This is a genomic window from Anaerolineales bacterium, from assembly GCA_003105035.1.
Taxonomy (GTDB): domain Bacteria; phylum Chloroflexota; class Anaerolineae; order Anaerolineales; family UBA4823; genus FEB-25.
In genome coordinates this window covers 1-111565 of record PQAL01000017.1, presented here as the reverse complement: position 1 = coordinate 111565, position 111565 = coordinate 1, and the positions used below count along the sequence as shown (strand labels likewise).

Below are 111565 nucleotides of genomic sequence, written 5' to 3'. Positions count from 1 at the left end.
ATTATCTTTTGAATTGACTAGGGCTATCGTAAATTGAGGTGTGATTTGAGCATGGCAGTCCAGGCATCCATCAGGAAGGGGGGATTTGAAATACGGGTATAATCTGACAAATGAGCTTCCTTAAGAGAAAAAATACCCTATTTGTTTGCTTGCTACTCCTGTTGGTCACTGCCTGTAATACAGGTAGCCCCAAGGCTACCAGTACTTCATCACAGGCAATAACCACAGGGACGGTGATCAACACCCCCACACCGACAAATACTCCTTTACCACCCACAGCCACCCCTGTACCCAGTGCTGCCACGGTGAATGGTGAAGCAATCACCCTGGAAGAATACCAGGCGGAGATTGCTCGTTACCAGGCTGCCACTGTGATAACTGGCACGATTCTGGCATCGGATACCAAGACGGTCGTGCTGGACGAATTGATTGACCAAACACTGCTGGCACAGGCCGCGGTTGAAAATGGGTTTATTGTGGACGATGCTCTTCTCGAATCAAGGATTGAAACATTAGAAAACCAGCTGGGTGGAGCACAGGCATTGGACACCTGGATCGCTGAGAATGGCTATACCATTGATACTTTCAAAACTGCTTATAAACGTTCCATCGGTGCTGCCTTAATGCGTGACCAGATCACTGCCGGGGTCGCTGAAACTGCTGATCAGGTGCACATCCTGCAGATCCTGGTACCAACCCAAGCCGAAGCCGATCAGGTGTATGCTTCGTTACAATCCGGCGAGGATTTTCTAGATCTGGTCAACACCTATGACCCGCTGACCAGGGGAGATTTGGGATGGTTTCCACGCGGATACTTGAATCAGCCAGCCATCGAAGAAGCAGCCTTCGCTCTCCAGGGTGAAAAGTACAGCCCGGTCATCCACACGGATGTTGGCTACCATGTGCTTTACCTGCTAGAACGTGACCCCGAACATCCGCTTTCGCCGGACGCGCGCCGGGTGTTACAGCTTGAAGCCGTGCAGGCATGGCTTGCTGAGCGCAAGTCACAAAGTGACATACAAATACTTGTCCCATAAAAACGGGCGTCAGGGGATCTGATTCATGCATTTATCACATCAAAAAGAGGAGCAAGAGCCGGCACCAGCGAAGAGATCCAGCGCCAGGATTTGGAATATCCTGACGGTCTTAATCCTGGTGACATTAGTGTGCGTGTTGTCCTATTTTGTCATCCTCTTTTTGAATCCAAACAGTTCTTTAAATCCATTCCCACCTGGCACGCTTAACCCGGCCTTGCTTCCGCCGACTGTGACTGTGACCCCACGCCATACCCTGGTACCAACCTGGACACCGACGAGCATGCCCCAGGCCGGAGTGGAAACGCCAATCCCCACACTGGTAGCCGGACCAGTGCTGAGGCAGGAAGTAATTCCTACAGAGAAACCTGCTGTGATGGTTGAACCGGCAGACGAGTATGCCTTCGAGCTTCAGCAGGGAAGCCCATCCTTGATTACTGCGTCGCAATTTCACCAGACGGCAAGCTGCGACTGGATGGGTGTGGCTGGTCAGGCAACCAGCCTGAATGGTGAAGCCGTGAGAGGCTTATTCGTCGAGCTGGGTGGCGCGTTGACTGGTGCGGAGAGCGTTGAAAATTTAGCCATGACCGGGCTGGCACCCCAGTATGGTTTCGGAGGGTTTGAGATCACCATTGCCAATCAGCTAATCCCTTCGGAAGGCACACTGTGGATCCAACTGCTTGACCAGCAAAACCTGCCGTTATCCGACAGAATCTATTTCAACACATATGAAGACTGCCAGAAGAACCTGGTGATCATCTATTTCAACCAGGTACGCTGAGCAATAGCCTATTCAATCGATACCATTGGCTGCCATTATCGTGGCGGCCTTATTTTTTGCCCCATAGTTCCTTCATGTAGATTGCGTCGTCTTCCATGACCGGGCTTTCGCACAATATCCTGCCCTTGCCGTGAAAGTCGTGCAGGGCTTTGAACAGGCCTTCCAAGTTCAGATCAGATTCCTGGATGGGCAGGTGCTCCCGTTCACCCTTTTCAGTGTATTTGATGCCCGACAGGTGGATGTGCAGGTCAGAGAGGGCATGGCTTCCCAGGGCATTTCCATATTGCTCGAGGATACTCGAAAATTCCTCATAGGTGTTCACAGAGCCATCCCCAGGGCGTGCGTGCAGATGGGCAAAATCAATGCAGGGTACTATACCCTTCACTGACTTTGCCATCTCCAGGGTGTCTTCCAGGGAGCCGAGCATGGCAGACTTGCCCATGGTTTCTGGGCGTAGCACCACAAGGTTACCCGCTGACCTGATCTCCTGCATACAACCCTGCAGGCGTTGAATAGCCAATGGCAGGACTTCCGTAGGAGGTTTTCCAAAGTATGACCCCGGATGGAAGATGATATCGCTTGCCCCAGCCAAGTTCCCGTAAAATGCGGCATCCATCAGGCGCTTGCGTGAATTTACCCATTCCTCATCGCTGGCGTTCAAGTTGATGAAATAGGGGGCATGGATGCTGATCTTGACATCCTGCTCTCCCGCACAAGCACGGATGGCTGCGCATGTTTCCTCGGACACCCGCACGGCACGTACCCAACCTAGCTCCAGGGCATCCAATCCCAATTCTCTCAAGCGTAAAACGGCTCCAACACTTCCCCCTGGCTTTTTAGGGGTTGAAATGGGGGAACCTACAGTACCAAATCGGAAGGAATTTGCCATACCCACCTCCGGTGATTACCTTGATTATATTGATAAATACTATATATATTCGAAACCGTGATTATGAAAATGTTAAAAGTGTGAATTGATCATTGCCAATAAGGGGGGACCCAGTACAAGCAAGCCGATGATGACGCTGGCAATGGCTGCAATCAATACGGCTGCCGCACCTACGTCTTTGCCCACCCTGGCTAGCTCATGGTCCTGGCGGTTGCTGGCTAAATCCACCACGGCTTCAAGGGCGGTGTTGAGAAACTCAGCGATCCACACCAGGGCAATCGCCAGGATGATCAATGCCCAGCCATTTGCAGAAATTTGCAAGAGCAGAGATAACAATACCACCGCAATACTGACCAGCATGTGTATCCAGGCATTGCGTTGGGTCCGGATGACATACCACCATCCAGAAAAGGCATAACCAAACGCCTTGAGGCGCGAGCGTAAAAAACCAGGTGGCTGGCCAGCCATAGCTATAATTTCCCGATTGCTCGTACACCCAGCTCACCCAGGATCTTATCCTGGGCAGCTTGCATTTTATTCTTCTCGCTCGCCTCTACGTGGTCATAACCCAGCAGGTGCAGGGAGCCATGCACCACTAGCAACTGTAGCTCCTCTACCAGCAAATGCCCCCCCGTGTTGGCTTGTTCCTGGGCGCGCGGCAGCGAGATCACCACATCTCCCAGGTATAAATCGGATGTATCAGGGTCCACTTCACCCGCAGTGAAAGAGAGCACATCCGTTGGTGCATCGACCTGCCTGTATTTTTTATTAAGGCTGCGAATGAATTCATCATTTCCAATGACAATGCCCAGCTCCGCTTTTTGAGCAAGTTCAGCCATATCCAGGGTCAATTGGGCGGCTTGCAGCAATTTAGATTTTTCGACCAGGAGCCTGATGTTCCGTTTCACCTGAAGCGTGACCATAATTCCTTCTTCTTGTGGAGGGCTAGGTGTGTTGGGAGGATGTTCCAGTGTCAACCGGGAGGGGGGGTGTGTCACCATCGGGGAGGCGATAATTTACCGGCCTGGTTTTTTCATCATTATCCGATTTTGGATACTGGATACGTGGGTGATATACACCTCTTAGCGTGGATGTAAAGGAATCAGCGATCTCCTCCAGGTCTTTTAGGGTCAACTGGGTGTCGTCCAGCTCACCAAGATCAAGCTTATCCTTGATCACGCTTTTAATCAGTTCGTGCAAGGCTTCTTCATCTTTGGGTCGTTCTGCACGCATACGTGCTTCACAGGTGTCGGCCAGCATGAGCATGGCAATCTCGCGCGTGCTGGGGCGGGGTCCTGGGTAACGGAATTTCTCGATATCGACCGCAGTCTTGTCCATCCCGGCCAGCTCGAGGGCGCGCGTGTACTGGTAACGAGTGATCGTGGTGCCGTGGTGCTGGCCAATGAAGTCTAGCAGCTGTTTGGGCAGGTGATATTTTCGACCCAGCTCCAGGCCATCGCTGACATGCCGGATGATGGTGGCTGCACTCGTCTCAGGATCCAAGTCGTTGTGCGTATTGATGTTGCCGGAGGGTTGGTTTTCAATGAAGAAAAACGGATTCAGGATCTTTCCAATATCGTGATACAGTGCACCTACGCGCGCCAAAGCTGCCTCTCCATTAATTGTCTCAGCAGCTTGTTCCACCAGGTTTGCCAGCTGCAGGCTATGCTGATAGGTGCCTGGGGCGTTCCGTAATAATAGCTGTTGGAGGGGGTGGTCAGGCCGTGAGAGCTCGATCAGCTGCAGATGGGAGATCATTCCCAGGAGAGGCGACAGGTAGTAATGGAAGATCAATCCGATGCTGGCCGAGGCGATGCCATTGATGAGTGCTGCGAGGGCAAGGGTGGCAATACCCACCCAATCAGCTGTAGGTTGGATAATGCGGTAGGCAATGGCAACCACGGCTCCCGAAATTGCGACAGCTGCTCCAGCCCAGAAGAAAGAGGTCAGCCTTTGACCTTTGCGTACAACGAAGATTCCGAAGAGACTCCCCAAGAGATAGTAAAGGGTGAGAACCTGGGCATCTGGCAGGCCGTAAGGGATCATATAGGCTAATGGGATGACCGTGATGATCGCCAGCTCGGAGGAGAACAAAGTGGCAATGGTCAGGGCATAACCCATAACCGGATAAACATACGGGATCACGGCGTGGCCAGGGATTACAATACGCGCAATGATCAAGAAAAGCATAAAAAGGGTGATGATCAACGTCAGTCTTCTTAGGCCCAAACTGCCATTGAAAACCTGGGGATGCGCCCGATAGTAGTATATGAAGATTGCCGCTGTGATTAATGTGAGCCCGATTGAGCTGATGACATCTGGCCAGCGATTTTGCGGTTGGGCCAACCCATACTGCTGGAGGGCTTCATAATCGGTCGGTGAGATTACTTTGCCTGCCTGGATAATGATTTCATTGGTCCTATACGTGCGAGTTACAGGTTGGACCTCAAGGCGGGCTTGTTGGCTGGCAGCCTCGGTTTGCTCTGCGTCATAAAGACTGTTGGGGACGATAAACGCCTGAACCAGCGCGGTAATAATGCTAGATTGGTCTTCCGGAAATGATAAGCTGACCAGTCTGGGGACTTTTTGGTAAACAGTCAGCAACTGGCTTTCACGGATTGGCTCGCGCATCACCTGATCCAAGACGTTGGCAGCTTCCTGCGAGACAGCAGTCCAACGCGAGCCGCTCAGGGATAAGATGGCAATGATCAGGTCGCGATTGAGCTGAGCATCCTCGATGGCCGTCAGATCGCTAATCTTTTGCTCCTGGGTAGCCAAGCTATCGGCCCGGATATTTGAGATATAGGCGATGGTGTTGCGCAACTGTTCGAGTTGTTTCCGGGCGATATTGGTATCTGCTGGTGAATAAATGGCCGGAACCTGATCGGCGGCAGCCTCCTGCTCCCGTTGGGTGAGTATCTGGCTGGGGTATGATAATGTAGTAGGCGCGTGGATATCGACCGGGGCTACATCACCGACCTGGAGTGGTGGCTCATAGAGGTCCTTCAAGACTGGGACTAATAGCGCTGCCATGATAAACCCACCAAAAAGCAGGAATATCAGCCCCAGGAAAAACGTCCGCCGGGTAAATTTTATTGCAGGCACTTTTTTTACTGTAACAGCCTCTTTACAGCCTGGCTGGCTTCATCGTTGGTTGCCCGGCCTTGCAACTGCGGTTTGAGTATTTTCATCACCTTGCCCATATCGCGAATCGAATTAGCGTCAGCTTCAACGATAGCTGCCTTTACCAGGCTATCCAGCTCTTCGGGATTGAATGCGGGGGGCAGGTAGGCTTGCAGCACCTTGATCTCCTCTTCCGCCTGGGTGACCAATTCGGGGCGATTGGCGCGATTCGCATCCTCGATCGATTCGCGGCGGGACTTGACTTCTTTTTGGATAATCGCCAGGTAGGCAGCTTCGTCCATATGGCTGTCTTTCTCGACTTCAGCAAGCTGAATGGAAGTTAATGCCATACGTAGTGTGCTCTTACGGGTTTCCTGCCCTTTGCGCATGGCATCTTTAAGGTCTGTTTGGAGCGTGGTTTTCAGGTCCATGGATAACTTCTTTCGCGTAATACGCTATGATTTACGGATTGATTATATCGTATCTTATCTGCCCTGCTTCTGTTCAAGCTGGGAGGATTTCTCCGCTGAGGCCTTGCTGTTCAATCCCAACAACTTTGACCTTCATGATCAGGTTCGTGGTAGGCGCATTGTGAGCGGCATGAACTCGGAGGTAGTTGTCAGATAACCCGCTCAATTGCCATCGCTCCTCACTGATTGGGGTAGCCTTCTCCCACAACACCGATACCACTTGTCCAAGATGCTGAGCGCAGAATTCCGATGCGCCTTCTTGGAGCACCTTACGCATGAGCACATTTCTCTCCTTAGCAAATTTTATGGGAACCTGATCTGGCAAGCCAGCAGCCGCTGTGCCAGGCCTGGGGGAATATGTGAATACGTGACCACCAGCAAATTTCAACTCGTCAACGAAATGTAAGCTTTCGCTAAACTCATTCTCGCTCTCACCGGGGAAACCAGTGATGATGTCGGTGGTAATGGCGATGCCCGGCACTGCCTGGCGAGCCTGGTGGACAAGCTCGGAATATGCCTGGGGATTGATCTTACGCCCCATGCGCTTTAATGTACTCGCGCAGCCAGATTGGAGGGGTAGGTGCAGGTGGCGGCAAAGGCGGTCATCTGACCACAAATGAAAAAATTCAGCCGATAAATCCCATGGCTCGAGTGAGGACAGGTGTAGTCGCGGGACGTGGGTTTCATCGAGGATCTTCCGAATCAGGTCCTTCAGGTGAGCGGGTTTTTCAAAATCATACCCCCATGATCCCAAGTGTACACCGGTGAGGACAATCTCCTGAGCACCGCCATCCAATGCAGCCTGGATATCGGCGAAAATTTCCTGAACCGGGCGACTCCGGCTGGACCCCCTGGCAAGGCGGGTGATGCAATAGGTACAATAATTATCGCAGCCATCCTGAACCTTGATAAATGCCCGTGTGCGCAGGCGAGTGCCTGGGATGGGTTCGCGTTGGATAAATCGGTCCACGAATGTCGCCGGGGGTATATTAAACAGCTGGGAAACCAGATCGTCTTTTCTGAAATTATCAACCAGCCTGACGACTCCCGGCAGGCTGGTGACTTCCTGTGGATCGAGTGTTGCCAGACAACCCGTGACAACGATGCAATCATTCCCCGCATGGGCTGCCTGGCGGATTTTTTGGCGCGAGTCAGAGGCTGCCGCAGACGTCACCATACAGGTGTTGATGATAACCATATCGGCTGATTCAGCATTAGGGGCTAAGGTGTGGCCAGCCAGGCGAAGTTGCCGTGCATAGGATTCGAGCTCGCTTTGGTTCAAACGGCACCCGACCATGTCTAGGAATATCTTCATGGTCTCATGTCAATTTCTCGTTGAACCATATCTCCGGCACTGTGATACAGCGTTGCGAAAATTTCCAACATATTGGAATGCACCTAGTGATGAAGGTGATCTGGTAGGTCCGGTTTTACAGTTCAAGGTTTATAAACGATGAAATTGTCAAACAAGATATCTGTCCCCGGGGTTTCGAACGTACCAGCGATGAGGCCAACATTTCCACTGGTGTAGTCTATATCGATCTGTTGGTCAACCAGGTAGCGGTTTATGTAGAGAGTGAGTGTGGAGCCAACGCAGTCAAAGCGGATATGGTTGGTTGTGGCCCCCTGGATGATCTTGTCACTTTCCAACATGCTTCCAGCACCGATCGACTCGGAACCGTTGTCAGTCATCTTCATGATGGCATAATAGCCATCACTGCTGATGATCGCATAATAAAACTGGTCTACATTGGAATACCGGCAGATGACACCGAAGTCGTTATCATCCGGGCCAGAGTTCTTGGTAGCATCCACCTCAATGCTGGTGTCGGAAAAGCTCTTATTGCCCGGGTTAGCCCATGCCTCGTAATTGGTCACGTTTATGATGATTCGATAGGCATCAGCGTAATAATCTGTGGAGGCGGTATCATCTGATGCCTGATCCCAATTATTACTCGTATCCGCAAAGTAATCATAAAACAAGATGTCTTCCGCAGTAGATTGCGTGAACGGAAAAACGCACGCCATGCTGGCTATGGCCAGGATCAGGCAAATAGTGAGAAGCCGCATGGGCGTTTGAGGATAAAGCCGCTGGTTGACATAGGGTTGATTGACGATTAATTACCTGATTGCTGTTGGGCAGGGGTTGGTTGGTACACAATAAAATTATCGAAGAGGATATCGACGCCAGACTGGGTGTAACTTCCAGCGATCAACCCTACATTGCCGTCCGTGTAACTGCTGTCTGTCTGCTGGTCGATCAGGTTGCCGTTGACGTATAACGACAGGGTAGAACCAACACAATCGAAGCGGATATGGTTTGTAACTGCCCCGGTTGTTATTTTATCTGTAAATTGTTCTCCTCCCATACCTAGCTGCTTACCGCCTTCGGCTGTTTTCTTATAGATGCCGTAATATCCATCCGAGGCAATCACTCCGTAATAATAGCTGTCGGTGCTTTTATACCTGCAGATGATGCCGTAGTCATTCGTGTCGGGTCCACCATTTTTAGTGGCATCTACTTCGACTTGCACGTCCGTAAAGCTCAGGTCAGCGGGGTTAGCCCAGGCATCATAATTCTCCAGGTTCACCAGGATGCGATAGGCGTTTTCATAATAGGTGGTAGTCATGTTGTCATCGGTGTATTCATCCCAATTGCCGTTGGATCTTGAAAAATCATCAGAGAAGAGTACCTTGTTGGTGCTGGTACACGCGGATAGGATGGTGATGATAATCATCATGATGCTTAAACGGACAATGTATTTCATTCAAAAGGCTCCTAAGGTATCATTTTGGGATGGATTGTACCATTATCTGAGGCTGAGATATCCCTTCTGATAGATGCGAGGGATAGCCGTGAGGTGGATGAGCATCTATGGGAAGTAATAGTCGAGCATGCGAGTAGCCTGGGTTGCCACCCAGGAATCAGGGTCTGCCTTCTGGGCCCGATCAAGCCATTTGCGAGCCAGGTCAGGTTGATTGAGAAACACATAGGCCATACCCAGGTGGAGATAACCTGGTGCATACTCGGGACTAACTTCCACGGCTTGTCTGGCATATTGCTCGGCAGCGTGATAGTCTGACAGCTCAAGCATGATTTTTGCCATTAAATCGAGCGAATCAGGGCTGTGTGGGTCGAGTTTCATCGCCTGGCGGCCCGCAGGCAAGGCCAGCTCTCGGATCTGGATCTGGTTATCTAAGGCGAATTCGGCCAGCAGGCGGTAAAAGAGCGGATTTTCTGGCGCAAGGCTGATTGCTTTCTGTAAATTTGCCTGGCCAGCGGGTAAATCACCTGCTTTGGAAAGGAGGCTGCCCAGCTGAACATACATATATGGGTCTTCTGGACTGAGGGCAGCTGCCCGTTCCAGGTAGGTTTGCGCCTGCGCATAGTCTTGCTGGCGTTCCCAGTACAATCCCATCAGGGAGTTGGCGAGTACAGACTTGCTATCCAGCTTGAGTGCCTGGGTCAGCTCCGCCAAGCCATTATCAGGGGCATTCTGACCTTCAGACTTGTCCACCTGCTGCCTGGCTTCACCCAGGAAAGCCCAGGCATCTTGATAGTCAGGGTCAGCCTCGGTGGCGCGCATGAAAGCCTGTTCAGCCAGTTGCCATTCACCCAGACCGCCCAGCTGGCGCCCGGATGACACCAGCGTATAGGCAGGCTGGTCAAACAAGCTGGCTGTGCGTATTTCATCGTGTAATTTACGGGAATTTTCCGCCAGCGACGGGTCAATTTCTGCCGCAGTGGCTAAAAATGATAGGGCTTTGAGTGGATCGGTCGCGGCGTAAAGCAAGCCAACCTGGTATTGCAGATGCGCATCGGAGGGGTTAAGCCGCGTTAAAGCCAGCAGCGATTCGAGCGCAGCGATGTAATCCCCTTGTTGAAATCCAATGTCAACCAGATGCTGCAGTGCCTGGGGTGACGCACCTTGCCCAGCTAGTCCCTGCCATATATCGACGGCTTTAGCCAGGTCACCAATCTGTTGGTATGCTTCTCCAAGCAGGACTAGGTCATCAGGGCCGAGTTGGTCCTTGATCCCAGGCATTTCAAGATAGTTTATGGCTGTTTTTGGATCCCCTCCCAGGAAGGCATATCTCCCGGCAGTCATTAATAATTCACGCCTCCACGGGTAATAATTCGACGCTGATTTCAGGTACGAGGCGGCACCCAGCCAATCTTCAGCTTTGGCTGACTGGAATGCATTAGCCAGGGCTTTACTGGCAGCATGCGAGGTTGCTCCCAGACCTAGGCAGGCAACTAAAAGACTGACCAGCAGGATACGCAAGGCTATATGCAGGTTGCGATTCGTCTTCACCACGGTTGATTATAGTGCAAAAGGTGGGCCAACTCATCCTTCAATAAAAGTTTAAGCACTAGATCCATAATTGGCTGGATTAATTAATCTCAGCTTGTACGCATTAGATAAGCGGCATGATTTATAATTCAGGTATCACTCATTTTCTGGAGGCAATTTATGGATTTCGCGCTCACGGATGAACACCGCATGGTTCAGCAGATGGTACGCGATTTTGCTCAAAAAGAAGTAACGCCAGTTATTAAGGAATTCGACCGGGCTCAGGAGATGGCTCCATTTATCCTGCCACGCATGGGGCAGCTGGGCATCCTGGGTATCTGCTTGCCGGTCAGGTATGGAGGCCAGGGGATGGATTACATCTCACTCGGTCTGGCTTGCGAGGAGCTGGAGGTTGTGGATAGCACCTTGCGGGTAGTGCTTTCTGTGCACATTGGCTTGAATAGCCTGGGCTTGTTTCAATGGGCCAGTGAAGACCAGAAGCAGCGCTTCCTGGTGCCTCAGGCGAAAGGCGAGAAGATTGCCTGTTTCGGGCTGACCGAACCTGGGGCAGGCTCGGATGTAGCCGCCATCACCAGTACAGCTCGACGGGAGGGTGAGGAGTACGTGCTCAACGGCGAGAAGATGTGGATTTCGCTGGCGACCAAGGCCGACCATTGCCTGTGGGTCGGCCGCACCAACTCGCAAGCAAAAGACCCGCACGAGGGATTATCGGCTTTCCTGGTCGAGCTCAACCGCCCGGGCGTGACTACCGGCGACTTGCATGGTAAGCTGGGGATGCGGGCAGGTTCCACCGGCTGGATCAACTTCCAGGATGTGCGTGTGCCGGAAGATCATCGCATTGGCGAGGAGGGGGAAGGATTCAAGATCGCCATGTCTTGCCTGGATAACGGCCGGTACACCGTCGCGTCAGGTGCCACAGGCCTGATCCGTGCCAGCCTGGAAGCCAGCATTAAATATTCAAAAGATCGCAAGGCGTTCGGACGTGAGATTGCCAAATTCCAGCTCGTCCAGCAGAAGATCGCGAAAATGGTACAGTCTTACGAAATGGCCCGCTTGCTTTACTTAAGGGCCGGTTGGATGAAGAATCAGGGCCTGCGGAACACACGCGAAACCTCCCTGGCGAAGTGGTTTGCCACCGATGAATCCTTCAACGCCGCTTCGGAAGCCATCCAAATCCATGGGGCATATGGTTATAGCGACGAGTATGATGTCGAGCGCTTCTTGCGTAATTCACGCGGTGCCATCATTTATGAAGGCACGAGTGAAATCCACCAGCTCATGCAAGCCGGTTATGCCCTGGGCCTGCGTGGAGATACTGTGTTACGCTGTGAGCTACCAGCCTATGACGCCGACGCCTGGCAATAAAGCTCATCGCATGGCATGGATAGACACTATCAGTCTGAATTTAAGTGAAGTAACCCCATAGTTTACGATTAGCAGGGTGGGTTAGATGCTCACCCTGCTTCATTATTTACAAGCTGACCGACGGCCAGTTTTTCAGTATATTAATAGTATAATCATTTTCGCACCCAGATCGTTGCTGACTGGGATGGTAGAATTATTTTAATCAGTAATTTGGCCCCTACCGAAACAACGAAAGGAGGGTACCATGTCAGTGGACCAAAATCCAGTAACCCCCCCAGAAGAGCGTAAAAAAGTTACCGTACGCCACGTACAGGCGATGAAAACGCGCCACGAGCCCATCAGCATGCTCACCGCCTACGACTATCCCACTGCCCTGGTCATAGACCAGGCAGGTATCGATATCATTCTGGTGGGTGATAGCCTTGGCATGGTCGAGCTGGGGTATGAAAGCACCCTACCGGTGACCATGGATGATATGCTCCACCACTGCAGAGCAGTCGCCCGTGGGGCGAAATATGCCCTGCTGGTGGGAGATATGCCATTCATGTCTTACCAAGTCTCGACCAATGAGGCGGTACGCAATGCCGGGCGGTTCCTGCAGGAAGCCGGCATGAACGCCATCAAGCTGGAAGGTGGTGTTGAAAGGGCGGAAACCATCCGGGCGATCGTCCAAACTGGCATTCCTGTCATGGGTCACCTCGGATTGACCCCCCAGAGCGTTAACCAGCTTGGGTTTCGACCACAGGGACGCGATGCCGAGGCAGCCTATAAGCTCCTGGAAGATGCCCTGGCGTTGCAGGAAGCGGGATGCTTCAGCCTGGTGCTTGAATCGATCCCTGGCAGGCTGGCAGAACTGGTCTCGCAGGAACTTGTCATCCCAACGATTGGCATCGGAGCGGGTGTGGGCTGCGATGGACAGGTGCTGGTAACGCATGACTTGTTGGGATTATTTGAGCGCTTCACGCCAAAATTTGTCAAGCGATATGCCAATCTTTCTAGCGAAATGAGGCAGGCATTTAGCGAATACAAGGGCGATGTAAAATCGAGAGCATTCCCAGCCGAACAACATACCGTTGAAATGACCGATGACGAATGGCGCTGCCTCGAAGAGAAGCTACATAGCCCAACCTCAAAATCGCTAATCCAAGATCCAGCAGTGAGATAACGCCATGGACATTCTCATCGTGGGGACGGGTGCAATGGCCAGCCTGTTCGCAGCGCGACTGGCTGGATGTGGCATAAGCGTGACCATGCTGGGCAGCTGGATGGAAGGATTGACTGCTTTAAAATCCAGTGGAGTACGCCTGCGCGAATTGGACGGCACTGAGCATCGCTGTCCGGTCATAGCCTCAAATGAAGAGGAGATAGGTGGATCCTATTCACAGGTGCTCGTCCTGGTCAAATCGTGGCAGACAGCCCGGGCTGCAACGCAGCTTCATAAGCTGCTGACCAGCACGGGGATTGCTCTGACATTGCAAAACGGCCTGGGGAATTATGAAACCCTGGTAAAGTTACTGGGCGAAGAGAGGGTTGCGCTGGGAGTCACAACCCTAGCTGCCCAATTGCTCGCACCGGGGTATGTTATGCACACCGGGGAAGGGATTGTGAACCTTGGGACGCATCCCAGGCAAGCAGTATTGCAAGAAATGCTGGTGTCGGCAGGTTTCCAGGTTGAAACCGTAGCGGACCCCAAGTCTTTACTGTGGGGTAAATTAGTGATCAACGCAGCCATTAACCCATTAACAGCAATTCTTGGGGTTCCCAATGGTGAGCTACTGACCCAGCCCGACACGCGCGAGCTATTAAGTGAGGTAGCCACAGAGGCTGAATTCGTCGCCTATCATAATGGTGTCAGGCTTCCTTATCCCGACCCGATTGAGGCGGTCGAGCAGGTAGCCAGGAATACGGCAGCCAACCATTCATCCATGCTCCAGGATGTGCTCAACGGAAGGCCCACCGAGATCGATTCCATTAATGGGGCTATCGTTCATGAGGCCGAGAAGGTTGGCATTCCCACACCAGTTAACCGTGTACTGTGGCACCTGGTAAAGGGCCTGGACAGTAAGGTAAGGAGGGATGTGAATGAGGTTAGTTGAAACCTTAGAAGACCTGCGTAAGGCACTGGCGGGTCTATCACGACCAGTCGGGTTGGTGCCCACGATGGGATATTTACACGCGGGGCATTTATCACTGGTGCAACGAGCGCGGCAGGAATGTAACAGTGTGGTGGTGAGCATTTATGTCAATCCATCACAATTTGGGCCTCAAGAAGATCTGAATAAATATCCGCGCAATCTGTCACGCGACCTGGAGATGCTGAGTGCGGAAAATGTCGACCTGGTGTGGACACCTGGAGACACGGTGATGTATCCACCTGGATATCAGACCTGGATAACCGTTGAACAGGTCACCCAACCCCTGGAAGGAGCATTCCGACCGACCCATTTTCGCGGGGTTTCCACAGTAGTAGCCAAGCTGTTCAATGCAGTCCAGCCGCAAAAAGCGTACTTCGGCCAGAAGGATGCCCAGCAGGCAGTCGTCATCCGGACCATGAGTCGTGATCTAGGTTTTCCGATTGGGATTGTTGTCTGCCCGATTGTGCGTGAGCCAGACGGCCTGGCCATGTCCAGCCGGAATGTGTATCTCAAACCTGATGAACGTCAGGCGGCCGTGGTGTTGTCAAGGGGACTTTTCAAGGCCAGGGAAAATTTTGAGGCAGGGGAGCGAGAGTCTTCTCGGCTACGGCAGATCGTTGTAGATACAATTGCCACGCAGTCACTGGTCAAAGTGCAATATGTATCCTGTGCCGATCCACAGACATTGCAAGAGCTGGAAGGGCAGGTAGAGCACGCCCTGATCTCTTTGGCGGTTACGGTTGGTAAAACCCGCCTGATCGACAATGTGATCGTTTAGAATTTGTACCAATAAAAGAACTTGGTAGATATTGAGGAGAACTCATATGCTGCTGGCGATTGATATAGGTAATACGAACATCACCCTGGGTCTTTACGAAGGAAAAGAGCTTGGCCCACGCTGGCGGTTGGCTACAGCTTTCGACCACATGCCGGATGAGTACGGGTTGCAACTGCTTGGTTTGCTTGAGCATGTCGGCTACACTATAGATGATGTGAGCGGCATCTGCCTGGCATCGGTCGTGCCACCCATCACCAGCAAGATTATCGAAGCCTGCCAGCGTTATCTCCACCGTGAGCCCCTGGTTGTGGACGCGGGGGTAAAAACTGGAGTGCGCGTTCGCTATGAAGATCCGCGCACCGTGGGGGCTGACCGGATAGTTGATGCTGTGGCAGTAGTACACCTGTACGGCGCGCCAGCCTGCGTGGTCGACTTTGGGACAGCCACCACCTTCGATGCCATTTCTGCCAGCGGAGATTATTTGGGTGGCGCGATTGCCCCGGGGATCGGGATTGCAGCCGATGCTCTTTACCAACGGACGGCCAAGCTACCCAGGGTAGATATCCAAAAGCCGCCTTCGGTGATCGGGCGCAACACGGTGCACTCGATGCAGTCAGGGTTGCTTTACGGGTATGTTGGACTGGTGGAGGGCATGGTTGCCAGGTTCCGCCAGGTGCTGGGAGCAGAGATGAAGGTCATTGCCACAGGTGGCCTGGCAGATATCGTCGCCCAGGAGACCCCCATGATTCAGGTTGTGGCCCCCTGGCTAACCCTCGACGGCTTACAAATGATCTGGGAGATGAACCAACCTACTGAATAGCTCATGTTGGGCAAAGACTCGGATTACTTCCTTGAGCTGCAAACCCAAACCGGCTGGGGCAAAACCTTACAGGGCTTCGCAGAATGGTGCAATCCCCAGCCCGGTTGGTCCGTCGTTGATGTGGGTTGTGGGCCAGGGCTTTTACCAGCAATCTTCTCGAAAATGGGCTGCGGTTCTGTGGGTCTTGACCTGGATATGGGTATGTTCCGACCTAAGCCACTCCACCGGCAGGTCATCGTGGCAGATGTCTATCAGCCGCCCTTTCCAGCAGGAAGGTTTGATCTGGTCACCTGTTCAAATCTCTTGTTTCTACTTCCAGGACCTGAAAGAGCGATGTATGAGATCAGGAAGCTGGTGACCCCTGGGGGCAGGCTGGCAATGTTGAACCCATCTGAGCAGCTCAACGAGGCTGCGGCTTCAGATTATGCCCAGGCAAAAAATCTGCAAGGTATGGCATTGGCAACCTTGCTAAACTGGGCCAAGCGTGCCGTGCGGAATCATCGCTGGACTGATAGTGAGACCTGTGATCTGTATATCTCGGCTGGTTACACCTATATGGGCAGTGTCCTGAAAGTTGGCCCTGGTTTTGCCCGGTTTTCGTGGGGGGTAGTTCAATCCATATAAAAGGCATCGGGGTATAATTTACCCCGGTACTTATGATCACAGAACTGATTAAAGCTGGGCACCCGAGTGCGCTCGATCATGCGGTTGACGTTTTGAACCACGGTGGTCTGGTCGCTTTCCCGACCGATACGGTTTATGGGTTGGCCGCCTTGCCGTTTAAAAGCGAATTCGTTGAGAGGTTATTTTCTGCTAAAGGCCGCAGTAACACCCGCGCGATCGCCATCCTGATCGGTGATTTTGATGACCTGCCGAAAGTCGTTGACCGATTGGACGATATTTCCAGCAGGCTCGCCCATCATTTCTGGCCTGGGCCGTTAACCCTCGTGGTGCCCAAACACGCAGGCCTGCCTGAAGAGTTATCACCAGACACCACGATTGGGGTACGCATGCCCGATCATCCAGTGGCACTGGCGCTGTTGCGAAAAATCGGTCCGCTGGCGGTGACATCAGCCAACATCTCCGGCCAGGATAACGCCAATACAGCTGAGGAGGTCATGAAGCAGCTGAACGGACGAGTCCATCTGATCCTGGATGGAGGTCACACAGCCGGAGGGGTGCCATCGACGGTAGTAAATTGCCTGACCGACCCGCTGACAATCCTACGAGAAGGACCACTCAGCATGACGGAAATCACCAACGCTTTGGCATAAAATACTCGTTTCCTGCTATGGGGGAAATGTTTTTTCGAAGATTAATCTATCCTTCAGTTTGTAGGCGATCCCTTTCTAACGAAGCTTTTAGCCTTTTTTCATTCAGTTTTCACGTCAATGTATATAATGATAGTTGCATTCTCCTCACTCAAACTCGCCCGATGAGGTTGGAGCCATCTCAGAGGGCGATTTGAGTTTAAAAGGCAGGATGTAACCCCCCAAATTTTAAATATTGATGTGGATTATCCCATGGGTGGGGCGGGTACCTCGGATAAAGGCCAGTTAGGGAGCACGTCTATGTCCAATCCATCACGCTGGCCGGAGATAAAGCGGTGGTAGCCAGCTCCGGCTATCATGGATGCATTATCCGTGCACAACCAGAGGGGCGGGATATGCACCGGGCAGGTAGCGCGCGCCTGGATGGCGTGGCGCAGGGCTCGATTGGCTGAAACGCCACCAGCTACCACGATGTTCTTGGCATCATAATCCTTGGTCGCTTTGATCGTTTTGGTGACCAGCACATCCACAACAGCCGCCTGGAAACTGGCTGCCAAGTTGGCAACAGGCAGAGGTGTGGGTATATTGCTGTGTTGAACCTCACGCATCACGGCAGTCTTCAAGCCGCTGAAGGAAAAGTCCCAGCTATCTTCCAACCAGGCGCGGGGGAAATTATAGGCAAGTGGGTTGCCATCCGTTGATGCATTTTGAATTGATGGTCCACCCGGGTATTCCAAACCCAGCAGGCGGGCAACTTTATCGAAGGCTTCTCCCGCTGCGTCATCCAGGGTAGCCCCCAACCGCTGGTAATGCATGTGATCACTCATGAGGACCAGCTCTGTATGGCCACCTGAAACGATCAGGGCGATCAGCGGAAATTCTGGCTGATTGGGTGGAGGGCTGTCTGGTTGATACACCCAGGCAGAGTACAGGTGGCCTTCCAGGTGGCTGACACCGATTAATGGTAAACCGCTCCCCAGTGCTAGCCCTTTGGCAGCATTCATCCCTACAACCAATGAACCGGGTAATCCTGGTCCACGCGTGACAGCAATCGCGTCCAGGTCGGTGATCGCCAGGTGGGCGTCATGCAAGGCCTGGTCGATGATCGGGTAGATGGTTTTGATATGCTGGCGGGAGGCCACCTCAGGGAATACGCCTCCAAATTGAGCATGCAGGTCGATTTGGGAAGCAACAACATTTGACAGGATCAACCGGCCATCTTCGACGACGGCTGCAGCAGTCTCATCACAGGAGGTCTCAATACCCAGGATACGTATCGGTGGGGTTTCAGAGGGTGCTTCAAGCTTGGGGGTATCTTTTGCCATATTAATCACCTTGCGTTTCAGGGGGGCGGGTCAGACTCTGACTGGCAGGACCATGTCCATCGGGTAATCTGCCAATACTTCCATTCGACCGTCCGGGGTCACCCACAGGCTGTCTTCCAACCTTACACCCATGCCCTGATCGGGATAATATAAGCCAGGCTCTAGCGTGAAGACCACCCCTGGAACGAGAATATCCTTATCATCGCTGCTTGTGCCACTCCAAGGCCGCTCATGCACGTTCAAGCCGATGCCATGGCCCAGGCTGTGAACATATCCGCGCTGCGCTTGTGGATTCTCCCGGATAGTCGGGTGACCCTGTGCAGAAAAGATGTCGCAGGCCATCTCCTGGTAGTCTTTAAACGGTCTGCCAGCCTGCAGTTTGCTTGTGATCTGCCGATAGGCAGACAGGACAGTCTCATAGACGGCAAGCGCTTCATCCGGGGCATAACCCAGGCACCAGGTACGGGTAAAATCATAGAAATAACCACCGCCTGCTTCACATGGGTAGATATCGAACACAATCGTTTGCCCAAGTCTGAGTGGGTCTGCGAGATTGCCTGACGAGTGGGGCACCCCGGCATCGCGGCCGATGGCGAAGATGGTGTCTTCGGGGTTCTCAGCCCCTCGTTCAGACAGCCACAGGTTGATCTTTCGCTTTACGTCTCCGATTGTCAGTGGATCACCATTCGACTTGATCAGGGTTCCATTCTGATTATGTTGGGAGGTTATATAATCGGCTACCAGTCCAACCACCTGGGTGGTAATTTTTCCCATCTGGCGAATGCGTTCTATCTCAGGCGCTTCCTTCGTCATGCGCGCCAACATCATCACCGAGTTATTGATTTCACCGACCAGCTCGATACCCGGTATCTCATGCTGTAAGGTAGCCAGGATGGCGTAATAAGCCCCGATCTCCGAACGGCCATATAGGGCAACTTTGCCATGCTCAATACCGCAATCGTCGAGCATGCGTTGGTAACGCCTGGCGTAAGCCAGGGCATATTCCCCATTCGCCTGGCTGAGCAGCTCGGTAAACTGGTATTCAGCCAGATTTTTGGTGATAAATCCCGATTTGGCGGCTTCATCCCGCTCCATGGGATTGTAAAACAACACGGGTGTTTCTCCCCTCTTCTTGATCAAATCACCCGAGGTCAGGTGAGCGCCACCAGTCATGTACACCATAGCGGGGTTATGCAGAGCTGGTCCGGTGATCAACAGAGCATCCAGGCCATTTTCCTGCATCAATGCATCCAGGTCAGTTTTCATACGGTAGATTTCCCTTTTTGATTTGTTGCAAGCGTGCTTCGAATAGCTGTCAATAGATCGGGTTCCTGCTCAGGTAGAACTGTGCGCGGATCGAGCAAGACCCTGTCCATTTCAAGGCGGGCGATGACGGGAGGTTGGCACTGGCGTAATTTCTCAAGGAAACGGGTGGGCGAGGGCACTGATAATGCCAGGACGTAGGTGGGTTGGGTTTCTTCTGGTAACGAGCCACCCCCAGCGGCCGATTGGTTAGGAAGCACCTCGCCAGTATTCAGGATATTTTTCCATGCTTCAGCCCGAAGTTGTAAGCATTCTGATGAAACTGCAATCATACGCCAGATAGGAATTTCTTGGATGGCTTCATCCTTGAGGTAGTGGAGCAGCGTGGCAGATAAGGCCGCCAGGCAAAGCTTGTCCGCCCGGATCGCCCGGGCAAGCGGGTGTTTCCTAAGCTTTGCGATTAGGTTCGCTTTGCCGATGATGATGCCAGCCTGTGGACCTCCGAGCAATTTATCACCTGAGAAACACACCAGGTCGGCACCGGCTGATAATGATTCGTAAACCGTTGGCTCGTGCTCCAATCCGAATTGGGCAGTGTCAAGAAGTGCCCCTGAACCGAGGTCATCCACGAATGGGACTCCTGCCTGATGGCATAGTTTTGCCAGCTCTGGTAATGACGGCTCACTGGTGAAGCCGATAATACGAAAGTTCGAGCGATGGGCGTGCATGACCAGCGCGGGGGTGGTTTCTTCAATTGCGGTGGCATAATCATCCAGATGCACCCGGTTGGTCGTCCCAACCTCATGCAAGCGAGCGCCCGATTGGCGCATCACATCTGGAATGCGAAACCCACCCCCGATCTCCACCAGCTGTGTACGTGAGATGACCACCTGCCGGCGTACTGCTAGTGCGGAGAGGACCAGCAGCACCGCGGCGGCGTTATTATTGACCACCAGGGCTGCTTCAGCCTGGGTCAGGCGCTTGAGCAATGATTCGGCATGCACCAGGCGGCTGCCACGCTGCCCACTTTGCAGGTTGAATTCAAGATTGGAATATCCACGCGATACTTCGGTCACTGCCTGGATAGCCGCAATGCTGAGCGGTGCACGGCCCAGGTTGGTGTGCAGGATCACCCCGGTGGCATTGATGACCGGCCGTAAGGAGGGCTCGGACCAAGCGACCAACGAGGTGTGGGCTTGTTCCAGTAAACTTTCGCTTGAGGGGATATTTTCCGTCTGGGTGAATTCCTGGCGGGCTTGCTCAAGGGCATGGCGCAGAGCTACCAGGGTGAGCGGCCGGCCAAATTCTTCAATCCATGTATGGACTTCATGTGCCTGAAGCATTTGATCCACAGACGGCAGGTCGCGTAAGCTACTCATAAATGTGCTAAGGTAAATTTACTCGCCGTTGAGCAGGGCTTAACCTTTCCATTGGCTTCTTTCGCTCAACCTTAGCAAGAATTCGATCAGCCCTAAACCGATCGCCAGCAAGATGGCTAAAGCTGGGTTTAGCACACGGCCCATCTGCAGCCAGATGAGCGTGGAGACATAAACCGCAAACCACAATGCCTGCCTGACCACCACAAAATAGGTGGGAGGGGGCGTACTGGGGAAACGGCGGTTCAAGAAAGCCGTGATTGGTAAGGCGGTTCCGGTTATTGCCAGGACACTGAGAAAATAAAATAACCAGCGGGGTCCGACCGTCGGCAAGGTGGAGGTGACAAGCAGGATTAGACCACCCCAGCCAATGATCATCAGGAAGAGCGAAGCAGGCAAAAAATTAGCCACTCGAGGAGAGAGGTTTGCTTTCATAATCCAGGTAATTCTATCACAGGCGTTAAAAATAAAAACAGGCGGGTGGTTGTTCCACCCGCCTGTAAGGTTGACTTATATTTCCTTGAATTCGCCTTCCAGGACTTCACCCTCACCATCCCGGTTGCCAGGCTTCTGGCCATTACCCCCGGGTGCAGCGTCAGAACCGTTGCCGTTGCCAGGTTGAGGGGTACTTTGAGAGGCATACAATTGCTGACTGAGGGCATAAAAGGCGTTTTGCACATCAGTAGTCAGCTGGCTAATCCTACTAAGGTCATTGCCTTTCATTGCTTCACGCAGCTGATTTAACTTTGAATCAATATTTTGCCGGTCGCTGGCGGGCACTTTATCCTTGAGCTCGCGCAGTGCTTTTTCTGTCTGGTAGAGCAAACCGTCGGCAGTGTTGCGAGCCTGGATCAGCTCACGCTGGTGCCGGTCATCGGATTCATGTTCACGCGCTTCGCGGACTTTGCGCTCAATCTCATCCTTGCTCAGGTTGGTCGAAGCGGTGACCTTGACGGTCTGTTCCTTACCCGTCGCTTTATCGTGTGCAGTCACATTCAATATCCCATTGGCGTCGATGTCGAATGTCACCTCCACCTGGGGCGTGCCGCGAGGCGCAGGTGGAATTCCTTCCAGCCGGAAGCGGCCCAGGCTCATGTTATCTGCAGCCATCGGTCGCTCGCCTTGCAGGATGTGGATGTCCACTGCCGTCTGGCTATCTTCTGCGGTGGAAAAGACCTCAGACTTTTTCACGGGAATGGTGGTATTGCGCTCGATCAGCACGGTCATGACACCTCCGAGGGTTTCCAGTCCGAGGGATAAGGGAGTCACATCCAGAAGGAGCACGTCTTTTACATCACCTGACAGCACTCCAGCCTGGATTGCCGCACCTACTGCTACCACCTCATCCGGATTCACCCCTTTGTGGGGCTCTTTATTGGTGAGGGAGCGTACCAGGTCTTGTACCATCGGCATGCGGGTAGCGCCACCTACCAGTACAACCTCATTAATCTCGCCAGCGGTCAGGTTGGCATCCTTGAGAGCAGATTGGAAAGGCTGGCGGAGTCGAGCTACCAGGTCTTCAGTGAGCTGCTCAAAGTTTGAGCGCGTCAGTTTCACCTGCAAGTGCTTCGGTCCGTTGACATCTGCCGTGATGTATGGCAGGTTGATCTCGGTTTCCACCACGCTTGATAGCTCAATCTTGGCTTTTTCAGCTGCTTCACGCAGCCTTTGAAGGGCCTGGCGATCATTTCGCAGGTCGATCCCAGACTCTGACGTAAACTGGTCAGCTGCCCAATTAACAATGCGTTCATCCCAATCATCTCCGCCCAGGTGGGTATCGCCATTGGTCGCCCTGACTTCAATCACGCCACCGCCCACTTCCAGGACTGACACGTCAAATGTGCCGCCACCCAGGTCAAATACCAGGATCGTTTCATTCTCATTTTTATCCAAGCCATAGGCTAATGCGGCTGCAGTTGGCTCATTGATGATACGCAAAACTTCCAACCCGGCGATCTTGCCTGCATCCTTGGTGGCCTGCCGCTGGCTGTCATTGAAGTACGCTGGCACAGTGATGACGGCCTGTTTCACCGGCTCTCCGAGGTATGCTTCTGCATCCTGTTTTAGCTTTCCCAGGATCATGGCAGAAATATCCTGTGGGGTGTAATCGGTTTTGGTCATTGGGATACGCACGCGAGCATCATTGGCTGGTCCTTGTACAACCTGGTAAGACACCATTTTGAGCTCAGCCTGGACCTCATCGAAACGTCTGCCCATGAAACGCTTGATCGAGTAGACGGTATTCTCCGGGTTGATCACTGCCTGACGTTTGGCAGTTTGTCCGACAAGCCGTTCACCATTCTTATTAAATCCAACCACGGAAGGAAGCAAGCGCGAGCCTTCCGCGGTTGTAATGACGGACGGATCGCCGCCTTCCATTACAGCAACAACGCTATTCGTGGTTCCCAAATCGATACCTATAATTTTAGACATGACTAACTCTCCCAGGTGTGTTATTCATTAAAACGCACCATTATCAATGTTTCGTAATATGAAGAATACTCTCGGTGTGCAAGAATCTCATTAACGGGATGTAGGAAAGTTATATAAAGTACACCTTGATCACCAGCTTGAGGTACACTTCCTGCAATGCTTTATCGCGGTTTCATCGCTTTCTGAACTGTGAAAGAAACGTGCCATTTACAGACCGGAATGTTCGAATCAACGAATAATTCATGCCAAAATTGGTGAATAATGCCAGCAGATTCAGGATTTTTCCAATCGTCGTAATTATTTAGATGCACTATATATAGGATTATGTGTGAAATTATGCGCTTTAATGCCATATATGGGGGCAAGAACAGATGTTCCCCAATCATCAGGTGTAAAAATTAATATATGTCATTTTTGAGAACTCGAACAGATGTAGCAAGTATTAGTTTGTTTTAAGATTGGGAATCTTAAATAATTCAGTATTTTAAAGTTACCGTAGGATAAACCCATTGTCATCACCCTTGTTTCTCTGCTAAAATGGGGCAGTAATCATAGCATCATAGTTTAACGATTGTATGGTTAGCCAGCCTAAATATTGAAATAATCGGCTGGCTTTTCCGTCAATATAAATAGCAGGTGAATATGTAGCAATTCATCCCGTAGATGACGTTGTCGGGGATATGCATCTCGCTGTTTTTGCATCCTTATCTTGAGGAGGAAGGGTTGCATGAAGGCTGAGCAAGCATGGCAGGCTGTATTAGGCCAGCTACAAATGGATATGCCCAGGGCTTCTTATGACACCTGGGTTAAAAATGCCACTGTAGTCAGCTATGAAGATAATGTCTTCTTCATTGGCGTGCCGAATACTTATGCGCGCGATTGGCTGGAAAGCCGGTTGTCGAGCAAGATCAAACGCCTGTTGTGCGGAAGCATGAACCGAACGGTTGAGGTGCGTTTCGTCGTCTGGCAGGCAAAGTCTGACCAACCTTCCCTTGATGTGGTTGAGATGGAAAGCGACCAACCCGCCGCATCCCTTGCTCCTGATGATATTTCGTCGCCAGTAAAGAACATCGCACTGCTCAGCCGCTTTACGTTTGAAAATTACATTGTCGGATCTTCCAATCGCCTGGCGCACGCCGCTTCTCTGGCCGTGGCGGAAAGGCCTGCACAGGCTTATAACCCATTGTTCCTGTATGGGGGAGTCGGCTTAGGCAAAACCCACCTGCTACACGCCATAGGCAATCATTGCTTGAAGCGCCGACTGAATGTGCTGTACGTCACTTCAGAAGAATTCACGAATGACCTGATCAACGCCATTCGCCAACACACCACCCAATCTTTTCGTGAGAAATACCGCCAGATCGACGTGCTATTGATCGATGACATCCAGTTTATTGCCGGCAAGGAATCAACCCAGGAGGAATTTTTCCATACATTTAATACCCTGCACGGCCAGGATAAACAGATCGTCATCTCGTCTGATCGCCCTCCGAAGGCCATGGTGACGCTTGAAGAGCGTTTACGCTCACGCTTCGAGTGCGGTCTCACTGCCGATATTCAACCCCCTGATTTCGAAACGCGTGTAGCCATCCTCAGATCAAAATCTGAGCGTATGGGGCGAAATATCCCGGATGAGATTGTGGCAACCATTGCCCGACGGGTGCAATCCAATATTCGCGAGCTTGAAGGCAGTTTAACACGCGTCCTGGCCCTGCATGAACTGAGCAATCTACCGATGAGTATTGGTTTGGTTGATATCGCTCTCGTTGACCTGCTCCCCAAGGCGAGCACCATTCAACCTCAAGAGGTCATGAGCCAAGTGGCGGGTGCGTTCGGTGTATCGATTGAGAACCTGATCGGTCCGGATCGCAGGCAGGAAGTGGTACTCCCCAGGCAGATCGCCATGTATTTGTTACGCGAGGAAGCCAACTTCTCTTTACCGAAGATCGGTGAAGCGATGGGTGGGCGAGACCACACCACGGTCATGTACGCTTGCCAGAAGGTCACGGACCTCCTTGAGCGCGATGACAAGCTCAGACGGCAGGTGATCAATATTCGCGAGCAAATTTACGGCCAATCTAAACTAGCGGTCTAGATTACCAGTTGACTTTCCCCTGGTCAGGCGGTGTGGCCTGTTTCAATCAGCCACGCCGTCATTATTTAGTGGGCTTTTCCTTCTTCCTTGCGTTCAATGAAGCAGAGATCGACTTATACAACTTTCCAGGCCAATTGAAACCCATTGGTTCTTCACCTTCTTTATAACCTACCCATGGGTCCCTGTCGAGCATTTTATTGAATGTATAGCGACCAACCAGGGTGAGGCTGGCTAATACGGGTGCTGCGAGGAGTAATCCGATGATCCCGATCAGGTTGGCGGCAATGATCGCCACCACCAGCACAGCGGCAGGGTGAACACCCAGGCTTCTCCCCATGATGCGTGGTGAAACCAGGTTATCGTAGATTTGATCGAGCAAAATCGATAGACCGATACATAAGGCTGTGTAATATACCGGCTGTAAGTTGAAATAATTTCCACCCTGAAATAGGGTCACCAATCCCATAACAATGTAAGTGACGAGCGGTCCGACATATGGTATAAAGCGCGCCAGTCCAGCTAGAATGGCTATGGCGATGGCATAACGAACACCTAGTATTGAGAGCAGGATCATATAGCTGAATATGACCATGATGACTATGAGGATATGACCCCTGAGAAATGTATTCCAGCTGCGCTCGAGCGCCCTGGTCATCTTTTGAATGTCTTCGGAATAGCCGGGAATATCAATATAGTCCAGTGCATTGGGTACCTTACCGGTATCGGCTAAGACAAAGTATGAAATGATCAAGACGAAGAACCCCCAACCGATGGTACTGGCAGTCTTGGTTGCCAGGGTTCCGACAATGGTTCCGGCTCGACCCAGGAAGGACTGCAGTGTGGAGATGAGCTGGTCACCAAATTGGCCCAGGTTGGTGAACTGGCTGAAATCGATGCGGTAGGGTCCGATAATGATCACCTGTGTGCCCAGGTTGTCAATCAAAGATGGCAGGTCATTAACAAAACGTTCGATCACCTTGAACAAGCTTTGGATTTGCTGCACAGCTGCCAGCCCTGTGAGGGTGAAGACGGCAATCAGAATGATCAACAGGAGGATATAAATGATATTCACTGATGCCCGCCAGGAGAGCCTGGTGTGAGTATTAAGCAACGCGGCAAGTGGATGAAGGAGATATACCAGGATAAAAGCGAGAATTAATGGGCCAATAATGGAACGGAAATAAAAGAGCATTGCCAGGAGCAAGGCGGCAATTACCAGCCCGATGACCATCTTGAGGGTTGAACTCCATCTCGGTGAAGAGAGGTTGGGTTTTTGTGTGCTCATGGTGATTTCTCTCTCTTTTGCGTCCGTTGCCACCAATAAGTCTTGGGCGGAGGCAACGGTTGTATTGCGCTGACCGGGGTCCAGTCTATGTCAAATAGATTCGCAAAAATATAGCGCCCGATCACACGCAGTGAGGCAATTGTCGGTGCTGCCAATGGGATTCCGATCACGCCAGCCACCAACGCTCCGGCAACAATCCCCAAGATTACTACCAGTGGCGGCAGGTGCACCCTCCGACCGACGATGCGAGGGATCAGGTAATTCAGATCAAACTGCTCAAAAATCAGGTGCAGGCCGATGACAAGCAGGGTGAATGCCCAATTCGGTAAAGGTAACCAGGTAGAACCGAGGAAAAACGCCAACAAAGAGGCTGTGACCAGCCAGATTCCATGGCCGATGCTAGGAAAGAATTCCAGGAGGCCGGCCAGGATACCCATCACGATGGCAAAAGGTAATCCGATGATCAAACCAACGACGATAAACAAGGCGGCTACTATCGTGCTGAGGAGCAACTGACCTCTGAAGAATGCAGACCAGATCAGGTTGACCTCAGATTGAATCCAGCGGTAATCAGGCAGATATTCCGGTGGTAAGTGCGATGAAAACCATTCTCCCAGCTTGCTTCCATCTTTTATTAAGTAAAAAGAGACCAGGAACACAAATACAATCCAAATGATGGAAGTGATGATATTTTTAACCAGGGTAACAGTCTGGCCGACCACCGGCTGGATAAGTCCTTGCAAAGCACCGATTAACTGCCCCACAAGGGCACCAGGGTGAATGGTGAAGCCTGCCACACGATATTCTTGGGCGAGGGTATTTTCAATGGTGGAGACGAGTTGTTGGGGGTTGATCTGTAGCTGTTCGATGTTCGCGCCCATCCAGGGAATGATCGCTACCAGGATGATCGCCAGCATGGCTATTGCAAGCAAATAAGTAAGGAGGATGATCAGTGCACGAGGCAGATGAAGCCTGTTTTGGATAGCATTAACCATCGGGTTGAGGATATAGGCGATGATCACCGCAATGACGATAGGGGCGATGATCTCTTGGAAGCGGGAGAGCAGGTAGATGAAGAAAGCCAATAAGAGCAGGCTGATCGTTAGTTTCGTCCCGTAAGGCCATCTCCGCCGAACCATTTCCCCGCCTTCACCACCACATCCCGTGTTATTTATTCCTCTACCAATTAGAGGTGCAAGATCAGTGCTAACGCCACCAAAACAATAAAGAATGAACCGGCCAGGATACCAACCCGGCGGATGTCTTTAATTACAAACTGATAATCAGGATTGAAGCTGGTGGTGCGACTTGCAGTCAGAGGATCGGTGACAGGTTTTTCTATTCCAGGTTTAGTCTCTCTGTTGATAGGACGCTTGGTTCTTTTTGCCATAACACACTCCATTGAGTTCTCAGGTGCGATGGCATTCTCGTCCACCAGTCACCCATAAGTTTGTGACCCATATTATATATCTTAATCTTCACCGCTCAGCAAACTGCCCTGGACAACGATTCTTTTATTATCCACCATGTACGGATAGCACGAAATCAAGGTGATCGTGGGGTCAACCGTGGGTGCCATCACCTCAACTGCAGTTGGGGAAACGATCTGCACGTCGGTGATGACGTAGGTGAAAGAGTGACCTGCAGTATAAATGATGATCTCATCACTGGGTTGAAGGTGGTCAAGGTCACGAAAAATCTCTCCGAACACATCGTTGTGCGCCGATAAGACTAGATTACCGATTTGCCCGGGATTAGCCGTACCAGCGTGCTGGGCAACCCCCTTTTTTAACTGTTCCCATCCATCACCCTGAACCACAGGTGCATCAACTTCAATAGCAGGGATCTGGATCTGCACTGCCTGTTCTGGGCCTGGAGTTGGGATAGGGATCTGGGCCATGGTCTGGTAAAGGGGCAGCAGATGGGCTGGGATTTCACTCTCATTCGGTTGAGCGCCATTACTCGAGTTTGGTGGGGTGTGCCCCGAAGGGAGAATCACCGGAACAATCAGCGGAGTCGGAGTAAGGGTGGGAGGTGTCAGAGCTTCAGAGAATTGCGTGTTCAGGTTGCGCAGGATATTAATGCCATTGTAGATGATGAAAAACAGACCAACGACGGCGATAATTTCTATCGCCAGGAGAAAATGATCCAGATTTTTCCCCATGCGCCTGTACCAGGGTTGATCCAGGTCTTCTCCAAGCTGTTCTGCTTCTGCCTCGGTGTGCAGGTGGTCGAGCGAAGGGCTCTGGATGTCAGAGGTCAGGTGCACCACCCGGCCGGTGGAACGGAAACGCTCAAGGTGCTGCATGCGGATTTTTCGGCGTTTTTCCACCATGAGCTGGCGTAGCTCATCAATCGATAAGTCTTCGGGCGATTTAACCTTAGGCACGACGAGATTATACCTTGATTACCCGTCTGAGCTGGCAAGCGGCTTTCCGTTGATGTCACTGGCTAAAGGTTTCATCTTGCCTGAGCCTTGATGGGAAAACAAGCCGAAACCAAGCAGCCGGACGCCCGTGCTAATGAGCAAGGCATTCGTTAATCCGATATGCTCAGCCAGGTAGGTGCCAACCAGGGGAGCCAGAATAGCCGCTAAGTATTGAATGGACTGGGCCAGTGAGACGAACGTCGGGCTGTAACGAGGAGGGATGGTTTTCATCAGCTCATCGAAGAACACCAGGTCAATGCCTGCCTGGAAAATTCCAGCCACCGTCGCAAAGATGAATATCATAGTTTGGTTGGTAGTTAAAGCCACCAGGGCTGGATAGAGTGACACGGCAAAAGTGGTTATAAGTAGCACAAAGCGGGAGCCTCTCCGGCGTGATTGGCGCGGCCAGAAGAAATAACCCACGACTAAAACCGCTGTCTGTGCGGTGTACAGTAAACCGATCCAGGCATCGGAGGCATCCAACTGGCGGACAAAATAGAGGGGAAACAATGGCGTCGCCAGGGTAATCCCAAAAAAATAGACGAATCGCTTTAGAGTGAAGGAGACAAATTCTGGTGAGGTATTGATCAGTTTTAGATAGTCATTAAGGTTGGAGCGAATGGATTGATGCGGGATACGTACTTCTAGATCAGAATCGGGGATTTGTATCCGGCTTGAGAAGTAATAGCTGATCAATCCTCCCAGGGAGAGGCCCAGGAAGACAAGCTGGTAATTAATGTGAAAGTCAAGGCGATCCAATACCTGACCGGCGATGGCTACCGTAATCGCGGTGGTGATCCCTAAGATTGACCAGCGCCGGCTCATCAGATCATAGCGCCCTTCCGGCCCGGCAACTGCGTTCATGACCACGGAGAAGCCCACGGCTACCATCGTTTGCGGTAAGGTAGCTACGGCCCATATGATCAGGATAACATAAATGAGCAGGTTATCTGGGATGAAGAAAGGCACCAACCCGGTGAGCGCGTAGGCTGAGATGACTAACACCCGGGAGAGGCTGAACCAGGGAACGACATTGCGCTGCCTTTGCAAGAAACGACCCACCCACAGGGATAGAAATAACCCGGTGACCCCAGGCATGGCGGTCAATAAGCCAACCTGGACTGCCGTCGCCCCCAGGCGCGTTAGAAAGACAGGCAGAAATGGCGCAGCAGCACTGGCTGTACCGACACCAATGGCGTCAATTTGGACATAACGTTTATTGCGTTTCTGGATATCTGTCTGAGGGATTGTTTCCGGAACAGGAGGTTGGAGGGCGGTCGTCATACGGCTAAGTTATTAATCAATACCAATAAATTTGTTGCCAGTTCGTTCCGGTCGAAATGGGTCTCCACATAACTACGGGCATTGAGGCCCATCTGATGTGCTGCTTTCGGATCGTCTGCCAGTTGCAAAATGGCTTGCGCCAGTGCAGCCGGATCACCCGGTTGGATGGGGATGCCGCCCCCAGCTTGCACCACAACCTCACGGATGACACCATCGATGGCCAGCACTACAGGCTTTCCGGCAGCCATATAATCAAAGACCTTGTTCGGATAGGTGGTTTTATACATTTCGATGGGTTTGAGAATGGCAATGCAGGCATCCGCAGCAGCGAGTGCAGCTGGCATGTCGACTTTGGCTATCGGGGGCAGGAACAGGACGTTTCCCAGTCCCGCTTGCGCGGCCTTGGCTTGCAAGAGAGGTTTGTCTTTTCCGTCACCCAGGAGGACGATCTGGATATCGGCCCTGGGGCGCAAGATCTGTGCAGCTTTGAGCACTGTGCCCAGGTCGTTTGATAGCCCATGGGCGCCTGCATACAAGGCAACGAACTTTCCATCTAAACCATGCTGCTGCCTGAATGGCTTGCCATCCAAGTTTGGGCTGAACATCAGCGTGTCGGTCCCGTTTGGAACCAGTTCCACCCGCTTCGCTCCGCGGGATTTCACATGATCGATAAATCCTGGCGAGTTGACCACCAGCAGGTCGGCATGCTTATATAGGAATCGTTCCAGCCTCTCAGATAGCCATACTAATAAAGGATTTTTCAGCACACCTACTGCTACAGCAAATGCTGGCCATAGATCCCGCACCTCGAAAAGAAAAGGCACTCCTTTTAACCTGGCAACAGACCAGGCGGTGAGGCCTTGAAAAATGGGTGGGCTGGTGCCCCACACAAGATCGACATCTTTTGCTCCCAACCCAATCAGGAAAGACGATTTCATGAAGCTAAAAAAACTTACCAGGCGGTAGGCGAAGCTGCGATGCAGCGCCGGATAGGTATATGCCCGGATGATGGTGATGAGATCACCATCCAACTGTCTCTCGGCCCAGGGGATCCTGGCTGAACGGGCTTTACCGGTCAGGTAGCTGATCGGGCTGGCGATAATTGTTACTCGATTGCCCTGAGAAGCCAGATAACGGGCCAGCTCATGGTGACGGGTTCCGCCGGGTTCATCAAGAGCTGCAAACGCCTGGTGGATTAATAGGATGTGCACTGGTTAATTCTACCTGCTCAATGAAGAAAATAGTACCGATAAGTGCTAATTAGATCATTCTGTTACTGATCTGTGATTGTAAATGGCTCGGCGGGCCATCCCTGGTGATAGGACGCCTGCACAAGACCTGCAACAAGGCTGGGCAGGACCGGCTGAACAATTATATCGTCCACGGGCATCCAGACTGGCAGGTGTGAGCCTTTCATCGAATCGGGCGAGGAGTGCATCTCTCCACCTGATCCCGTACCAAACTCCCCGCCAGCCACCCGGGCAAGAAAATAATACTGGGGAGTCTCCAGGTACCAGACTTCAGCGACCATACGGCCGATTTCGACTTCCAGTCCGAGCTCTTCCAGCGTCTCGCGGCGAGCAGCAGCTTCAGGTGTTTCGTTTACCTTGATCTTTCCACCGGGAAAGACGAAATAGTGCAGCCCTGATCGGTAGCGCTCGATCAGGGCGATGCGGTTATTTTCGATGAGGATGACCGCTGACCTAGGTTTCATGGGGCAGAGTCCACTGGCTTTTTAATTCAACAGGCAGACGCTGGGTAGTTTCGAGGATGCATGCCAGGGCAGGCTCTTTCGTTCCATAGATCCGTGAAACCCATCCCGCGATAGGATTGGCCTCACCGCTGCCATAGACCAGCTGTCCTGCACGGATGAGTCGGAAATTTGCGTTTTGGATCGGCTGCCCATCAGCTCCCCAAGCTGCCTGACCCATGCTCAATGTCACCCACCCAAATGGCGACCGGAGTCGTACCTCATAGGTTATTTTTTCTGGTGGTACCGGCTCTCTGACTTCATATTCCAGGTCGGGAACCAGCCAGTGCAAGCGGATGGTATGGGGTTGGGTGGATGGGCCAGTCACTCGGTCAGTGATTTCCCAATCTCCAGTACTCAAGGCTGCCAGTGTGCGCGTGTGAACCATTCCCAGCTTTCGGTAGCCATTGTGGCTCGCGGTGATGGTCTGAAGGTTATCCGAGCCTGGTTCAGATTTACAGACCTGCGCCTGGGCCCAATCCAGGTACAAGAAACGACCAGCGTGCAGCATAAATTCCTGCCCATCCACGGTGAGGGTGTTGTGTACGAATGCTGTTACCAGTGAGTTATCCCATGGCGGAGCAGAATTATATAGGTAAGTGCCAGCATCCTGGGCGAGATTGATACCCTGCCACCACAGATCTACGTGCAGCTGGTCAGCATGAGCGGGGCGAGAATTAAAATGAGCGATTCTCAGTGCTGCCCATGAGTTATTTGCGGGCTGGTGCGGGATCTGTCCAGGATTTACTTCAACCATACCTGGGTTTCTTGTTATTAGTCTGTCATCAAATCCATGGCGTGGAATTGTGCTATCTGCTGGCTCACACAGCCACAAAGACAATTCCTGCCATGGCCCTTCAGGCGTAACTGCAATGTTCAAAAAGCCTTGGGCGGCAGCACTGATGACTGGTCGATAATCCTCGTATGGGCTGATAGTTAGCGGGAGGATATAAGCGCCATCATTATGGCCGAGGTTGGGAACCTTCCCGCTCAGGGAGTCAAGTAATTGCCAGAGCCAAACCGTGGCAGACGCTAGATTTGATTGGATTTCTGGTGAGATGGGTTCAGATAGATAGGCTGTTCCATGCACGGCATACATCCACAACGCGGCCTGGAGCATCAGGCGGTGATAATTGGTGCTATGCTGAACATATGTGCCATCAGATGCAATCTGTAAGCGAAATGCGCGCTGTAGCCATTTCCACCCCAAAGCGTTCCACCTGGCTGCCAGTGGGTGATCTCGCAACAAGGCTGAGGCGGTATACAGCCCCAAGGCTTCGGTGATCAGGTGATTATTATTCTGCGAGCGCGCATAAACCATCGTGGCTGGGATACGCTCAGCGTGGATGGCTATCGCCCTGGCAAGCCAGTCAAGCCGAGCAGGTGTGGAGTATTTCGAGCCAGCAAATACCTGAATGGCAAAAGCCAGGGAGATAATGCGGATAGCCACTTCCTGGGCGGAGGCCCACTGAGGGCCGAGGTAAGCTAGATTGGAGGATAAGAATTGCTCGGTATACTCCCAGAATGAGCTGGCATAATTCTCATTACCCCCCAGGTGATATGCCCTGGCCAGCGTGCACGCCCAGCCGAACCGACCAGCCTCCCAAATAAACTTGATATCCTGACCATTAACCTGTCCATCTCCCTGCTCGTAATCAGCCCACTCCTTCAGTGGCCCGGATAGGCTCAGGCTAAGTGGAACTGGCTTGCCACCGAATAAGCGGATCTGCCCTTTGACGATCTCATCTGCCTGCTCATTCAGGCTCTCTGCCTGCTCGCCGAGCAGTTTTTTTAGCCTATCCTGTGCTGGCAGCTGGGCAAGGACTGGATGGATCTTGAGATAGGAAGCCTGGTCGAATTTTTCCAGCCTTGATCTAGCTGCAATGAGGGCACGCTGGTAGTGCCCTGTTTTTAACCCAAACCTGTAGAGGGCGAACAATCCAACCTGAGCAACGCCAAGCTGAGTAGCTGCTTTCAAAGCGATCTTTATGCGTGAAGCAGGAGCCATACGATTATCGTTACCGACTCATATCAGGCAGAGGCTGTATCGAGCAAGATGGTCTTTTGGGAGTGGAGAGCATCTATTGCGGCAAAAGTTGCTTCAGTAACAGCGAACAGCTGGTCGTATGGAATGGGAGGTGTACTACCAGCAATCAGCGCTTTTGAGAAGGCGTGCCATTCAGCGCGGTGGCCTTTATCCTGGCGCAGGCGCGAATGAATAACCTTTCGCTTGCCATGTGCAACCAGCTCCAGCTGGCGGAAATCATCCAGCACGCCCACCTTTCCCCCGGAAAAAACCTCGATACGTTCCTTAGGAAACACCTTGTCGCCATTGGCCAGGTAGGTGATGGTGCCAATTGAGCCGTCCTTGAAGATTAAGATAATCGCGACATTATCTTCTCGATACCGGCTATCATCCGGTAACGCAGTAGCAGTCACCATGACAGGCGGGGAACCCACTAGGAATGTTATGAAATCGATGAAGTGGCAAGCCTCGCCGATGATCCGGCCCCCACCCTGGATGGGATCCTGGACCCAATGCGTGAGGGGAATATTACCGGCATTGATGCGGTAGGTGGCGACCAGGGGCTCGGAGCGTGGACTGATGAAGTTATTTAACGTTTGGGCAAAAGGTGCGAAACGCCGGTTAAAGCCCACCATGAGCAGTGGAGATACTTCGCGGCTGAGTAACTCCTGCTTGATCGCAGCCAGCTGCTCACGGGTAGTCGCCAGGGGCTTCTCGCAGAAGACATGTTTACCGGCTTGCAGCGCTCGTATGACCTGTTCAGCATGTAAGTGGTGGCGGGTCAGGATGGCGACCGTGTTGATCTGCGGGTCTTGCAGGATTTGATGCTCGCTCTCGGCGGTGTACTTAAAGCCGAATTTCTGGGTTGCATAGTGGGCGTGATAGCCACTCCCGGATGTGATGGAAACCAGCTCAATCTCTGGTAGCTTCTTTATCGCTGGCAGCATGACTGCATTGGCGAAGTTCCCAGCCCCGATCACTCCCAGGCGCACAGCATTCACCCCGGTGACCGGCAGGTTCGACTTGATGACCGGTTCTTCAGCTTTAGGTGGTTTGGTTATTTGTTTCGTATCTGGATATGTCAGCAGCACTCCCAGGAAGGGCTGTTTCGATTTACCTGTGATGAGCTCATATGCCGAGGGTGCTTCGGCGATGGGAAAACGGTGCGTGATGAGCGGTTTTACGTCCACCCGGCCCTCTGCCAGCAGGCTCACAAAAGCTTCAAGGTTGCGCCCTTCTGTCCAACGCACATAGCCAATTGGATAATCCAGGCCACCTTCTTCGTAGGTTGGATCATACCGACCAGGCCCATACGAACGGGAATTTATGAATGAGAGCTCCTTGGTATAGTAAACCTTGCGAGGAATACTCAATCCTACCGCCCCGATAGCCACCACGCGCCCGCGATCACGGGCGATTTCACCCGCCAATTCAACCGGGTCGTTGCTTGGGGTATCGGCGCAGATCAGGATATTATCCAACCCGCAGCCGTGGGAGAATGCCAGGGCCGCTAGAGCTGCGTTTTCACGTAGCGTGGCGGTGGCACCTAGCTCCTTAGCCAGCCTCACACGCGATTCATCCAGGTCTACACCGAAGACCTGGCAGCCAGCCGCACGCGCCAGCAGGACCGTCAACAAGCCCAATAAACCCAACCCAATCACACCCACCGATTCACCCAACTGAGCACCTACCAGCCTGAAACCATGCAAGGCGATCGCCCCGAGGGTGGTGAATGCCGCTGATTCGAAATCCACTTGCTCTGGAAGTAACGCCAGCAGGTTTTGCGGTACCAGCTCATATTCTGCGTGGACTGCATAACCCCCACCTGCGCAGGCTACCCGGTCACCAACCTTGAAGCTCTTTAGTCCCTCTCCTACTGCCTCGATCACCCCTGCAGATGAATAGCCGAGTGGCATGGGTTGGTCCAAGCGGGTAAATGCCGCTTCGATGGTGGATAATACACCTTCGCGGCGGGCTTTATCAACCACCTGGTTCACCAGGTCAGGGCGCGATAGGGCTTTCCCGACCAAATTCTTTTCGGCAAACTCCACCAACATGCGTTCTGTCCCAGCTGATACCAGAGAGGCCTGGGTGCGAACAAGGGCCATGCCAGCCTGAACTTGTTGAATGGGTACCTCTGCAATCACTGTCTCGCCGGTATGAATGTTTTGGAGGAGCTGTTTCATAAATTCACCTGCTAAGTGGCAATAAGATTAGGGATGCTGCGAAGATTATAGCGCGGATTTTACCGACATGTTATAATTTTCTTCCAGTTAAATGTCAGACAACTTTCATAAAGGAATATTTATGGCTACCCAACCTTTCTTCAAATTAGCTCAAATCCTTGTGGATCACTCCACGTATGTGAAACCCGGAGACCGGGTTGCAATCGAAACGACAACCAATGCCGTTGAATTGGTAAGTCATATCTACGAGCTGGTGCTCCAACGCGGTGGGCACCCCCATATCCTACTAAACCTCCCTGATCAGGACCAGGTATTTTTCAAGTTTGCCAATCCTGACCAGCTGGCATATACCCCAACCTTTCAGCAGCTAGTCACCGACCAGTTTGAAGTATATATCCGCGTGCGGGCTGATATCGATCCACGCTGTCTCAGCGATGTACCTGCCGAGAAGCAGTCGCAACGACAGAAAGGGATGGCCCCGGTACGCAACCGGATGTTGCAGCGGGGTGCAGATAACTCGCTGCGCTGGGTGCTCACCCAGTTCCCAACCGAAGGCTATGCCAAAGAGGCTGGCATGAGCCTTCCAGAATATACCCAGTTCTTGCTGGCAGCCTGCCACGCAGATGAAAATACGCCCAACCCAGTGGCTCATTGGGAGTTTATCCGCCTGCAGCAGAGCCGCATGATCGAGAGCATTGAAGGTCATGAACTGATCAAATTGCAGGGTCCCAATGTCGACCTGAGCCTTTCAGTGAAAGGTCGCAAGTTCAACAATTCATTCGGCAGGCATAACCTGCCGGATGGCGAGATCTATACCGGTCCAGTCGAGGGATCGGCCAACGGTTGGGTGAAATTCACCTACCCTGCGATCTACCAAGGCAGGGTTGTGGAAGGTGTGGAGCTGGAGTTTAAAAACGGCAGGGTAGTTTCGGCCAGGGCCAAAGTAGGCGAGGACCTGCTAAAGGCAATGATTGACTCAGATGAAGGCTCACATTATCTGGGTGAATTTGCCATCGGCACGAATTTCGAGATCGATCGGTTCACCCGCAATATACTCTTTGACGAAAAATTGGGGGGTACATTCCACCTTGCCCTGGGCGCGGGGTACCCCGAAACTGGCAGCAAAAACACCAGCGTGATTCACTGGGACATGATTTGCGACCTGCGACACGATTCTGAAATGTTGGTGGATGGCACAGCGATCTACCGAAATGGGAAATTCATCTGATCCTCAGCCAGGTAACAGCAGGGCAGGCAAAAAATTGCCTGCCCTGTTTTTTTGTTTGAGACAAACCGAGACAGTTTATTGGGTGGCAGTGCTGACAGATTTTATAAGGTCGAAGGTTGCCTGGATGACCTGGGCCTGCTGTGCCTCGCGGGTGATGGTTGCAGGGTTATCACCGGCCTGGTCACCATACCAGCCGAATTGGGCATGATTGCCCCCATCGATCTCCAGCCAGTTAGTATCGGCGGGTAATAAACTGCGTGAAGCTTCAATTTTATCTGGTGTCGCCAATCCATCCAGGCTTGCAGATATAGAGGCGACCTTTATTCCGCTGTTGGTGAGGTCGTTACTGCTGGCCGGGTAGGAGGCCCATAAAACAAGCCCATCGATTTGATCGGGGTGATTATAAGCGTATGAAGCGGCCATCGAGCCGCCTAAGGAGTGCCCGCCAATCACCCAACTGTCAATCTCTAGATAAGCTTCAATGACCGCTCCTGCTTTGCCAGAGCCGAAGACAGCCAGATTGAGCGGCATGGGCACAATGACGACCAGGTAACCTTGCTCGGCAATCGTATTAGCCTGGGGTGCATAAGAACGCGGATCCACCCGCCCGCCCGGGTAAATGATAAAGCCGGTTGTTGGGATTTGCTGGGTAGGCTCGAAAACCAGCCAGGGTTCAGTGGTCACCTGGACCTGTTCATCCGATTGCAATGCCGCGATGGCTTCAGGCATGGGGGCTGGGACGATCGATCCCCAGGCCACAAATCCGATCACAGCAACAGCCAGGGCGCCAAGCAGAACCACCCACCAGAATTTCTTCAACCATTTCATAACTGATGCCTCTCTCTTTAGCTCAAGGATTTTCTCTGAAAGCAGTGCCGCTATTTTACACGATTTGATGATAAAGGTTCCACATGCGGTAATATAGGCCGTGCTTTGCCAGTAATTCAACATGCGTACCGCGCTCGGTCACTTCACCTGCGCGCAGGACCAGGATCTCATCCATGCTTTCAAGACCCACCATGTTCTGGCTGATGGTAATCGTGCTGCGACCGCGGCTTAATTGCTGGACGGAGTTTAATACTTTGCCTTCCGTGGCGGGGTCGAGATTGACCGTCGGCTCATCCAGGATCAGCAGTGGAGCATCCTTCAGAATGAGCCGAGCAATTGCCAGCCTCTGGCGCTCTCCTGCACTCAATCGAAAACCATGCTCGCCGATCCAAGTATCAGTCCCTGCCGGTAGGGAGCGGATAAAATTATCCAGCTGGGCATAACCTAACGCCTGCATAATCTCTACATCTGTTGCAGATGGTTTTGCAATCAGCAGGTTTTCTTTAACCGTCGCACAGAACAAATAAGTATCTTGACCTACCAACCCAATCAGCCCCCGGATATGCTCCTGGGGGTAATCGTGTAGCTCATTACCGCCCAATCTGATCGAACCTTGCTGATACTCCCAAAACCGCATGAGCAGATTGGCCAGGGTTGATTTTCCCGCTCCGCTTGCACCAAGGAGGGCAATATGCTTCCCTTGAGGCAGGTCGAACGAGATATCTTTCAGACTGAAGGTAACTTCTGTTGATGGCGATTCAGAGTCAGCCCAGGCTGGGTATGCAAATGAAAGATTTTGAATTTCCAGGTCTTTCCTTGCAGGCAACTCACGGGGTGAATCGAGGTCGACCACAGGCTGCGGTGCATCCACCAGCTCGTACAGCCTCCCCAGTGCAGCCCGGTTCGCTTCGAGATTCTGGGCTACCTGGGGAAGGGGTTGGATGGCCTCAAAGCAGGTAAGGGCAGTTAATGCCACCACGCCGAGGTACACACCCGAGAGCTGACCCTCGCTGACCATTTGAATACCGAGTACCAGCACAGTGATCATCGCCAGGTTGGAAAACAGGCTCCCCAATGCAGTATGTACTGCAGATAGATTAGCGATGCGGCCCTGGATCTTGATTAACCGGTTTCCCGCCTGCCGTACCCGCAGTTGTTGTTGATCTGCCTGACCGAAAGCGATCAAGTCAGGCAGGCCTTGAAAGCTGTCGATCAATAGCGTGCTGAGCTGGGCTCGCTCAGCAAGCATTCTAACGCCTAACCCGCGCGCTTGATACGTGGTGAGGATGGGCTGGAGAATGCCTGCAAAGATGAGAAAGACCATCAGTCCCCAGACCAGTGGTAAGCCAAAGTTGTTGAGGAAGAGCAAGACAACCCCACTGACCAGGATGGCGACCAGCGGAGGGTTCAACGCCCTTACATAGAATGTCTCGAGCGAGCCGATATCCCGGATGGCGCGTGTGAGCAGGTCTCCGCTGTGGTAGCGTTTGAGGCGAGCAGGTGCCAGAGGTTCCAGAGCCTGGTAAAACCATACTCGCCAGCTGGCCAGCAAGCGGAAGGTCACATCGTGGGAGGTGAGCCGCTCAAGATAGCGAAAGACCCCGCGCGACAGCCCAAAAAAACGTACCCCCACGATCGCCACCTGCAGCTCTGCGATGGATGGGTGGAGTGCAGCTGCGGAGATGATATACGCCGAAGCTGCCATCAAACCTACACCGCTGAGAATGGTGGCAAATCCCAACCCCATCGCCAATCCAATCCTGGGCCAGAAGGGAAGCATCGTCTTGAGCAGGCGGGACAATGGCAGCCTTGGCTGAGCTGGCTTGTCTTTCAGCGATTCAGGCGGGTTGAGTGCCAACCCCGGTTTCGATTCCATGGGAGGCGCGTCAAGTCCATGCCTATACTTTACTGCTGGTGTTGCTACCTTCGGCAAGTGCACCTGCTGAGCCGTGGTTTCAACCTTCCCATGGCTCAATTTGACCACCTGGTCGGCATTCTGGATGGTAGCTTGCTGATGAGCAATAATCAAGACAGTGCGGTCGCAGGTTAATTGCCGGATCGAATCCTGGATTAATTCATTCGTTTCAGGGTCAAGGTGCGAAGTGGCTTCATCCAAGATCAGGAGTGGGGCATCCTTGAGGAAGGCACGGGCCAAGGCAATACGCTGGGCCTGACCCATGCTTAAGCGAGTACCGCGTTCACCAATCAGAGTCTCGTATCCGTGGGGCAGTCCGCGGATGAACTCATCAGCATGTGCCAGGCGAGCGGCATGCTGGACCGCGTTAATGTTAGCCTGTGGATCCGCGAGGCGGATATTCGCGGCGATCGTATCATTGAAGAGGTAGGGATTTTGCGGCACCCAGGCTAGGCTGGCATGCCATGCATCAAGTGGAAATTGCGCGAGGCGCTCTCCATCGACCAGAATCTCACCTGCTTGGGGCAGGAGAAAGCGCATTAATAGCCAGGTCAGGGTGGATTTACCAGCTCCGCTGTCACCGGTCAGAGCGGTGATTTTTCCTGCGGGCACATCGAAGGAAACCTGGTCAAGGACGACCGGATCGTTCGCATAGGCGAACTTGACGTTGTTAAAGGTGATTGTTGGTGGTGTGGTCACAGGTTGTGGAGAATGTCGATCAGTTGCTCCATTTTGGTGCGAGGATGGCAGAGGTTGGTCGAGTATCTCATAAATCCGCTTGGCTGCTTCCACACCCGCCATGCCAGCATGAAAGCGTGTGCCTAATAATCGCAGGGGTAGGTAGAATTCAGGCGCAAGCAGGAGAATACAGAAGGCCTGTTCGAATGCCAGACGTCCGTAGAGCAAGCGGACGCCAATCTCGACCGCCACAACCGCAGTGCTGAGCGTGGCGACCAGCTCCAACGCCAGTGCCGATAGGAAGGTAACCTTTAGTACCCCCATGGTTATGCGACGATACTGGTCACTGACCTCCTGGATCATCCCAGCCTGTCTTTGGCTTCGGCCAAGGGCCTTTAGCGTAGTTAAGCCTTGCAGCACATCCAGGAAATAAGCGCTCATCCTGCTTAGCCCTAGCCATTGTTTTCGGGTAAGCGTTTCAGCGGCGCTGCCAATCAGGTACATGAAAACTGGTAGCAGCGGCGCAGTAACCAGCAGGATGACTCCCGACAATGGATCTAGAGGAAATACGAAGATTAAAATCGCAATTGGGACCAGAGCTGCCAAGGCAAGCTGTGGCAGGTATTGGCTGAAATACGCATCGAGCGCGTCAATGCCTTCCGTCGCCAGGTTGACCAGTGCACCAGTTTGATTTTCCGTTCCTCCTACCTCGCCTTGTAAATTAGCCGGACCAAGGGCGTGGAGGTGGGCAATCAATTGCTCACGTAAACCCTGTTTAATCTTCCTTCCAGCTGAACCAGCTGTGGTTTCACTCCCCCAGATTAATATTGCTCGTATGGAAATGATGAGAACAACCGCAGCGATGATGGGAATGACCGCCTGCAGGTTTTTGTTTTCAAGAAATACCTGGTTTACCACTTTGGCCACACCGCGTGCCTGGAGGATGATCAGGAATCCACCAATCAACCCCAGGCAGATTGCCAGGGCGATCAAGTATTGGGCGTATCTAGCTTCCTTGAGCAGGCGTGGGTCGATCTTCATCAAGAATTAAGCGGCGGTCAGCATTCAGGGCAGGGTAATAAGGCACTGAATGCTGACCGCAATGAGCAGGATACCGATTTCAATAGGTTAGCTTTTTAGCATCCCCCGAAACACGTTTACGAAAGATCCAATACGTCCAGCCCTGGTAAAGCAAGACGATCGGCAGGAAGATCAAGGTTACGATGGTCATTAACCGTAAGGTGGTAAAAGATGAAGCCGCATTTTCGATATTCAAGCTCCATAATGGGTTTAAACTCGACACCATCACGCGTGGATACAGGAAAGCGAAGATGGTCAGGACAACGAATGCGACGGTGAGGCAGGTCATCAAGAACACCCTGCCGTATTGCTCTTTTCGCAGGAAATACCCGCTTATCAGGATAGCTGCTGCCCCCAAGACAGGGAACAAGATGGGGAGGACGCTTAATCGCAGGCGGATATCGGTGGTGATGAAGGCGGTGACAATGAAAATGACCAGGATCAGGACAACCAATAACCAGAGCGAGCGGACCACACCTTTTGCTCTTTGTTCAAGCTCCCCCTCGGTCTTAATTGACAGGAAAGCTGCCCCATGGAAAATCAGGAGCACAACGACTGCCAGAGCAGCCAGGAGTGCAAAGGGATTCAATAGGTTAAAAAACCCTCCCACATACTGCATATTGGCATCAATTGGGACCCCACGCACCAGGTTGGAAAACGCAATGGGTAACAGGACGGCGGCCAACAGGCTACCTGTAAAGATGCACCAGTCCCACAAAGAGCGCCAGGTGGGGTTCTCATCCTTGCTGCGGAACTCGAAAGCTACCCCACGCACAATCAACCCGATCAACACCAGGAACAACGGCAGATAGAATCCGCTGAACAGGGTGGCGTACCAGTTCGGGAAGGCTGCAAAGGTAGCCCCACCTGCAGCGATTAACCACACCTCATTACCATCCCAATGCGGTCCGATGGTATTGATGATTGTTCGGCGTTGAGTATCGTTTTTCCCCAGGAATGGTAGCAGGATACCCACCCCAAAATCGAAGCCTTCCAAGATGAAGAAACCTGTATAGAGGACGGCGATAAATATAAACCAAAGTGTATTCAGGCTCATTAGAATACCTCCTACTTCCCTTCTGATGGGGCGACCAGGGATGGGTTGAATTCAGCGGGCGATTCTGAAGTGAGAACAGGTCCGGCCTTGGCGAATTTCATCATCAGGTAGACCGTCGCTGTGATTAGTAAGCCATACACCAGGATAAATCCGATCAAGCTTATCAGGATCTCACCTCCGCTTAAGGCCAGCGACACGCTGTCTGGGAGCTTGAGTACTCTGTACACCGTCCAGGGGAAGCGGCCCACTTCCGTCAGGATCCAACCCGTTGTGTTAGCAATGTAGGGCAGGGCAACCGCAAAGGGCAGTATCTTTATGAACCAGCCTAGTTTTGCATAAAGGTTTTTTAGTTCGATGAATAATGCCACCAGACTGATTAGAATCATCAATAATCCAGCCCCGACCATGGCGCGAAAGCTCCAATACAGGATGTACGGTGGTGGCACGTAATCACCTGGGCCGTACTGCTGTATATACTGTTGTTCAAGGTCAAGAATGCCTTCAACTTTACCTGTGAAGCGGTTATATTCCATGAAGCTCAGTAAGCCAGGTACCCGCCAATCGAGTAATACTTCACGCGTCACCGGATTTCCGATCGTGATGATGGACAGGGAGGCAGGATCTTCGGTGTTATAGAGGGCTTCAAGGGAGGCCAGTTTCATGGGCTGGGTAACCAACAGTTCCTGGCCCTGGGTGTGCCCGGATAGACCGACTGCAATGGTTGCCACCAGACCAACCGCACTTGCCAGGCGGATGGATATTCGAAACAATTCCGTCTCATTGTGCCTGATCAGGTGATAAGCACTCACCCCCATCATAAAAAATGAAGCGGTGACCAATCCTGCACTGAGGACGTGCGGAAAATGGCTAAAGATGGGGAGGTTCGTCACCACTTCCCAGAAATTGGTCAAAACCGCCCGACCATCCTCAATGGTATATCCGACCGGGTGCTGCATGAATGCATTGGCAACCAGGATCCACATGGCGGAGATAGTGCTTCCAACGACCACCAACCATATGGTAGCCAGATGTAAGCCCTTGGATATCCGGTCCCAGCCGAAAATCCATATCCCCAGAAACGTGGATTCCAGGAAGAACGCCAGCAGGGCTTCGATAGCCAGGGGTGCCCCAAAAATATCACCTACGAAACGTGAGTATTCTGACCATGACATGCCGAACTGGAATTCCTGGACGATGCCCGTGACCACGCCAATAGCAAAGTTGATCAGGAATAATTTTCCCCAGAACTTGGTCAGGCGTTTGTAGGTCTCTTTGCCAGTGGCGACATAGATAGATTCAAAGATCGCCACCATTAGAGACAGACCCAGGGTTAGGGGAACAAAGAAAAAATGGTAAATGATTGTGATTGCAAATTGAAGCCTAGCGAGCAGCAACACATTCATAATTGCACTCCTCCCACATAAATTTGTAATATCTTAGCAAAAAGAGGATTATTTCACAAGGTAATTTTACATCATGAGGGGCAGGTTATGAATGGTATTCCGTAATTTCAACAGGGGAAAAGCGGTCAGGCTCGCCAGAATCCCCTGCGGATGGGACGAACATCTTCGGCAGTGATGAAGGCTTCTGGATCGATATCATTTACCAGCCGGTAAACTACATCTACTTGCTTACGCAGGACCGAGGCGTTAATCATTGAGACCATTCCATCTTTGCCCCGGCCAGATAGTTCGGTGACTGCATAACCGTTCTCTCGTAAATGAGTAACAATGGCCGACCCACGCCGTGGGCTGATGATGTTAATCATAATATGACCGATGGCAATGCGCTCCTCGATCAGCATGCCCACCACATTCCCAGTGGCGAAACCCGCCGCGTAGCCAATAATATTCAATGGATTATTGACCTGAGTAAGAACCTTGCCAATCGCTAGTACGAAGATAGCCGATTGGAAGAAACCCAGCACCCAGGCGATCTTCTTTTTCCCGCGCATAACGAATAAGACGCGCAGGGTGTCGAGGGTCATATCGCTGACACGCAGGATGAAGATTAATAATGCGCTTAGCCACGCCTGGGTGGATAATAGTAATTCCATGGCTATCGTTCAGTTGGCAGGTACATTCGCTCGGTATATTCTTTCACCATACGCTGGACATTGAAGCGCGGGGTCAGTGTACGCATCGATTCTTTCATGAAGGTGATCCAATCCCCGGGCTGGTTATCCGCGGAGCGGTCTTGATAATACAAAGGGATGATTTTATTCTCGAGGGTATCATACAGGCTTTCGGCATCGGCGTCATCCTGTTGCTCGTTGGTCTCACGATCCTGCTCATCCCCAATAGCCCAACCATTGGATCCATTGAATCCTTCGCGCCACCAACCATCCAAAACAGAAAAATTAAGCACGCCGTTGAAGGCTGCTTTTTGCCCGGAGGTGCCAGATGCTTCATTGGGCCTGCGAGGGGTATTCAGCCACACATCCACACCCTGGACAAGGTACCTGGCTAGGTTCATGTCGTAATCTTCAAGGAACACCAACCGGCCGCCAGCTTCGGCTTTTTTGATCGTCCGGTACACCTCCTGGATGATGAGCTTACCTGGTTCATCTGCTGGGTGGGCTTTACCGGCAAAGATGATCTGCACTGGCTGGGTAGGTTTGTTGATGATTTCCATCAAGCGGTTGACATCATGTAGGATCAAGTTCGCCCGCTTATATGTAGCGAAGCGGCGGGCAAATCCGATGGTCAATGCATAGGGATCCAGCAATGCGCCGGAGGCAATCACCTGTACCGGATGGACTCCACCATGCAGCCATTGTTCACGGGTGCGTTCCAGGATGTATATGGTTAACTTTCGCTTCAAGTGGCGGCGGATCGCCCACAGCTCTGCGTCTGGGATGTTCTCGATCCGCTCCCAAAGCTCCTGGTCGTCGATGTGGTCTTTCCAGCCATTCCCGAGATAGCGATCGTACATGGAGCTCAAGCGCCGGGCAAGCCAGGTGGTTGTGTGCACACCATTGGTAATGTGTGTGATCGGCACTTCATCTTCTCTGAGGTTCGGCCAATAAAAATTCCAAATTTTACGGGCAACCTTACCGTGCAGCTCCGACACTGCGTTGCGTTTCGTGGAAAAATTCATCGCCAGGATGGGCATGCTGAACGTCTCACCCCAAGGCAGGGCATGGTGGGCAAGCTGGATAAACTGGTCGCGTTCCAGGCCCAATTGGGGCCAGAAGTTGGAAAAATACTTATCCATCAACCAGATGGGGAACTCATCCGAGCCAGCGGGTACATTCGTGTGTGTGGTGAAAATGGTAGCGGACCGGACATTATCAGCTGCTTTTTCAAATGAATTGCCAGCTGCAACCAGCTCACGGATGCGTTCCAACACCATGAACGCTGAATGACCTTCGTTCATATGCCATACATCGGGGTTGTAGCCGAGGGCACGCAAAGCCCTGACGCCGCCAATCCCCAAGATGATTTCCTGCGAGATGCGTGCATCCATGTCGCTGATATACAGCCGTGAAGTCAGCTCACGGTCGCCAGGTGAATTGCTTTCCACATCACTGTCGAGCAAATACAGAGGTATCCGGCCGACGCGAATCTCCCATAAACGGGCTTCGATATTCCTGCCAGGCAGCTCTATAGTAACCGTGAAGGGGTTTCCCTGCTCGTCGATGAAAGGCAGGACTGGTAGCTCTTCAAATTTTAAACGCATGTAACGAGCTTCCTGCCACCCATCCTCGGAGATATGCTGAGAAAAATACCCCTGGGTGTATAGGAATCCAATAGCCAGGAATGGCAACCCCAGGTCACTGGCACCTTTCAGATGATCTCCTGAAAGCACTCCCAGCCCTCCAGCATAAATCGGCATGGTCTCATGCAGGCCAAATTCTGTCGAAAAGTATGCCACGGGTTGGTCTAAATTATGGGGATAGCTACTCGCATACCAGGTATTTTTTAATTTCATGTAATCGTCGAAGGCACGCAGGATGCGGTCATAGTGATCCAGTGCGTAGCGATCATTGATCACACTTTTTAGACGAGCCTGGTCTACCAGCTTGAGGAATTGAACTGCATTGTGATTGGTTTTTTCCCAGAGTACGGTGTCGATCCGGGAGAAAAGTCGTTGAGCCTCAGGATTCCAGGTCCACCATAAGTTGTAAGCCAGTTCACCGAGGCGGTTTATCCTGCGGGGAAGGGTGAACTGGTTGGGGATGATCGTTTTGAAATTAACCATAATCTTGTTATTCCTGATGAATACATTGTGAGTTGCTGAACAAAGCGCTGTTAATCTTACCACGTCAGCCTGATTTTGCGGCAGCCTGTCACCTTGCCTGCCCTGCACCTGCTATCAGGATTTTCGTTGGAACTCGCCTGCAATCAGACGAGCCAAGAGCCCTGGTTTAAGCTACAATTGGCCCAGGAGAATTCTTGTGGAAACTGTTCAATTATTTGTGACATGCATCATCGATACACTTTACCCTGAGACGGGAGAAGCAGTGGTGCGGGTGCTGGAGAAGGCTGGAGTACAGGTCTCCTTTCCGCCCGGACAGACCTGTTGCGGGCAGCCTGCCTTCAATGCAGGCTTCCGTTCTCAGGCGCGCCAGATGGCAATCCAGACCATCCAGGCCTTTGAGGATTATCCTGGTCCGGTCGTGGTTCCTTCGGGATCATGCGCAGCGATGCTCCGTCATTCGTACATCGAATTATTCGCTGGAGACCAGCAATGGCTGCCAAAGGCAGAGCAGCTTGCCAGTCGAACCTACGAGCTGACGGAGTATCTGGTGGACGTCTTGGGAATTACTGACCTGGGGGTGCAGTTCAATCAACGCATAACCTATCATTCCTCATGCCATCTGTTACGCGGCCTGGGTGTGGATCACCAGCCGCGTCGTTTGTTGGCCGCTATCCAAGGAGTTGAGCTGGTCGAGCTGCCGGATAGTGGAGACTGCTGCGGTTTTGGTGGCGTGTTCTCTGTTGAGCATCCTGAAATCTCGAGTGCCATGCTCGAGCGCAAGATTGCCAATCTGGAAGCCAGCGGTGCAGACCTGGTTGTGGCATGCGATGCCGGATGCGTGACCAATATTAATGGTGGTTTGCATCGCAAAAACAAGGCCCCGCATGCCGTGCACATCGCCGATGTTCTGGGAAAGACCTAGATGACCAGCCCATTCCATACTCGAATCAGGAAATCATTGGCGGATGAGAATTTACAATTTGCCCTGGATGCGAACGCCGTACGGCGAATTGCCGTCCGCAAGAACGCTTTTGCTTCTGTTCCCGACCATCAAGCTTTACGACTTCAGGCGCGGGCTGTGCGGACCGAGGTGATCGACCAGCTGGATCACTATCTTGAGATGTTCATCCAACACGCTGAAGCGAATGGCATGCTGATCCATCTTGCTGCGGATAGCGCCGAAGCAATCCGCCAGGTGATTGAGATCGCCCACAGCCATGGAGCCCAATTGATAGGCAAATCGAAGACTATGGTGAGCGAAGAAATAGAGCTGAACCCTGCTCTTGAGGCAGAAAGGTTTCAGGTGGTCGAAACTGACCTGGGCGAATATATTGTCCAGCTGCGGGGTGAGCCTCCCGCACACATCATCACCCCCGCAGTCCACCTCAGGCGGCAGGATGTGGGCAGGCTGTTTCAGGAGAAGCTGGGCATCCCTTATACTAAAGATATCAGCATCATGACCATTGCCGCCCGACAAACCCTGCGGCAGGTGTTTCTCAATGCGAATATCGGCATCTCGGGGGTTAATTTAGCTGTGGCTGAGACAGGCACTTTGTGCCTGGTCACCAATGAAGGAAATGGTCGCATGGTCACCACAGTGCCTCCTGTCCATATTGCCCTGATGGGTATTGAGCGGTTGGTGCCCAGCATGGCTGACCTGGCTCTGATGCTCTCATTACTTCCCCGGTCAGCCACAGGTCAAAAGCTGACTGCTTATACCAGCCTGCTCAACAGCCCCAGGCGCCCGAATGATGCGGATGGTCCGATGGAACGGCATGTGATCCTGGTGGATAATGGGAGGAGGGCAACGCGCCAATCGGAATTGCGCGAGATTTTGTATTGCATCCGCTGTGGATCATGCCTGAATGCCTGCCCAGTTTTTCGAGAGATTGGCGGGCATGCATACGTCTCCCGCGATGGGAAGCACAGCCCCTATCCTGGTCCGGTGGGAAGTGTAGTCTCGCCCGCCCTATTCGGGCAGGCTGAGTTTGGGCAATTGGCGCGCGCTTCCAGCCTGTGTGGCGCCTGCCGGGAAGCCTGCCCGGTGGATATTGACATACCCAAATTGCTGTTGCGTGTGAGGGCAGGCCGCCAAACAAACCAGCTAAAACCGATAACCCAACCCAATGCTCCGCTTGCATTGAAGATTGGGCTGGGATTTTTTGCTTTCACCGCAGCCTCTCCCTGGCGGTATGCGTTTGCTCAAAAGATGGCTGGTATCTTCGGTTGGCTGGCAGGCTTATTCTCGAAGAATGACCCGTGGATGCGACTGCCAGCGTTCAGTGGGTGGGGACTTTCAAAGGATTTCCCACAACCAGCCGTTCGTTCCTTTCGTTCTCGATTCCCGGAAATGGTCCATATCTCGCCTCAGCAGACTGCCACGGTAGCAAACCACAACCAAACCGAAACTGCTGAAACAGGATCAATCTCCGCGCCTCAGCTGACAGGTGTAGACCGTTTTGAATCCGAATTAACAGCCCTGGGAGGCCATTTCGTAACTTGCTCACCCCACGAATTGCCCGATCAGGTGATTCAAATTTTGAAACTACAAGGATTGGAAGAATTATTGGTATGGGATTCTGCGTATTTACCAGCTCAGCTGCTCGAGCGTCTGGCATCGGCAGGCATCCAGCTCAATCAGCCAACGGCAGAGAGCATAGAAGCCAGCAGCAAGGTAAGGGTGGGATTAACCGGTACATATGCAGGGTTAGCTGATACAGGCTCAGTGATCCTATTGGGAGGTGAGGGCAGGCCGATGACCGCCTCCCTGCTGCCAGAAATCCACATCGCCATCCTGCATGAGAAGGATATATACGAAAGCCTGGATCAGGTGATCGGCAATCCGGTAGTGGCACAAACCTCATGCGCGGTGATCATCACCGGCCCTTCGCGCACCTCCGATATTGAAATGACGTTGACGATTGGCGTGCATGGACCTGGTGAGTTGTGGGTAGTATGCGTGAAAGATGGGTAAGGCGGAATGGAATTCGAGGTCAATCGGCGTTTGCATTAAAATGTGAGTCCTACTTTTCAAATGCGTACGGGTTCTGATGATATAATTTTAAGAGATACAGGCTTGCTGCAGTTTAAACCGCTGCGACGAAGTGTCGTGGCGGATTTGTTTTGGAGGAGAGATGGATAATAAACTCTATGTAGGGAACTTGCCATTCAGCACCACCGAAGAAGACCTGCGAAATATGTTTGCCCAGGCGGGAACGGTCGTCTCTGTCAGTTTAATCAAGGATCGTGATTCCGGCCGTTCACGGGGATTTGCATTCGTCGAGCTGAGCAACCAGGCTGAGGCTGAAAAGGCAGTAGGTCTGTTCAACAATACGCTGCTGGATAACCGGACCCTGAAGGTCAACCTCGCCCGCCCCAAGGAGGACAGCGGAAAGTACCGCAAACCGGGCGGCAACAGGCGCTATTAGAATTTCAAACAAGCGATTCCATATCGAGGCAGGCATCCCCTGCCTGATTTTGGTTAAACGGGAAGCTCGATGGTGCGAAAAGTATGATCATCATCACAACACAAATTAGTGATCGATACAACTGCCTGGAGGTTAATCGGACCGTACACATGGGGGAATAACTGACCATCGGTAGGTTCCCAGTGAAGATTGGCTAGCAGCAAGTCGGGGTTCAGCCAAAGAAGTACCAAGTCAGGTACATCCCGGTAGAAGCGGTTCGCCACCTCTAAAACCTGCTCAGGCGTCGAGCAATGGATAAAACCGGATTGCTTCAAAGAGTCATCCTGGAAGCTCCCATATTTTTGTGCTCGTTGCCATTCTTCGCGCTGGCAGATATGGACGAGAAACCTCGATCGCTCGATCACCACACAGCGGTCCCAGCCTGCCAGGCTCTTGATTACCTTAATCTGGGCAGCCGGATACAGTTTTTCGGCAAGCATGTTGATCTCATTTCCTTGCAACGCTTCAATTTCCAGGAAGATGGCCCCGCCAGGGATCAAACAACGCCGGGCTTGTTCAAGCAGCCTGCTGGTCAGGTGAATGCCATCTTGGCCCCCATCGAGAGCCAGTACCGGTTCACGAATTGCAACCGGTAATGTTTTCAGCATGTCTGTAGGGATATAAGGCAGGTTGGCGCAGATCAAGTCAAAATACCCAGCAATCCCTTCCAGCAGGTTTGCCTGGACGAACTCCATCCGGCCAGATAGCACGTGTTTTAGGGCGTTCTTCTGCGCTACGCCCAGGGCTGAGCCTGAAATATCGGTCAACACCAGGTGCAGGTCTGGAATGGCAGCAGCCAGGCTGATCCCAATGCAGCCTGAGCCCGTCCCGACATCGATCGCCTGACGTTGAGTTGGGTGTTGCTTCAGCCAGCGGATGCTCTCCTCGACCAGCAGTTCAGTATCCGGCCGGGGGATAAGCACATCAGGGGTGAGGATGAAATCCTTGCCATAAAACTCCCAATGCCCAACAACATATGGCAGAGGTTCTCCATTTCGCAGGCGCTCCATGGCGTGGGATATCTGAGCATACTGTGCGGGACTGACTTGGAACTCCGGATGTGCCATGACCCATGCCCGGGGTTTCCCGAGCTGATGTGCGACCAGCACCTGTGCGTCCAGGGAGGCAGTATCGCTGGAGGGCTCAAGTTGTAAGGTTATCTCAGCCAGTAATTCTTTGAGGGTTTTTTCAACCGGCATATCAAAATCGCATCCATTGATATAAATACCAGATGAATGATGGATGTGTCCTTTGCTTTTTTAACCTTTGGATCGAGGAATTCTTATTCGCTGTCTTCGGCCACAGCATCTTCACCCAGGGTAGCCAGACGTTCAGCCTCATCGCGGGTTGCCAGCTCATCGATAAAATCATCCAGTAAAGACCCGGTCATGAAGCCAGCCAGGTTGTAGGTGGAAAAGTTGATGCGGTGATCTGTCACACGTGATTGGGGATAATTGTAAGTGCGGATTTTCTCTGCCCGCTCGCCTGTGCCAACCTGTGACCGCCGGTTGGCATCGATCTCTGCCCGGCGTTTTTCTTCTTCAATTTCATACAAGCGGGCGCGTAAAATGCTCATAGCCCGCATGCGGTTTTGCAGCTGTGAGCGTTCATCCTGGCAGGCGACCACAATTCCTGTTGGGATATGGGTGATACGCACAGCTGTAGCATTCTTCTGTACATTTTGGCCACCAGCACCCGCTGAGCGGTAGACATCCATGCGGATATCCGCTTCAGGGATGGTGATCTCCACCTCGTCAACCTCGGCCAGAACGGCCACTGTGGCTGTGGAGGTGTGGATGCGGCCTTGTGATTCAGTCACCGGTACGCGCTGCACGCGGTGGACGCCTGATTCATATTTCAGGCGGGAATAAGCTCCTTTGCCCTTGACCAGGAAGATGATCTCTTTGTAGCCACCGATTCCTATCTCACTCGAGGAGAGAACCTCGATGTTCCACCTGCGAGCTTCAGCATAATGCGAGTACAACCGGAACAGGTCGGCAGCAAAGATTGCCGCCTCATCGCCGCCTGTGCCTGCCCGGATTTCCATGATCACGTTGCGGTCATCGCGCGGGTCCTTGGGTAGCAGCATGGATTTGATTTCACGCTCCAGCTGCTCAATCTGGGGTTCCAGGTCCAGAATCTCAGCTTCGGCCAGCATGCTTAGCTCAGCATCGTCACTGTCGACCAGCGAATGAGCATCTTCAATATGTTCCAGGGCTTGGCGGTACTCGCGCGCTTTGGTGACGATGGCTTCCAGGTCAATGCGTTCCTTGTTCAGCTCGGCAGCTCTCTGGTAGTCATCACCGACTTCCATAAATAACCGGCTCAACTCCTCATAACGCTGCTCAATTCCAGCTAATTTATCCAATAGTTCTAATGGCATGCTTGCTTCCTGGGTCTCCCAATCAAGACAATGATTATACCATCGGAACTTTTAAGGAAGCGCGGTCGTCTTATGCGCAATCAGCTCGTCAGTGATCTATCAGGACTCAGTCTGTTCATTCAGGAGGAGAATATGAAACCGAAGTCCGTTCTACTAACCGCCACTTTGTTGATCATCTTTCTGTCCACCTTGATGCTGCCTGTCACCGCCCTGGCAGATGGCATCATCATCCCCGACCCTCCGATCTGCGATCCAGCCCCTTGCCCACCAGTACCCATCCCCATGGACCAATTGGTTATCCGCTACCATCATGTTACCGTCACGATTAATGAGCAGTTAGCCGTTACGCATGTGGACCAGGTGTTTTATAACCCGAATGATTGGACAATTGAAGGGACATACATATTCCCCATCCCTGACGATGCCGTGGTTTCCAATTTCATCCTGTGGGTGGATGGAAAACCAGTGGAAGGGCAAGTGCTGGACGCCACGCAAGCACGCCAGACCTATGAACAAATCGTCGCTAGCATGCGCGACCCAGCCCTGCTTGAATATGTTGGGCGTGGGGCGGTGCAGGCACGCATCTTCCCGATTGCTCCACAGGGTGAACGGCGGATCGAACTCGAGTACACCCAGGCACTCCCTGCAGAAGGTGGATTGGTGAGCTACCTGTACCCGCTAAACACCGAGAAGTTTTCTGTCCAACCGATAGAATCTGTCACGATCAATGTGGATGTCCATTCCAGCGTGCCCATCCGGGCGGTGTATTCTCCCAGCCATGAGGTAGGTATCAGCCGAGAAAGCGACAATCATGTCACGGTTGGTTATGAGGCATCCAACGTGCTTCCTGACACTGACTTTACCCTGTATTATTCGCTGGGAGAAAGCCAGGCATTCCATTTGTTGAGCTATCGTGATCCAAGCGACCCCTCCGACCCAGATGGGTTTTTCATGGTCATGCTTGCGCCTGGGATCAACGCGGTAGATCGGGTGATTCCAAAGGACCTGCTACTCGTGCTAGATCGTTCAGGGAGCATGGAAGGGGAGAAATTCCAGCAGGTGCAACAGGCAACCCGTTATATTTTGAGCCATCTTAATGCAGATGACCGCTTCAACATCATCTCCTTCAGTACAGGGGTTACCAGTTATGCCCGCGGGTTAAGCCCGGCATCTGAAGCAGATCAGGCACTTTCCTGGCTGAATACCTTAAATGCCAGTGGCTCAACTGATATCAACCGGGCATTGCTCGATGCAGCTGCCATGGTCGACGGGGAACGTCCGACGTATCTGATCTTCCTTACCGATGGCTTACCCACCGAAGGAGTGATGGACAGCCCGTCGATCCTGGCTAATTTCACTGCCAGTGCCCCTAAGAACCTCAGGTTGTTCACCTTTGGGGTAGGCTATGATGTGGATACCTTCCTGCTCGACAGCTTATCACAGGACAATCATGGTAAGAGCTCCTATGTGCAGCCCGGGATGAGTTTGGATGAGATCCTCTCAGCGTTTTACAATGGGATCAGCACGCCCGTCCTGACCAACCTGGATCTGGCCTTTAAAGGAGTCTCCATCTATGATTTATATCCCAGCCCACTGCCTGACCTGTTTTCTGGATCGCAGGTCATCCTGTTGGGGCGTTACCATGAGGGAGGGAAGGCAGATGTCAGCCTGACTGGTGAGTTGAATGGTGAAAAACTGACCTTCATATTTGAAGGTCAGATGTTGGACCAGAAGTCGCCGGTAAATTCTATCCAGGCTTCCATACCCAGGTTATGGGCTACCCGTAAGGTCGGCTACTTACTGAACGAGATCCGCCTGCAAGGCGCAAACCAGGAGATCATTGACCAGATTGTTAAGCTGAGCATCCGCTTCGGCATTGTCACCCCATATACATCCTACCTGGTGACTGAGCAAGCACCTCTCGGAGTAGCTGAACAGGAGCGACTGGCTGAAGATACCTTTAATACCTTGAAGGCGATGCCCACCCAGGCCCCATCCGGGCAGGCTGCTGTTCAGTCCGCTGTGGATGCAGGGGCTATGCAAGGTGCTGCGAGTGCACCTTCACTACCTGAGGAAGCCACCAGCTCGGTGCGGGTGCTTGGCGCGCGGACGTATGTGCTATCAGATGGCACATGGATCGATACTGCTTTCGACCCTGATCAGATGAAGCCAACACCGGTTGAGTTTCTCTCACCTGAGTATTTCGATCTGGTTGCCACCTATCCTGAGCTCGGCGATGCCTTCTCGTTGGGAGACAAAGTGATCGCCCTTTCGGGTGGGAGCGCCTACGAAGTAATTCCTGGAGATAATGCTGCTCAATCTGTGAATCCTTCTCCGACCCCGTCTGGGCAGGATGATCCAACTCCCACCCCGAATGTCATCAAGCAACCAACCAAGACACCTCCCGAGGTGCCCCCTGGCAAGTCTTCGGGTCTATGTGGTGCGGCTCTCTTCCCATTCTTGTTCATGCCATTCCTGGTGGTGTTCGCCAGGCGGTCGAAGCATAGTTCCTAATGGATAAAATTCAAGCCCCCTGGTGATCTGCATCAGGGGGCTTTTTATTCAAGAAAATCGCTGGTGATCGTTAGATGTGCTCTTTATATATTCAGTCCTCGCCCGGGGTGAGCGGAACGGAATCCAGTTTTTTCTCAGTTAGGGTTCTGCCGGTAGTGATCAGCACCACCCCACTGATAATGATCATGGCTGCGATGAGCTCAACTTGTTCAAGCGGCTCATGAGCGATGAGGCTGCCCAGTAAGATGGCTACTACCGGGTTGACGTAGGCATATGTTGCAACGATCGTCGTAGGTGCATTGCGTAACAGCCAGGTGTAGGCGACGAATCCGATTCCTGAGCCGAAAATGATCAGGTAGGTCAATCCGCCAATCGAAGATAAGGAAATGGTACTTACGTCGAATTGCTTCCACTCGCCAATCAGGGTGGCGAAGGCAAACAACCCCAGTGATCCAGCCAGCATTTCCATCCCGGTCCCCATCAGGGGTGATTTCGGCAGGGGGGCTGAGCGACTGTAGAGAGAGCCTATCGACCAGGAAAATGCACCGAAGAGCAGCGCGACGATCCCGACAATATCCAGGGGAGGGCTAGAGGTAGTATGCTGCTGCCATGGATTGGCCAGCAGGGCGATGCCAAGCAGGCCGACGAACACTCCAGCCCAGGTCAACCAGGAAGCGTTTTTGCCCCCCGGCCGCAGCGAGTCGATCAGCACCATCCATAAAGGCGTAGTAGCGATGAATAGTGAGGCGATCCCCGATGGGATACGCTGTTCTGCCCACACCAGGGCACCATTTCCTCCCAATAAGAGCAGCAGTCCGACGATCGTGGCTGCCCGCCACTCAATTTTACTGGGTGCCTGGTCGCCACTTAGCCGACGCCAGATAAACAGGATTAAACCGGAGATCAAAAAGCGGATTCCAGCCGAGATGAACGGGGGGATCGTTTCGATGGTGAAACGGATTGCCAGGTAAGTGGATCCCCATACGATATATACAGCGATGAGCGCTGCCCAGGCTCGTGGTTTCATGGATGTTGCAACTCCAGCTCATTGACCAGAGCTTGACAGCCTGGCCATTTCCCAGCCCAATAGAGCGATCTTGCGCGCTTCACCGTAATGATAATTTCCAAACTCTCCCAAGGAGGTGATCACCCGATGGCAAGGGATCAATACCGGCACAGGATTACGCCCTAAAGCATTGCCCACTGCCCGAGAAGCTTGCGGATCGCCCAGATGGGCGGCGATGTCACGGTATGATACCACACTACCCGGGGGGATCCGCAGTAGGGCCTCCCACACCTTGAGCTGGAAATTTGAGCCGTTCAGGTAAATGTGAAGGGGGTTCCGAGAATGGGAGGCAGTCAGCCCAAATATTTCCGAGATTAAAGGCTCGGTGGCCCCGGGGGCTTCCACCAACCTGGCCTTGGGCCAGATCTTGCGCAGGGCTTGCAGCGCGGCAGTGCGGCCGGATGGCATGATGAATGACAGAAAACAGATGCCACGTTCGGTAGTGCCCAGCAGGATTTCACCAAAAGGTGTCGGGTGAAAACCATACGTTATGGCGATACCTTCCCCTCGTTGCTTAAACTCGCCTGGGGTAACGGCTTCCCAGGTGATGAACAGGTCGTGCAGCCTGCCGGGACTGGATAAGCCTACCTGGTAAGCAGTGTCAAGCACGCTGGCGGATTGAACCAGCATTTGCTTGGCGTGTTCCTTGGTGATGTATTGCAAGAAGCGTTTGGGACTCACCCCCACCCAGCGCGTGAACAGTCGTTGAAGGTGATATTCACTCAGGTGGATGTGTTCGGCGATCTCTTCCAGGCTGGGCTGTCGAGAAGCGTTTCTTTCGAGGTAATAGATAACCTGCTCAATGCGAGCATAGTCATCGGAGAGTTGAGTGTAAGTGTTCATGTCATGATTATAAACAAAGGAGGCTGTTAATCCACCCGAATCTTGCGCATTCTACGACCCTGATATTGCTCAAGGAGTAAATTCAATCTAAATTTATGTCCTAGCACACAGTGCGGGAAGGAACGGGATTGGTTATACTTAGCTTATTATTTTCCCAGGAGGTAGGCATGCGTGAGTTGATGACGGGTGCCCAAGCGATCGTGCGAGGCGCTATCGATGCGGGCTGTGATTTCTTTGCCGGTTACCCCATTACACCGGCCACAGATATCTTGCTGTATATGCTGCACGAGCTTCCCAAGGTGAGTGGCACAGCTATCCAGGCAGAAGACGAGATTGCTTCCATGGGGTTTTGCATTGGGGCAGCCATGACCGGCAAGCGTGTGCTGACGGCAACATCCGGTCCGGGGATCAGCCTGTATAGCGAGAATATTGGCCTGGCAATCATGGGGGAGGTTCCCATGGTGATCGTCGACGTGCAACGGATGGGTCCCGCAACTGGCGGAGCGACCACCGTCGGCCAGGGAGATATCCAATTCCTGCGCTGGGGAACCTCTGGGGGATATCCGGTGGTCGTACTCTCACCCACCAATGCGCCGGACTGCTACAACCTGACCTGCCGCGCCTTTGATCTGGCTGAGCGCTTCCGCATACCCGTTTTTCTGGCTACCGACAAAGAGATCGCCTTAACCCTGGTGACTGTGGAGGAAGACGAGCTCATTCGCTTCCCGGTGCGCAAGCGCCAGGTGGTTTCGCAGGAGAATGAGTTTATTCCTTATAAAACATCACCGACCAATCAGGTACCTCTCTTCTCCCCTTTCGGGGGCAGCCATCTCCTGCGCTTCACCACTTCCACGCACGATGAATACGGACAGCTCACCAAGAACCCGGCCAAGGTTCGCCTGCTCAACGAGCGGCTGGCAAGCAAAGTAGAGGACAGCATTGATGAGATCTCCCTGGTAAAATCCGACCTTGTGGATGGTGCTGATATATTAATCATTAGCTATGGGGTGACCAGCCTGGCGGTGGCAGAGGCGGTACAGATAGCCCGGCAGGCGGGAAAGCGTGTATCCTGCCTGGCAGTTCAAACCCTTTGGCCGGTACCGGAGAAGGAAATCCGGGCTGCTTTGCATGGAGTGCGCAAGGTGATTGTGCCTGAGCTAAACCTTGGCCAGTACCGGCTGGAGGTCGAACGTCTCGTTCGAGATGGGGTGGAAGTGCTGGGAGTCAACCGAGTGGATGGAGAGTTAATCAGCCCTCAGGAAATCCTGCACCAAGGAGGCCTGCTATGACTGACCAAACCGTCCTGAGCTACCTGGACGAGAACCTCCTGCCTTTCTTTTTCTGCCCGGGCTGCGGGCATGGCATGATCACTGAGCAGCTCAATGCAGCCCTGGTCAAGCTGCAACTTGATCCTCACAAAGTTGTGATCGTCACGGATATCGGCTGTAGCGGCCTGGCCGATAAATACTTTACCACCAACGCCTTCCACGGCTTACACGGACGCTCGGTGACCTATGCCACCGGGATCAAGCTGGCTAACCCTGAGCTGAAAGTGATCGTGTTGATGGGTGATGGAGGCTGTGGGATCGGTGGACACCACCTGATCAATGCAGCCCGGCGTAATATCGGCGTGACGGTGATCGTATTCAACAATTTTAACTATGGCATGACTGGTGGGGAGCATTCTGTCACCACACCCATGGGAGGCTTAACCAGCTCTACACCTTTCGGGCAGCTGGAGAAGACCATGGATATCTGCCAGACAGTTGCCGTAAACAGCGCCAGCTTCACCGCCCGCACCACTTCCTTTGAAAAATCACTTCCAGATATGCTTGCTGCAGCCATTCAGAATGAAGGATTCTCACTTGTTGATATATGGGAGCTATGCACAGCATATTATGTACCCAACAATCGCTTCAATAAAAGCATGCTGTTGTCCAGCCTCGATCAGCTTGGATTCAAAACCGGCATCCTGCAGCATACACCCAGGGCTGAGTACACCCAGGCGTACCGAGAATCGGTTGCCTTACAAGCCGGTAAGCCAGCTATGCCTGCCCATCCGATCCAGGCCAGGTACCGGAGTGACTTGGACAAGCGAATGGGCATGGTTATCGCCGGAGCAGCCGGTAAGAAGATCAACTCAGCTGCTTCCCTGTTCTGCCGGGCGGCGGTGCTGTCAAATCTGTGGGTCAGCCAGCGTAATGACTACCCGGTGACGGTCAAATCGGGTCATTCGGTGTCTGAGGTGATCCTTTCGCCAGAGCAAATTGGTTACACAGGTATCACCAAGCCCGAGGTGTTGCTCTTATTATTCAAGGAAGGCCTGCCAGCTGTGAAAAGCCAGCTGGATATGATGGATGAGCAGGGCATCGTCTACGCGAACAGTGAGCTTCTACCCATCCACACCAGGGCAAGAGTGGTACCTCTGGGGTTTAAAAAATCAGATACTTGGGCAGCTAAAAAAGAATATTGGGTAATTATCGCTCTGGCTCGATTATTGCTAGACACCAATTTTTTCCCGCTGGATGCATTTAAAGAAGCTGTGTCTGGAAGGGCAGAATTTGCTGATAACAACCTGCGGGCTATAGAATTTGCACTACGCTTATCGGCGTAGCAGAATAAATTCGTAAGAAATACTGAGGTAAAATGATTGGGGCTTGATGCCCAGGGAATTAACTGACCAAGTTATTTCGGAGAGATGGATTGAAAAGGTATTTTTGGGATTATGCTTTTCTTTTAGGGGTGGCAGGATTTATCGTATTTATGGATCAGAGGTCCAAGAACCTGGTGCGAACGTTGATTCCACTCGGCGCAAGTTGGTCACCCTGGCCGTGGTTGGAACCATATGCCAGGCTGGTCCATTGGCAGAACACGGGGGCGGCATTTGGTATGCTGCAGGGCTTCGGCTTGGTATTTACGATCCTGGCGTTCGTGGTCGCCATAGGTATCCTGATTTATTACCGGCAGGTGCCGCGAAGTGAGTGGTTGATGCGCCTGGCGATGGCTATGATGCTGGGTGGTGCAGTGGGCAACCTGATCGATCGTCTAACCCAGGGGACCGTAACTGATTTCGTCTCTCTCGGAAACTTTGCTGTTTTCAACGTTGCTGATGCCTCCATCTCGGTTGGAACCGCCCTGCTGATCTTCGCTGTGTGGAATAGCGAAAGAAAACAAAACAAGCTGGAGAAGGAGAAACAAGCTGCAGGTTCGCTCGATCAGACCGATTCGGAGAACCCGCCGCTTGAGTGACCAAACCTTGACTTTGCAATACGATGGGGAAGGGACACTGCGCCTCGATAAGTTCCTCGTGTCTTGCCTTCCGGAGTTTTCGCGTTCACGCTTGCAGGCCATGATACAAGACGGCAGGATCGTGATAGATGGCCAGCCGGCTCACAAGAGTGGCCAGATGATCGACCGGCGCAACACCATTCAGGTACATATTCAGCCTGTAGAAACCACCGACCTGGTGCCTGAACACATTCCATTGGCGATCATCTTCGAGAATTCAGACTTGCTGGTAGTGAATAAACCAGCGGGGATGGTAGTCCATCCGGCGGCTGGTCATGCCAGTGGAACACTGGTGCATGCAGCCCTAGCCCACGCCCCGGAGATGGAAGGTATCGGTGGCAAAAAGCGACCTGGCGTGGTCCATCGACTGGACAAGGGCACCTCAGGGTTGATCATATTGGCAAAAAATGACCAGGCCCATCGCTTTTTGCAGGAACAGTTCCGGTTACGCAAAACCATTAAAGTCTACCTGGCCCTGGTGGATGGTAAACCGCCTACACCAACCGGGAGGATCGACGCACCCATCGGCAGAGACTCGATTCACCGTAAGTTGATGGCAGTCACCAGCCTGCAGAAAGGCCGTGAAGCGGTGAGTGAATTTCGCACACTGGAAAGCTTTCGGGAGCATACGCTGCTCGAGGTTCATCCACTGACCGGCCGGACACACCAGATCCGCCTGCACTTACAGTTCATCGGTTGCCCGGTGACAGGTGATCAAGTTTATGGTCACCGACATGCGACGCTTCCCATCACAAGGCAATTCTTGCATGCAACCGGTCTGACCATCGTGCTGCCAGGAGAGAAAACCCCCCGCACCTTTGAAGCACCCTTGCCAGATGAGCTAGAAGAGATATTAGTTGAATTACGGGCGAATAAATAAGGTACTTATCACAGAGTTTTCAACAAGGAGTCAATATGGACTGGATTGATCTACGCTCAGATACAGTGACTCACCCCACAGAGGCGATGCGGAAAGCCATGGCTGAAGCGGAAGTGGGCGATGATGTGTTCGGAGAAGACCCGACGGTAAACAAGTTGCAAGCGATGGCAGCCGAGAGAATGGGCAAAGAAGCTGGTTTGTTTGTGCCTTCCGGGACGATGGGCAACCTGATCGGTATCCTCGCCCATTGCGGGCGGGGCGATGAAGCCATTCTGGGGAATAAGGCCCACACTTTCTTGTATGAGGCTGGTGGCATTTCCGCTTTGGGGGGTGTCCATTCCTGCCAGCTTCCCAACCAAGTCGATGGAACCCTGCTGCTGAAGGATATCCAGGCAGCTATTCGATCAAAAGATGCTCATCAGCCAATCTCCCGACTGGTGGTCTTGGAAAACACGCACAACCGTTGTGGCGGGGTATCATTATCGGCTGAGTACACCAGGGCTGTGGGTGAGCTGGCCCGTGAGAACGGTTTGCTCCTGCATTTGGATGGGGCGCGCATCTTCAACGCGGCTGCTGACCAGGGTGTTTCAGCCGGTGAGCTGGCCCAAGCGGCAGATTCGGTTACTTTTTGCCTCAGCAAGGGCTTATGTGCCCCGGTGGGATCGGTATTGTGTGGAAGCGCCGAGTTTATTGCCAGGGCTCACCGTTTGCGTAAACAACTGGGTGGTGGTATGCGCCAAGCGGGAATCCTGGCTGCTGCAGGTATTGTGGCTTTGGAGAATATGGTGGAGCGGCTGTCAGATGATCATCGTCGAGCGCGCAATTTAGCCCAGGGATTATCCTTTTTACCCGGGTTTACCTTGGATCCGGGGACACCCCATACCAACATGATTTTTATGTCCATTGCCGATGGTTATCCTGGGGATGCCAAACAGGTGGCAGCAGCGCTAGCGAAACAAGGTGTTAAAGTAGGTGTGGTCGGGCAACGGCGTTTTCGCCTGGTTACTCATTATTGGATTGACGATGCTTCGGTTGAAAAGGCCTTGCTTGCCTTTGCGGATATCGGAGAACAGATCAATCAGATGTAAGGGTGATCGGAGGATTTTAGCCCGCATGTTATAATAATTTTATTATTGACCGGGGTGGTTGTTGGTTGTTTAGCGTTGGATTTAAGGAGAGGCAGACTTAACATGAGTGAATACTTTTCGTTGGATCAGATCGACCGTATCGCGGATTTTGTTCGTTCCAAAACAAGCTATCATCCACAAGTGGGGATCATCCTTGGCTCAGGGTTGGGGGCAATCGCAGCCAGCGTGGAATATGCGACTATTATTCCGTATCAAGAAATTCCAGATTGGCCTGTTTCTACTGTGATTGGACACCAGGGGCACCTGGTGATCGGCCAGCTCGAAGGCAAAGAAGTTATCGTCATGCAGGGGCGGGTGCATTACTACGAAGGATACTCAATTCATCAAGTTGCTCTTCCAGTGCGGGTTTTGCAACGATTAGGGATAGAGATCCTGATCGTTACCAACGCTGCAGGAGCAGTGAGCCCCAATTTTTCACCAGGTGATTTGATGCTGATCACCGATCATATCAACCTGATCGGCATGGCAGGGCTAAACCCTTTGCGTGGCCCAAATATCGATGAGTTAGGTACCCGTTTCCCGGATATGAGCAGGGCGTACGACCTTGCTCTATTAGATCTGGCACGGAAAGTAGTGAGTGAAGAAAATCTGGTATTAAACGAGGGCGTTTATGTCTGCCTGGCTGGGCCTTCATTCGAAACCCCAGCAGATTTGCGCTTTTTGCGCTTCATTGGGGCAGATGCAGTTGGAATGTCAACGGTTCCTGAGGTGATCACGGCGCGTCACGGAGGTATACGTGTCTTGGGTATCTCGGGGATCAGTAATAAAGCAAACCTGGATGGTGAAACCATCACTTTACATGAAGAGGTTCTGCAGGCAGGTGAAACTCTGGCGCCTAAGCTTACGGCGCTGATCAAGGGGGTGCTACGCCGTCTTTAGTCTGTCGGTTGATGACACACACTGGACGTAAAAATTACAGAGATTAAGGACGCCGCATGGAACAGATCCTCCGGTTTTTTAGAAACTATGAAATTTGGATTTACGTTATCCTGGGGGTATTGGCCATATGGCAGATCCGTAAATTCGCTGTATCCTGGGAGGAATTACGGGGGGCATTCTTTGGGATGGAAAGGGAAGGTGCCCAATCCAGGGTCAATGCAGCGGCAACCATGATCGTGATCCTGATTATTATGGCGGTTGTTGAGTTTACCATTGTGACTTTTGTGGCCCCGACTGTGCCGGGGGCCAACCCATTACCCACCACAACCCTGGATTTGTTGGCTACACCCACAATCACCTTGCCAGCCCCCACCCAAAATCCTGATGCCACCCAGGGTGTTACCCCCACACCAGGTGAAGTTGCTGCTGCGGAAGGCTGCACACCTGGCCAGGTTAACCTGACAGCACCCCTCAATGGTGATACGATTAATGGAAGTGTGACCGTGCGCGGTACAGCGGATATCATCAACTTTGGCTTCTACACGTTGCAAATCGCCAAACCCGGAGACACGATTTACCTGCCCATTCAGGTAGGTCAGCAGTCGGTAAAGAATGACGTCTTGGGATCCTGGGACACGACGGCACTTTCACCGGGAGCCTACATGTTGGAGCTGATGGTTACGGATAATGTTGGAAATGCACAACCGCCATGTGATATTCAAGTGAATGTCCAGGCAGCACCTTAGTGTTTTAATGGAGTAGATATGCCGGAGATTGAAATTCGACCACCCACATCGCTGGAAATCCCCCAATTGATTGAGATTGACCATGATTATGTGAGTGACCATGTCTGGCAGATGGAAGTCCAGCATGATACGGGTCAGAAACCTTCTGACCTAATGGTTGAGATCACCTTCCGCCAGCAAAAACTACCGCGCTCGGTTAAGGTGGCTTATCCGCGCCCGCCAGCTCAACTGGCAAACGATTGGAAAGAACGTGCTTGTTTGTTAGTAGCGGTTTTAAAGGGTGAAGTGGTGGGATATACAAGCGTCCAGCTTTCCATTGCCCCCTATACAGGTTGGATGACTGACCTGGTGATCATGCGCAGGTTCCGCCGCCAGGGGATTGGTAGCGCCCTTGCGCTGGCTGGGCAGGATTGGTCGCGCCACAAGCGTTGTTTACGGATGGTATTGGAAATGCAACCCAAGAATTACCCGGCGATCTGCCTGGCCCAAAAATTGGGTTATGACCTGTGCGGGTATAACGATCATTATTTTCCTAACCAGGATATCGCCTTATTTTTTTCAAAGAGCTTGAGGTGAACCTGCCGGGATTAAATATCCTTATTCTTTGATGTAGTTGGTTTTTTGTTGTGAGTGATTTGACGGTTTAATATGATTGGTGCGTTGATCAACAGCCTGACATTCGTTAACCAGCTGCTTACCGCTGGGATTGCCATCACTGCATTTTCCCTATTGCTATATGCCCTGACCTTCAACCTGCGCGACCTGGTAGCGCGCACATTCGCATTGATCCTGATCTGCATCGTAATCGTCTTTGTAGGAGATGCAATTAGCAGCATCGTTACCTCAGAGAAAATCTTGCAATTTTGGTTACAGATCGAATGGTTGGGTATTGTATTTTTGCCAGCCTGTTATTTCCATTTTTCAATGGCAGTGATGTTCACCACTGGCAGCCAAACCACTGGGAAGCACCGGTGGATGATTGGCCTGGCATACCTGTTTAGCCTGGGTTTCCTGGCTACCTTGCCGTTTATGCTGTTGGTCGGCCCACTTGTGTCTGATGCTAACCCGGCTCCTCATCTGCAGCGTACCTTGCTCTCATGGATTTTCTCCTTGTATTTTTTACTGGCTGTGGTGTGGACATGGCTCAATTTTAGGGAGGCATACCGCCGCACAGTGACGCCTACCAGCCGCCGTAGGATGCGATATCTGATCGCAGGTGCTCTGGCGCCGGTATTGGGCACCTTCCCTTTCCTCTTGTTCGGCTCCACCCTCGCCACGAACCACCCCTTGTTGTTCTGGCTGGTGGCGGTGATGAACAATATCCTGGTACTTGGGCTGCTGGTGGTTATGGCATACTCGGTGGCTTTTTATGGCGTGTCGTGGCCAGATCGTGTGGTGAAGCGCCGGCTATTCAAATGGTTGATGCGCGGTCCCGTTACAGCTTCTTTCGTGTTGGCAATCACCACCTTTGTACGGCGGGCAGGCGAGTACTTTGGGTTTGAGTACTCTGCTGCAGTACCGATCGTCATGGTAGGATCATTGCTGCTGCTGGAGTATATTATCACCCTTGCAGCACCCTTGTGGGAACGCTGGCTTTTCACCGGGAAGGACAAGACCAGATTGCTGCTGGTTGAGACACTGAATGAGCGTTTGTTGACCACTGGTGATATGCGCCAGTTCCTTGAGTCGGTCCTGGCGGCTATTTGTGACCGTATACAGGCGCCTCGGGCGTTTATTTTAGCCATGGATGCGGGTGACCTTGAAATGATGGTTAATATCGGTGATGCACCCGATGTCGTGGACCTGGCTGAAGGTCTGGATCATCTTGTGGAGCAAAATGGGAATGGCACAGGTTTCTATACCTGGAATAACTTCTGGCTGCTTCCACTCAACAGCCAACGTATTAAAGAAGGTGTGATGTTAGGGATATTGGGTATCGCCCGAAAGCCTGAGAGTGTGCTTGGTGAAGATCAAAAGCAAGCCGTGTTATTCCTGGCAGATCGTGCTGCTACCGCGCTCGAAGATCACGTCCAGCAGCAGGAAATCTTCAACTCCATCGAAACCTTGAGTCCGCAAATCGATATGATCCAACGACTGCGTGCGGCATCCAGATATGGCGGCACGGATGTGCTGACAGCCCAGGAGCTCCCATTGGAATCGCCGGATCTGGCACGCTGGGTAAAAGACGCACTGACACACTATTGGGGTGGTCCCAGGTTGACAGACAGCCCGCTGCTTGGATTAAAAGTGGTGCAAGATAACCTGGAGGAACACCAGGAAAATCCTGCCAATGCCTTGCGCGCTATCCTGCGCCAGGCTGTCGATCAGGTTCGCCCAGAGGGTGAACGCAGGTTCACCGGCGAGTGGATTCTCTACAACATCCTGGAAATGAAGTTTATGGAGGGGAAAAAAGTACGTGAGATAGCCACACGGTTATCCATGTCTGAAGCTGACCTGTACCGTAAACAACGTGTGGCAGTTGAAGCAGTTGCGAATGCTATTATGGAAATGGAACAGAAAGCCAGGGCAGAAAATTAATTACAATGGGCACAATAATGATTAAGTTATGGGGAGGAGGGTTTAATGGTTACTAAGCAATCCAGTAATTCGAGGGCTCCTGAGATTGATGAAGCCTGGTGGACCGCTTTGTTGGCTGAGGAGGAAAAATATAAGACTTCCGCGAGCAGAGAGCTGGGACTTCAGGACGAACCTGAGCTGCTTGAGAGCCAAAGCGTACGAAAGGGTATCAAGACCGGTGAGATCGACTGGCAAATGGTCAATAACCTGTTCTCCACTGACCAGGTGATCAGGCTGGAAATCACAGGGTTCAACCGCGGGGGTTTGCTGGTTTCGGGAAGTGGGCTGCATGGATTCGTACCCGTCTCGCACCTCCTGGAGATCAATTGTCTGACTGATGAAGTTGAAAAGGAAAAAGCCCTATCAAGTTATGTAGGACGGACGGCATCATTTAAAGTGATCGAGTGTGATCCGGAGCGCGGCAGAGTGGTTTTTTCGGAGCGGGCAGCCCTGGCTGAATCGGGAAAAAGGAACCTGGTATTCGGTGAGATTTACCCTGGGAAGCGGATCTGCGGGATCGTCACCAACATCACTGAGTTTGGGGTATTTGTCGACCTGGGAGGGGTGGAAGGCCTGATTCATGTATCGGAATTATCGTGGGGTCGGGTTCGCCATCCGGGCGAAGTGGCGAAAGTTGGTGAGACCGTCCAAGCGTACGTGATCAATGTAGATCCGGATCGCTCACGAATTGCCCTCTCATTAAAACGGTTGATCCCCAACCCGTGGGAGACGGCCGAGGAGCGCTACCATCCGGGTCAGGTAGTTAGTGCAGTCATAACCAGCCTGGTGCCATTTGGAGCTTTTGCCCGCATCGAAGAAGGATTGGACGGCCTGATACACTCGTCTGAATTTACGGATGTGACTGATTTTGATGAAACTGATGAGGGCTTACATGAGGGCCAGGTGATCAATGTTAAAATTCTGAATGTTAATGCTGCCCGACAGCGGTTAGGATTGAGCTTGAACCTGGGTGAACAGTAATTATTTATAATTCTTGGTCAAAAGAATTTTATTGTTATGGAAAAACATTGGTATTGGCTCGGTGCATTTATTGTTGTGGGGATATTATTAGGAGCGGGTGTACTATTTCTGGTCACCCGCCCGCCGTGGGGCGAACCTATTCGGTTGAACCCACCTCCTACTGCAGCTCCCATCACCGTCTATGTCAGTGGCAAGGTAAACCAGCCAGGATTGTACTCCTTGCCACAGGGTAGTCGCGTTAACGATGCCATCCAGGCTGCGGATGGTTTTTCGGTGGATGCAGACCGCAATGCACTAAACTTGGCTGAGCTGCTGAGTGATGGTCAGCAAATCAATGTAACTGGCCTGCCTGACCCGACACCCACTGGTTGGTCAGTGCGATCCGTCCCAACTTATGCGGGGATGATTAACGTTAACACAGCCGATCTTGCCCAGCTGGAGAGCTTACCGGGTATAGGTCCCACGCTTGCCCAGGCAATCCTCGATTATCGGGTTAATTATGGACCCTTCACCCGCATAGAAGATGTGATGAAGGTGCAAGGAGTTGGTCAGGCTAAATTTGAAGCAATAAAAGACCTGATTACGGTTGGAACGTCCCCATAATCCGCATTCGAGCGTTATCAATGTGCTCCAGCATCATCGAACGAGCTTTTTCTGCATCGCGTTCACGAAGCGCGGCTAAGATCCTACCGTGTTCATCCAGCGAGTAGGCTGCACTGGCATCCCTTTTCCAGGCTGCCAGGTTGAAACGCATTGCCACCTGGTGCAGGTGGATCAGGTGCCTTGACAGGTAGCGGTTGTTGGTGGCAGCTGCCAGCAGGCGGTGAAATTCGTAATCTGCCAAGGCTACCAGGCTAAAGTCCGCCTTCGAAGAGGCTGCCTGTGTCTCTTCGATGTTTTGCGCTAACTGGTGCAGGTCATCCTCAGTGAGGTGTTTACAAGCCAACGAGGCTGCGGGGCCGATTACCATCGCCATGGCGTCCATTACTTCAACGAAATCAAAGACGCTCAGGGGTGTGATCACCACACCGTGGTGGGGGATGATGTGGAGAAGCGATTGTTCTGCAAGGCGCTGAAAAGCTTCCCGCAGGGGCGTCCTACCCCAGCCATAGCGCTTGCTCAGGCTGGCTTCACTGATGGAAAGTCCGGGCTCGATCTGCAGGGTCAGGATTAACTGTCGAAGCTCTCTCTCGACCCGGTCGCTCTCACGAGTGGTCATGTTGTCAGGGTTGTCCATGGGTTACCTCACGTAGCAAATTAATTAAACCATACAAATTAAAAAACTACTACGAATATATTAATTGTATACAATCTGGATATTTCTATTGACACCCACATTGCAAAAGATTATATTTATCGTTATCAGCCATGAGCAACGGGATGATCTTCGATATCAAGCGCTATGCGATAAATGATGGACCAGGGATTCGCACTGCAGTCTTCCTGAAAGGCTGCCCGCTCGAATGTTGGTGGTGCCACAATCCTGAGGGGCAGTCAACCCAGCCGCAGCTGATGGTAAGGTTGAACCGCTGTAAAACCTCGCATGCCTGCCAGAATGCCTGTCCTGAGGATGCGATCCGTTGGGAAGGCAGAACCGTCACCGATTGGGAGAGGTGCGATCAGTGTGGAAAGTGTGCCGAGGTGTGTTATGCGGGAGCGCGAGAGATGGTTGGTCGTCAGGTCAGCATTGCTGAGCTGATGGCAGAGATCATGCGCGATGTGCCCTTTTTCGATCAATCGGGTGGAGGAGTCACCTTCACCGGTGGTGAACCCCTGGCGCAGCCTGAATTCCTCGTGGAAGCTCTAAAGCACTGTAAGGAGCACCACATCCATGCTGCGGTGGATACCTGCGGTCACACTTCCTGGGAGAACTTCCAGGCAATCCTGCCACTGACTGACTTATTCCTGTATGACCTGAAGCTGGTGGATGAGGCCAGGCACATGCGATACACTGGGGTAACGAACCGTTTGCTCTTGGGAAATTTGCGCCGTCTATCAGAGACTGGAGCAAACATCCTGGTGCGTATCCCGCTTATTCCCGGAATTAACAATGATGTTACCAGCATCAACCACTTTGCTAACTTTTTAAGCTCCTTGCCCCGGTTGGAGGGCGTAGCGCTGATGCCGTATCATACGATCGGTGTCGCCAAATACGAAGCCCTGGGGATGAGCTATAAGCTGGGCGATATCCAGGTTCCAACCAAGGACCAGATTAGCCAGATTGAAGAAGTATTTTTGACTTATAAATTACCGGTTATCAGACATACTGGGAGGGCTGTATGATCCTTAGTCAGCGTGTTGTAGAACTTCGTAAACAGAGCATTGAAGCCGTTGAGACGCTTTCTTCCGAACGGGCTGAGCTACTGACGGAATTTTGGAGTCAGGACACCGGCTTGATTTCAAACCCGGTAAAAAGGGCATTGGCCTTCAAGTATTTACTTGAGCATAAGGAAATCTGTATCAATGATGGGGAATTGATCGTCGGTGAGAAAGGTCCGGCACCGAAACATGCCCCCACCTTCCCGGAGTTATGTTGCCACAGCCTGGATGACCTGGATGTGCTGGACCAGCGCGAGAAGACTTCCTTCAGGGTCAGCCCTGAAACTCGACGTAGTTATGCCGATACGCTCATCCCATTCTGGAAAGGCAAGTCAATGCGCGAGCTGGTCTTCGCCGAGATGACCCCCGAGTGGAAAGCCGCCTACCAGGCTGGCATCTTTACCGAGTTTATGGAGCAGCGCGCCCCTGGTCACACCGTTCTGGACAATAAGATTTATAAGAAGGGGATGCTGGATTTCCAGGGCGAGATCGAGTCGCGCCTCATGACGCTGGATTTCTTAAATGATCCGCTGGCATACGAAAAACAGGAAGAGCTGCGTGCGATGCTGATAGCTGCGGGTGCGATCATCCGTTATGCTGAGCGGCATGCGGAGAAGGCCCTGGGCCTGGCCGCCTCCGAGCAGGATAATAGGCGCAAGAATGAGCTCATGAGAGTCGCCGAGGTTTGCCAGAACGTTCCAGCCCATGCCCCGCGCAATTTTTGGGAAGCCTTGCAGTCCTATTGGTTCGTCCACCTTGGGGTAACCCTGGAGCTGAACACCTGGGATGCGTTCTCACCAGGTCGCCTGGATCAACACCTGCTGCCTTTCTATGCGCAGGGCATCCAGGATGGTAGCTTAACCTGCGAACAAGCTGAAGAGCTCCTGCAATGTTTCTGGATTAAATTCAACAACCAACCGGCTCCTCCCAAAGTGGGGGTGACCGCCGAAGAAAGCGGTACTTACACAGATTTCGCCCAGATCAACCTGGGCGGGGTACGCCCGGATGGCTCGGATGGTGTGAACGAGGTCACCTACCTGTTGCTGGATGTGATCGAGCAGATGCGCCTGCTCCAGCCTTCCACCTCCATCCAGGTGAGCAAAAAGAATCCTGACCGCTTCATTAAACGTGCAGCTGAGATCATTCGCACTGGTTTTGGCCAGCCTTCGGTGTTCAATGCCGACCTGATCGGCCAGGAGCTGATGCGCATGGGAAAATCGGTGCTGGATGCCCGTTGCGGGGGCTCAAGTGGCTGCGTAGAGGTAGGTGCTTTCGGAAAGGAAAATTACAACCTGACGGGCTATTTCAACCTGCCTAAGGTCTTGGAAATCACCCTGCATAATGGTGCCGACCGACGCACCGGCATCCAGCTAGGGCCAGCCACAGGTGATCCACGCGCATTCTCCAGCATGGAAGAACTTTATAAGGCTTTCGAAAAACAGGTGAATTACTTCGTGGATATCAAAGTGCGTGGCAATAATGTGATTGAGCGCTTATATGCCCGCTATATGCCCTGCCCCTTCCTGTCTTTACTGGTGGATGATTGCATCCGAACAGGAAGGGATTATCATGATGGAGGTGCCCGCTATAACACCACATACATTCAGGGTGTGGGTGTCGGCACGATGACCGATGCCCTGACCAGCATCGGCTACCATGTTTTTAAAAATCACACATTGGGTATGCACGAGTTAATTGACAATCTCGAAGCGAATTTTTCAGGCAATGAGCCCTTGCGCCAGCGATTACTCAACCGCACCCCGAAATATGGCAATGACGATGACCGAGCCGACCGTGTGATGCAGCGCGTCTTCGAGATCTATTTCAATGCCGTGGAAGGCAGGCGCAATACCAAGGGCGGTGAGTACCATATCAACTTGCTCCCCACTACCGTGCATGTGTATTTTGGCAGCGTCACCGGTGCAACCGCAGATGGACGGCTGGCTTACACGCCTCTATCCGAAGGCGTATCACCTGTTCAAGGTGCTGATCATAAAGGACCCACGGCTGTGCTTCGTTCGGTGGCCAAAATGGACCATGTGCGCACCGGCGGTACCCTGCTTAACCAGAAGTTCACCCCCCAGGTATTGGAAAATGACGAGGGTCTCAACAAGCTTGTGCAGCTGATCCGCACCTATTTCCTGCTGGATGGCCATCACATCCAGTTCAACGTGGTAGACGCTGCCACGCTACGCCTGGCCCAGCAGCATCCTGAACAATACCGCAGCCTGATCGTGCGTGTAGCGGGCTACAGCGATTATTTCTGTGACCTGAGCAAAACCCTGCAGGACGAGATCATCGCCCGCACCGAGCACGAGGCGTTTTAAAGCTTGGGCAACACGATGGTTTGCTGAGCCTGGTACTTCCCTTTTTTATCGGCATAGGAAGTTTCACACGGCTCATCCGCCACGAAGAACAGGACCTGCGCAATCCCTTCATTGGCGTAGATTTTTGCCGGTGAGGGGGCAGTATTTGAGATCTCCATGGTCACATAACCTTCCCATTCGGGCTCGAAGGGTGTGACATTGACAATGATCCCGCAGCGAGCATAGGTTGATTTTCCCAGGCAGATGGTCAGGACATTGCGGGGGATACGAAAATATTCTACCGTCCGGGCGAGGGCGAAGGAATTCGGTGGGATGATACACACGTCTCCTTTGAAATCCACCATGGAGGTTTGGTCAAACTGCTTGGGGTCAACCATGGTCAAGTTCTTGTGGGTAAAGATCTTGAATTCGTCTGCCACCCTGATATCGTAGCCATAGGATGATACGCCATAGGAAATTACCCCGTTTCGCACCTGGCTATCGGCGAAGGGTTCAATCATGAGTTTCTCCATTGTCATTTTGCGAATCCAATGATCTGGTTGAAGGCCCATGCTGTGCTCCTATCTGAGACTGTGAGGATCATCTTCTTAAAATCTTATCGGGGTTGCCATCCCTGGGATTGATGGGCTTGACCCGTTACCAGCCACTTGCGCTAAAAATCGTCTCTAAAAACTGCCTGCGTTCCTCGACTGTCATGAAGCGTGGCTGGGCAAAATCCACAAAACGGAGGGTGATCAGCTCGGTGCTGATGTAGCGACCGTCATAAAACACGTGGCGATCGATAAAGGCGTCATCACACGCTCGATTTGCACAATAACCAAACTGGTCGAAGAGCAGGTTTCCCAGCCCATAATGAATGTAAGCCCCGTTCTCGAAAGCGAAACCATGCGGCTGATGGGCCTGACTGCCACTGATAATAGCAGCCCCTGCCGAAGCCACCAGCCCGAAGTCATTCACCAGGCTGGGCATGGCCGTATAGGTGTAGTATTCGCGGTGCTGGAAAGTGAAAATCACCTGGTAGCCTTCATCACGCAAGGCAGGGATCTCGGTTCTGATGTAATCAAAGTCACACTGGGCTGCACCGGGGTGGGTGTCGGTGGCAATGGCATCGCAGGGTATCTCATTCTTTACCGTGCAACCCACATTGCAGCCCATAAAGGCGATTTTATTGCCGTTGTTTTGCAACCTGACCGGCTGGCGGGCTTCTTCAGCATTTGCCCCGCCCCCGTAGTATGGCCAGCCCAGGTCTTTATACATCTGTAGGGTGTATAAAGTAGCCTCTGCGCCGTAATCCATGAAGTGATCTCCAGTCAACTCGACGATATCCGTGCCGACTGCTTTGAGCAGGTCGATATAGCTGGGGTTGGAGCAAAATACCAGGTTATCCTGGGTGAGCGCTGGGTAGGGGCAGTCGGGTGAGAAGGGGATTTCGTTGCTGATGTGTGTGATATCCGTCTCTAATAACAACGGGCCGATATACTCTGCCGGATAGGTGATGCCCTTTTGTTCCATGGAAAAAGCCGTGGAGCGTACCATGGCGGTCACTCCTGTCATTGCCACGCTGGTGAGTCTGGATGGATCACGGTTGGTTTGTGGTAGATTAATCTGCTCTGCACTCAGGCTCGTTGTACCGGATAGGACAAACGGGATGGCAAGTGGGTAATCGGACAGGGTAAAACCTTTCCATAAAGGCGACTTCCCATCTACTGTCAAAACTTTCCAACGCGGTTCCAAATTTTCGAAGGGGATGATTGCCCAGGAGGGTTGGTTGGACCAGGCATAATCCAGCAGCTCTTCCGCTGGTAAAACGGTGACTGCATCGCCAGCTGGCGCACCCCACAGCGCCGTCAGCACATCCCGCGTGGAGGCGTCCATCAGCAACGGGTTGGCAAATACGTCGGGGGGAGCTCCGTTCCAGGTCGCCTGGAGCTGTTCCAAGCTGACGCCATCCGTGACCGTCGGGAAGGGGGCGACCAGTGCATAGACCCATCGGCTACTGGGTGCCTGGCCTTGGGCAGCTACAGTCAGAAGTGCCTCAGCAACATCCTGCGAATCAGCCAGGCTGTATCCGGCTGGCAAGGTAATCACACTGCGCATCCTTTCCGGCAGGAAGGGTGCCAACCACACTCGGATGGGCGGTTGGGTGGGCGAGGGGGTAGGCAGTAGAATGGATGTGGCCGTTGTCTGGGGAGGACTAGCCGTTGGCTCAGTTAAAACTTGCAATGCAGTAGCTGCTGGTGTAGGAGTGAGATAGCCTGAACGACAGCTAGTGACCAAAAAAATGAACAGGATGGCAAGCCATGGGGTTTTCCTAAGCTGGACCAAGCCCCAAGGCTTGATACGATGTGGGTGGGGTAGCATACCTTATAAGCCTCGCTCGTGTAAGGCAGCTTGAATACGCCCCTCAATGGTTGCAGCATGCTGCTCGATCCCTGCCAATTCTGTGAGGTACGGCCTGGAAAGCTCATCTGGCAACTCCCGAGTATTGATACGGATGTTGTAGCCTGCACCTTTGATAGCGGCCTTCGCCAGAGATGCCCCGGTTGCAGCATCGCTCAATGCCGTTTCATTACTAATGGGGATGATCTGCTCTGCAAGCTCAATCACGCGCAACGATTTATTGGCTACTCCCATTGGTACCTGCGTGGCCAGTAATGTGGCCTGCTGGATCGCCTTATGGCGAATATCCTGCTGCTCGGAGGTCTGCTTAGGCAATTTGTAGGCTGACATCACACCCTCAAAGGCTGAGGAGTCCAACTGGATGAACTCGGTAAGGTCATTCCGCAAGGATTCCGCCTGAGTAAGGATCGTCTGAACTCTGTTTTCAAATTCGGCATATTTTTTCTTGCCAATGGTCAGACGGGCAACCATAGACACCAACCCGGCTGCGGCAGCGCCAGCATAGGCAGCTGCCGAACCGCCCCCAGGCGTAGCTGTACCAGCCGCCAGATCATCTAGAAATCCGGTCCCGATCGCATAGCTTACAGTGGACTGTGATTGTGAGCTTTTGATCAGGGTGAATAATTTCTGCTCCAGGATTTGGTCTGAATGAAACTGGTCAAGCTGCAGGTACCAGGCAGCAGCATCAACCAGAGCTGATTCAGGAATTAAACCAACCAGCTCAGCATGATGAATCATCACCCCAAAGCGGGATGCTTCGCGGCGGATGGCTTCCACCACCAGCGCGATGGGAGTCTTGTGAAAGTTCGTAAGGTTCATGGAGATTTGAGCCCTGCCTTCCACGAGCATCCCCAGGGCTTTTACGTATCGAAGTCCCCCGGATGAGAAGCGGATGGTCTTGGCGATTTTCTCAGCGATGCTTACATCATCCGTGGTCAGGTAGACGTTATAGGCGATGAGTGGCTGGCGGGCACCGATCACGGTTGCCCCAGCCGGGCCAACTACCTTGGGTCCAAAATCGGGGTCGCGTTCCGGTTTGATGCCCATTTCCTGCTTCAAGGCTTCATACTGCCCACGGCGGATGTTCTCGAGGTTGGTTCGTTCGGGGCGGGTAGCAGCTTCTTCATACAAATACACCGGGATGTTCAGATCGGTTCCAACCCGTTCCCCCAAGTGGCGGGCAATTTGGATACAATCTTGCATCGTCATTCCCGAAATTGGTACGAACGGGACGACATCGGTTGCCCCAATGCGTGGGTGTTCGCCGGAATGGTGGTCGAGATCAATCAGCTGGGCAGCTTTGGCGATCGCCTGAAATGCAGCCTGCTCCACAGCAGCGGGTGGTCCAACGAAGGTTATAACCGTTCGGTTGTGGTCCAAATCAGAATGGCGGTCGAGCAGGGTGACGCCTTCCACAGCAGTGATTGAGCTAATGATCGCTTCGATGACATCCGGACGCCGCGCGTCTGAAAAGTTGGGAATACACTCCAACATAGGTTGTACCATAGCACACCTCTGTAGATAGAATATGGCAATTATACCCTTGGTGATTTCCCGGACAGTCACTCGCGCGGCGAGCCTGCAAGCCCATAAGGCTTGGTTGACTTGGTTCATCGTTCACGGTAGAATGCGAAAGGTATCACAAATGCGTTCCAAGATAATATTGATACTATTCCCTATATTACTGGTGCTCATTATTTCAATGGCTTGTCAGAAGTCCATCGAACCGCTTGCCATCCCCACCCACAATTATACAATTGTGACTCCAGAGGCGACCTCAACACCAGAGTCTGAAGCCAGCCTGGAAATTAATCTCCCGGTAGTACGCAGCCCGAATGATGTCACCATCGTCTCACCTACCCCGAATACTCCAATCGAGCTGCCTGCCCTCCGCACCGAAGACGAAACTTATACTGTTCAGGCGGGCGACACCTTAGGGAAGATTGCCGATCGCTACCGGATCACCGCCCAGATGATCTTGCAGGCCAACACGATTGCCGACCCTGACCTGTTAGAAGTGGGTCAGGTGCTGGTGATCCCCGCTCCTATCCCCGGAGCGCCGGGATCAAGCTTCAAGATCATGCCTGATTCTGAGCTGGTATACGGTCCATACGCACAGGCGTTCGATATTGATGCTTTCGTCAACCAATACGATAGTTATTTGGCAAAATATCGTGAGGAAGTCGAAGGTGCAATGCTCACAGGTTCTGAGATCGTTAAGTGGGTAGCCGCCGACTATTCTGTCAACCCACGTCTGCTATTGGCGGTGTTGGAATATCAGAGCGGATGGGTCACCAAAGCCAATCCTCCTGATGAGAACCGTGATTACCCCATGGGGAACAAGGATATCTGGCGTAAAGGACTCTACCTGCAGCTGGCCTGGGCTGCCAACAATTTAAATCGGGGCTATTATCTATGGCGGGTTGATGGTGTGGGAGGCTGGTTGGTGAATAACGGTGAAATTATCCCGATTGATCCGTCCATCAACGCCGGTACCGCGGGTGTCCAGCAGCTGTTTGCCCTGCTGAACGACCGCTCCGGATGGGATCGTGCGGTCTCACCGGAAGGGGTCTATGCGACGTTTAGTAATTTCTTCGGCCATCCTTTTGATTATGCTGTTGATCCAATTATCCCGGAAGGCCTCGAGCAGCCTGCCATGCAACTGCCACTCGAAACAGGTGTGGATTGGGCTTTTACCGGGGGTCCTCACGGCGGCTGGGGTGATGGGTCAGCCTGGGCCGCCCTTGACTTCGCGCCTGGTAATAATGGTCTTGGCTGTATAGAAAGTGACCTATGGGTGGTGGCGGTAGCCGATGGGCTGATCGTCAGGGCCGATGCCGGGCGGGTTATCCAGGATCTGGATGGCGATGGAAATGAAGGTACCGGTTGGACAGTGCTTTATATGCATATTGAAGGCCGCGACAGGGTGGAGGCCGGTACGTTTATCAAAGCCGGAGAACGGATTGGGCACCCGTCCTGTACCGGTGGCTATTCCACAGGCACCCATTTCCATCTGGCGAGGCGGTATAATGGGGAGTGGATTCCTGCAGATCAAACTCAATCAATCACCGGTTTGCCTTTCAACCTGGATGGTTGGGTGTCGAGTGGTGATGGTATAGAATATAACGGGTATTTAACGCGTGATGGAGAATCGGTCGAAGCCTGGGAAGGGTTTTTCCCTGAAAACACAATTTACAAATAAGCCCAGGAGACCCTCGAACCTGACCAGGGTGACCATTTGTGGGCTGGTGCTGGCATTGGTCAGCCTCTCGTGTGCCATTGGCGTATTGGATCAAAATGATCCACTCTATAATGCACCCAATGGTAAATTATGGGCTTCTCCAACTCCTTCCTTAATTTTCCCAACCGATCGGGCTATCCCGCTGGTGACCAGCAATGCTCCTGCCGAGCAGATCCTGGTATCGTCTACGGCTATCCCCACACCTGAGGCGGTTCCGATTGACGCAGCACCCTTATTGTATTACACCCAATCCGGTGATACGCTGCCCGTCATTGCCACCCGTTTTGGAGTCGACGTTGACGATATAAGCTCGTCAAATAAAGCTCTGTCTCCTACGGGGTTGTTATCACCTGATACCCTGCTACTGATCCCCCATATGCTGGTGAATACCACCAGCCCGGTTAAAGTAGTCCCGGATAGTGAGCTGGTTTACTCACCTTCTGCAGCAGATTTTGATGTCGAAGCGTACGTCAATGAGGCTGGTGGATATCTGAGCAGGTATAAAGAGTGGCTTGGTTCCACCGAGTGGACGACCGGGGCTGAGATCGTGGAGCGCATTGCCATAGAAAACTCGATTAATCCACGCTTGCTGCTAGCATTGATCGAATACCAGAGTGGCTGGGTGTTCGGCAATCCTTCCAACCCAAAACAGGAAGATTATCCGTTAGGTAAGGTTGACTTATCATTAAAAGGTCTCTATTCACAGCTAGCCTGGGCAGTTAACCAATTGTCGGTTGGTTATTATGGCTGGCGTGAAGGCTGGGTAACCGATGTTACTTTTTCAGACGGGGTCTCTGCACGCTTGGCGCCCGATTTAAATAGTGGAACCGTCGCGATCCAGTATTATTTTGCGCAGATCAATGACACAACAGGCTGGTTAGGCGCCTTTGATGCCAATAATGGTCTCCCGGCTGTGTACGAGCGTATGCATGGGAATCCATGGGTACGGGCGATGGATTTTGAGCCTTTATACCCACCTACGTTAATCCAGCCGCAAATGATCCTCCCGTTTTTGATCGACCAGATTTGGAGTTACTCCGGCGGACCACATGGCGCCTGGGAACGGGATGGTGCACGCGCGGCGGTTGATTTCGCTCCAGGCAGTACCGAGTCGGGATGCGTCAAGTCGTATGCCTGGGTGGTAGCGGCTGCACCGGGGTTGGTCGTGCGCGAGGGGAATGGAGCCCTGCTGGTCGATCTGGATGGAGATGGTAAAGAGCAAACCGGTTGGGACATCCTTTATATGCATCTTACCGAGCCAGCAGTGAAGGTTGGTGATTGGGTGGAAACCGGAGATTATTTGGGGCATCCTTCCTGCGTAGGTGGCATCGCTACCGGTACGCATGTCCATTTTGCCCGTAAATATAATGGTGAATGGATTTCGGCGGATGGGCCACTACCCCTGCTGTTGAGTGGATGGACTGTGCATGCGGGTAATAGTCCATATGAAGGTACGATGACACGTGGCACAGATACCATCTCGGCCAGTGTTTATGGGTCGTATGAATCGCAGATCAAGCGTACCAAGGATACCCCTTGATCGCTACCGCGTTATCCGGCTGGGAAACTACCTCCAAATGATCGTTCCTGAAGAATGAGTAGATTGCTTCGAATACCAACCCTGATGCTATGCTGTGCCGTCATCCTGAGCGCGTGTAGAACGGCGAGCATATCTGAGCAGGCGATCACAGAGACTGATCAGGTGGTCCCAACGCAGAATTTTCCGATCAGCCAGCCAAACGTTACCACCACACCCTTGCCAGCGCGGCCACCATATTCTCCTGGAGAGCTGGTGGACTACACTGCCCAGATGGGTGATTCATTACCCGCACTGGCGAGCCATTTCAATACCACTGTCGATGAAATTTTAGCTGCCAACAGCTTTATCCCTGCAGGAGCCACCAGCATGCCACCCGGGATGCCGATGAAGATGCCGATTTACTACCAGCCATTTTGGGGAACCCAGTACCAAATTATTCCCGACAGCCTCTTCATCAATGGACCGACGCAGGTTGGCTTCGATACAGCCGGTTTTATCGCCTCCCAGCCAGGGTGGCTCAAAGGTTATAAGGGCTATGCCTTTGGGGATAATCGCATTGCCGCAGCGATCATCGATTATGTAGCCTTGAATTTCAGTGTCAGCCCGCGGGTGCTGCTGGCGTTGTTGGAATACCAGACAGGTGCGCTCAGCTTGTCGAGCATGCCTGAAGGGATCAGCCAGTATCCATTAGGATACCGCGATTGGGAGCATGAAGGCCTGTACATGCAGCTGGTGTGGGCAGCGAATATGCTTAACAATGCCTACTATAACTGGCGGCTCGGCCAGCTGACCGAGTTTGAGCATCTGGATGGAACCCTTGAGCATCCTGACCCATGGCAAAATGCGGCTTCCGTTGCATTGCAGTATTATTTTTCCAGGCTGGTAGATGGGGACCAATATGCACATGCCGTAGCACAGGATGGATACGCACTCTCTTATAAAAACCTGTTCGGAGATCCCTGGCAGGCAGTCAGCCCTCATATCCCTGGAAGCCTGACTCAGCCAACGTTTGAGCTGCCCTTCCTGCCAGGCATTGCCTGGGCTTATACAGGTGGCCCGCATTCTGGTTTTGGTGAAGGTGAGCCACTGGCAGCCATCGATTTTGCCCCTGGAGCGATCAAAAGTGGTTGCGTTTCGACAGACGAATTTGCAACTGCGGTCGCCCCCGGAGTAATCGTACGCTCCGATGATGCCGCCGTAGTGCTTGACCTGGATGGTGATGGCGATGAGCGCACAGGCTGGGTGGTTTTTTACTTCCACATCGAAACCCGAGATAGAGTGGCGCTTGGAAAAGTACTGCAAACTGGTGATGCGATTGGTCATCCTTCCTGTGAAGGGGGGCGGACAACTGGAACCCATGTTCATATCGCCCGAAAGTATAACGGCGAGTGGATGCCAGCAGATAGCGTCATTCCCTTGGACATGGACGGATGGGTAACCCTCAAAGGTAGCGTGGAATATGAAGGCACACTTACAAAAGGTGGCCGGATCGTCACGGCCTGCACCTGTGCCGATGCCTCCAGTCAGATCGTTGCCACCCACTAGATGGTCATTGTCTTCGTTCTGATCTTGTGATCATTGGACAAGGAGGGGAAATCCACCAGTCATGGCACCTTCAGTGAAATATATATTGGCAGGGCAATTACGCAGGGATTTTGCGCTTATCCCCAATGGAAAAGCCTTGATCGATATCCTGGGTGGAAATGTCATCTATGCCGCTGCTGGCTTTGGGGTGTGGGAACCAGCCAGCCTGGCTGGAGTGGTCGCCAGGGTGGGTGAAGATTTTCCCAGCGAATGGCTTGAGGATATCCGCAAACGAGGTTTTGATACCCGGGGTATCCATGTACTGCCCGAAGCGATCGACTTACGCTCATTTTATGTGTATGGAATTGGTTATACCCGGTTGAATGAAGATCCAGCGGCACATTTTACCCGCCTGCAGCAACCTTTCCCGAAAGCCCTGTTGAATTACTCTCGCCCTGGCACCAGTTATGACAGCCGCACTCGCCTGATGCAGACTTCACTGCGCCAATCGGATATCCCACCTGACTTCCTGGATGCTACCGCAGCCCACCTGTGCCCGATCGATTTCCTGACCCACATGCTCCTGCCTGCCGTACTCCGCCAGAATGGCTTTACCACCGTCACACTGGATCCTTCTGCAGGAACCATGTCGCCCACGTTCTGGGATGATGTGCCTGCCCTGGTTACTGGGCTGACTGCCTTCCTGCCCAATGAAGATGAGATGCGCAAGCTGTTCCATGGCCGTAGCACAGATCTGTGGCAAATGATGGAAGCGATCGCTGGCTACGGCTGTGAGATCGTTGTCGTGAAACGCGGTGAAAGCGGACAGTACCTGTACGATCGCGCCACGAATGCGCGCTGGGAGGTGCCAGCCTACCCTGCCAGGGTGACTGATCCAACCGGTGCAGGTGATGCCTACTGCGGGGGTTTCTTGGCAGGCTATCGACAGACTTATGAGCCCTTGCAGGCTGCTCTTTACGGCAACATATCGGCTTCGCTCACCGTGGAGGGGAGTGGTGCATTTTACGCTTTGGATGCCCTGCCTGGCCTGGCACATGGACGGCTTGAGGCATTGAAAGCCGGAATCCGCAAGGTGTAGCATTGGAAATCCATCCATCCATCATTAACCAAGTCGTTGATCTGGCCGAAAAAATTCAGCAGGTTCCAGCTCCCACGTTTCATGAGCAGCAGCGCTCTGAATTCTTCCTGAGCACTCTCCGTGATCACGGCGCAGAGCACGCTTGGAAAGATCAATGCGGCAATGTGTATATCAGACTGCCTGGACGCTCGAAGAAACCGATGGTGGTGGTGTCTGCTCACCTCGACACGGTCTTCCCGCAGGTCAGTGCTTTGTCCATCCGGCGGAGTGGAACCAGGATATATGGTCCGGGCATTGGAGATAATTCACTCGGCCTGGCTGCTTTATTTGGTCTTTTTTTATTGTTTAATAAGGATGGTGCGGATTTGCATGGGTTGTCTCAACCGGAAGGAGACCTCCTGCTGGTCGCAAATGTGGGTGAGGAAGGATTGGGAGACCTGCAGGGGATGAAGGCGGTTGTAGATCAATTGGGAAATGATCCGGCGGCGTATATCATCCTGGAGGGGATGTTGATTGGGCATATCTATCATCGGGGGTTGGGCGTGAAGCGTTACCGCCTTACGGTTCAAACGCCCGGAGGTCATTCATGGATTGATTTTGGTCGGCCATCTGCCATCCATGTACTGGCTCAGCTTATCACGCAAATCACCCGGATGGACGTCCCGGTGGAACCGCGCTCGTCCGTCAATATCGGGGTGGTTTCTGGGGGAACATCGGTGAATACGATCGCAGCTGAAGCCAGCTGTGAGCTGGACCTGCGCTCAGAGGATCGTTCAACGCTAAGGCTCCTGTCTACCAGCGTTGAGACACTCATCGAGGAGGAGAATCGCTCAGGCGGACAGGAAGTTAAAATAAAAGCTAAGGTAGTTGGAGAACGTCCATCTGGTGAGTTGCGAGCCGACCATCCGCTGGTTACCCGTGCATTGGAGTGTTATGCTCGGTATGGCATAAAGCCGAGCTTGAATATTGGCTCCACTGACGCCAATGTACCCCTGAGCCGGGGTTTGCCAGCCATCTGCGTTGGATTGACCACCGGCGGTGGGGCGCATACCCAGGATGAGTTCATCGATACCGGTCCCGTTGGTATGGGCCTTGGGATTGTAGCGGAGTTGATCCAGGCGGTTTTTAAAGATAACAGTAGAACTAACCAGTAAGAGATCAAGCAACCCGCATACGAACGTCCAGTGCGGCAGAACCCTGTGAGTCAGAGAAGACACGCAGCGGGTTGATCTCGATTTCTGCCAGCTCAGGGAAATCAGCTGCCAGCTGACCGAGCAGGATCAGGGCATCCAGGACGGATTTCCGATCCGCCGGAGGTAGGCTCCGGAAGCCGTGCAGGCGCCGGCCTGCCCAGGTGCTTTCCAACATCCACTCTGCATCCCTCAAAGTCAGCGGGGCAAGCGAGAAAGCCACATCTTTCAGCCCTTCAACTTCAATGCCCCCAGAGCCGAACATCACCAGTGGTCCGAATTGAGCATCCTGGACCGCCCCCAGGATAACTTCCTGGCCAGCAGGCAGCATGCGTTGGACATACACACCCTGGATATCGACTTTGGGATTTAAGCTTTTGGCATTGTCGACGATCTTGGTAAACCCTGACCTAACCGCTTCTGCATCGCTCAGGTTGAGCATCACACCGCCGATATCAGATTTGTGCGTGATATTCGCAGCTGCGATCTTTAGAACGACGGGGTAGCTTATCTCTTCCGCATCTAAGACAGCGGCTTCGGGGTTAACCGCCAACCGCATCGGTACCCCTGGTAAGCGGTAGGATTTGAGGATAGTGGAAATTTCGGAAGCGTCAAGGTAACCAGGATTATCCTTGCGAAGCTGCAAGACCTGCTTAACTGCATCAAGGTCAGCCCTGGCATGGACGTACTTTGCCTGTTTCTCACTATCCACGTACTCAGCCTGCTGCGCCAGTACGGCCAAGGCAGAAGCAGCTCGTTCGGGGAAGCGGTATTCAGGTACCCTGGCGGCTCTAAAGTGCTCAACCGCTTCCTGGATCAGCCGTTCGCCCATCAAGGCGATGGTGACTGGTTTACTTGAATTTTGGATGATGGGAATCATCGTTTTTGCCACTGCGCCGGTCGTGTGCATGGGCGGAGGTGGGGTAACGACCATAACGCCGTGCACGCCGGAGTCATCCAACAAGACTTGGAGGCAGGCTGCAAATTGTTCGGGTGTGGCTGATGCCAGCATATCCACTGGGTTATGTAAGCTAGCTGCAGGCGGCAGGATCTGGCCTAATTTCGCCTGCGTTTCCGGTGCCAATACTGCCAATGACATCCCATTCATTTCCAAGGCATCCGCGGCTGTCACACCTGGCCCACCTGCGCTGGTAAGCACGGCGATTGCCCGTCCTTTAGGCAACGGGCTCCAGGCCAGGGCGCGTGCCCAATCAAATAATTCTTCACTCGTGTCAGCACGGATCACCCCTGCCCGGCGGAAGGCTGCGTTAAATGCATTTTCCTGGCCAGCCAATGCACCAGTATGTGAGGCAGCAGCCCGTTGCCCGCTGGGATACCGGCCAACCTTAAGGGCCACAATCGGCTTCGTGAGTGTGATATTGCGGGCTTCCTGGACAAATTTGCGCCCATTGCTGACCCCCTCCAGATATAAAGTCAACACGCGGGTGAACCGATCCTCTGCGACGGAGGCCAGCACATCGGTCTCAGTTACGTCTGCCTGATTTCCCAGGCTGACCAAACGTGACAAGCCAAAACCCTGGCCGCGGGCCCAATCGATCACAGCCGCGCAAATCGCCCCTGAATGGGAGATGAACGCCACATCGCCTGGCGGTGGACCAGGCGGTGGGAGAAAGGTCGCATCCAATGGCAAGTGTGTATCCAGGATACCAATACAGTTCGGCCCGATCAGGCGGATGTCATGTTCCCTGGCAATACCCAGGATCTCCTTTTCCAGGGTCGCCCCGTGTTCACCCGTCTCACGGAAGCCTCCCGAGGAAACAATTACCGCATGAATGCCCCTTTCAGCGCATTCCTTTAAAACCTTCGCCACACCTTCGGCGGGGATCAGGATGATTGCCAGGTCAACCGGGTTGGGCAGGTCGATCACGGAGGGATAGATTGGCCGGCCAAACAAGCTGCCACCTTTTGGATTGACAAAATGGATAACACCCTGGAAATTGCACTGCACCAGGTTGCGTGCCAGGCCATAGCCCAGTTTGTTCGGATCGGTGGATGCCCCGACCACAGCGATGCCATGGGGTGAGAAGTACGGCGCAAGAGATAGGGATGAATTTTCCATGGTAGATAGACCGCCCTTTTGAGTGTGAAGGACTAGGGATATAAAAGCCCAATAAAGGAACCTGGCGCCAGGTAGGCTACTCCGGTTCCGTCGTATTTAGCACTGAGGATGCTCGAATTCTCGCCGGTTGGGTTGCGGACTTCCAATGCCAAGGTTTGAGCGTCCAACCATGCGACCGGCACCACCCATCCAGCTTCTTCTAATCCAGAAGCGCCCAGCAAAGCAGTATCCTGGATTTCACTGACCAGTGTGCCATCCAGGCTGCCGATCCGTATGGTTTGAAGGAGTGTGCCATTTCCATCCGCGTCGCTGGCTTCCTTCCAGGCCACGTACTGGTTGCCAGGTGAGAATATGGCATTTCCCGCACCGCGGTTACTACCTTCCTTCAACGAGAATGACACTATGGTGGAAGGATCAAAATTATTTATAATGCGTAGCGGTCCGCTGCCGCCAGCCTGCGTATAGGCGAACCAGCTCTGATCGATAGAGATACCCACCGGGGCCTTGGTAGTGTCGAGATAGGTGTTCATCTGGAAATTAGTCAGGTCGAGGAAAGTCAAGGACTGTCGTGGCTCAAAAACGATATTACCACCAATTCCATAAGGCACTGTGGTGTACCATAATCCCACTGGCTGGTCGTCTTTAACGGCAATGGCTATGCTCTCGATAGCGAAGTTTTGGCTGTTGGTGGTATTAAAGATTGCTTCAGCGGTCGGAAGTGTTTGAAGATCACTCAGAAATACCCGTGATAAAAGCCCTGCATCCGTGTATTCCAGCAGGGAGAAGGAGAGGATGGGTTTTCCCGCGGCGCTGATGATGTTCAACAGGTTCGGAGCAGCTCTGATTACGGCATTACTTTCGCCTGCGGTTTGCCACAATTCACCCCCATTTTCAAAAACATAATAAATCAACGGGGGTATGGATGAGGTCGGAGAGCCAGTAAGGGGACCTGCGACAGCGGCCTGATCATTAGGACCGATTCCCAGGTTGGCAGCCTGCAGCTCAATGAGAGGCTGCCCTTGAAGGTCGTAATAGAAAGCACTTCCACCTGAGGGGGCAAATACAGCGAACCCGATTGGTAGTTGAAGAGAACCGCTACTCTGGGTAGAAGTAACTTCCGGGCTCGGGAAGATAGTCGGTTGAAGGGTCGGCTCGCTGGTCGGGGTTTCAGTTGGTACTGAGGTGGATGTGGGGAGGCTGGTTGGTGAGGCAGCCGGTGGGGGAGCAGCTGTTTTTGAGGTACAGGCACTTATTGCCAAGACAATAACAAGCATAAATATGTATATCGGTCGGAAATGATCCATACCAGTATCCTTCAATGAAAAAATCTTTATTAACATCGTGTAATTTTACCTGTTTAAACACCGAATGGTTTGGCAGGTTGGTCAGCACAAAAAATTCATATCAAAGGCGAGTAATATCTATCATTGTCAACTAATCAAAAAGCGCGACACAGGCCAGCATTCTCGGGTATACTTTATTAGCTCCTGATGACCAGCATCTGAAGGAAGCATAAGGATGGAATAACGATCAACAAAGCAGACCTGCAACAATCGCAATCATGGTGCATCTAATCAATGACTGAAAATGAAAATAAGGTAGCAGCTGAAGGTTTTTCGCTGGAGGCTTTGCATGCCGGCGATCCACAAGAGTTTTCCCGCCTTGTGGATGCATACTCAAGTAAGATCTACCGCCTGGCTATAAAGATGTTAAATCAACAGCAGGATGCTGAGGATGTTCTACAAGAAACATTTTTAAAAGCTTATCGGGCCATAAAATCCTTCGATGGGCGCTCAAAGATATCAACCTGGCTGTTTCGGATTGCAACCAACGAAGCGCTCATGATCATCAGACGAAAACATCCGGAGATGATATCCATCGATGAGCCAATTGAGACCGAAGAAGGTGAACAAGAACCAGTCCAGATTATTGATTGGTGTTGCCTGCCTGAAGATGAACTGTTATCTGAAGAAACCCGGAAAAAATTAGATGCAGCAGTTCAAGAGCTTCCTGAAAGATTGAAAGTCGTGTTTATCTTGCGAGATATCAACGATTTATCAACTCACGAAACCGCTGAGGTGCTGGGGTTAACTGACACAGCAGTAAAGACCCGGTTGTCACGTGCCAGGTTGCGCTTACGAGAAGAACTCTCAGTCTACTTTTCTGAAAAATCCGGCGGTGGCACCGAGCTGCCAGCCGATGAACCGGTAGTGTCTACCCATAAAGCACCTAGAGAGACTGCTTCTTCTCTCAAGAGGAGTAGCTGACCGATGATGGAAGATAAGAAAAAACACGAACATAAGAATTGTCGTCAACTGCTCGGGTCACTTTCTGAGTATGTGGATGGTGAGCTGGATGATGAGCTGTGCAGCGTTCTGGAACAGCACCTGGAAGACTGTGAAGATTGCCGTGTCGTTGTTGATACGCTGCGAAAAACCGTCTACCTATACCATACCACTACGAGCGATGAGAACATCCCGGTAGATATTCGCCAACGCTTATTTAAATCTCTAAATATTGAAGATTATTTAGAAAAGTAAGCACAACCTGTAGAATGAAAGCGCTTCCAGCATTTATTTCAAACGCCGAATATCCCCCTCGCGCACAGTAATTCCCCGTGCATCCAGATGCTCAAGGAGTGCCAGTACGTATCGGCGGCTGGTATTAAAATGATCGCGAACTTCAGCTGCCGTGATTGTTTTTCCTCCCTGTAATAAATTGATTACTTCTGATACCATCCGCTCATAATCTTGTTTGCGGAAGACCACGTCTGGGGGAATGGAAACTAACCAGCCTGATTCAAGCATGGCATTATACAGCTCATCTCCAACTTCCGTGATGCACTCCTTCGCAGACGGTGGGGAGTATGGTGCACTGGCAAAGCGCTTCAATAACCCATCCGCAGCCAGCTGTTGCTGGGAGTTGAAGCGGATGGCATGGTTTGTTAAGCGAACAAACGCACCGGTTTCGACCAGGTCCCCATCCGCGACGATCAAATGTAAGATGGCGTTATATGGCCGAGAGATTAATTTCAGGCGGGATTTCAACTCCTCACGCGGCATACCGCCGCGTAGAGGATATACCTTATGGTAATCCCCTACTTCCTGTAAGACCTGGCGTTTCAGCTGGTTACAATAACTTCTTGAAATGACCAGGGATTGAGAGGATGCAGCGAGCCCTGGTGAATTATCCAAGGTAATGACATCCCCTTGGGTGACCAATTCCTGAGCAGCATTTTTGGCTATGGTGGCGTCGAGGTTAGAACGGCTGATAACATCCTGAAGCGAGGCAATCCCCAGGGCTGTCAGGGCTTGCAGCAGGATTTCCGCGGGAGTTCCCCGGCTCAGCAACTCTAGCCTGGCCAGCTCACCCCCAGAGAACCGTTTGTGCCTGCCTTTTGAGTGGGGGTCAATAATTACTCCACCGCCCAATGTTTCACCTGGTGAGGGCCGTCTCAGGATGTAGCGATCACCGCGGATGGCCACGACCGGCTCTTCCAGCTCAAGCTGCAACCAACCCTCCTCACCTGGGTGCAGCTCTTCGCTTCCCAACAACCGTACCCTGGCCAGCACTTCGGCCGCACCAATAAAAAACTTTACCATGGTATCATGTTTGAGCGGCAGGGGGACGTCGGCCAGCAATTTAAACTTGACATCGATCCTTCGGGTAGGCTGGTAGCTTCCCGGGTAGGCAATGATATCCCCGCGTTTCACCTGTTCGGTATTGATGCCTGAGAGATTAACTGCTGTGCGGCTGCCTGGGATGGCCAGGTCTTCTTTTTTACGATGAGTTTGTAAACCGCGGATGCGGGAGCGCAGGCCGGCCGGCAGGATCTCAACTTCATTGCCCGCCTGTAACGTGCCGTCGCTGAGCGTCCCGGTTACGACGGTACCGAAGCCAGGCATGGAAAAAACCCGGTCGATTGGCAGGCGTGGCCTCCCCAGGTCTGCGCGGGGTGGATGGTTCAGCAGGCATTCGTCGAGGCGCTGTAGTAGCTCGGGGATCCCTTGGTGGGTACGGGACGATACACGAACGATGGGAGCTGATTCCAAGACGGTATGCTGTAGTGCTGTCCGGATATCATCTTCAACCAGGTCGAGCCAGTCTGGGTCGTCGACCATGTCAATCTTGGTCAGCGCGATCACTCCACCCTGGATTTGCAAGATGTCCAGGATTGCCAGGTGCTCGATCGTCTGGGGCATCATGCCTTCATCTGCGGCGATGACAAATAATGCCGCGTCAATCCCACCCACCCCTGCCAGCATGTTTTCCAAGAAATCGCGGTGACCGGGCACATCTACAATGCCGATTTCTTCACCAGAAGGCAAGGTGAGCCAGGCAAAGCCCAGATCGATCGTCATTTCCCGCTCGCGTTCTTCCTTCAGGCGGTCGGGATGGGTCCCGGTCAGTGCCTGGACAAGGCTGGATTTCCCATGATCAACGTGCCCGGCTGTGCCAATGACGTGCATACGCTTCAGCGGGTATTTCCCATCGTCCGCTCATAAGTGGTCACCCACTCATGTGCCACAGTTAGAATGGACTGCAGGCGTTTTTCTACCAGCTCGTTTGCCTGCTGCATCAGGTCCTTCACCTCCTGGAGATCATCTTCAATGTGGGTGGTCTGTTCAGCCAGTTTTCCAAACTGGCGGTTAGCTTCGTTACGTTGTTCTTCCTGGGTGAGGGTGTAATTCGTCCAGCGCTTCTGGTCATCCGCTTTAAAAGTAACCCATTCCTGACGGAAGCGGTCTTCCGATAATCGCTGGATTTCAGTGATCTCGCTGATACGGCGTTCAACTCGCTGGGTCAAGTCTTCCAGGTTAGTCTGGATGCGTTTTACTTCACGGTGGGTGTTATCGAGGCTCACCAGTTGCGATTCGATATCCACGCCCTGCTTCTCGATAATATCAAAGCGGGTCTGCCATTCCTTCCATGTACGTTCCCGCTCAACTTGAGTGACTGCTTGTTTATTCAGGAATTGGGTCATCGCTTCCCGACGCTCATCTTCCACGGTGATCAATTCATTCAAGCGGGTTTCCAATTTCCGCAGGTTGGTATTGATCAACTCGTTCTGACCACGCTGGTCATCCAGGCGTTTCCGCATGGCATTAACTTCGCCCTGCAGGTCAACAATGCGCTTGGCATCCTGCCGACGCCCGTCTTCCAATAAGCGGATCGTGCGAGTATATTCTTCTTCCTCAATTCGTACGGAATCGATTTTTCCTCGCAATTCATCTAGAGTGCGGCGCATGGCAATTTCGATATCTACGCGAGCCTGGATATTCTTATCCAGTTTAGGGATCATCTCGAGCTGTTTTTGGAGGTCAGCAAAGGTGACATCGATGGATTTAATCTGCACCTGGTGGACTCTTTCCGATTCGTCGACGCGTAGTTTGATCGCTTTATCGAGCTCGTCAATCGCTTGTTTTGATTCAATCCGCGATTTAACCAATGCCTGGTCATACTGATCCATGCGGGTAACGATGGCTGAAAGCCTGGTAAGCTCGCTGTTGATACTTTTGCCTTGCTGTAAAGTAGCCGACAGGTTGCCTTCCAAAGATACCAGCTTGTTCTCCAGGAGAGCAATGGCATCCTTTTCTTTGCGGCGATCTTCCTCCACCCATTGAATCCGTTTTTGAAGCTGATCAATATCCATGTGGGCTCCTAATCCATACTAAAATCAAGCAAGCTGTCTATAAATAGCTTCATTACATGCGATTATAGCATGAGGTGTATTTACGGCACTTGCCAGGAGATTAGGTGAGAAAAGACTTGGGAGATATTTGTCAGTGCAGGTAAAAACCACTGCGGGAATAACCCTACGATGAACAAGGATAGGATGCCTGCGATGAGAAAAACGAGTGTCCATCGTTTTTCGTGCATCTGCCAGGGAGATTCCTTCCTCCCCATGGTTAAAACTGCTGTTGTGCGTATTCCACTGATGAAGAGCCCTACACTCCCCAACAAGGTGAACCCTGCTACCACCGGTGTGGAAAATGCCAGCTTTCCCCACAACGAGATATGCACAGGGAAGCCCGCCAGTAGGGGCATCCCGGCAATTGATAAGCTGCCGAGGATTAACGCCATCGAGGCAACGGGCATGCTGCGAGCCAATCCCTGTACTGTGCGGAAGCGTAAACCGTCCGACCCAGGTGAAAGGTGAAGGTTGAAGAAGATAGACAAAGCCAGGGCCCATAAACCGATCGCCAGCAGGCGTGGGAGAGCCATACTAAAGAATAGCTCCAGCCCATTATTTTGTGTAATAGCCAGTAAAGATAGGCCGATTTCGGTCATGCAAGCATATCCCATAATGCGCCCCAGGTGTCGCTGGAACGCAGACCATATCCCCCCAACGAACACCATCAATGCTCCACAGAACTGAAGCAAGTTTAGCGTAGCAGGAGAGTTACGCAGCCAGCTGTATTGATCCAGGAAGCCCAAACCCAATAACGTAACCATCCAGGGCAACATGACCAGGATAAACCCAAGGGCATATGGGTTGGTTTCTTCAGCCAGGAGCGGGATCCAGGTGTGAAAAGGAAAGATCGCCAGCAGGAAGAGAAAACCAAACGCCAGGAGGAGCATCGCCCGGCTAAGCAAGGCTGTCTCCTCAGGGCTGGCTTCTACACCTGCCAGCAGCCATCCGGAAAACAAGATAAAAGGCATCCCCAAGGTTTGAAAGGTTAAAAATCTTTGGGCACCCTTACCTGGCGATGCTCCAGCTCTTACCAGCATGGGTACGCAAATCAAGGCGGCCAGCTCAAGGATCAGGGCTGCATACAGGAAAGGTTCAACCGCCAAAGCAGCAATCAACAGGGCAACCAGGATCATCCCAAGCGGGACGTACATGCGGCCAGCATCGGCGATGTATACCCCTGCAAACCAGAAGGCACACATCAGGAATATCGCGGCTAACCCGGGTTGGTGTGTGCTATTAAGGATGAACTGCCGGCCGAGTACTTCAAAGGTATCCGTAACCTTGAAGGACCATTGACCTATTTTTACTGCTTCATTGACGGGGAGCTTCCACGCAGAAAGCGCCAGTATTAACATAAGACCGGTACCGATGAGAACGTTTAGGCGGTACCAGCGGCGAAGAAAAAAAATTACCACTCCACCCACCGCCGGAGTAATGATCCACAGCAGTGGTGTGCTCATGGATTGGCTTCCATCGTCGGGCCAATGATCAGGTAGGTTCCAACCAGGGCAAGACCCAAGGTAACCACTGCCAGAAGACCTGTCACAAGCGTGGATGATTCGACTGCCGCATAAATGACCTCGAACCCAGATAGGGTAGTGAGCAGGCCGACGACCACCCGCAAGGGATGGGAGGTGAGGCTAAGCTGGAGTAGCCCAATACCGATCAAGAAAAAACTCCCCCAGCGAATTGGGATGGAAAGGTTTGGAAACCACTCTACCGAATGAAGCACCAGGGATGTGATGGCCAGGCTTAAAATACCAGCTGCGAGCAACCGGAAAGCTGTGCCAAAGCGCAGGAATCTTTCTTGTTCAGACCAGGCTTCGGGCACATATGCCATGGCAATTCCTAATATGGCGGCTGCCATCCAGCCAGCCACCATTTTAACAGCCGCCAATTCCATCGGCCAAGATATGCTTGCTAAAATGAATACACCTATATATTGGATGGCTAAGGCTCCCACACTGAAACGCCAATCCTTGGATATGAAGATATACACGGATGTGAGGGCAACCAGGATAACCGCACCAAGAGCCAGCGAATCAGGATTCATTACCACTCATTTCTGCAAGAAGACAAATATTAAAGCAAATAATACCAGTGCCCATAGCAAGCCTCCGTCCCCCTCAAGGATGGTTGAGACAAGGCCAAAAACCCTGCTAAAGGCATGGTAGATCTGCCAGATGAGCAGGTATAACCATTCGAGGGAGAACAGCTTGTTCCAATTTGATGATTTCAGACGGTTGGAAACAATGCGAGAAGGAATGCGGATACGTTTTAGTAAGAACAGGATCGTTGCGGAAACCAGCAATGTCAGTGGACCGATGAACCAGGAGAAGAGTGGTAAATTGCGCAGATCAGGGAGGATGAGCCAACCGATGAGCAGATGGGTGGTAAGTATCAACATTAGCCCAAATGGATATAAAACCCACACCCACTTTTCGATATGGATGGCTTTGCTTTCTTCATTCGGGTAGACACCTCGCCAGCTATGGCGGAAATAGCCGGCAAAGATGAGCGATTGAATGAGGATAAGAAAAGATGAAAATATGATGGTCAAAACCAAGCCGGTATTGCTTGCTCCGATGGCTTGATACATACTCGCTGCCTGCCAGGTGGGGCTGAAGGGTAAGATGGATATGTTGAACAAGCCCAGGATTAGAAGGGGAGTGAGATTTCGGTGCCGGATGTCCAAACAGAAAACTAAACCACCCGACAACAGGCATGCGATCGCCCAGGCAAGGCTGGCAGACGGTTGAGCCAACATCGCTGCGGATAACGCCAGGGAGGAAATTCCTAACAACCAATAGTTCCTGCCTGCCGCTGCATCAGGTTGGGTTAACCACTTGTTTGAAGCATACAAGCCAACCACAATGGTGAACCCCAGTATGTAAGGCAAGATATCCTGTGGAATGCCTGTACTTGCCACTCTAACCAGCAGGATTAAACTTGCTGCGGAAGGGATCAGCTGTAGAACCGTCTCAAGCTCGTGGCGGATGGCAATCTGATAGCTGAACGGGAGCAAGGGGGGCAGAACCCCCAGGCGTAGCCCGGCTGCGAATATTAATAGCAGGCTTACCGATGGTGGTAGATTTTCAAATGAAAGGCCAGCTCCTCCTGCCAGCTGCATCAAGGCAGCGATGATGAGCAGCACCAGCGCTACCATCCGGGCTGAAAAGTTAATCAACATTCTTTCACGCACCTGGCTGCTAGGTGTCTGGCTTAAAAGGGTGACAAGCTGCAGCATATCCAAGGCGGCCCAGGCGAGCATCAGGGTGAGCAGATTCCCGGCTGTGACGGCCACCAGCCCCATACTGGTGAAAATCAGTATCACGATCCATAGTATCCAGTTGGGCATCTGGTCGGTAGATTCAGCCAGGTCGGAGTTATTGGCATGGGTTTTGTCTGCTGAGCTTGTGTCTTCCTGGACGGTAACGATATTTTGAGCTGCTGGTTGGTCATGTTTCGTGCTCCTGCCAAGATTTGCTATAGAAGTGATCAGCACGCAAAAAGATAAAGCGGTTAGACCAAACGCAAAAAACCAGGAGATATCATCGATCAGTAAGGAGGGGGAGAACGGAAACAGGCTTTCAGGTTCCCAGGTTAGTACCGTGATGCTCGTGGGAATGTCAGCCTGTGAAATGGAGATCAGCACGATCCCTACCAGCAGTGCAAGGACAGCTAAAAACCCCTGGATACTGAACCTCGGCCTGACCAGGTGCAGGATCAGCATGGCGAATGAAGCAAATATAAATAGAAATATGGTCAGGAGGATCAGCATCTTGGCAGGGGCAGATTACAGGATCACACCATGGTCACGTGACATGTAGCGGCCCATGCCTGCCCGGCCGAGCCATTGCTCCCCATCAACGATAAGCATGCCGCGCAGGAACACTTTTTCAGGGTATCCCACCAGCTCCCAATCTTCAAAAAGGTTGTAATCAGTCCGGTGATGAGAGTAGGCCTTTCCATAGCGGATCCTGCGCTCAGGATCCCAGATTACGATATCCGCATCTGACCCCGGCAGCAGGGCACCTTTGCGCGGATAAAGTCCGAATACCTTGGCCGGGTTGGAGCTCGTCAGGGCGACAAATTGGTTCGCAGAAATCCTACCAGCCCTGACCCCGTAGGTCCACAGGATGGGCAGCCGGTCACCGACGCAGGGCAAGCCATTAGGGATCTTGGTAAAATCATCTTTGCCCAGCTCTTTTCCTGGAATGGCTATGGATTTGCCTTCATATACGATTGGTTGGCTTCCATCATAGAAGAATGCGCAATGGTCGGTTGCGATGGTCTGCAGGGTACCATTGGCCACACCTGCCCATAAGCGCTGGTTGTCGGCTGGTGTCCGCAGGGGCGGGGAGCACACCCATTTCGCCCCGTCGGGCTTGCTCAGTTTCTCTTCAGAGAAGAACAGGTATTGTGGGCAGGTCTCACCCATCACCTGCAGACCATGCTCCCTGGCATAAGCCAGCTGGTCAACCTCTCCAGCCACATTCATGTGGACGATATAAAGAGGCGCACCAGCTTGTGCAGATAAGGCTGCGGCCCGCAGCGTGGCTTCCACTGCGCCCCAGGCTGGACGGGTGCGGGCATGCCACTCTGGCGTGGTGTGGCCTTCCGCCAGGGCTTCAGCAGTCAGGATATCGATCACATCACCATTTTCTGCATGCAGCAGGGTCAGCAGCCTGTGGGTTTTTGCCAGCCGAAGCACCTGGAAGATCTCACCATCGCTCAGCCGCAGGCGGTTATTATAGGCTGTGAATACTTTTAACGATGTGATACCCATGCCAGTCAAGTCTGGGATCTCCTGTGCTATCTTCTCATCAAAGCGCGTGATATTCATGTGGAAGCCGAAGTCAATCGCTGCCAGCGGGTCGGCTCGCTTGTGCCAGGCATCCACACAGGCATGCAGGGAATCGACGTCCTGGGAGACAAAATCGAGTACTGTGGTTGTACCGCCAAAGGCTGCTGCTTTATGACCCGTATAGTGGTCATCGGAGCTGACCGTGCCGAACATGGGCAGGTTGAAGTGGGTGTGTGGGTCCACGCCTCCGGGCATGATGATCTTACCCTGCGCGTCAATGATTACAGCACCAGCTTGATCGATATCTTGACCAATCGAGGTGATTTTTTCCCCCTCGATCAAGATATCGGCTTGGAAGGTCTCAGCTGCGGTGATGATGGTGCCTGCTTTGATAATGGTCGACATGTCCAGGCTCCTGCTCAGGAATTGATGGTCTTATACAGCCTCACGCTGCTTGGATCCAATTCAGCTTTAAGCTGTTGTATGGTTTTTCCCGCCACTGGGTGGATGAGATCAGGGGCGATATCTGACAATGGTATGATGATAAATGCGCGCTCAGTCATGCGGGGGTGTGGGATGGTCAAATCGGGTGTCTCGAGGATCACGTCGTCATAAAAAAGGATATCCAGGTCTATCAGGCGTGGACCGAAGCGAAAAGTCTCCTGGCGACCCATTTTTACCTCAGTAGCTTTTAAAAAGGTTAGCAATTCGTGTGGTTCAAGGCTTGTGCTGGCCCTGATTACCTGGTTCAGGAACAGAGGTTGGTCCGAATATCCCCATGGTTCGGTCTCATAGATCGGTGATTGTTGGATCTGGCTAATTTTGATTTCCAGCTCATTCATTGCAGCTTGTAAATTATTCAGCCGGTTTCCAAGGTTGGAACCTAAGGAAAGATAGATGCTGGCTGCCATAAGACCCTTTTGCTAAACACGCTCAATGATGGTTGAAGTGGCCATACCATGACCGATACACATGGTCTGCAAGCCATAAGTACCGTGGGTGCGTTGTAGCTCATGGACAAGCTTGGTCATCAAGACGGCACCGGTAGCACCCAATGGGTGGCCCAGGGCAATGGCACCTCCATTTGGATTGACTTTGGTGATATCCGGTTTAATCTCCTTCGCCCAGGCCAGGATAACCGAAGCGAAAGCTTCGTTGATCTCAATGACATCAATTTCATCCAAGGAGATCCCCGAGCGATTGAGGATTTGCCTTGTAGCAGGGATGGGGCCATCCAGCATGAGCACCGGGTCGGAGCCGGTGACAAAGCGGGCGACAACGCGCGCCAGGGGGCTCAGGTTGTATGCACCAACCGCTTTGGCTGATGCCAGAACCAGGGCTGCCGAGCCATCGCTGATCTGGCTGGCATTCGCGGCAGTGATAACCCCCTCTGGTTTGAAAACCGGCTGGAGGGCAGCCATTTTCTCACGATTGGGTGGCATACGTACACCTTCATCTATTTTCACCACCTTACCGTCAGCTAAAGTGATTGGTAAAATCTGGCCTTCAAAGTAGCCATTTTGGATGGCGTGCATGGCTTTCAGGTGTGATTCGCAGGCATAATCATCCAGCTCAAAACGCGTCAGGTCGTACTTCTCAGCCATCATCTCGGCGCTGACACCCTGATGGACTAATTGATAGGGTAAACCTTGCGGCCACTCTTTTGGGTAATCAGCCCCCAGGGGTTGGTGCGACATCATCTCGGTCCCACCGGCGATCACAAGGTCCATATCGCCGGCCAGGATAGCCTGGGCGGCAAAATGGATTGCCTGCTGGCTCGAGCCACACATCCGGCTAAGCGTGACAGCCGGGACGTGCATTGGGAAACCAGCCCTGAGTACACCGAGGCGAGCCAGATTGGCTCCCTGATCACCGACGGGTGTCACACATCCCCACACAACATCTTCTACCTGGGCAGGCTCGATACCAGCCCGTTTAACAGCTTCTTGGAGGACCAGTGCGGTCAGATCGGTGGGTGAAAGGGAGACTAATGCGCCGGTGGGCTTGCCCTGCCCGACTGGCGTTCGAATAGCGGAAATGATGAATGCTTCAGACATTACAACACCTCCTTACCATGTGTATAGCATACCATAATTATTCTATGAGAATACGCTCAGAGCAGCTGTTTTCCTTTGCCAGGAAAGCCAGGAACGACTAAAATATTCGCTGAAGAATTAACCCAAGGAGTATGGATGGCACACGCGACATTTCATTTTCCCCGCGGCTTCCTGTGGGGGACGGCTACAGCTGCCTATCAAGTAGAGGGTAACAATCCTCACAGCAACTGGTACGCCTGGGAGCAACAGCCAGGCAGAATTTTGCAGGGGGGCAAAGCCGGTCTTGCCTGTGACTGGTGGAACGGACGCTGGCGTGAGGATTTTCAGCGCGCTGCAGATGGCGCTCAGAATGCACATCGCATGTCGCTTGAATGGAGCAGGATCCAACCAGCTCCTGACCGCTGGGATGAGGATGCCCTCAACCGTTACGTGGAGATGGTGCGCGGGCTTGTGGAGCTGAACATGACGCCCCTCGTCACCCTGCACCACTATTCTGATCCGCAGTGGTTCGTGGATAAGGGGGGGTGGGAGCAGGACTCGGCCCCAGTGTATTTTGAAAAGTATGTCAAGAAGGTGGTTCAGGCCTTAAAAGATTACGTCAGCTTGTGGTGTACGATCAACGAGCCGAACGGGTACGCCGTTGAGGGTTTCATTCAAGGATTATTTCCGCCCGGCAAACAGGATCTCAACACAGGCTTTACCGTCATGGTTAATCTCCTGCGCGCCCATGCTGCGGCGTATCACGCCATTCACCAGATTCAACCACAAGCCAGGGTTGGGATTTCGCATTACTATCGTAGTTTGAAACCTTCCAGGGGGTGGTTTCTTCCCGATCGATGGGTAACCCGCTTATTGGGTCACCTAAATGTTGCATTCCCGAATGGTGCCACCGATGGAGTGATGCGCTTCTTGTGGATGAGGAAGCCTGTTCGGGAAGCCAGGAACACCCAGGATTTCCTGGGGATCGATTATTACACCCGGGATTACGTCAACTTCAGCCTAATGAGAATGAGTGAGCTATTCAGCCGGCGGCATTTCCGGGAAGGAGCCGAGCTGAGCACCACGGGGTACCTGGCCAATGAGCCATCGGGTGTATTCGAAGCAGTTAAATGGGGAAAGGGCTATGGACTGCCTATTATTATCACCGAAAACGGCATTGAAGATGCTGATGACCATCTGAGACCACGCTACCTGGTGGAGCATCTCCACCAGGTATGGAAGGCTGTGAACTTCAACTGGCCGATTAAAGCCTATTTCCACTGGACCCTGGTGGATAACTTTGAATGGGAACGCGGTTGGACCCAGCGATTCGGCTTGTGGGAATTGGATAGTGATAGCCAGGCACGTCATAAACGACCCAGCGCCGACCTTTATGCTGAAATCTGCCGTGAGAATGGCATCTCTGATGAGATGGTGCGGAAGTATGCAACGGAATTAATACCCGAACTATTTCCTGAGTAGTATGAGGTAACTATCTATGGTGGAATTGTTTGAAGCAGATAGTGTGGTTTGCCGTCCTGCCCTTGCCAAGGACAAGGAGGCAGTACTGGAACTGTCTTCACATATCTGGGAAGGTAACGATTATCTTCCTTATGTGTGGGATGAATGGCTGGCTGACCCTGGTGGGTTATTGGGTGTGGCTGAGACGCATGGCCGAATTGCAGGGGTGTTCAAGCTAACCAAGTTCCAGGACGATGAATGGTACATGGAAGGGTTGAGAGTCCACCCCGATTTCCAGGGGCTGGGCGTCGCCTCGCACATCCACCATTACGTGGTGGATACCTGGCGCCACATGGGCAGCGGGATCATTCGCTTGACGACCGGCTCTTATAACGTCAAAGTGCACCGTATGTGTGAAGAGACCGGCTTCCTGCGTATCGCCGAATTTATCCCCTTCCGTGCCCCGGTTGGTGCAGCCGGAGAGCCTGACTTCCTTGAGTTGAAAGTTAATGAGGCCGCTCAGGCGATGGAGTTCATCTTGGCCAGCCCGGTACATGCTTTATCCAGTGGATTGATCAATTTGGGTTGGGTGTATGCTAACCCTCAGCTGAAGCACATACGTGAGGCAATCGAGCGAAAGCATGCCTGGTGGTGGCAGGGAGGTCGGGGGTTCATCTCCATTTGGGAGGATGACGAAGATGATGAGCACGCCCCTGGGATTCAGCTGATCGCCTGCCAGGTAGACGAGCTGGGTGATCTGCTGCGCGATTACCGGGTGTTAATGGGTCGCTTGGGGTACAAATCGCCCGGCTGGGTGGCACCTAATCACCCTGTGGTGATCGAAGCCCTGGGTAAAAATGGCTTCGAGCGCAGCTGGGATGTGTCTTTGTACATCTACGAGCTCAGAGCAGATTGATTTTCCTGTAAGGTCCAAGGTTAAGGGGGAGCGAGACGGGCTCAAGCCCCTTTATGGTATAATGCGCTTCGCTGTCGAGAGACGGTAATTGAATATATATCCGGAGAGGTCGCGTAGTCTGGCCTAGCGCGCACGCCTGGAGAGCGTGTTTCCCGCAAGGGAACGAGGGTTCAAATCCCTCCCTCTCCGCCAGGAATAGGTGGGGGTAGAGATACCTCCACCTGACATATATGGGGGTAAGATGGTCAGTGCCATTTGTTGGTTTTTATATAATCGTGTGCGTAAAAATTTATTGTATGAAACGACAAGAATGTCTTGGTAATAATGGCTCCTCTCCAGAATGTCAAGTACATTGAAGGTGATGCTTGGTAAACAGCAAACAACCACATAGAAGTGCCAATGTCATAGGGTAAGTAGTTCCAATGAGTTGCAATATGTATCTACGCAGGATTATGCGTAATCACACAGAATTAAAAGCAGGTCTCGATAATTTGCCCGCCTTTTATAGCTCCCATGGTTCTCCGCTTGATTGATATCGTAGACAGGTTTCGATTTCAGGTGAATGTTAGGTTAAAGTAAGCCAACTAAAACATCCCGCATTTTCTCGGAGTCTTTGCCCATAATAAGTGGAATTTCCCGACACGAACCATCATTCATCGTGAGTTCGAGATGTTTTAGAAACCCTTTTATATTAATCCCAGTAATATTCTTTATTAAAATGTCTGTCTTCTTGGGAGACATCATGGCAGGCAAACCGCCTCTTTTATCTAAAATGGAAATGCGGTTCGGGAAAATTGTAATCTTAAATAATCCCATATTACTGTATTCATAAAGTGAAGAGTTAGAAATATCTTTAACTGGTGCAGCCTTTGGTGATTGTTTAACCTCTTGTGGAGCACCACAGCCAGGACAGGAGGTTTCCTCGTCTACCATTCCTTTACCGCAGTATTTACAATTTTTCATGGAAATATCCTTCGATAATTATTATACTTGTGTAAATGAAAGCCTATGGGTCTTTCTGGCAGGAGACTGCTTGCAATACTGCAAGGCTTGTTAGTGTAAACTGTTTTCATATAATCAGAAAATAACTTGCATTATCATTTATTCTTTCATATTTACCTGAAAAGCAATCCGAAAAATCACATGGCTTTATTGATGCAGTATTCCATTTAGAGATATATACTTCTGATTATCAGATCTTCTAACGGCGGACATAACCAAGATCTAAAATCTTCGGGATTAGGAGGGAATTATGAACTCGAAAGAAAAATTGCTGGAGATGCTTGCTAGCGATGATGGCACAGAAAGATATGGGGCTTGCGAATTGCTTAGGGTCAGCGAAGAAAGTTCTCCTGAGATCGTTCATGCCCTGATGAACGCATTGCATGACCGCGATGAAGATGTAGTAGGTAAGGCCAGGGCAGCTCTCAAAGCAGATGTTCATCACCAAATGGCAATAAATTTGGGGTTAATCAAGGAAGAAAAAGTTGAAAGCGAGGATAGTAAACCTATTACATTTCCAACGGCAGTGGATTATTGTCCAAAATGTAATCAAGCAAATACACACGGATCTCAATACTGTAATAACTGTGGGGCATCTTTATCAGTAGACAGTACGCCAAAAAAGAAATCGCATAAGGTGCTGTGGATTGTCTTGGGATCGGTTTTGGGGGTGTTGGTGATTGCAATCATCGTTTGCGTTTTGTCAATCGGAAAATTAAGCAGCGAAGCAACACCGATCGCAGATGTCTTAGATGCTTTCATGAATGCTATGGTAGTAAAAGATGTTGAAGGCGCATACGCGCTTACTTCTCCCAGCTTTCAAGAGTAAATTCCAGTTGAGAACCTAGAGGGAATGGTAAGCGGCGATAATTATCGGATTATTGAGGGATATCAAAGCCTGCACATAACCAACATCAAAGTAAATTATGGAATCCCCCAAACAGCTGAGGTCTCCGGAACGATAAACTACATCAACGGCCAAGGTGAATTTTCTGCCACGATGGAAAAAGTAAATGGTAGCTGGATGGTCTTAGGATTCAACTATCGAAGGTATTATCCTACTCCAACCTAGACCATCTATGATTCGGATAGGTGCTAAAAATCGTGGATAAGCATATTGATAAAGCAAAAACCATGTAATATATCACCAAATAAGGTTACCCATGACGAGGGGAATAAACCAATAAAACCTATCTTTCTACAGGTTATTACACAACACACGTGACAAAAACATACTCTACCAACTTTCAGATTACGACAACTCCGGTCATGATATTTACCCTGAACTATACCCTTTACCTTTCTATGGTTATCAAATCCAGTAAAGTACCACTCGCTCGAAGCTCATCTCTTTCGGAAGGTGGGATCCTACTGGTGTTATCCCTTTAATCACCTTGTTTACACATAGAGGAAAAAAATTCGATCGTTTCCTATGCAGTGATTATTTTATTGATCCAGCCTCAATTATTAAATTTTGCGATTACATTTAGGAACAATGTAAATACGAACTAATAATCAGACATTGGAGGGGAATATGTATTCCAGAGAAAAACTACTTGAAATGCTCACCAGTAACAAACCATCTGTGAGATATGAAGCGTGTGAATGGATTAGAGTCAGCCAGGAAAGTTCGCCTGAGATCGTTATCGCCCTTGAGAAAGCCACCCATGATGTAGATAAAGAAGTTACTGAAAGAGCGACTTTGGCGCTTCAAGCTGATGTTCATCATCAGATGGCTATCCAAATAGGGATGATAGAGCCTGATACTGATTCTGATCAGGAAAAGAATATGCAAGCAACGAACATTCTTGATTTCAGTGAAGCACAGCTGTATCAAGTTGATTCGGCTGGCTTTACCGAAGGAATGGTATCTGCACCTCCCAAGCACATGAACATCCTTGAGACCTGGTTTACAGCCATCAAGCCGTCCCAATCCAATTTTGCAGAAATCTTAAATGACCCGAAAGCAAGCACACGGCGCGGATTATTGTGGTTCTTTCTCGGAACAATGATTTCATCACTCATAGATCTGCTGGTTATGATGTTCAACGGATCGTTTCAAAGTAATAATATGACATTATTCGGAACAAGTAATTCAGTAATATTAATGGCACTATACGCATTAATCATCATAGCCTCAAATGCGATATTTTTAATATCGCCCTACCTTGTGATGGCTGGGGGCACCAATATTATTGCACGTGTCTTTATGAAGCAGGGTGATTTTGGCAGATTGGTGTATCTTACATCCGCATTTACCGCTCCAATGATTCTCTTGTATACCATAAGCAGATATATTGGTCGTTTCGGGTGGCCTCCCTTCGCGATCCTTATCTATGAATTGGTCAGTTGGGGAGCCGCCATCATTGCTGTGTATAACATTAGGACTGGTAAGGCTATCCTTATAACCATTGTTGCAGGGATTATCACAATTAGCAGTATTTTCATCTTCGTGATTATTTTGGGACTACTCGCCGTCAGGCTGGGCTTTGTTAGTTAATTATCTTTACCAGATATTGGTGAGTAATTTCATAATCCATAATCTATTACATCATCCTGATATTCTCGCACAAGGACAGTTGAACGACAGTTCATTTTCACCTGCAGACGTTATTAAGCCAATATTGATTGTGTTATAGTAAATGGTACCAAATTTCATCGCGTAAATTAAACAGGAGACCATATGGATTATCGATCGCAACGCCAGCTCATCCGAGGTGACTTATGGGACGAATGGGGCTCGCTCGAGCTTGATCAGAAGCTTGGGTTGCCAATGCCACCCCTTGAAAAGTCTTACCCAAAAGATGCTACGCTTATTGACCTGGTTTCACCAAAGGATTTTACGATTGGGAACATGCCTCTCAGTGAAGCGATTCGTCTTCGCCAGAGCTCCCGGAAATACCTGCCGAAACCCCTATCACTGGAAGAGCTATCCTTCCTGTTGTGGGCTACACAAGGCGTGAAATCAATCATCATGGATGGTTACGCCACCCGACGGACGGTGCCATCCGGAGGTGCGCGGCATCCCTTTGAGACGTACCTGGCAGTGATGAAGGTTGAGGATTTGGCTCAGGGGTTATATCGTTACCTGGCGATTGAGCATAAGCTCTTGTTATTGAGCGAAGACCCAGAGGTTGGGATAAAAATTTCGGAGGCATGCGCCGATTTTGCGTTGGAGAGCGCAGTAACTTTCATCTGGACGGCTATCCCCTACCGGTCCGAGTGGCGTTATGGACCCCTGGCAGCCAAGCTGATTGCACAGGATTCGGGTCATGTGTGCCAGAACCTGTACCTGGCGTGCACCGCCATCCAGGCTGGAACGTGCGCAGTGGGCGCTTACATTCAGCAGAAGATGGATGCGCTGCTGGGTGTGGATGGAGTGGACGAATTCACCGTCTATTGCGGGCCGGTGGGTAAAATCTAGGAGCAAACTGGCGCAGATGGAGGAGTAATACTATTGATCTCTCCGAAATTGTTCAATAAAACTAACTAGCTTGCCTGCTCTGCTTTCGCTGGAATTATTAAATTCTCTGACGCTGCATTGATTGGCAAATAAATCATCGAGAGAATATAAAGCCCAGCTATAATTAGCAATAATGCTTTTATTCCAACTACAAACGTGATCGTCTGAAGTAGAGCACCTACCAGGGATCCAATCAAATTTGCCCCCAGCGCTTCACTTTTTCCTAACACAATAGCGAATGAACGAGTAAATATAAATCCACTGAAAAGCATCGGTAATGTGGTCAAGCCGCCAATAATTATTGCTTTTAAGGTATAAGGTAAGAAGGCGAATTTTGCGAGATCAATGAAATAAAGACCCAAGCAGATTATGATTAATGCTATATATGCATAATACACATTTGCTTTAGGAAATTTATAAGCGAGCATATTTGCCAAAAGTGCCATAATAAGCACTCCGCTAACGATAACAGCATTCACGATCCACGTATTGCCAAGAACTACAGACGCTTTGCTAATATTCTGTACTTCTAGAAGTAGAAAAGCAGCACCCAAAAAAAAGAAATGCCAGTGGGTGCGTTTCCATTTTGAAAAAACAGAACTAGAATCCCAACGTCGGAGGCTCCTGAACAAGATCAGTATAATCAACCCAGCTAGTAGTAAAAAGAGGACAGGGATTTTGGGTGATTCCAGATAAAGATACGGCCAGTCATCGGTCGTTATTTGGGTCGTATTTGGTAATGTATAAAGGTGCGCCTGTTGAAGAGAATCGATATATGCTTTTAGCTTCTGATTCTGAGATATCTGTTGCTCGGCAACCTTCATATCGCCAGCAATAAACATCACACCCCCCCAGCCATAGGGAGTAGTTGGAATCAGAAATGAGATTGGAGCTTCACCGAAAACATCTTCGAGTACTTTATCTATACGGTCTGCGATGTAAAGCTCTTGCGGTGCAAAAGTGAGCACCATGATGCCACCATCTGCCAATAGCGATTTTGCCCTCTGTATACTTTCCTGTGTATATACATAATGGTCTAGGCGAGAATTAGTCATCGCAGTCATGGTATGTGAATCCAATAATCCAAACGAGATGACATCAAATTTTTGCTTTGTAGTAGCAAAGAAAGATCTTGCATCATCATTAACGATTTGCACCGCAGGTGAAGAATAAGGTTGTTCGGGATGGTAAGTGCGACCAAGAGAAATGATTGCTGGATCGATCTCTACTGCAGTAATATTCTCCACACCCTGGCGCAATCCCCCAGCTGCATCATTGCCTGTGCCGGCACCGACAATTAAATAATTATTGGGGTCAGGATGTAGTAATAGCGGAATATCGTACTGGCTTAAACCCTCAAGCTCAGGATCATACATTTCTGGATCTGAGAAAACATGGATTTCACTCAAATCTGAGATCAGCTGATAGCCGGTATTATTTACGGTAACGAGGAGATCTCCAAATCCAAAGGCATTTCGATCTGTCTTTGTGACGACTAGTTTCTGATACGGTGACCAGATCACTTTCAGAGCACCGGGGACCTGACCGGCAAACCAGGAAAGTACTATGATCGCAATGAGTAAAGAAATATTAATTCGCCAATTGACACGTGTCCAGATAATGAAAATAGACATTATCACCGCAAAAACGGCGAACCACCAGAAAGGTGGTAGATAAAAGAAACTTAGAATAACGAAAAGCCAGGTACCTATCAGGCTGCCAGCAATGTTTACTGAATAAGCGAATATCGTGTTTGGGTGATCATCCAGCAATCGTCCTAATAATCGGCCAATCGGAACGAAAACATCCACAACGAGAATCAGTACACAGTACGAAAGGATCAATCCAATTGCAACATATATAATAGTCATCCAAGGGCTGTTCGAAAAAGTCGACGCCCATATTGTGAAATCCCTCAACACGCTCAACAACTCGCTAATATATGCTAACCCCGTTCGGATTATGGGGATTGACATAAATAACGTGAGAATACCTAGAGGAACTAATGATTGATGCAGGCGGATAGGCTTGCGACAGGTAAAACAGCCAAGACCTAAACCTAAGAAACACACAACCAGGATTGTATTTTGCAGATAGGCAAAAATTCGTATTTCAGTACCGATCCACCTGATCAGCATCATCTCAGTAAAAAGACTCAGGACACTGATCAGAAAGATAGCCCATGTGCGTTTGGTTGGTGCAATAATTTCGTACTGCTCAATGTTTTGGTAGTCTGTTTTAATAGGAATTTTTCCTTTGCCTGGATGGAGAATATAAAGATTATACCAATGAAGATTTAACTGATGAGATGTTGACGATTATTTGGTAAACGATAATGCTCATTATCTCATTAACTGCGGGTAGCACGGATACGCATACCCATGAAAATGATCGGAGTAGGTTCGGCAATTATTGTGGGTAGATTAATAACAATGCTGGTTTATAAATCAACATAGTTTACTATAGCCGAATTTGCCGGCGAACATTAAAATATGGAAGGATAAAATAAGCTGATCTTGCCACCACATATATACTTTCGAGCGCGAGGAAAGACATGGCAAAACAAACCAGTAAGGAACAGCTACTAAAAGATATTCACATTGAACGAAGACGCCTGGAAAAAAGGTTAGCGACTCTGCGCAAGGAGGAAATGATCCTGCCAGGGGTTACGGGCACCTGGTCAGTTAAAGATATCCTTGCCCACCTGAGCGCCTGGGAAAGACTCTTCCTGGATTGGTGTTCTACTGGATTAAACGGCTTAATGCCCGAGATATCACCGGTAGGCATGAAACGAAAAACCATCGATGCCCTAAACCAACAAATTTTTAAACAAAATCAGGGGCGTGACCTGGCTGACGTCTTCACAGAATTTTATGCCTCATACCAGGAAGTCATGACGGTCATAGGGTCTATCCCTGAAGAAGATATGTTTACCCGAAGCCGCTTCACTTGGACGGGTCCACTGATCCTTGCAGATTATATCGCTGGCAACACGTGTAACCATTATGCCTGGGCAAACGCTCAGATCAAAAAATATGTTAAAAAAGCTAGTGAAGACCTGGGGAAAAATATGCAGATTGATTAACTGAAACATATACTATATGGTACAATATTGGTCTTAATAGGGTGGAAATGATCGGTCTTTTGTATTAACATATATAGGTGGGATGGAGAAAAAATGGCTTTTATAAAAACGATACCTGTCGATCAGGCTGACGGTTTGTTACGTGAGCAATATCAGGCAGACCTGGGGTCTAAGGGATATGTACCACAGTATACACAGGCATTCAGCCTGCACCCGGAGATTTACGACGCCTGGTTGAAGCTGATTGGGACAGTACGCCCGAAGATGAGGCTACGACAGTACGAACTGGTGACCTTTGCGGCAGCAATGGCACTCGGGTGTTCCTATTGAATGCTTGCCCATGGAGCGTTGCTCCGTAAAAATTTTTTCACGGTTGAACAGCTGCTGGCGGTGGTTGCAGATTTCCGCCAAGCTGGCCTTTCTGAGCAGGAAGTGGCATTGATGACCTTTGCACAAAAAGTTATTCAACACCCGGGTGAGATAACTGAGGTCGATATCAATGCACTGCGAGCCTATGATCTTTCAGATGAACAGGTCCTTGATCTTGTTGTGGTCATCACTGCGCGCAGTTTCTTTAGTAAGACTCTTGATGCATTAAAAATTCAACCAGATGATGTTTATAAGGATCTTGAGCCGGAGCTGATTCAAGCACTCAGCATCGGCCGGCCATTTCCATAATCAATAGACGATTATTTGGATGAAAATATCGATCTTACTCGCTAGTGTTATGAGGATGTGCTGCGCTGCGGGGGGATGATTGAAGTAAACCATGATAATCATCTGACTGACGGTCGGGTTTACATCAATGGATATAAGTACATAGCCCTCCAAACAACATTAAGCCTGGGGTCTCAGAATTCAAGCCCACAATGATGTAAAATAAGGTCGCAATATGGGCGAATAGGTTTTCGCGTGGATTGGCTTATGTAGGCGCGGACGGAAACAAAAAATCCCATTAACTCAAGTGACATTCCGGTTGACAGGTTGTTCAGCTTAGAACCATGGATCCTTTTGACCCAGGCTTGCAGAGAAAAGGTATGGCAGTCTTCCTTGTGGGGCTGGCCGCTGTATTTGGGTTTTTAATCGGGATCCTCAATGTAAAAGACGGTGGGATCGCAGCACCCAAGGTAGATGCCACGGAGATATATAAAAAGACGAATGCTCCGACAGCATCAGTGACCTCAAGCCCAGAACCCAGCATAACAATGTTGCCAACCTACACGCCATTGCCGACATTCACTCCCCGCCCATCAAACACCTCTTCACCTACCTATACACCGTCCAGTACTGGTACTCCCACACAAACGACGACGCCGACCCGGATTTATACTCGTACGCCGGCATATACGGCCACATCCAATGTAGTTTATCCCACTAACACACCGGTCATTCCTACCTCCCCACCAACGGTGGTGATCAACACTTGCAAGGTGGATCCCTTCACTGTGCCAATCGATACGAATGTATCCATCACGTTCATTGTTCAATTTTCTTCACCCGGTTATGGATTTGACGCGGTCAATAATCCAGTTTATTCAGGACAGGGAGGCTGCACCGGCACAGATACCGATGGTGACGGGATGGCATACTGCGTCGGATCTTCTGGGGCACTTCCAGCCTCTACCACCATTGATGTCACCTTAAAAACGGCGGTAGGGGATTGTGTAGTTAGTTATAGCTCCCGGTAAACTAATCAGGCTCCAAGAAGTGTAACACTCGGTTGACCTTCCCATTAAAAAAGTGGAAAGCCTGAAATTTCTAATTGAATTACAGGTGATTATGGTTTATATTAAGGAGTACTAGGTTTTACTAATTATTTGAGTGATGGGAAATGCGCATAAGTAGACTGGTTATTGTTTTCATTCTCATGTCAATGTTCACATCCCTGGGCATCCCGGGTCCATCCGGGGTTCAGGGAGTGTCTGCGCAACCTCGAGTCTTCGCGGAGGTGAGTGGTGCTACGGTCGAGCAGGATTTTTTGCTTGCCTTAAAAAGCCCAACCCTGTTGCCAATTGATAATGCAGATGGTGATGGGAGTTACCTGGTAAGCTGGACCACAGTGCCATCTGCCACCAGCTACACCCTCGAACAAGATGACAATCCGGGGTTTACCTCACCGGTTACGCGCTATTTCGGAGCTGATACTCAATATCAGGTGAATGGGCAGTATTACGGCACCTGGTATTACCGGGTGATGGCCAGCAACGCTAGCAGTAATAGCCTCTGGTCAAATACGGAATTGGTTATGGTCATTAATGCTCCACCAAATGCGCCTGTCTTGGAGCCGATAACTAATCCAGATGGAGATGGAACCTACCTGGTTGATTGGAACAGCGTAACTGGAACCCTAACATATACCCTTGAGGAGGATGACAACTCGAGTTTCAGCTCCCCGAGCATAAGCTATACGGGCACGATCACCCAACATGTGGTCACAGGACAGCTGGCAGGCACGTGGTACTACCGGGTTCTGGCCAGCAACGGTGACGGAGATAGCCCCTGGTCGAATACCCAGTTGGTGAATGTCAAACCCTCAGCGCCAGTGCTATCGGCGATTGACAACCCCGATGGGGATGGGAACTTCACCATTCAATGGAGTAGTGTGACCGGGGCAATAAGCTACACGCTTGAGGAGGACGACAACGATAGCTTCGGTTCACCAAAGATCCTTTATCAAGGTAACAACAATCAATTTCCGCTCACTGGCCAATATTACGGCACCTGGTATTACCGGGTGATGGCCAGCAACGCTGGCGGTAAAAGTCCCTGGTCAAATACGGAATTGGTTGTGGTGATTAATGCTCCACCAGCCGCGCCTGTCCTGGAACCGATAACTAATCCAGATGGAGATGGAACCTACCTGGTTGATTGGAACAGCGTAACTGGAACCTTAACATATACCCTTGAGCAGGATGACAACTCGAGCTTCAGCTCCCCGAGCATAAGCTATACAGGCACGATCACCCAACATGTGGTCACAGGACAGCTGGCAGGCACGTGGTACTACCGGGTTCTGGCCAGCAACGCTGACGGAGATAGTCCCTGGTCGAATATTGAAGTGGTGAATGTCAAACCCTCGGCGCCAGTGCTATCTCCGATTGACAACACCGATGGAGATGGGAACTATAATGTTCAATGGAGCAGCGTAACGGGGGCGATAAGCTATACGCTTGAGGAGGATGACAA

At 51.7% G+C, this 111565-nt stretch carries 94 protein-coding genes, 1 tRNA gene and 1 pseudogene; 47 read left to right on the top strand and 49 right to left on the bottom strand.

What is annotated here, in order from left to right; all coding sequences use genetic code 11:
- Window positions 1-110: 110 nt before the first annotated feature.
- Entirely contained in the window at window positions 111-1037 is a 927-nt protein-coding gene (locus C3F13_07630) for a hypothetical protein (GenBank protein PWB54154.1), read from the top strand.
- Between the two features lie 25 nt (window positions 1038-1062).
- On the top strand, window positions 1063-1815 hold the full coding sequence (locus C3F13_07625; protein PWB54153.1) for a hypothetical protein: 753 nt from the start codon (window positions 1063-1065) through the stop codon (window positions 1813-1815).
- A 49-nt stretch (window positions 1816-1864) separates the two neighbouring features.
- On the opposite strand, the gene C3F13_07620 is transcribed toward C3F13_07625, so the two are convergent.
- The 9 genes from C3F13_07620 to C3F13_07580 all read right to left on the bottom strand — a co-directional run bounded on the left by C3F13_07620 (window position 1865) and on the right by C3F13_07580 (window position 10616).
- Window positions 1865-2704 carry a hypothetical protein gene (locus C3F13_07620; protein PWB54152.1) on the bottom strand — a complete coding sequence of 280 codons (840 nt, stop codon included), beginning with the start codon at window positions 2702-2704 and terminating at the stop codon, window positions 1865-1867.
- A 72-nt stretch (window positions 2705-2776) separates the two neighbouring features.
- On the bottom strand, window positions 2777-3172 hold the full coding sequence (locus tag C3F13_07615; GenBank protein ID PWB54151.1) for a diacylglycerol kinase: 396 nt from the start codon (window positions 3170-3172) through the stop codon (window positions 2777-2779).
- A gap of 2 nt (window positions 3173-3174) precedes the next feature.
- Window positions 3175-3705 carry an rRNA maturation RNase YbeY gene (gene ybeY / locus C3F13_07610; GenBank protein ID PWB54150.1) on the bottom strand — a complete coding sequence of 177 codons (531 nt, stop codon included), beginning with the start codon at window positions 3703-3705 and terminating at the stop codon, window positions 3175-3177.
- Window positions 3650-5809 carry a hypothetical protein gene (locus tag C3F13_07605; protein ID PWB54149.1) on the bottom strand — a complete coding sequence of 720 codons (2160 nt, stop codon included), beginning with the start codon at window positions 5807-5809 and terminating at the stop codon, window positions 3650-3652. Before C3F13_07605 ends, ybeY begins: the two co-directional genes overlap by 56 nt.
- 5 nt (window positions 5810-5814) lie before the next feature.
- Entirely contained in the window at window positions 5815-6258 is a 444-nt protein-coding gene (locus C3F13_07600; protein ID PWB54148.1) for an aspartyl-tRNA amidotransferase, read from the bottom strand.
- Between the two features lie 73 nt (window positions 6259-6331).
- A complete protein-coding gene (locus tag C3F13_07595) occupies window positions 6332-7612 on the bottom strand; it encodes a tRNA (N(6)-L-threonylcarbamoyladenosine(37)-C(2))-methylthiotransferase MtaB (protein PWB54147.1) in 1281 nt (426 codons plus the stop codon).
- Window positions 7613-7734: 122 nt separating this feature from the next.
- Window positions 7735-8280: a hypothetical protein gene (locus tag C3F13_07590; GenBank protein ID PWB54146.1), complete on the bottom strand. Its 546-nt coding sequence runs from the start codon at window positions 8278-8280 to the stop codon at window positions 7735-7737.
- 134 nt (window positions 8281-8414) lie between these two features.
- Complete coding sequence (locus C3F13_07585) at window positions 8415-9065, bottom strand: hypothetical protein (GenBank protein ID PWB54145.1); 651 nt, start codon at window positions 9063-9065, stop codon at window positions 8415-8417.
- Between the two features lie 105 nt (window positions 9066-9170).
- A complete protein-coding gene (locus C3F13_07580) occupies window positions 9171-10616 on the bottom strand; it encodes a hypothetical protein (GenBank protein ID PWB54144.1) in 1446 nt (481 codons plus the stop codon).
- Between the two features lie 156 nt (window positions 10617-10772).
- Here C3F13_07580 and C3F13_07575 point away from each other — a divergent pair, with 156 nt between their 5' ends.
- The 7 genes from C3F13_07575 (at window position 10773) to C3F13_07545 (ending at window position 16985) form a co-directional block, all read left to right on the top strand.
- Window positions 10773-11978 (top strand): butyryl-CoA dehydrogenase, encoded by a 1206-nt coding sequence (locus C3F13_07575; GenBank protein ID PWB54143.1) that lies wholly within the window; start codon window positions 10773-10775, stop codon window positions 11976-11978.
- 244 nt (window positions 11979-12222) lie between these two features.
- On the top strand, window positions 12223-13143 hold the full coding sequence (gene panB, locus C3F13_07570) for a 3-methyl-2-oxobutanoate hydroxymethyltransferase (GenBank protein ID PWB54142.1): 921 nt from the start codon (window positions 12223-12225) through the stop codon (window positions 13141-13143).
- Between the two features lie 4 nt (window positions 13144-13147).
- Entirely contained in the window at window positions 13148-14074 is a 927-nt protein-coding gene (locus C3F13_07565; protein ID PWB54141.1) for a 2-dehydropantoate 2-reductase, read from the top strand.
- Window positions 14061-14891, top strand: coding sequence for a pantoate--beta-alanine ligase (locus tag C3F13_07560; GenBank protein ID PWB54140.1), 831 nt, complete (start codon window positions 14061-14063; stop codon window positions 14889-14891). The genes C3F13_07565 and C3F13_07560 overlap by 14 nt, the downstream gene beginning before the upstream one ends.
- A 46-nt stretch (window positions 14892-14937) precedes the next feature.
- The gene (locus C3F13_07555) at window positions 14938-15711 is read left to right on the top strand and encodes a pantothenate kinase (protein ID PWB54139.1); all 774 of its coding nucleotides are present in this window, start codon (window positions 14938-14940) and stop codon (window positions 15709-15711) included.
- Between the two features lie 3 nt (window positions 15712-15714).
- Window positions 15715-16335, top strand: coding sequence for a hypothetical protein (locus C3F13_07550; protein ID PWB54138.1), 621 nt, complete (start codon window positions 15715-15717; stop codon window positions 16333-16335).
- 32 nt (window positions 16336-16367) lie between these two features.
- Window positions 16368-16985 (top strand): threonylcarbamoyl-AMP synthase, encoded by a 618-nt coding sequence (locus tag C3F13_07545; GenBank protein ID PWB54137.1) that lies wholly within the window; start codon window positions 16368-16370, stop codon window positions 16983-16985.
- A gap of 242 nt (window positions 16986-17227) precedes the next feature.
- Here C3F13_07545 and tsaD read toward each other — a convergent pair whose 3' ends face one another.
- The 5 genes from tsaD to C3F13_07520 all read right to left on the bottom strand — a co-directional run bounded on the left by tsaD (window position 17228) and on the right by C3F13_07520 (window position 23379).
- Window positions 17228-18259, bottom strand: coding sequence for a tRNA (adenosine(37)-N6)-threonylcarbamoyltransferase complex transferase subunit TsaD (gene tsaD / locus C3F13_07540; GenBank protein ID PWB54155.1), 1032 nt, complete (start codon window positions 18257-18259; stop codon window positions 17228-17230).
- A gap of 78 nt (window positions 18260-18337) precedes the next feature.
- A complete protein-coding gene (locus C3F13_07535) occupies window positions 18338-19573 on the bottom strand; it encodes an aminopeptidase P family protein (GenBank protein ID PWB54136.1) in 1236 nt (411 codons plus the stop codon).
- Complete coding sequence (locus C3F13_07530; GenBank protein ID PWB54135.1) at window positions 19570-20949, bottom strand: L-seryl-tRNA(Sec) selenium transferase; 1380 nt, start codon at window positions 20947-20949, stop codon at window positions 19570-19572. The genes C3F13_07535 and C3F13_07530 overlap by 4 nt, the downstream gene beginning before the upstream one ends.
- 39 nt (window positions 20950-20988) lie before the next feature.
- Window positions 20989-21381: a hypothetical protein gene (locus tag C3F13_07525; GenBank protein PWB54134.1), complete on the bottom strand. Its 393-nt coding sequence runs from the start codon at window positions 21379-21381 to the stop codon at window positions 20989-20991.
- Between the two features lie 75 nt (window positions 21382-21456).
- Window positions 21457-23379: a molecular chaperone DnaK gene (locus C3F13_07520; protein ID PWB54133.1), complete on the bottom strand. Its 1923-nt coding sequence runs from the start codon at window positions 23377-23379 to the stop codon at window positions 21457-21459.
- 727 nt (window positions 23380-24106) lie between these two features.
- Here C3F13_07520 and C3F13_07515 point away from each other — a divergent pair.
- The gene (locus C3F13_07515) at window positions 24107-25474 is read left to right on the top strand and encodes a chromosomal replication initiator protein DnaA (GenBank protein ID PWB54132.1); all 1368 of its coding nucleotides are present in this window, start codon (window positions 24107-24109) and stop codon (window positions 25472-25474) included.
- A gap of 61 nt (window positions 25475-25535) precedes the next feature.
- On the opposite strand, the gene C3F13_07510 is transcribed toward C3F13_07515, so the two are convergent.
- The 9 genes from C3F13_07510 to C3F13_07470 all read right to left on the bottom strand — a co-directional run bounded on the left by C3F13_07510 (window position 25536) and on the right by C3F13_07470 (window position 36433).
- Window positions 25536-26759 carry a hypothetical protein gene (locus C3F13_07510; protein PWB54131.1) on the bottom strand — a complete coding sequence of 408 codons (1224 nt, stop codon included), beginning with the start codon at window positions 26757-26759 and terminating at the stop codon, window positions 25536-25538.
- Window positions 26756-27898, bottom strand: coding sequence for a hypothetical protein (locus C3F13_07505; GenBank protein ID PWB54130.1), 1143 nt, complete (start codon window positions 27896-27898; stop codon window positions 26756-26758). Before C3F13_07505 ends, C3F13_07510 begins: the two co-directional genes overlap by 4 nt.
- Window positions 27899-27945: 47 nt before the next feature.
- A complete protein-coding gene (locus C3F13_07500; protein ID PWB54129.1) occupies window positions 27946-28149 on the bottom strand; it encodes a hypothetical protein in 204 nt (67 codons plus the stop codon).
- Window positions 28150-28230: 81 nt separating this feature from the next.
- A complete protein-coding gene (locus tag C3F13_07495) occupies window positions 28231-29148 on the bottom strand; it encodes a hypothetical protein (GenBank protein PWB54128.1) in 918 nt (305 codons plus the stop codon).
- Between the two features lie 18 nt (window positions 29149-29166).
- Window positions 29167-30471: an MFS transporter gene (locus C3F13_07490; protein ID PWB54127.1), complete on the bottom strand. Its 1305-nt coding sequence runs from the start codon at window positions 30469-30471 to the stop codon at window positions 29167-29169.
- Window positions 30468-31682, bottom strand: a complete 1215-nt coding sequence (locus C3F13_07485; protein ID PWB54126.1) for a glycosyltransferase WbuB — start codon at window positions 31680-31682, stop codon at window positions 30468-30470. The genes C3F13_07490 and C3F13_07485 overlap by 4 nt, the downstream gene beginning before the upstream one ends.
- A gap of 62 nt (window positions 31683-31744) precedes the next feature.
- Window positions 31745-32185, bottom strand: a complete 441-nt coding sequence (locus tag C3F13_07480) for a DNA mismatch repair protein MutT (protein PWB54125.1) — start codon at window positions 32183-32185, stop codon at window positions 31745-31747.
- Window positions 32175-34229, bottom strand: a complete 2055-nt coding sequence (locus C3F13_07475; GenBank protein PWB54124.1) for a hypothetical protein — start codon at window positions 34227-34229, stop codon at window positions 32175-32177. The genes C3F13_07480 and C3F13_07475 overlap by 11 nt, the downstream gene beginning before the upstream one ends.
- Before the next feature lie 23 nt (window positions 34230-34252).
- Window positions 34253-36433 carry an oxidoreductase gene (locus C3F13_07470; GenBank protein ID PWB54123.1) on the bottom strand — a complete coding sequence of 727 codons (2181 nt, stop codon included), beginning with the start codon at window positions 36431-36433 and terminating at the stop codon, window positions 34253-34255.
- 91 nt (window positions 36434-36524) lie between these two features.
- Here C3F13_07470 and C3F13_07465 point away from each other — a divergent pair, with 91 nt between their 5' ends.
- On the top strand, window positions 36525-37661 hold the full coding sequence (locus C3F13_07465; protein ID PWB54122.1) for an aminopeptidase: 1137 nt from the start codon (window positions 36525-36527) through the stop codon (window positions 37659-37661).
- A gap of 75 nt (window positions 37662-37736) precedes the next feature.
- Here C3F13_07465 and C3F13_07460 read toward each other — a convergent pair whose 3' ends face one another.
- The 6 genes from C3F13_07460 to C3F13_07435 all read right to left on the bottom strand — a co-directional run bounded on the left by C3F13_07460 (window position 37737) and on the right by C3F13_07435 (window position 47422).
- Entirely contained in the window at window positions 37737-38489 is a 753-nt protein-coding gene (locus tag C3F13_07460) for an alpha/beta hydrolase (protein ID PWB54121.1), read from the bottom strand.
- Between the two features lie 55 nt (window positions 38490-38544).
- Window positions 38545-42123, bottom strand: coding sequence for an ABC transporter (locus C3F13_07455; protein ID PWB54120.1), 3579 nt, complete (start codon window positions 42121-42123; stop codon window positions 38545-38547).
- Window positions 42124-42202: 79 nt separating this feature from the next.
- Complete coding sequence (gene cydB, locus C3F13_07450) at window positions 42203-43219, bottom strand: cytochrome d ubiquinol oxidase subunit II (protein ID PWB54119.1); 1017 nt, start codon at window positions 43217-43219, stop codon at window positions 42203-42205.
- 11 nt (window positions 43220-43230) lie between these two features.
- The gene (locus C3F13_07445; protein ID PWB54118.1) at window positions 43231-44622 is read right to left on the bottom strand and encodes a cytochrome ubiquinol oxidase subunit I; all 1392 of its coding nucleotides are present in this window, start codon (window positions 44620-44622) and stop codon (window positions 43231-43233) included.
- 125 nt (window positions 44623-44747) lie between these two features.
- On the bottom strand, window positions 44748-45275 hold the full coding sequence (locus C3F13_07440) for a hypothetical protein (protein PWB54117.1): 528 nt from the start codon (window positions 45273-45275) through the stop codon (window positions 44748-44750).
- A gap of 2 nt (window positions 45276-45277) precedes the next feature.
- Window positions 45278-47422 (bottom strand): alpha-glucan phosphorylase, encoded by a 2145-nt coding sequence (locus tag C3F13_07435; GenBank protein PWB54116.1) that lies wholly within the window; start codon window positions 47420-47422, stop codon window positions 45278-45280.
- A 190-nt stretch (window positions 47423-47612) separates the two neighbouring features.
- Between C3F13_07435 and C3F13_07430 the strand changes: the two genes are divergently transcribed.
- The 3 genes from C3F13_07430 (at window position 47613) to C3F13_07420 (ending at window position 50850) form a co-directional block, all read left to right on the top strand.
- A complete protein-coding gene (locus C3F13_07430; GenBank protein ID PWB54115.1) occupies window positions 47613-48344 on the top strand; it encodes a Fe-S oxidoreductase in 732 nt (243 codons plus the stop codon).
- On the top strand, window positions 48345-50396 hold the full coding sequence (locus tag C3F13_07425; protein ID PWB54114.1) for a hypothetical protein: 2052 nt from the start codon (window positions 48345-48347) through the stop codon (window positions 50394-50396).
- Between the two features lie 160 nt (window positions 50397-50556).
- Window positions 50557-50850, top strand: coding sequence for an RNA-binding protein (locus C3F13_07420; GenBank protein ID PWB54113.1), 294 nt, complete (start codon window positions 50557-50559; stop codon window positions 50848-50850).
- Window positions 50851-50903: 53 nt separating this feature from the next.
- Here the strand turns inward: C3F13_07420 and prmC are convergent, their stop codons facing one another.
- Both prmC and C3F13_07410 read right to left on the bottom strand, forming a co-directional pair.
- Complete coding sequence (prmC, locus tag C3F13_07415) at window positions 50904-52088, bottom strand: peptide chain release factor N(5)-glutamine methyltransferase (GenBank protein PWB54112.1); 1185 nt, start codon at window positions 52086-52088, stop codon at window positions 50904-50906.
- An 83-nt stretch (window positions 52089-52171) separates the two neighbouring features.
- Complete coding sequence (locus C3F13_07410) at window positions 52172-53272, bottom strand: peptide chain release factor 1 (protein PWB54111.1); 1101 nt, start codon at window positions 53270-53272, stop codon at window positions 52172-52174.
- 30 nt (window positions 53273-53302) lie between these two features.
- Here C3F13_07410 and C3F13_07405 point away from each other — a divergent pair, with 30 nt between their 5' ends.
- Window positions 53303-55786, top strand: coding sequence for a hypothetical protein (locus tag C3F13_07405; GenBank protein PWB54110.1), 2484 nt, complete (start codon window positions 53303-53305; stop codon window positions 55784-55786).
- A 91-nt stretch (window positions 55787-55877) separates the two neighbouring features.
- Here the strand turns inward: C3F13_07405 and C3F13_07400 are convergent, their stop codons facing one another.
- Window positions 55878-56813: an EamA family transporter gene (locus C3F13_07400; protein PWB54109.1), complete on the bottom strand. Its 936-nt coding sequence runs from the start codon at window positions 56811-56813 to the stop codon at window positions 55878-55880.
- Window positions 56814-56831: 18 nt separating this feature from the next.
- On the bottom strand, window positions 56832-57695 hold the full coding sequence (locus C3F13_07395) for a 6-O-methylguanine DNA methyltransferase (protein PWB54108.1): 864 nt from the start codon (window positions 57693-57695) through the stop codon (window positions 56832-56834).
- 167 nt (window positions 57696-57862) lie between these two features.
- On the opposite strand from C3F13_07395, the gene C3F13_07390 reads away from it, so the two are divergent.
- The 11 genes from C3F13_07390 to C3F13_07340 all read left to right on the top strand — a co-directional run bounded on the left by C3F13_07390 (window position 57863) and on the right by C3F13_07340 (window position 68797).
- Window positions 57863-58984, top strand: a complete 1122-nt coding sequence (locus C3F13_07390) for a pyruvate flavodoxin/ferredoxin oxidoreductase (GenBank protein PWB54107.1) — start codon at window positions 57863-57865, stop codon at window positions 58982-58984.
- Window positions 58981-60309 (top strand): 2-oxoglutarate synthase, encoded by a 1329-nt coding sequence (locus tag C3F13_07385; GenBank protein ID PWB54106.1) that lies wholly within the window; start codon window positions 58981-58983, stop codon window positions 60307-60309. The genes C3F13_07390 and C3F13_07385 overlap by 4 nt, the downstream gene beginning before the upstream one ends.
- Window positions 60310-60398: 89 nt before the next feature.
- Window positions 60399-60944, top strand: a complete 546-nt coding sequence (gene lspA, locus C3F13_07380) for a signal peptidase II (GenBank protein ID PWB54105.1) — start codon at window positions 60399-60401, stop codon at window positions 60942-60944.
- Window positions 60844-61863 (top strand): RluA family pseudouridine synthase, encoded by a 1020-nt coding sequence (locus C3F13_07375; GenBank protein ID PWB54104.1) that lies wholly within the window; start codon window positions 60844-60846, stop codon window positions 61861-61863. Before lspA ends, C3F13_07375 begins: the two co-directional genes overlap by 101 nt.
- 35 nt (window positions 61864-61898) lie before the next feature.
- Complete coding sequence (locus C3F13_07370; protein PWB54103.1) at window positions 61899-62951, top strand: low-specificity L-threonine aldolase; 1053 nt, start codon at window positions 61899-61901, stop codon at window positions 62949-62951.
- 102 nt (window positions 62952-63053) lie between these two features.
- Window positions 63054-63890, top strand: a complete 837-nt coding sequence (locus tag C3F13_07365; GenBank protein PWB54102.1) for a purine-nucleoside phosphorylase — start codon at window positions 63054-63056, stop codon at window positions 63888-63890.
- Window positions 63891-63946: 56 nt separating this feature from the next.
- Entirely contained in the window at window positions 63947-64636 is a 690-nt protein-coding gene (locus C3F13_07360) for a hypothetical protein (protein PWB54101.1), read from the top strand.
- Window positions 64637-64654: 18 nt separating this feature from the next.
- Complete coding sequence (locus C3F13_07355; GenBank protein ID PWB54100.1) at window positions 64655-65212, top strand: hypothetical protein; 558 nt, start codon at window positions 64655-64657, stop codon at window positions 65210-65212.
- 72 nt (window positions 65213-65284) lie between these two features.
- Window positions 65285-67174, top strand: coding sequence for a hypothetical protein (locus tag C3F13_07350; GenBank protein ID PWB54099.1), 1890 nt, complete (start codon window positions 65285-65287; stop codon window positions 67172-67174).
- A 45-nt stretch (window positions 67175-67219) separates the two neighbouring features.
- The gene (locus C3F13_07345) at window positions 67220-68194 is read left to right on the top strand and encodes a hypothetical protein (protein PWB54098.1); all 975 of its coding nucleotides are present in this window, start codon (window positions 67220-67222) and stop codon (window positions 68192-68194) included.
- Between the two features lie 36 nt (window positions 68195-68230).
- On the top strand, window positions 68231-68797 hold the full coding sequence (locus C3F13_07340) for a competence protein ComEA (protein PWB54097.1): 567 nt from the start codon (window positions 68231-68233) through the stop codon (window positions 68795-68797).
- Here the strand turns inward: C3F13_07340 and C3F13_07335 are convergent.
- Complete coding sequence (locus C3F13_07335) at window positions 68775-69431, bottom strand: hypothetical protein (GenBank protein PWB54096.1); 657 nt, start codon at window positions 69429-69431, stop codon at window positions 68775-68777. The two genes, C3F13_07340 and C3F13_07335, sit on opposite strands and share 23 nt — an antisense overlap.
- A 131-nt stretch (window positions 69432-69562) precedes the next feature.
- On the opposite strand from C3F13_07335, the gene C3F13_07330 reads away from it, so the two are divergent.
- Together C3F13_07330 and C3F13_07325 are read left to right on the top strand one after the other, a co-directional pair.
- On the top strand, window positions 69563-70477 hold the full coding sequence (locus tag C3F13_07330; GenBank protein PWB54095.1) for a glycyl-radical enzyme activating protein: 915 nt from the start codon (window positions 69563-69565) through the stop codon (window positions 70475-70477).
- Window positions 70474-72840 (top strand): formate C-acetyltransferase/glycerol dehydratase family glycyl radical enzyme, encoded by a 2367-nt coding sequence (locus tag C3F13_07325; GenBank protein ID PWB54094.1) that lies wholly within the window; start codon window positions 70474-70476, stop codon window positions 72838-72840. The genes C3F13_07330 and C3F13_07325 overlap by 4 nt, the downstream gene beginning before the upstream one ends.
- On the opposite strand, the gene C3F13_07320 is transcribed toward C3F13_07325, so the two are convergent.
- From C3F13_07320 to ftcD, 3 genes and pseudogenes are all read right to left on the bottom strand, one after another.
- Window positions 72837-73391 carry a dCTP deaminase gene (locus C3F13_07320; protein ID PWB54093.1) on the bottom strand — a complete coding sequence of 185 codons (555 nt, stop codon included), beginning with the start codon at window positions 73389-73391 and terminating at the stop codon, window positions 72837-72839. The genes C3F13_07325 and C3F13_07320 overlap by 4 nt on opposite strands.
- Before the next feature lie 85 nt (window positions 73392-73476).
- Window positions 73477-75201 carry a hypothetical protein gene (locus C3F13_07315; GenBank protein PWB54092.1) on the bottom strand — a complete coding sequence of 575 codons (1725 nt, stop codon included), beginning with the start codon at window positions 75199-75201 and terminating at the stop codon, window positions 73477-73479.
- A gap of 657 nt (window positions 75202-75858) precedes the next feature.
- A pseudogene (gene ftcD / locus C3F13_07310) lies at window positions 75859-76746 on the bottom strand (glutamate formimidoyltransferase).
- A 22-nt stretch (window positions 76747-76768) separates the two neighbouring features.
- Between ftcD and C3F13_07305 the strand changes: the two are divergent.
- From C3F13_07305 to C3F13_07285, 5 genes are all read left to right on the top strand, one after another.
- A complete protein-coding gene (locus C3F13_07305; GenBank protein PWB54091.1) occupies window positions 76769-78442 on the top strand; it encodes a hypothetical protein in 1674 nt (557 codons plus the stop codon).
- Window positions 78384-80021 carry a hypothetical protein gene (locus tag C3F13_07300; protein PWB54090.1) on the top strand — a complete coding sequence of 546 codons (1638 nt, stop codon included), beginning with the start codon at window positions 78384-78386 and terminating at the stop codon, window positions 80019-80021. Before C3F13_07305 ends, C3F13_07300 begins: the two co-directional genes overlap by 59 nt.
- Before the next feature lie 84 nt (window positions 80022-80105).
- Entirely contained in the window at window positions 80106-81566 is a 1461-nt protein-coding gene (locus tag C3F13_07295; protein ID PWB54089.1) for a hypothetical protein, read from the top strand.
- Between the two features lie 61 nt (window positions 81567-81627).
- A complete protein-coding gene (locus tag C3F13_07290; GenBank protein PWB54088.1) occupies window positions 81628-82644 on the top strand; it encodes a hypothetical protein in 1017 nt (338 codons plus the stop codon).
- Window positions 82645-82646: 2 nt separating this feature from the next.
- A complete protein-coding gene (locus tag C3F13_07285) occupies window positions 82647-83798 on the top strand; it encodes a peptidase M20 (GenBank protein PWB54087.1) in 1152 nt (383 codons plus the stop codon).
- 4 nt (window positions 83799-83802) lie between these two features.
- Here C3F13_07285 and C3F13_07280 read toward each other — a convergent pair whose 3' ends face one another.
- Together C3F13_07280 and C3F13_07275 are read right to left on the bottom strand one after the other, a co-directional pair.
- Window positions 83803-85914, bottom strand: coding sequence for an acyl-CoA synthetase (locus C3F13_07280; GenBank protein ID PWB54086.1), 2112 nt, complete (start codon window positions 85912-85914; stop codon window positions 83803-83805).
- Window positions 85915-85946: 32 nt separating this feature from the next.
- Complete coding sequence (locus C3F13_07275) at window positions 85947-87218, bottom strand: hypothetical protein (GenBank protein ID PWB54085.1); 1272 nt, start codon at window positions 87216-87218, stop codon at window positions 85947-85949.
- A 273-nt stretch (window positions 87219-87491) separates the two neighbouring features.
- Between C3F13_07275 and C3F13_07270 the strand changes: the two genes are divergently transcribed.
- The gene (locus tag C3F13_07270; GenBank protein PWB54084.1) at window positions 87492-88181 is read left to right on the top strand and encodes an RNA polymerase subunit sigma-24; all 690 of its coding nucleotides are present in this window, start codon (window positions 87492-87494) and stop codon (window positions 88179-88181) included.
- Between the two features lie 3 nt (window positions 88182-88184).
- Window positions 88185-88454: a hypothetical protein gene (locus tag C3F13_07265; protein ID PWB54083.1), complete on the top strand. Its 270-nt coding sequence runs from the start codon at window positions 88185-88187 to the stop codon at window positions 88452-88454.
- A gap of 33 nt (window positions 88455-88487) precedes the next feature.
- Here the strand turns inward: C3F13_07265 and selB are convergent, their stop codons facing one another.
- The 8 genes from selB to C3F13_07225 all read right to left on the bottom strand — a co-directional run bounded on the left by selB (window position 88488) and on the right by C3F13_07225 (window position 98473).
- Window positions 88488-90383, bottom strand: coding sequence for a selenocysteine-specific translation elongation factor (gene selB, locus C3F13_07260; GenBank protein PWB54082.1), 1896 nt, complete (start codon window positions 90381-90383; stop codon window positions 88488-88490).
- 5 nt (window positions 90384-90388) lie between these two features.
- On the bottom strand, window positions 90389-91567 hold the full coding sequence (locus C3F13_07255) for a hypothetical protein (GenBank protein PWB54081.1): 1179 nt from the start codon (window positions 91565-91567) through the stop codon (window positions 90389-90391).
- An 80-nt stretch (window positions 91568-91647) separates the two neighbouring features.
- Entirely contained in the window at window positions 91648-93069 is a 1422-nt protein-coding gene (locus tag C3F13_07250; protein ID PWB54080.1) for a hypothetical protein, read from the bottom strand.
- Window positions 93066-93662: a hypothetical protein gene (locus tag C3F13_07245; protein PWB54079.1), complete on the bottom strand. Its 597-nt coding sequence runs from the start codon at window positions 93660-93662 to the stop codon at window positions 93066-93068. The genes C3F13_07250 and C3F13_07245 overlap by 4 nt, the downstream gene beginning before the upstream one ends.
- A 6-nt stretch (window positions 93663-93668) precedes the next feature.
- Entirely contained in the window at window positions 93669-95390 is a 1722-nt protein-coding gene (locus C3F13_07240; protein ID PWB54078.1) for a hypothetical protein, read from the bottom strand.
- Window positions 95391-95405: 15 nt separating this feature from the next.
- Window positions 95406-96821 (bottom strand): dihydropyrimidinase, encoded by a 1416-nt coding sequence (gene hydA / locus C3F13_07235; protein PWB54077.1) that lies wholly within the window; start codon window positions 96819-96821, stop codon window positions 95406-95408.
- 14 nt (window positions 96822-96835) lie between these two features.
- Window positions 96836-97327 (bottom strand): 2-amino-4-hydroxy-6-hydroxymethyldihydropteridine diphosphokinase, encoded by a 492-nt coding sequence (gene folK / locus C3F13_07230; protein PWB54076.1) that lies wholly within the window; start codon window positions 97325-97327, stop codon window positions 96836-96838.
- A 12-nt stretch (window positions 97328-97339) separates the two neighbouring features.
- Window positions 97340-98473 (bottom strand): acetyl-CoA C-acyltransferase, encoded by a 1134-nt coding sequence (locus C3F13_07225; protein ID PWB54075.1) that lies wholly within the window; start codon window positions 98471-98473, stop codon window positions 97340-97342.
- Window positions 98474-98608: 135 nt separating this feature from the next.
- Between C3F13_07225 and C3F13_07220 the strand changes: the two genes are divergently transcribed.
- The 3 genes from C3F13_07220 (at window position 98609) to C3F13_07210 (ending at window position 101021) form a co-directional block, all read left to right on the top strand.
- Window positions 98609-99934, top strand: coding sequence for a glycoside hydrolase family 1 protein (locus C3F13_07220; protein ID PWB54074.1), 1326 nt, complete (start codon window positions 98609-98611; stop codon window positions 99932-99934).
- Window positions 99935-99950: 16 nt separating this feature from the next.
- Window positions 99951-100829 carry a hypothetical protein gene (locus C3F13_07215; protein PWB54073.1) on the top strand — a complete coding sequence of 293 codons (879 nt, stop codon included), beginning with the start codon at window positions 99951-99953 and terminating at the stop codon, window positions 100827-100829.
- Between the two features lie 102 nt (window positions 100830-100931).
- A tRNA-Ser gene (locus C3F13_07210) sits at window positions 100932-101021 on the top strand.
- Window positions 101022-101399: 378 nt separating this feature from the next.
- Here C3F13_07210 and C3F13_07205 read toward each other — a convergent pair.
- A complete protein-coding gene (locus C3F13_07205; protein PWB54072.1) occupies window positions 101400-101792 on the bottom strand; it encodes a hypothetical protein in 393 nt (130 codons plus the stop codon).
- 289 nt (window positions 101793-102081) lie between these two features.
- Here C3F13_07205 and C3F13_07200 point away from each other — a divergent pair, with 289 nt between their 5' ends.
- The 4 genes from C3F13_07200 to C3F13_07185 all read left to right on the top strand — a co-directional run bounded on the left by C3F13_07200 (window position 102082) and on the right by C3F13_07185 (window position 105255).
- Entirely contained in the window at window positions 102082-102660 is a 579-nt protein-coding gene (locus C3F13_07200; protein ID PWB54071.1) for a hypothetical protein, read from the top strand.
- 24 nt (window positions 102661-102684) lie between these two features.
- Complete coding sequence (locus tag C3F13_07195) at window positions 102685-102903, top strand: hypothetical protein (protein PWB54070.1); 219 nt, start codon at window positions 102685-102687, stop codon at window positions 102901-102903.
- Window positions 102904-103365: 462 nt separating this feature from the next.
- Entirely contained in the window at window positions 103366-104331 is a 966-nt protein-coding gene (locus tag C3F13_07190; protein ID PWB54069.1) for a hypothetical protein, read from the top strand.
- Between the two features lie 183 nt (window positions 104332-104514).
- Window positions 104515-105255 carry a nitroreductase gene (locus tag C3F13_07185; GenBank protein ID PWB54068.1) on the top strand — a complete coding sequence of 247 codons (741 nt, stop codon included), beginning with the start codon at window positions 104515-104517 and terminating at the stop codon, window positions 105253-105255.
- Window positions 105256-105320: 65 nt separating this feature from the next.
- Here C3F13_07185 and C3F13_07180 read toward each other — a convergent pair whose 3' ends face one another.
- Window positions 105321-107435, bottom strand: coding sequence for a hypothetical protein (locus C3F13_07180; protein ID PWB54067.1), 2115 nt, complete (start codon window positions 107433-107435; stop codon window positions 105321-105323).
- Between the two features lie 413 nt (window positions 107436-107848).
- Here C3F13_07180 and C3F13_07175 point away from each other — a divergent pair, with 413 nt between their 5' ends.
- The 5 genes from C3F13_07175 to C3F13_07155 all read left to right on the top strand — a co-directional run.
- Window positions 107849-108379, top strand: a complete 531-nt coding sequence (locus C3F13_07175; protein ID PWB54066.1) for a hypothetical protein — start codon at window positions 107849-107851, stop codon at window positions 108377-108379.
- 93 nt (window positions 108380-108472) lie between these two features.
- Window positions 108473-108709, top strand: coding sequence for a hypothetical protein (locus C3F13_07170; protein PWB54065.1), 237 nt, complete (start codon window positions 108473-108475; stop codon window positions 108707-108709).
- Entirely contained in the window at window positions 108710-109057 is a 348-nt protein-coding gene (locus C3F13_07165; GenBank protein PWB54064.1) for a hypothetical protein, read from the top strand.
- A gap of 323 nt (window positions 109058-109380) precedes the next feature.
- On the top strand, window positions 109381-110067 hold the full coding sequence (locus C3F13_07160; GenBank protein PWB54063.1) for a hypothetical protein: 687 nt from the start codon (window positions 109381-109383) through the stop codon (window positions 110065-110067).
- A gap of 185 nt (window positions 110068-110252) precedes the next feature.
- The coding region (locus C3F13_07155) for a hypothetical protein (GenBank protein PWB54062.1) at window positions 110253-111565 on the top strand (1313 nt) is incomplete at its 3' end.

Coding starts and splice junctions, on each gene's coding strand:
- C3F13_07630 (PWB54154.1), top strand. CDS start 111: ATGAGCTTCCTTAAGAGAAAAAATACCCTATTTGTTTGCTTGCTACTC.
- C3F13_07625 (PWB54153.1), top strand. CDS start 1,063: ATGCATTTATCACATCAAAAAGAGGAGCAAGAGCCGGCACCAGCGAAG.
- C3F13_07620 (PWB54152.1), bottom strand. CDS start 2,704: ATGGCAAATTCCTTCCGATTTGGTACTGTAGGTTCCCCCATTTCAACC.
- C3F13_07615 (PWB54151.1), bottom strand. CDS start 3,172: ATGGCTGGCCAGCCACCTGGTTTTTTACGCTCGCGCCTCAAGGCGTTT.
- ybeY (PWB54150.1), bottom strand. CDS start 3,705: ATGGTGACACACCCCCCCTCCCGGTTGACACTGGAACATCCTCCCAAC.
- C3F13_07600 (PWB54148.1), bottom strand. CDS start 6,258: ATGGACCTGAAAACCACGCTCCAAACAGACCTTAAAGATGCCATGCGC.
- C3F13_07595 (PWB54147.1), bottom strand. CDS start 7,612: ATGAAGATATTCCTAGACATGGTCGGGTGCCGTTTGAACCAAAGCGAG.
- C3F13_07585 (PWB54145.1), bottom strand. CDS start 9,065: ATGAAATACATTGTCCGTTTAAGCATCATGATGATTATCATCACCATC.
- C3F13_07575 (PWB54143.1), top strand. CDS start 10,773: ATGGATTTCGCGCTCACGGATGAACACCGCATGGTTCAGCAGATGGTA.
- panB (PWB54142.1), top strand. CDS start 12,223: ATGTCAGTGGACCAAAATCCAGTAACCCCCCCAGAAGAGCGTAAAAAA.
- C3F13_07565 (PWB54141.1), top strand. CDS start 13,148: ATGGACATTCTCATCGTGGGGACGGGTGCAATGGCCAGCCTGTTCGCA.
- C3F13_07560 (PWB54140.1), top strand. CDS start 14,061: ATGAGGTTAGTTGAAACCTTAGAAGACCTGCGTAAGGCACTGGCGGGT.
- C3F13_07555 (PWB54139.1), top strand. CDS start 14,938: ATGCTGCTGGCGATTGATATAGGTAATACGAACATCACCCTGGGTCTT.
- C3F13_07550 (PWB54138.1), top strand. CDS start 15,715: ATGTTGGGCAAAGACTCGGATTACTTCCTTGAGCTGCAAACCCAAACC.
- C3F13_07545 (PWB54137.1), top strand. CDS start 16,368: ATGATCACAGAACTGATTAAAGCTGGGCACCCGAGTGCGCTCGATCAT.
- C3F13_07535 (PWB54136.1), bottom strand. CDS start 19,573: ATGAAAACTGACCTGGATGCATTGATGCAGGAAAATGGCCTGGATGCT.
- C3F13_07530 (PWB54135.1), bottom strand. CDS start 20,949: ATGAGTAGCTTACGCGACCTGCCGTCTGTGGATCAAATGCTTCAGGCA.
- C3F13_07525 (PWB54134.1), bottom strand. CDS start 21,381: ATGAAAGCAAACCTCTCTCCTCGAGTGGCTAATTTTTTGCCTGCTTCG.
- C3F13_07520 (PWB54133.1), bottom strand. CDS start 23,379: ATGTCTAAAATTATAGGTATCGATTTGGGAACCACGAATAGCGTTGTT.
- C3F13_07515 (PWB54132.1), top strand. CDS start 24,107: ATGAAGGCTGAGCAAGCATGGCAGGCTGTATTAGGCCAGCTACAAATG.
- C3F13_07510 (PWB54131.1), bottom strand. CDS start 26,759: ATGAGCACACAAAAACCCAACCTCTCTTCACCGAGATGGAGTTCAACC.
- C3F13_07505 (PWB54130.1), bottom strand. CDS start 27,898: ATGGTTCGGCGGAGATGGCCTTACGGGACGAAACTAACGATCAGCCTG.
- C3F13_07500 (PWB54129.1), bottom strand. CDS start 28,149: ATGGCAAAAAGAACCAAGCGTCCTATCAACAGAGAGACTAAACCTGGA.
- C3F13_07490 (PWB54127.1), bottom strand. CDS start 30,471: ATGACGACCGCCCTCCAACCTCCTGTTCCGGAAACAATCCCTCAGACA.
- C3F13_07480 (PWB54125.1), bottom strand. CDS start 32,185: ATGAAACCTAGGTCAGCGGTCATCCTCATCGAAAATAACCGCATCGCC.
- C3F13_07475 (PWB54124.1), bottom strand. CDS start 34,229: ATGGCTCCTGCTTCACGCATAAAGATCGCTTTGAAAGCAGCTACTCAG.
- C3F13_07470 (PWB54123.1), bottom strand. CDS start 36,433: ATGAAACAGCTCCTCCAAAACATTCATACCGGCGAGACAGTGATTGCA.
- C3F13_07465 (PWB54122.1), top strand. CDS start 36,525: ATGTCAGACAACTTTCATAAAGGAATATTTATGGCTACCCAACCTTTC.
- C3F13_07460 (PWB54121.1), bottom strand. CDS start 38,489: ATGAAATGGTTGAAGAAATTCTGGTGGGTGGTTCTGCTTGGCGCCCTG.
- C3F13_07455 (PWB54120.1), bottom strand. CDS start 42,123: ATGAAGATCGACCCACGCCTGCTCAAGGAAGCTAGATACGCCCAATAC.
- cydB (PWB54119.1), bottom strand. CDS start 43,219: ATGAGCCTGAATACACTTTGGTTTATATTTATCGCCGTCCTCTATACA.
- C3F13_07445 (PWB54118.1), bottom strand. CDS start 44,622: ATGAATGTGTTGCTGCTCGCTAGGCTTCAATTTGCAATCACAATCATT.
- C3F13_07440 (PWB54117.1), bottom strand. CDS start 45,275: ATGGAATTACTATTATCCACCCAGGCGTGGCTAAGCGCATTATTAATC.
- C3F13_07435 (PWB54116.1), bottom strand. CDS start 47,422: ATGGTTAATTTCAAAACGATCATCCCCAACCAGTTCACCCTTCCCCGC.
- C3F13_07425 (PWB54114.1), top strand. CDS start 48,345: ATGACCAGCCCATTCCATACTCGAATCAGGAAATCATTGGCGGATGAG.
- C3F13_07420 (PWB54113.1), top strand. CDS start 50,557: ATGGATAATAAACTCTATGTAGGGAACTTGCCATTCAGCACCACCGAA.
- prmC (PWB54112.1), bottom strand. CDS start 52,088: ATGCCGGTTGAAAAAACCCTCAAAGAATTACTGGCTGAGATAACCTTA.
- C3F13_07410 (PWB54111.1), bottom strand. CDS start 53,272: ATGCCATTAGAACTATTGGATAAATTAGCTGGAATTGAGCAGCGTTAT.
- C3F13_07405 (PWB54110.1), top strand. CDS start 53,303: ATGATTATACCATCGGAACTTTTAAGGAAGCGCGGTCGTCTTATGCGC.
- C3F13_07400 (PWB54109.1), bottom strand. CDS start 56,813: ATGAAACCACGAGCCTGGGCAGCGCTCATCGCTGTATATATCGTATGG.
- C3F13_07395 (PWB54108.1), bottom strand. CDS start 57,695: ATGAACACTTACACTCAACTCTCCGATGACTATGCTCGCATTGAGCAG.
- C3F13_07390 (PWB54107.1), top strand. CDS start 57,863: ATGCGTGAGTTGATGACGGGTGCCCAAGCGATCGTGCGAGGCGCTATC.
- C3F13_07385 (PWB54106.1), top strand. CDS start 58,981: ATGACTGACCAAACCGTCCTGAGCTACCTGGACGAGAACCTCCTGCCT.
- C3F13_07370 (PWB54103.1), top strand. CDS start 61,899: ATGGACTGGATTGATCTACGCTCAGATACAGTGACTCACCCCACAGAG.
- C3F13_07365 (PWB54102.1), top strand. CDS start 63,054: ATGAGTGAATACTTTTCGTTGGATCAGATCGACCGTATCGCGGATTTT.
- C3F13_07360 (PWB54101.1), top strand. CDS start 63,947: ATGGAACAGATCCTCCGGTTTTTTAGAAACTATGAAATTTGGATTTAC.
- C3F13_07355 (PWB54100.1), top strand. CDS start 64,655: ATGCCGGAGATTGAAATTCGACCACCCACATCGCTGGAAATCCCCCAA.
- C3F13_07350 (PWB54099.1), top strand. CDS start 65,285: ATGATTGGTGCGTTGATCAACAGCCTGACATTCGTTAACCAGCTGCTT.
- C3F13_07345 (PWB54098.1), top strand. CDS start 67,220: ATGGTTACTAAGCAATCCAGTAATTCGAGGGCTCCTGAGATTGATGAA.
- C3F13_07340 (PWB54097.1), top strand. CDS start 68,231: ATGGAAAAACATTGGTATTGGCTCGGTGCATTTATTGTTGTGGGGATA.
- C3F13_07335 (PWB54096.1), bottom strand. CDS start 69,431: ATGGACAACCCTGACAACATGACCACTCGTGAGAGCGACCGGGTCGAG.
- C3F13_07330 (PWB54095.1), top strand. CDS start 69,563: ATGAGCAACGGGATGATCTTCGATATCAAGCGCTATGCGATAAATGAT.
- C3F13_07325 (PWB54094.1), top strand. CDS start 70,474: ATGATCCTTAGTCAGCGTGTTGTAGAACTTCGTAAACAGAGCATTGAA.
- C3F13_07320 (PWB54093.1), bottom strand. CDS start 73,391: ATGGGCCTTCAACCAGATCATTGGATTCGCAAAATGACAATGGAGAAA.
- C3F13_07315 (PWB54092.1), bottom strand. CDS start 75,201: ATGCTACCCCACCCACATCGTATCAAGCCTTGGGGCTTGGTCCAGCTT.
- C3F13_07305 (PWB54091.1), top strand. CDS start 76,769: ATGGCAATTATACCCTTGGTGATTTCCCGGACAGTCACTCGCGCGGCG.
- C3F13_07300 (PWB54090.1), top strand. CDS start 78,384: ATGGAGAATCGGTCGAAGCCTGGGAAGGGTTTTTCCCTGAAAACACAA.
- C3F13_07295 (PWB54089.1), top strand. CDS start 80,106: ATGCTATGCTGTGCCGTCATCCTGAGCGCGTGTAGAACGGCGAGCATA.
- C3F13_07290 (PWB54088.1), top strand. CDS start 81,628: ATGGCACCTTCAGTGAAATATATATTGGCAGGGCAATTACGCAGGGAT.
- C3F13_07280 (PWB54086.1), bottom strand. CDS start 85,914: ATGGAAAATTCATCCCTATCTCTTGCGCCGTACTTCTCACCCCATGGC.
- C3F13_07275 (PWB54085.1), bottom strand. CDS start 87,218: ATGGATCATTTCCGACCGATATACATATTTATGCTTGTTATTGTCTTG.
- C3F13_07270 (PWB54084.1), top strand. CDS start 87,492: ATGACTGAAAATGAAAATAAGGTAGCAGCTGAAGGTTTTTCGCTGGAG.
- C3F13_07265 (PWB54083.1), top strand. CDS start 88,185: ATGATGGAAGATAAGAAAAAACACGAACATAAGAATTGTCGTCAACTG.
- selB (PWB54082.1), bottom strand. CDS start 90,383: ATGCACGTCATTGGCACAGCCGGGCACGTTGATCATGGGAAATCCAGC.
- C3F13_07255 (PWB54081.1), bottom strand. CDS start 91,567: ATGGATATTGATCAGCTTCAAAAACGGATTCAATGGGTGGAGGAAGAT.
- C3F13_07250 (PWB54080.1), bottom strand. CDS start 93,069: ATGAGCACACCACTGCTGTGGATCATTACTCCGGCGGTGGGTGGAGTG.
- C3F13_07245 (PWB54079.1), bottom strand. CDS start 93,662: ATGAATCCTGATTCGCTGGCTCTTGGTGCGGTTATCCTGGTTGCCCTC.
- C3F13_07240 (PWB54078.1), bottom strand. CDS start 95,390: ATGCTGATCCTCCTGACCATATTTCTATTTATATTTGCTTCATTCGCC.
- hydA (PWB54077.1), bottom strand. CDS start 96,821: ATGTCGACCATTATCAAAGCAGGCACCATCATCACCGCAGCTGAGACC.
- folK (PWB54076.1), bottom strand. CDS start 97,327: ATGGCAGCCAGCATCTATCTTTCCTTAGGTTCCAACCTTGGAAACCGG.
- C3F13_07225 (PWB54075.1), bottom strand. CDS start 98,473: ATGTCTGAAGCATTCATCATTTCCGCTATTCGAACGCCAGTCGGGCAG.
- C3F13_07220 (PWB54074.1), top strand. CDS start 98,609: ATGGCACACGCGACATTTCATTTTCCCCGCGGCTTCCTGTGGGGGACG.
- C3F13_07215 (PWB54073.1), top strand. CDS start 99,951: ATGGTGGAATTGTTTGAAGCAGATAGTGTGGTTTGCCGTCCTGCCCTT.
- C3F13_07205 (PWB54072.1), bottom strand. CDS start 101,792: ATGAAAAATTGTAAATACTGCGGTAAAGGAATGGTAGACGAGGAAACC.
- C3F13_07200 (PWB54071.1), top strand. CDS start 102,082: ATGAACTCGAAAGAAAAATTGCTGGAGATGCTTGCTAGCGATGATGGC.
- C3F13_07195 (PWB54070.1), top strand. CDS start 102,685: ATGGTAAGCGGCGATAATTATCGGATTATTGAGGGATATCAAAGCCTG.
- C3F13_07190 (PWB54069.1), top strand. CDS start 103,366: ATGTATTCCAGAGAAAAACTACTTGAAATGCTCACCAGTAACAAACCA.
- C3F13_07185 (PWB54068.1), top strand. CDS start 104,515: ATGGATTATCGATCGCAACGCCAGCTCATCCGAGGTGACTTATGGGAC.
- C3F13_07180 (PWB54067.1), bottom strand. CDS start 107,435: ATGATGCTGATCAGGTGGATCGGTACTGAAATACGAATTTTTGCCTAT.
- C3F13_07175 (PWB54066.1), top strand. CDS start 107,849: ATGGCAAAACAAACCAGTAAGGAACAGCTACTAAAAGATATTCACATT.
- C3F13_07170 (PWB54065.1), top strand. CDS start 108,473: ATGGCTTTTATAAAAACGATACCTGTCGATCAGGCTGACGGTTTGTTA.
- C3F13_07165 (PWB54064.1), top strand. CDS start 108,710: ATGCTTGCCCATGGAGCGTTGCTCCGTAAAAATTTTTTCACGGTTGAA.
- C3F13_07160 (PWB54063.1), top strand. CDS start 109,381: ATGGATCCTTTTGACCCAGGCTTGCAGAGAAAAGGTATGGCAGTCTTC.